At 71.9% G+C, this 113,756-nt stretch carries 99 protein-coding genes, 2 tRNA genes and 4 pseudogenes (2 of these 105 running past the window's edge); 47 read left to right on the forward strand and 58 right to left on the reverse strand.

Annotation, left to right across the window (positions count from 1 at the left end; translation table 11 throughout):
• Positions 1-465, reverse strand: partial view of an ABC transporter permease gene (locus PZB77_RS13420; protein ID WP_275492830.1) — the 5' portion only. It extends 213 nt beyond the left edge of the window; 465 of the gene's 678 nt are visible here — the first part of the coding sequence; the start codon lies at positions 463-465; its stop codon lies off the left edge, out of view.
• A 3-nt stretch (positions 466-468) separates the two neighbouring features.
• Entirely contained in the window at positions 469-1,200 is a 732-nt protein-coding gene (locus PZB77_RS13425) for an ABC transporter permease (protein ID WP_275492831.1), read from the reverse strand.
• A gap of 207 nt (positions 1,201-1,407) precedes the next feature.
• Here PZB77_RS13425 and PZB77_RS13430 point away from each other — a divergent pair, with 207 nt between their 5' ends.
• From PZB77_RS13430 to PZB77_RS13455, 6 genes are all read left to right on the forward strand, one after another.
• Positions 1,408-2,601, forward strand: a complete 1,194-nt coding sequence (locus PZB77_RS13430; RefSeq protein WP_275492832.1) for a betaine/proline/choline family ABC transporter ATP-binding protein — start codon at positions 1,408-1,410, stop codon at positions 2,599-2,601.
• Between the two features lie 58 nt (positions 2,602-2,659).
• Complete coding sequence (gene folP, locus PZB77_RS13435) at positions 2,660-3,520, forward strand: dihydropteroate synthase (protein ID WP_275492833.1); 861 nt, start codon at positions 2,660-2,662, stop codon at positions 3,518-3,520.
• Complete coding sequence (locus PZB77_RS13440; RefSeq protein WP_275492834.1) at positions 3,517-4,023, forward strand: nuclear transport factor 2 family protein; 507 nt, start codon at positions 3,517-3,519, stop codon at positions 4,021-4,023. The genes folP and PZB77_RS13440 overlap by 4 nt, the downstream gene beginning before the upstream one ends.
• Before the next feature lie 356 nt (positions 4,024-4,379).
• On the forward strand, positions 4,380-4,739 hold the full coding sequence (gene folB / locus PZB77_RS13445) for a dihydroneopterin aldolase (RefSeq protein WP_275492835.1): 360 nt from the start codon (positions 4,380-4,382) through the stop codon (positions 4,737-4,739).
• Complete coding sequence (folK, locus tag PZB77_RS13450) at positions 4,736-5,347, forward strand: 2-amino-4-hydroxy-6-hydroxymethyldihydropteridine diphosphokinase (protein ID WP_275492836.1); 612 nt, start codon at positions 4,736-4,738, stop codon at positions 5,345-5,347. The genes folB and folK overlap by 4 nt, the downstream gene beginning before the upstream one ends.
• A gap of 76 nt (positions 5,348-5,423) precedes the next feature.
• Positions 5,424-5,906, forward strand: a complete 483-nt coding sequence (locus PZB77_RS13455; protein ID WP_275492837.1) for a DUF3180 domain-containing protein — start codon at positions 5,424-5,426, stop codon at positions 5,904-5,906.
• A gap of 109 nt (positions 5,907-6,015) precedes the next feature.
• On the opposite strand, the gene folE is transcribed toward PZB77_RS13455, so the two are convergent.
• The 6 genes from folE to dacB all read right to left on the reverse strand — a co-directional run bounded on the left by folE (position 6,016) and on the right by dacB (position 13,654).
• Entirely contained in the window at positions 6,016-6,630 is a 615-nt protein-coding gene (gene folE, locus PZB77_RS13460) for a GTP cyclohydrolase I FolE (RefSeq protein ID WP_275492838.1), read from the reverse strand.
• Between the two features lie 151 nt (positions 6,631-6,781).
• Positions 6,782-8,812, reverse strand: coding sequence for an ATP-dependent zinc metalloprotease FtsH (gene ftsH, locus PZB77_RS13465; RefSeq protein WP_275492839.1), 2,031 nt, complete (start codon positions 8,810-8,812; stop codon positions 6,782-6,784).
• A gap of 231 nt (positions 8,813-9,043) precedes the next feature.
• Complete coding sequence (hpt, locus tag PZB77_RS13470) at positions 9,044-9,583, reverse strand: hypoxanthine phosphoribosyltransferase (protein WP_275496049.1); 540 nt, start codon at positions 9,581-9,583, stop codon at positions 9,044-9,046.
• Positions 9,584-9,684: 101 nt separating this feature from the next.
• Positions 9,685-10,782 carry a tRNA lysidine(34) synthetase TilS gene (gene tilS, locus PZB77_RS13475; protein WP_275492840.1) on the reverse strand — a complete coding sequence of 366 codons (1,098 nt, stop codon included), beginning with the start codon at positions 10,780-10,782 and terminating at the stop codon, positions 9,685-9,687.
• Positions 10,783-10,978: 196 nt separating this feature from the next.
• The gene (locus tag PZB77_RS13480; protein WP_275492841.1) at positions 10,979-12,121 is read right to left on the reverse strand and encodes a zinc-dependent metalloprotease; all 1,143 of its coding nucleotides are present in this window, start codon (positions 12,119-12,121) and stop codon (positions 10,979-10,981) included.
• A 48-nt stretch (positions 12,122-12,169) separates the two neighbouring features.
• Positions 12,170-13,654 carry a D-alanyl-D-alanine carboxypeptidase/D-alanyl-D-alanine-endopeptidase gene (gene dacB / locus PZB77_RS13485; RefSeq protein WP_275492842.1) on the reverse strand — a complete coding sequence of 495 codons (1,485 nt, stop codon included), beginning with the start codon at positions 13,652-13,654 and terminating at the stop codon, positions 12,170-12,172.
• 86 nt (positions 13,655-13,740) lie between these two features.
• Between dacB and PZB77_RS13490 the strand changes: the two genes are divergently transcribed.
• Complete coding sequence (locus tag PZB77_RS13490) at positions 13,741-14,235, forward strand: inorganic diphosphatase (RefSeq protein ID WP_275496050.1); 495 nt, start codon at positions 13,741-13,743, stop codon at positions 14,233-14,235.
• A gap of 209 nt (positions 14,236-14,444) precedes the next feature.
• Positions 14,445-16,154 carry a threonine/serine exporter family protein gene (locus PZB77_RS13495; RefSeq protein ID WP_275492843.1) on the forward strand — a complete coding sequence of 570 codons (1,710 nt, stop codon included), beginning with the start codon at positions 14,445-14,447 and terminating at the stop codon, positions 16,152-16,154.
• A gap of 88 nt (positions 16,155-16,242) precedes the next feature.
• Here the strand turns inward: PZB77_RS13495 and PZB77_RS13500 are convergent, their stop codons facing one another.
• Entirely contained in the window at positions 16,243-16,956 is a 714-nt protein-coding gene (locus PZB77_RS13500) for a DedA family protein (RefSeq protein WP_275492844.1), read from the reverse strand.
• A 147-nt stretch (positions 16,957-17,103) separates the two neighbouring features.
• Between PZB77_RS13500 and PZB77_RS13505 the strand changes: the two genes are divergently transcribed.
• From PZB77_RS13505 to PZB77_RS13520, 4 genes are all read left to right on the forward strand, one after another.
• Positions 17,104-17,469, forward strand: a complete 366-nt coding sequence (locus PZB77_RS13505) for a YbjQ family protein (RefSeq protein WP_275492845.1) — start codon at positions 17,104-17,106, stop codon at positions 17,467-17,469.
• A 229-nt stretch (positions 17,470-17,698) separates the two neighbouring features.
• Entirely contained in the window at positions 17,699-18,925 is a 1,227-nt protein-coding gene (locus PZB77_RS13510) for an ion channel protein (protein ID WP_275496051.1), read from the forward strand.
• Between the two features lie 217 nt (positions 18,926-19,142).
• Positions 19,143-19,766 (forward strand): NAD(P)H:quinone oxidoreductase, encoded by a 624-nt coding sequence (gene wrbA / locus PZB77_RS13515; protein WP_275492846.1) that lies wholly within the window; start codon positions 19,143-19,145, stop codon positions 19,764-19,766.
• A gap of 78 nt (positions 19,767-19,844) precedes the next feature.
• Positions 19,845-21,266, forward strand: coding sequence for a glutamate decarboxylase (locus PZB77_RS13520; RefSeq protein WP_275492847.1), 1,422 nt, complete (start codon positions 19,845-19,847; stop codon positions 21,264-21,266).
• An 18-nt stretch (positions 21,267-21,284) separates the two neighbouring features.
• Here the strand turns inward: PZB77_RS13520 and PZB77_RS13525 are convergent, their stop codons facing one another.
• The 3 genes from PZB77_RS13525 to PZB77_RS13535 form a co-directional block, all read right to left on the reverse strand.
• Entirely contained in the window at positions 21,285-21,815 is a 531-nt protein-coding gene (locus PZB77_RS13525) for a DinB family protein (protein WP_275492848.1), read from the reverse strand.
• A gap of 112 nt (positions 21,816-21,927) precedes the next feature.
• Positions 21,928-23,385, reverse strand: a complete 1,458-nt coding sequence (locus tag PZB77_RS13530; protein ID WP_275492849.1) for an aldehyde dehydrogenase family protein — start codon at positions 23,383-23,385, stop codon at positions 21,928-21,930.
• Between the two features lie 57 nt (positions 23,386-23,442).
• Entirely contained in the window at positions 23,443-24,306 is an 864-nt protein-coding gene (locus PZB77_RS13535) for a helix-turn-helix transcriptional regulator (protein WP_275492850.1), read from the reverse strand.
• 339 nt (positions 24,307-24,645) lie between these two features.
• Here PZB77_RS13535 and PZB77_RS13540 point away from each other — a divergent pair, with 339 nt between their 5' ends.
• Positions 24,646-25,179 carry an ATP-binding protein gene (locus PZB77_RS13540; RefSeq protein WP_275492851.1) on the forward strand — a complete coding sequence of 178 codons (534 nt, stop codon included), beginning with the start codon at positions 24,646-24,648 and terminating at the stop codon, positions 25,177-25,179.
• A gap of 270 nt (positions 25,180-25,449) precedes the next feature.
• On the opposite strand, the gene PZB77_RS13545 is transcribed toward PZB77_RS13540, so the two are convergent.
• From PZB77_RS13545 to PZB77_RS13560, 4 genes are all read right to left on the reverse strand, one after another.
• Positions 25,450-25,692, reverse strand: coding sequence for a DUF397 domain-containing protein (locus PZB77_RS13545; RefSeq protein WP_275496052.1), 243 nt, complete (start codon positions 25,690-25,692; stop codon positions 25,450-25,452).
• A 272-nt stretch (positions 25,693-25,964) separates the two neighbouring features.
• Positions 25,965-28,136 carry an FUSC family protein gene (locus tag PZB77_RS13550; protein ID WP_275492852.1) on the reverse strand — a complete coding sequence of 724 codons (2,172 nt, stop codon included), beginning with the start codon at positions 28,134-28,136 and terminating at the stop codon, positions 25,965-25,967.
• 115 nt (positions 28,137-28,251) lie between these two features.
• Complete coding sequence (locus tag PZB77_RS13555) at positions 28,252-28,749, reverse strand: N-acetyltransferase (RefSeq protein WP_275492853.1); 498 nt, start codon at positions 28,747-28,749, stop codon at positions 28,252-28,254.
• Positions 28,750-28,876: 127 nt separating this feature from the next.
• On the reverse strand, positions 28,877-29,518 hold the full coding sequence (locus PZB77_RS13560; protein ID WP_275492854.1) for an MBL fold metallo-hydrolase: 642 nt from the start codon (positions 29,516-29,518) through the stop codon (positions 28,877-28,879).
• Positions 29,519-29,674: 156 nt separating this feature from the next.
• Here PZB77_RS13560 and PZB77_RS13565 point away from each other — a divergent pair, with 156 nt between their 5' ends.
• A complete protein-coding gene (locus PZB77_RS13565; protein WP_275492855.1) occupies positions 29,675-30,136 on the forward strand; it encodes a MarR family transcriptional regulator in 462 nt (153 codons plus the stop codon).
• Here the strand turns inward: PZB77_RS13565 and PZB77_RS13570 are convergent.
• Together PZB77_RS13570 and PZB77_RS13575 are read right to left on the reverse strand one after the other, a co-directional pair.
• Entirely contained in the window at positions 30,126-31,307 is a 1,182-nt protein-coding gene (locus PZB77_RS13570) for a DUF2786 domain-containing protein (protein WP_275492856.1), read from the reverse strand. The two genes, PZB77_RS13565 and PZB77_RS13570, sit on opposite strands and share 11 nt — an antisense overlap.
• Before the next feature lie 28 nt (positions 31,308-31,335).
• Positions 31,336-32,259, reverse strand: coding sequence for an NADP-dependent oxidoreductase (locus PZB77_RS13575; protein WP_275492857.1), 924 nt, complete (start codon positions 32,257-32,259; stop codon positions 31,336-31,338).
• Positions 32,260-32,448: 189 nt separating this feature from the next.
• Here PZB77_RS13575 and PZB77_RS13580 point away from each other — a divergent pair, with 189 nt between their 5' ends.
• Entirely contained in the window at positions 32,449-34,164 is a 1,716-nt protein-coding gene (locus tag PZB77_RS13580; RefSeq protein WP_275492858.1) for a bifunctional 3'-5' exonuclease/DNA polymerase, read from the forward strand.
• A gap of 174 nt (positions 34,165-34,338) precedes the next feature.
• On the opposite strand, the gene PZB77_RS13585 is transcribed toward PZB77_RS13580, so the two are convergent.
• Both PZB77_RS13585 and PZB77_RS13590 read right to left on the reverse strand, forming a co-directional pair.
• Positions 34,339-35,676 (reverse strand): hypothetical protein, encoded by a 1,338-nt coding sequence (locus PZB77_RS13585; RefSeq protein WP_275492859.1) that lies wholly within the window; start codon positions 35,674-35,676, stop codon positions 34,339-34,341.
• 215 nt (positions 35,677-35,891) lie between these two features.
• The gene (locus PZB77_RS13590; protein ID WP_275492860.1) at positions 35,892-36,404 is read right to left on the reverse strand and encodes a SigE family RNA polymerase sigma factor; all 513 of its coding nucleotides are present in this window, start codon (positions 36,402-36,404) and stop codon (positions 35,892-35,894) included.
• Positions 36,405-36,647: 243 nt separating this feature from the next.
• Here PZB77_RS13590 and PZB77_RS13595 point away from each other — a divergent pair, with 243 nt between their 5' ends.
• From PZB77_RS13595 to PZB77_RS13605, 3 genes are all read left to right on the forward strand, one after another.
• Positions 36,648-37,328 carry an aminoglycoside phosphotransferase family protein gene (locus tag PZB77_RS13595; protein ID WP_275492861.1) on the forward strand — a complete coding sequence of 227 codons (681 nt, stop codon included), beginning with the start codon at positions 36,648-36,650 and terminating at the stop codon, positions 37,326-37,328.
• Positions 37,329-37,663: 335 nt separating this feature from the next.
• Positions 37,664-39,073: an LCP family protein gene (locus tag PZB77_RS13600; protein ID WP_275492862.1), complete on the forward strand. Its 1,410-nt coding sequence runs from the start codon at positions 37,664-37,666 to the stop codon at positions 39,071-39,073.
• Between the two features lie 228 nt (positions 39,074-39,301).
• Entirely contained in the window at positions 39,302-40,060 is a 759-nt protein-coding gene (locus PZB77_RS13605; RefSeq protein WP_275492863.1) for an alpha/beta fold hydrolase, read from the forward strand.
• 167 nt (positions 40,061-40,227) lie between these two features.
• Here the strand turns inward: PZB77_RS13605 and PZB77_RS13610 are convergent, their stop codons facing one another.
• The 4 genes from PZB77_RS13610 to PZB77_RS13625 all read right to left on the reverse strand — a co-directional run bounded on the left by PZB77_RS13610 (position 40,228) and on the right by PZB77_RS13625 (position 43,653).
• Positions 40,228-40,692: a hypothetical protein gene (locus tag PZB77_RS13610; protein WP_275492864.1), complete on the reverse strand. Its 465-nt coding sequence runs from the start codon at positions 40,690-40,692 to the stop codon at positions 40,228-40,230.
• An 80-nt stretch (positions 40,693-40,772) separates the two neighbouring features.
• Positions 40,773-41,699 carry an MBL fold metallo-hydrolase gene (locus PZB77_RS13615; protein ID WP_275492865.1) on the reverse strand — a complete coding sequence of 309 codons (927 nt, stop codon included), beginning with the start codon at positions 41,697-41,699 and terminating at the stop codon, positions 40,773-40,775.
• 1 nt (position 41,700) lies between these two features.
• On the reverse strand, positions 41,701-42,009 hold the full coding sequence (locus PZB77_RS13620) for an antibiotic biosynthesis monooxygenase family protein (protein ID WP_275492866.1): 309 nt from the start codon (positions 42,007-42,009) through the stop codon (positions 41,701-41,703).
• A 168-nt stretch (positions 42,010-42,177) separates the two neighbouring features.
• A complete protein-coding gene (locus tag PZB77_RS13625) occupies positions 42,178-43,653 on the reverse strand; it encodes an MFS transporter (RefSeq protein WP_275492867.1) in 1,476 nt (491 codons plus the stop codon).
• A gap of 201 nt (positions 43,654-43,854) precedes the next feature.
• On the opposite strand from PZB77_RS13625, the gene PZB77_RS13630 reads away from it, so the two are divergent.
• Positions 43,855-44,346: a MarR family transcriptional regulator gene (locus PZB77_RS13630; protein ID WP_275492868.1), complete on the forward strand. Its 492-nt coding sequence runs from the start codon at positions 43,855-43,857 to the stop codon at positions 44,344-44,346.
• Positions 44,347-44,357: 11 nt separating this feature from the next.
• Here PZB77_RS13630 and PZB77_RS13635 read toward each other — a convergent pair whose 3' ends face one another.
• Positions 44,358-45,248: an MBL fold metallo-hydrolase gene (locus tag PZB77_RS13635; protein WP_275492869.1), complete on the reverse strand. Its 891-nt coding sequence runs from the start codon at positions 45,246-45,248 to the stop codon at positions 44,358-44,360.
• The gene (locus PZB77_RS13640; RefSeq protein WP_275492870.1) at positions 45,235-46,842 is read right to left on the reverse strand and encodes a class I adenylate-forming enzyme family protein; all 1,608 of its coding nucleotides are present in this window, start codon (positions 46,840-46,842) and stop codon (positions 45,235-45,237) included. Before PZB77_RS13640 ends, PZB77_RS13635 begins: the two co-directional genes overlap by 14 nt.
• Positions 46,843-47,048: 206 nt before the next feature.
• On the opposite strand from PZB77_RS13640, the gene PZB77_RS13645 reads away from it, so the two are divergent.
• From PZB77_RS13645 to PZB77_RS13690, 10 genes are all read left to right on the forward strand, one after another.
• The gene (locus tag PZB77_RS13645) at positions 47,049-47,504 is read left to right on the forward strand and encodes a nuclear transport factor 2 family protein (RefSeq protein WP_275492871.1); all 456 of its coding nucleotides are present in this window, start codon (positions 47,049-47,051) and stop codon (positions 47,502-47,504) included.
• Positions 47,505-47,627: 123 nt separating this feature from the next.
• Positions 47,628-47,786, forward strand: a complete 159-nt coding sequence (locus PZB77_RS13650; RefSeq protein WP_275492872.1) for a hypothetical protein — start codon at positions 47,628-47,630, stop codon at positions 47,784-47,786.
• Positions 47,783-49,054 carry a beta-ketoacyl-[acyl-carrier-protein] synthase family protein gene (locus PZB77_RS13655; RefSeq protein WP_275492873.1) on the forward strand — a complete coding sequence of 424 codons (1,272 nt, stop codon included), beginning with the start codon at positions 47,783-47,785 and terminating at the stop codon, positions 49,052-49,054. Before PZB77_RS13650 ends, PZB77_RS13655 begins: the two co-directional genes overlap by 4 nt.
• Positions 49,051-50,244, forward strand: a complete 1,194-nt coding sequence (locus tag PZB77_RS13660; RefSeq protein WP_275492874.1) for a ketosynthase chain-length factor — start codon at positions 49,051-49,053, stop codon at positions 50,242-50,244. The genes PZB77_RS13655 and PZB77_RS13660 overlap by 4 nt, the downstream gene beginning before the upstream one ends.
• Positions 50,245-50,389: 145 nt before the next feature.
• Complete coding sequence (locus PZB77_RS13665; protein WP_275492875.1) at positions 50,390-50,656, forward strand: acyl carrier protein; 267 nt, start codon at positions 50,390-50,392, stop codon at positions 50,654-50,656.
• A gap of 40 nt (positions 50,657-50,696) precedes the next feature.
• Positions 50,697-51,482, forward strand: coding sequence for a 3-oxoacyl-ACP reductase FabG (gene fabG / locus PZB77_RS13670; protein WP_275492876.1), 786 nt, complete (start codon positions 50,697-50,699; stop codon positions 51,480-51,482).
• Between the two features lie 73 nt (positions 51,483-51,555).
• Positions 51,556-52,509, forward strand: a complete 954-nt coding sequence (locus tag PZB77_RS13675; protein WP_275492877.1) for an aromatase/cyclase — start codon at positions 51,556-51,558, stop codon at positions 52,507-52,509.
• Entirely contained in the window at positions 52,506-53,396 is an 891-nt protein-coding gene (locus PZB77_RS13680) for an alpha/beta fold hydrolase (RefSeq protein WP_275492879.1), read from the forward strand. Before PZB77_RS13675 ends, PZB77_RS13680 begins: the two co-directional genes overlap by 4 nt.
• 5 nt (positions 53,397-53,401) lie before the next feature.
• Positions 53,402-53,824, forward strand: coding sequence for a hypothetical protein (locus tag PZB77_RS13685; RefSeq protein ID WP_275492880.1), 423 nt, complete (start codon positions 53,402-53,404; stop codon positions 53,822-53,824).
• Positions 53,821-54,621, forward strand: coding sequence for a 4'-phosphopantetheinyl transferase superfamily protein (locus PZB77_RS13690; RefSeq protein WP_275492881.1), 801 nt, complete (start codon positions 53,821-53,823; stop codon positions 54,619-54,621). Before PZB77_RS13685 ends, PZB77_RS13690 begins: the two co-directional genes overlap by 4 nt.
• Positions 54,622-54,733: 112 nt before the next feature.
• Here PZB77_RS13690 and PZB77_RS13695 read toward each other — a convergent pair.
• The 12 genes and pseudogenes from PZB77_RS13695 to PZB77_RS13750 form a co-directional block, all read right to left on the reverse strand.
• A tRNA-Thr gene (locus tag PZB77_RS13695) sits at positions 54,734-54,807 on the reverse strand.
• Positions 54,808-54,937: 130 nt separating this feature from the next.
• On the reverse strand, positions 54,938-56,476 hold the full coding sequence (locus PZB77_RS13700) for an alpha/beta hydrolase (RefSeq protein WP_275492882.1): 1,539 nt from the start codon (positions 56,474-56,476) through the stop codon (positions 54,938-54,940).
• Positions 56,477-56,640: 164 nt separating this feature from the next.
• On the reverse strand, positions 56,641-57,846 hold the full coding sequence (locus tag PZB77_RS13705; RefSeq protein ID WP_275492883.1) for a DNA polymerase III subunit delta': 1,206 nt from the start codon (positions 57,844-57,846) through the stop codon (positions 56,641-56,643).
• A gap of 289 nt (positions 57,847-58,135) precedes the next feature.
• Positions 58,136-61,546, reverse strand: a complete 3,411-nt coding sequence (gene tmk / locus PZB77_RS13710) for a dTMP kinase (RefSeq protein ID WP_275492884.1) — start codon at positions 61,544-61,546, stop codon at positions 58,136-58,138.
• A gap of 271 nt (positions 61,547-61,817) precedes the next feature.
• Positions 61,818-64,679 (reverse strand): type I DNA topoisomerase, encoded by a 2,862-nt coding sequence (topA, locus tag PZB77_RS13715; RefSeq protein ID WP_275496053.1) that lies wholly within the window; start codon positions 64,677-64,679, stop codon positions 61,818-61,820.
• A 334-nt stretch (positions 64,680-65,013) separates the two neighbouring features.
• Positions 65,014-65,211, reverse strand: coding sequence for a hypothetical protein (locus tag PZB77_RS13720; RefSeq protein WP_275492885.1), 198 nt, complete (start codon positions 65,209-65,211; stop codon positions 65,014-65,016).
• A gap of 527 nt (positions 65,212-65,738) precedes the next feature.
• On the reverse strand, positions 65,739-67,271 hold the full coding sequence (locus tag PZB77_RS13725) for a class I SAM-dependent methyltransferase (protein WP_275492886.1): 1,533 nt from the start codon (positions 67,269-67,271) through the stop codon (positions 65,739-65,741).
• Positions 67,272-67,533: 262 nt separating this feature from the next.
• Complete coding sequence (locus PZB77_RS13730; RefSeq protein WP_275492887.1) at positions 67,534-68,133, reverse strand: small secreted protein; 600 nt, start codon at positions 68,131-68,133, stop codon at positions 67,534-67,536.
• A gap of 882 nt (positions 68,134-69,015) precedes the next feature.
• On the reverse strand, positions 69,016-69,492 hold the full coding sequence (locus PZB77_RS13735; RefSeq protein WP_275492888.1) for an ATP-binding protein: 477 nt from the start codon (positions 69,490-69,492) through the stop codon (positions 69,016-69,018).
• Positions 69,493-69,687: 195 nt separating this feature from the next.
• Positions 69,688-69,831 (reverse strand): annotated as a pseudogene (locus PZB77_RS13740) (STAS domain-containing protein); the annotation flags it as partial.
• Between the two features lie 22 nt (positions 69,832-69,853).
• A complete protein-coding gene (locus tag PZB77_RS13745) occupies positions 69,854-70,738 on the reverse strand; it encodes an IS5 family transposase (RefSeq protein WP_275492889.1) in 885 nt (294 codons plus the stop codon).
• Between the two features lie 82 nt (positions 70,739-70,820).
• Positions 70,821-71,036, reverse strand: a pseudogene (locus PZB77_RS13750) (STAS domain-containing protein); the annotation flags it as partial.
• A 78-nt stretch (positions 71,037-71,114) separates the two neighbouring features.
• On the opposite strand from PZB77_RS13750, the gene PZB77_RS13755 reads away from it, so the two are divergent.
• The gene (locus tag PZB77_RS13755; protein ID WP_275492890.1) at positions 71,115-73,670 is read left to right on the forward strand and encodes a DEAD/DEAH box helicase; all 2,556 of its coding nucleotides are present in this window, start codon (positions 71,115-71,117) and stop codon (positions 73,668-73,670) included.
• Positions 73,671-73,710: 40 nt separating this feature from the next.
• On the opposite strand, the pseudogene PZB77_RS13760 reads toward PZB77_RS13755, so the two are convergent.
• The 7 genes and pseudogenes from PZB77_RS13760 to ssd all read right to left on the reverse strand — a co-directional run.
• Positions 73,711-74,151 (reverse strand): annotated as a pseudogene (locus PZB77_RS13760) (Rv3654c family TadE-like protein); the annotation flags it as partial.
• 191 nt (positions 74,152-74,342) lie between these two features.
• Positions 74,343-74,663: pseudogene (locus tag PZB77_RS13765) on the reverse strand (TadE family type IV pilus minor pilin); the annotation flags it as partial.
• An 82-nt stretch (positions 74,664-74,745) separates the two neighbouring features.
• The gene (locus PZB77_RS13770; RefSeq protein WP_275496055.1) at positions 74,746-74,997 is read right to left on the reverse strand and encodes a DUF4244 domain-containing protein; all 252 of its coding nucleotides are present in this window, start codon (positions 74,995-74,997) and stop codon (positions 74,746-74,748) included.
• A gap of 189 nt (positions 74,998-75,186) precedes the next feature.
• Positions 75,187-76,098: a type II secretion system F family protein gene (locus PZB77_RS13775; RefSeq protein WP_275492891.1), complete on the reverse strand. Its 912-nt coding sequence runs from the start codon at positions 76,096-76,098 to the stop codon at positions 75,187-75,189.
• Positions 76,095-76,823, reverse strand: coding sequence for a type II secretion system F family protein (locus PZB77_RS13780; RefSeq protein WP_275496057.1), 729 nt, complete (start codon positions 76,821-76,823; stop codon positions 76,095-76,097). The genes PZB77_RS13775 and PZB77_RS13780 overlap by 4 nt, the downstream gene beginning before the upstream one ends.
• Before the next feature lie 167 nt (positions 76,824-76,990).
• Positions 76,991-78,139, reverse strand: a complete 1,149-nt coding sequence (locus PZB77_RS13785; RefSeq protein WP_275492892.1) for a TadA family conjugal transfer-associated ATPase — start codon at positions 78,137-78,139, stop codon at positions 76,991-76,993.
• Positions 78,136-79,197 (reverse strand): septum site-determining protein Ssd, encoded by a 1,062-nt coding sequence (gene ssd / locus PZB77_RS13790; protein ID WP_275492893.1) that lies wholly within the window; start codon positions 79,195-79,197, stop codon positions 78,136-78,138. Before ssd ends, PZB77_RS13785 begins: the two co-directional genes overlap by 4 nt.
• A gap of 562 nt (positions 79,198-79,759) precedes the next feature.
• Here ssd and PZB77_RS13795 point away from each other — a divergent pair.
• Positions 79,760-80,596 (forward strand): HAD-IB family hydrolase, encoded by an 837-nt coding sequence (locus tag PZB77_RS13795; RefSeq protein ID WP_275492894.1) that lies wholly within the window; start codon positions 79,760-79,762, stop codon positions 80,594-80,596.
• Positions 80,597-81,177: 581 nt separating this feature from the next.
• Here the strand turns inward: PZB77_RS13795 and PZB77_RS13800 are convergent.
• Positions 81,178-82,002 carry an oxidoreductase gene (locus tag PZB77_RS13800; protein WP_275492895.1) on the reverse strand — a complete coding sequence of 275 codons (825 nt, stop codon included), beginning with the start codon at positions 82,000-82,002 and terminating at the stop codon, positions 81,178-81,180.
• A 102-nt stretch (positions 82,003-82,104) separates the two neighbouring features.
• Between PZB77_RS13800 and PZB77_RS13805 the strand changes: the two genes are divergently transcribed.
• Complete coding sequence (locus tag PZB77_RS13805; RefSeq protein WP_275492896.1) at positions 82,105-83,100, forward strand: ATP-binding protein; 996 nt, start codon at positions 82,105-82,107, stop codon at positions 83,098-83,100.
• A 216-nt stretch (positions 83,101-83,316) separates the two neighbouring features.
• Here PZB77_RS13805 and PZB77_RS13810 read toward each other — a convergent pair whose 3' ends face one another.
• On the reverse strand, positions 83,317-84,654 hold the full coding sequence (locus PZB77_RS13810; RefSeq protein WP_275492897.1) for a hypothetical protein: 1,338 nt from the start codon (positions 84,652-84,654) through the stop codon (positions 83,317-83,319).
• Between the two features lie 280 nt (positions 84,655-84,934).
• Here PZB77_RS13810 and PZB77_RS13815 point away from each other — a divergent pair, with 280 nt between their 5' ends.
• The 6 genes from PZB77_RS13815 (at position 84,935) to PZB77_RS13840 (ending at position 93,545) form a co-directional block, all read left to right on the forward strand.
• Complete coding sequence (locus PZB77_RS13815) at positions 84,935-87,544, forward strand: bifunctional SulP family inorganic anion transporter/carbonic anhydrase (RefSeq protein WP_275492898.1); 2,610 nt, start codon at positions 84,935-84,937, stop codon at positions 87,542-87,544.
• 199 nt (positions 87,545-87,743) lie between these two features.
• The gene (gene acs, locus PZB77_RS13820; protein WP_275492899.1) at positions 87,744-89,741 is read left to right on the forward strand and encodes an acetate--CoA ligase; all 1,998 of its coding nucleotides are present in this window, start codon (positions 87,744-87,746) and stop codon (positions 89,739-89,741) included.
• A 438-nt stretch (positions 89,742-90,179) separates the two neighbouring features.
• Positions 90,180-91,544, forward strand: coding sequence for a Na+/H+ antiporter NhaA (gene nhaA / locus PZB77_RS13825; RefSeq protein ID WP_275496058.1), 1,365 nt, complete (start codon positions 90,180-90,182; stop codon positions 91,542-91,544).
• Between the two features lie 39 nt (positions 91,545-91,583).
• The gene (locus tag PZB77_RS13830; RefSeq protein ID WP_275492900.1) at positions 91,584-92,117 is read left to right on the forward strand and encodes a phage holin family protein; all 534 of its coding nucleotides are present in this window, start codon (positions 91,584-91,586) and stop codon (positions 92,115-92,117) included.
• Positions 92,114-93,235, forward strand: a complete 1,122-nt coding sequence (locus PZB77_RS13835) for an alpha/beta hydrolase (protein ID WP_275492901.1) — start codon at positions 92,114-92,116, stop codon at positions 93,233-93,235. The genes PZB77_RS13830 and PZB77_RS13835 overlap by 4 nt, the downstream gene beginning before the upstream one ends.
• Positions 93,236-93,341: 106 nt before the next feature.
• Positions 93,342-93,545, forward strand: a complete 204-nt coding sequence (locus PZB77_RS13840; protein ID WP_275492902.1) for a hypothetical protein — start codon at positions 93,342-93,344, stop codon at positions 93,543-93,545.
• A gap of 188 nt (positions 93,546-93,733) precedes the next feature.
• On the opposite strand, the gene PZB77_RS13845 is transcribed toward PZB77_RS13840, so the two are convergent.
• The 3 genes from PZB77_RS13845 to nth form a co-directional block, all read right to left on the reverse strand.
• Positions 93,734-94,933, reverse strand: coding sequence for a MarP family serine protease (locus PZB77_RS13845; protein ID WP_275492903.1), 1,200 nt, complete (start codon positions 94,931-94,933; stop codon positions 93,734-93,736).
• 86 nt (positions 94,934-95,019) lie between these two features.
• Positions 95,020-95,661, reverse strand: a complete 642-nt coding sequence (locus PZB77_RS13850; protein WP_275496059.1) for a CoA pyrophosphatase — start codon at positions 95,659-95,661, stop codon at positions 95,020-95,022.
• Positions 95,662-95,922: 261 nt separating this feature from the next.
• Positions 95,923-97,092 carry an endonuclease III gene (gene nth / locus PZB77_RS13855; protein WP_275496060.1) on the reverse strand — a complete coding sequence of 390 codons (1,170 nt, stop codon included), beginning with the start codon at positions 97,090-97,092 and terminating at the stop codon, positions 95,923-95,925.
• A gap of 229 nt (positions 97,093-97,321) precedes the next feature.
• Between nth and PZB77_RS13860 the strand changes: the two genes are divergently transcribed.
• Complete coding sequence (locus tag PZB77_RS13860; protein WP_150489041.1) at positions 97,322-97,996, forward strand: Crp/Fnr family transcriptional regulator; 675 nt, start codon at positions 97,322-97,324, stop codon at positions 97,994-97,996.
• Positions 97,997-98,182: 186 nt separating this feature from the next.
• On the opposite strand, the gene PZB77_RS13865 is transcribed toward PZB77_RS13860, so the two are convergent.
• The 4 genes from PZB77_RS13865 to PZB77_RS13880 form a co-directional block, all read right to left on the reverse strand.
• Entirely contained in the window at positions 98,183-99,013 is an 831-nt protein-coding gene (locus tag PZB77_RS13865; protein WP_275492904.1) for an MBL fold metallo-hydrolase, read from the reverse strand.
• The gene (locus tag PZB77_RS13870) at positions 99,010-99,900 is read right to left on the reverse strand and encodes an NUDIX hydrolase (protein WP_275492905.1); all 891 of its coding nucleotides are present in this window, start codon (positions 99,898-99,900) and stop codon (positions 99,010-99,012) included. The genes PZB77_RS13865 and PZB77_RS13870 overlap by 4 nt, the downstream gene beginning before the upstream one ends.
• A 282-nt stretch (positions 99,901-100,182) precedes the next feature.
• The gene (locus PZB77_RS13875; RefSeq protein ID WP_275492906.1) at positions 100,183-100,653 is read right to left on the reverse strand and encodes a RidA family protein; all 471 of its coding nucleotides are present in this window, start codon (positions 100,651-100,653) and stop codon (positions 100,183-100,185) included.
• Complete coding sequence (locus PZB77_RS13880) at positions 100,653-100,811, reverse strand: DUF4177 domain-containing protein (RefSeq protein ID WP_003967454.1); 159 nt, start codon at positions 100,809-100,811, stop codon at positions 100,653-100,655. Before PZB77_RS13880 ends, PZB77_RS13875 begins: the two co-directional genes overlap by 1 nt.
• Before the next feature lie 70 nt (positions 100,812-100,881).
• Between PZB77_RS13880 and PZB77_RS13885 the strand changes: the two genes are divergently transcribed.
• Together PZB77_RS13885 and PZB77_RS13890 are read left to right on the forward strand one after the other, a co-directional pair.
• Entirely contained in the window at positions 100,882-101,856 is a 975-nt protein-coding gene (locus PZB77_RS13885) for an ArsA-related P-loop ATPase (protein WP_275492907.1), read from the forward strand.
• On the forward strand, positions 101,853-103,289 hold the full coding sequence (locus tag PZB77_RS13890) for an ArsA family ATPase (RefSeq protein ID WP_275492908.1): 1,437 nt from the start codon (positions 101,853-101,855) through the stop codon (positions 103,287-103,289). The genes PZB77_RS13885 and PZB77_RS13890 overlap by 4 nt, the downstream gene beginning before the upstream one ends.
• A 325-nt stretch (positions 103,290-103,614) precedes the next feature.
• Here PZB77_RS13890 and PZB77_RS13895 read toward each other — a convergent pair whose 3' ends face one another.
• Positions 103,615-103,965 carry a WhiB family transcriptional regulator gene (locus tag PZB77_RS13895; protein ID WP_275492909.1) on the reverse strand — a complete coding sequence of 117 codons (351 nt, stop codon included), beginning with the start codon at positions 103,963-103,965 and terminating at the stop codon, positions 103,615-103,617.
• Positions 103,966-104,592: 627 nt separating this feature from the next.
• Here PZB77_RS13895 and PZB77_RS13900 point away from each other — a divergent pair.
• On the forward strand, positions 104,593-106,845 hold the full coding sequence (locus PZB77_RS13900) for a transglycosylase domain-containing protein (protein WP_275492910.1): 2,253 nt from the start codon (positions 104,593-104,595) through the stop codon (positions 106,843-106,845).
• Between the two features lie 321 nt (positions 106,846-107,166).
• On the opposite strand, the gene PZB77_RS13905 is transcribed toward PZB77_RS13900, so the two are convergent.
• Positions 107,167-107,631, reverse strand: coding sequence for a GatB/YqeY domain-containing protein (locus PZB77_RS13905; RefSeq protein ID WP_266707137.1), 465 nt, complete (start codon positions 107,629-107,631; stop codon positions 107,167-107,169).
• 91 nt (positions 107,632-107,722) lie between these two features.
• On the opposite strand from PZB77_RS13905, the gene PZB77_RS13910 reads away from it, so the two are divergent.
• From PZB77_RS13910 to PZB77_RS13925, 4 genes are all read left to right on the forward strand, one after another.
• Positions 107,723-108,661 carry a metallophosphoesterase gene (locus PZB77_RS13910; RefSeq protein ID WP_275492911.1) on the forward strand — a complete coding sequence of 313 codons (939 nt, stop codon included), beginning with the start codon at positions 107,723-107,725 and terminating at the stop codon, positions 108,659-108,661.
• 210 nt (positions 108,662-108,871) lie between these two features.
• Positions 108,872-109,609 (forward strand): Pr6Pr family membrane protein, encoded by a 738-nt coding sequence (locus PZB77_RS13915; protein ID WP_275492912.1) that lies wholly within the window; start codon positions 108,872-108,874, stop codon positions 109,607-109,609.
• Between the two features lie 65 nt (positions 109,610-109,674).
• Positions 109,675-109,748 (forward strand) — tRNA-Pro (locus PZB77_RS13920).
• A 1,045-nt stretch (positions 109,749-110,793) separates the two neighbouring features.
• Entirely contained in the window at positions 110,794-111,030 is a 237-nt protein-coding gene (locus PZB77_RS13925) for a hypothetical protein (RefSeq protein ID WP_275492913.1), read from the forward strand.
• 69 nt (positions 111,031-111,099) lie between these two features.
• Here PZB77_RS13925 and tatA read toward each other — a convergent pair whose 3' ends face one another.
• Both tatA and gltX read right to left on the reverse strand, forming a co-directional pair.
• Positions 111,100-111,330, reverse strand: a complete 231-nt coding sequence (tatA, locus tag PZB77_RS13930) for a Sec-independent protein translocase subunit TatA (RefSeq protein WP_275492914.1) — start codon at positions 111,328-111,330, stop codon at positions 111,100-111,102.
• Positions 111,331-111,456: 126 nt separating this feature from the next.
• Positions 111,457-112,839 (reverse strand): glutamate--tRNA ligase, encoded by a 1,383-nt coding sequence (gene gltX, locus PZB77_RS13935; RefSeq protein WP_275496061.1) that lies wholly within the window; start codon positions 112,837-112,839, stop codon positions 111,457-111,459.
• A 144-nt stretch (positions 112,840-112,983) separates the two neighbouring features.
• On the opposite strand from gltX, the gene PZB77_RS13940 reads away from it, so the two are divergent.
• Positions 112,984-113,756: the 5' portion of a helix-turn-helix transcriptional regulator gene (locus PZB77_RS13940; protein WP_275492915.1), read on the forward strand. Its footprint extends 445 nt past the window's final position; the window shows 773 of its 1,218 coding nt (coding positions 1-773); it begins with the start codon at positions 112,984-112,986; its stop codon lies off the right edge, out of view.

Here is a 113,756-nt window from a genome sequence, read left to right on the forward strand (position 1 = left end):
GGCGGACCGCAGCCCGGTCATGATCATGGGGTGGGCGAGCGGCAGCTCCACCCGGAGGAAGACCTGCGCCCCGGACATCCCCATCCCCCGGGCCGCCTCCACCACCGCGCGGTCCACCCCGGTCATGCCCACGTACGTGTGGGTGAGCAGCGGCGGGACCGCGAAGAGCACCAGCGCGATCACCGTCGGCAGGTAACCGGAGTTGCGCATCGGCGTGAGCATGAAGAGGGCGAGCACCGCGAAGACGGGCACCGCCCGGCCCACGTTGGAGATGTTGATGGCGAGCGCGCCACCCCGGCCGAGGTGGCCGAGCCGGAGCCCCAGCGGCAGCGCGAGCGCGCAGGCCACCAGGAGGGCGAGCCCGCTGACGTAGAGGTGTTCGGCGAGGCGGTGCGTCGCACCGTCCGGGCCGGACCAGTTGGAGCCCGTGACCAGCCAGGTCCAGGCGTCCGCGACCACTGCCACGGCTCAGCCCGCCTTCGTCGTTGTCGCGGGCGGTGCCACCGGCGGTGCCACCGCGGCGGGGGCGCCCGCCCCCGCCCGGGTCCACGGCGTCAGCCACCGCTGCACCCCCAGCAGCAACAGGTCGGCCGCGACCGCGAGGAGGACGCAGAGCACCGAGGCGGCCAGCACCTGTGCCTTGAAGAGGCTGGGCAGGGCGTCCCGTACGAGGTTGCCGAGCCCGCCCTTGCCGATGAGCGAGCCGACCGTGGTCAGGGCCACGGTGGACACCGCGGCCATCCGCAGACCGGCCATCAGCGCGGGCAGCGCGAGCGGGATCTCGACCTCCCAGAGGAGCCGGGCGGGGCCGTACCCCATGCCGCGGGCGGCCTCCCTGGCCTCCTCCGGCACCGCTTCGAGCCCGGCCAGGATCGACCGGACCAGGATGGTCAGCGAGTACAGCACCAGGCCGGTGACGACCAGCGAGGCGGAGAGGCCGAACACGGGGAGCAGCAGGGAGAACATCGCCAGCGAGGGCACGGTGTAGATCACCGTCGTCAGACCGAGGACCGGCCCGGCGAAGTGCCGTCCCCGGCGGGCGAGCAGCGCGAGCGGGAAGGCGATCACCAGCCCGATCGCCACCGACAGGGCGGTGATCCAGACGTGCTGGACGGTCGCATCCGTCAACTCGCCGCTGCGCGTGCGGAGGTATTCGCCACAGATCCAGTCGTTGGTCACCAGGCAGTTCGCCCCGGCCATCCGTCCCCACCTCCCCTTGCCCCGTACGGACCCGTACCCGTCCGCCGGGTGCACACCCTTCCCGGGCCCTCGGCCGTGTCGTCGACCCACCGCCTGCCGGGCCACGCCCGGCACGGCGGCGAGCCTATCCTCGTCCACGGACCCGCACGGAGGCCGTCCCGTTCCAGCAACACGCCCGTCACACAGGGCGTGCCACAAGGGGGAATCATGATCCGCTTCGAGAACGTCACCAAGCGGTACGCCGATGGCACGACGGCCGTCGACTCGCTCTCCTTCGAGGTGGCCGAGGGCGAACTCGTCACGCTCGTGGGCCCGTCAGGATGCGGCAAGACGACCACCATGAAGATGGTCAACCGGCTGATCGAGCCGACCGAGGGGCGGATATACCTCGACGGCGAGGACATATCCGCCATCGATCCCGTCCGGCTCCGGCGCCGCATCGGCTATGTGATCCAGCAAGTGGGCCTCTTCCCGCACAGGACTGTCCTGGAGAACACCGCCACCGTTCCCCATCTCCTCGGATGGAAACGCGCGAAGGCCCGTGAACGGGCCGCGGAACTGCTCGACCTGGTCGGCCTCGACCCGTCCGTGCACGGCGGCCGCTACCCCGAACAGCTCTCCGGCGGCCAGCGCCAGCGTGTCGGCGTGGCACGCGCCCTGGCGGCCGACCCGCCGGTCCTGCTGATGGACGAACCCTTCGGCGCGGTCGACCCGGTGGTCCGCGAACACCTCCAGAACGAGTTCCTGAAACTCCAGGAGCGGGTCCGCAAGACCGTCCTCTTCGTCACCCACGACATCGAGGAGGCGGTACGTCTCGGTGACCGCATCGCCGTCTACGGGCAGGGCCGGATCGAGCAGTTCGACTCCCCCGCCAGGGTGCTCGGTGCCCCCGCGACCGGTTACGTCGCGGACTTCGTCGGTGCCGACCGGGGCCTGAAGCGGCTCTCGGTCACCCCGGTGGAGGAGACCGACCTCGACCGGCCCCCGGTCGTCCGCCCCGGCGAGCCCCTGCGGGCCGCCGCCGAGCGGATCGCCGGGTCGGGCGCCGGGTGGGCGGTGGTCCTGGACGAGGAGGACCGCCCGCTGGGCTGGCTCGCCGCCGGGGCTGCCGGGTCGTCCGCCGCCGACGGGACGGCCACCGTCCGCGAGGCCCTGCGCCCGATGGACCTCAGCCTCCCGCTCGGCGCACCCCTCCGCCAGGCCCTCTCCACGATGCTCCAGCACGACGCGGGGTGGATCGCCGTCGTCGACGACGAGGGGTCCGGCCGCTATCTCGGTGTCCTCACCCCCGGCCGCCTCCACGAGGCCCTGCGCCGCTCCATCGGCGCCGACGCGGCAGACCGGTCCGGGGGCCGGGTCGCGGTGGAGACGGTGCCGGGGGCGTTCCGGCCGGCCGGCTGACCGGTCGCCGACCGGGCTCCGCCCACGCACCGGCGGGGAGAAGCCCTACGCTGGACGTATGAGTACGTTGCGTGAACGGGGCACGGTCGAGGGTCTGCCGCAGTGGGACCGGTGTGCGGTCATGGGTGTGGTGAACGTGACCCCGGACTCCTTCTCCGACGGAGGCCGCTGGTTCGACACCACGGCCGCGATCAAGCGCGGACTGGCCCTGATGGCCGACGGCGCGGACCTGATCGACGTGGGCGGGGAGTCGACGCGGCCCGGCGCGAGCCGCGTCGACGAGGACGAGGAGCTGCGACGGGTGGTGCCCGTGGTGCGGGGACTGGTCGCCGAGGGCGCCGTCGTCTCCGTGGACACCATGCGGGCCCGGGTCGCCGCCGAGGCGGTCGCGGCCGGTGGCGCCCTGGTGAACGACGTCAGCGGCGGCCTGGCCGACCCGGACATGGTCCGGGTGGTGGCCGAGGCGGGGGCGCCGTTCGTCGTGATGCACTGGCGCGGCTTCAGCGAGTCCATGAACGCCCGCGCGGTCTACACCGACGTGGTCGGCGAGGTCGTCACCGAGCTGCGCCGCCGGATGGACGCGGTGGTCGACGGCGGGGTGGCACCCGGACGGATCGTGATCGATCCGGGCCTCGGTTTCGCCAAGGACACCGCCCAGGACCTGGCGCTCGTCGCGCACCTCGACGATCTGCGGGCGCTCGGCCGTCCGCTGCTGGTGGCCGCCTCCCGCAAACGGTTCCTCGGCCGGACGCTGGCCGGCCCGGACGGCACCCCGCCCCCGGCCCGGGAGCGCGACGCGGCGACCGCCGCCGTCTCCACCCTCTCCGCGTCGGCCGGTGCCTGGGCCGTCCGGGTCCACGAGGTCCGGGCCAGCGCCGACGCCGTCCGCGTCTGCCGTGCCGTCGAAGGAGCCGTGTGACCACCGGGCCCGCGGGACCCGAGGAGGGCGGTACCGCCGGCCCGCCGGACGCCGCCGCCGACCTCGCCGCGGTGGAGGGCGCGAACACCGACTTCTACGAGGCGATGGAGGCGGGCGACTACGAGCGTCTCGCCGACCGCTGGCTCCCCGGCGAGGACCTCACGGTCTCCTGTGTCCACCCCGGCTGGCCGGTGCTCCGCGGCCGCGGCGACGTACTCCGGAGCTACGCGCTGATCATGGCGAACACCGAGTACATCCAGTTCATCCTGACCGACGTGGACATCGCCATGACCGGCGACACCGCCCTCGTCAACTGCACGGAGAACATCCTCAGCGGCGGTCCCGCCGAAGGGGACGACACGGTCGGTCCCCTCGTCGGCCAGCTGGTCGTCGCCACCAACGTCTTCCGGCGCACCCCGGACGGGTGGAAGCTCTGGTCGCACCACGGTTCACCGGTCCTCGCCGAAGCCGACGACGAACCGGAGAACGGGTCCCCGGGCTGATCGACTCGTACGGCGCACCCGACCGCCCGGCGCGCGGAGGGATCCGGTCACTCCGGCGCGCACGGCGCACACCCCCTCCCGTCGGATCCGGCGCGCGCGGCGCACACGGCGCGGGGGGATTGAGCCCTCCGGACTCCGGGTATGGGCGTCCACCAGCGCTCCAGGGCGCGGTGGGACCCTCACGGAAGGGTCCCGCCGGGCCGACCCGCGGCCCCGCCATGTCGGTGCGCGCGGGTAGATTCGGCAGAAGGCGTCTTCGCCGGGGCGTGGTGCCGTATGCCGGGCACGCGGGCCCGGCACCCTCCGAAAGGAAGGTTCCCGCGCCTCGTGGACCATCAACAGCAGGAGTGATTCGCGTGGATCGTGTCGCGCTGCGCGGCCTCAAGGCCCGTGGACACCATGGCGTCTTCCCCCGGGAACGCGAAGAAGGCCAGACCTTCCTCGTGGATCTGGCGCTGAGCCTGGACACCCGGGCGGCCGCGGCCGCCGACGATCTCTCGCGGACCGTGCACTACGGCATCGTCGCGGAAGAGGTCGTCGCCATCGTCGAGGGCGAGCCCGTCGACCTGATCGAGACCCTCGCCGAGCGCATCGCCCAGCAGTGCCTCAAGCACGAGGGGGTCCACGAGGTCGAGGTGGTCGTCCACAAGCCGGACGCCCCGATCACGGTCCCCTTCGACGACGTGACCATCACCATCACCCGGAGCCGAGCATGACAGCATTTTCCGCCCGCGGGCAGAGCGATCCCACGGTCCAGCCGGTGCCGGCCTCGGTCGTCCAGCAGGTGGACGACGCCGACGTCACCCTCTCCAACCCGAAGCGGGCCGTGATCTCCCTCGGCTCCAACCTGGGCAACCGCCTGGAGACCCTGCAGGGCGCCATCGACGCCCTGGAGGACACCCCCGGCGTCCGGGTCAAAGCCGTCTCCCCGGTGTACGAGACGGAGCCCTGGGGCGTCGATCCCGGCTCCCAGCCCTCGTACTTCAACGCCGTGGTCGTGGTGAAGACCACGCTGCCGCCGTCCTCCCTGCTGGAGCGCGGCCAGGCCATCGAGGAGGCGTTCGACCGGGTCCGCGAGGAGCGCTGGGGACCGCGCACCATCGACGTCGACATCGTCGCGTACGCCGACGTGATCTCCGACGACCCGCACCTCACGCTCCCCCACCCGAGGGCCGGCGAGCGGGCCTTCGTCCTCGCGCCCTGGCACGACGTGGACCCCGACGCCCAGCTCCCGGGCGCCGGTCCGGTCGCGGGGCTGCTGGCCTCGATCGGCCGCGCCGGGGTCTCCCCCCGGGCCGACCTGGAACTCCGCCTGCCGGAGTAGTCGTTAGGCTCTACGGACAGCGCTGGGGCGGACAGGGCCCGGGACGGATCGCGGACGGCGAAGGGCGGCTTGATCGGTGAGGCAACTACGGCTCAAAGTACTGGCCGGGATCTTCGCCGCCGCGGGCGTGCTCTCCTGGGCCGGCGCCCGTCTCTGGGACGCCTTCGGCACCCTGCCGAGCGTGCCGCTGGCCGCGTCGATCGTCCTCGCGGCCATCGCCGCGATCCTGCTGGCGACGGCCCTCTCGCTGCGCTCCCGACTCCGTGCCCAGCGCGAACGCCGTCCCGGCGCCAAGGGCGTCGAGCCGCTGATGGCGGCCCGGGCCCTCGTCTTCGGCCAGGCCAGCGCCCTGGTCTCCGCGCTGGTCTCCGGGATGTACGCCGGCGTCGCCGTGTTCCTGCTGAGCTACCTCGACCTGCCGCCCCGCCGCGACCAGGCGATCTACGCGGGCGCCGCAGTGGTGGCCGGGGTCGCCGTCATCGCCGCGGCCCTCTTCCTGGAGCGCGTCTGCAGGCTCCCCGAGGACCACGACGACGACACGACCGTGGCGGCGGCCTGAGCCCTCCAGGAGCCCTCGCACGGCCGGGAAGCGTCCGGTCCGGGAAGGGCCTCCCCCGACCTTCCGTCAAGGGCGGCCCTCCGGGAAGGGCTCCGGCCCGGGACGCCCGTCAGCGCGCCATGATGAGGCTCATCGCCTCGGCCCGCGTGGCCGGGTCACGGAGCTGCCCGCGCACCGCCGACGTGAGCGTCTTCGCCCCCGGCTTGCGGATGCCGCGCATCGACATGCACATGTGCTCGCACTCGATGACGACGATGACGCCCCGCGGCTCCAGGATCTCCATCAGTGACTCGGCGATCTGCGTGGTGAGCCGCTCCTGCACCTGAGGGCGCCGGGCGTACACGTCGACCAGCCGGGCCAGCTTCGACAGCCCGGTGATCTTCCCCGAGGTCGCCGGGATGTACCCCACGTGCGCGACCCCCCGGAACGGCACCAGGTGGTGCTCGCACGTGGAGAAGACCTCGATGTCCTTCACCAGGACCATCTCGTCGTGCCCCAGGTCGAACGTGGTCGTCAGGACGTCCCCGGCCTCCTGGAAGAGTCCGGCGAAGATCTCCCGGTACGCCCGCGCGACGCGCCCCGGGGTCTCCCGGAGCCCTTCGCGGTCCGGGTTCTCACCGACCGCGTACAGCAGCTCCCGCACGGCGGCCTCGGCACGCTTCTCGTCGAACTCCCCGTACGGGCCGCTCGCGTGCTCGCCGTCCAGCGTCACCGGGTCGGTCATCTGTGCCTCGTTCCTCTGCGCGCCGGCTGCGCGAATCCTGCGCGGTCACACAAAGAGCCGCGCCCCCCAGGCTAAAACCTGGGGGGCGCGGCATCCATTCCGGTTCCGGCGGGCGGCCCGTGAGGGCCGTCACACCGGGCACGGTGAGGGGTCAGCTCTCCGGACGCTTCTCCGTGGAGATGTCCGTGGCGCCGGCGGCGTCCGAGGGAGCCGCCGAGCCGTTGGCGCTCGCCGTGCCGTTGGTGAGGGCGAGTTCCTTCGGAGAGAGCACCGGCGGACGCGTCGACGGAGTACGCCGTGCGGAGCCGGTCCACGCCGGACGGGCCGGGCGCTTGACGATCGGGGCGAAGATCTCCGCGATCTCCTCCTTGCCCAGGGTCTCCTTCTCCAGCAGCTGGAGGACCAGGGTGTCGAGGATGTCCCGGTTCTCGACCAGGATCTCCCACGCCTCGTTGTGCGCGGTCTCGATGAGCTTCTTGACCTCTTCGTCGACGAGGCCCGCGACCTCTTCCGAGTAATCGCGCTGGTGACCCATCTCGCGGCCCACGAAGGGCTCGGTGTTGTCACCGCCGAACTTGATCGCGCCGAGCCGCTCGGTCATGCCGTACTGCGTCACCATCGCGCGGGCCGTGGCACTGGCCTTCTCGATGTCGTTGGCCGCGCCGGTGGTCGGGTCGTGGAAGACCAGTTCCTCGGCCGCGCGCCCACCCAGCATGTACGCGAGCTGGTCGAGCATCTCGTTGCGCGTCGTGGAGTACTTGTCCTCCTCCGGGAGCACCATCGTGTAACCGAGGGCACGGCCGCGGGAGAGGATCGTGATCTTGTGCACCGGGTCCGACTGGGGGGAAGCCGCCGCGACCAGGGCGTGTCCGCCCTCGTGGTACGCGGTGATCTTCTTCTCCTTCTCGGACATGATCCGGGTCCGCTTCTGCGGGCCGGCCACGACGCGGTCGATCGCCTCGTCCAGGGTGGCGTTGTCGATCAGCTTCTTGTTGCCGCGCGCCGTGAGGAGCGCCGCTTCGTTCAGCACGTTCGCCAGATCGGCACCGGTGAAGCCGGGGGTACGACGGGCGACGGCGTTGAGATCGACGTCGTCGGTGACCGGCTTGCCCTTCTTGTGCACCTTGAGGATCGCCAGGCGCCCCAGCATGTCGGGGCGGTCCACCGCGATCTGCCGGTCGAACCGGCCCGGGCGCAGCAGCGCCGGGTCGAGGATGTCCGGGCGGTTGGTGGCGGCGATCAGGATCACGCCGCCCTTCACGTCGAAGCCGTCCATCTCGACGAGCAGCTGATTGAGCGTCTGCTCGCGCTCGTCGTGGCCGCCGCCCATACCGGCGCCGCGGTGGCGTCCGACGGCGTCGATCTCGTCGACGAAGACGATCGCCGGGGCGTTCGCCTTGGCCTGTTCGAAGAGGTCGCGGACCCGGGAGGCACCGACACCGACGAACATCTCGACGAAGTCGGAGCCGGAGATCGAGTAGAACGGCACGCCCGCTTCGCCGGCGACGGCGCGCGCGAGCAGCGTCTTACCCGTACCGGGAGGCCCGTAGAGCAGGACGCCCTTCGGGATCTTGGCACCGACGGCCTGGAACTTCGCCGGCTCCTGGAGGAACTCCTTGATCTCGTGGAGCTCCTCGACCGCCTCGTCCGAGCCCGCCACGTCGGCGAAGGTCGTCTTCGGCGTGTCCTTGGTGATCAGCTTGGCCTTGGACTTGCCGAACTGCATGACCTTGGAGCCGCCGCCCTGCATCTGGTTCATCAGGAACAGGAAGATGACCACGATGAGGACGAAGGGCAGGAGCGACAGCAGGATCGAGAGGAACGGCGACTGCTTCGACGGCGAGACGGTGTAACCCTTCTCGATGTCACCGTTCTCGAACTTCTGCTGCAGCGTTTCGGCGAGGTCGACGCCCTGGCTGCCGATGTAGCTGGCCTGGAACTTGCCGCCGGACTCGCCCTTGAGCTTCTGGCCGTCCTTCAGCTCGATCTTGAGAATTTGTTCGTCACCGGTGGTCAGCTTGGCCGACTCCACCTGGTTCTTGCTGATTGCCTGGATCACCTTGGCGGTGTCCACCGTCTTGTAGCCGCCGGACGAGCCGACGACCTGCATCAACACGACCACGGCGAGGACGGCCAGCACGATCCACATGACCGGCCCACGGAAGTATCGCTTCACGTCCATCCATACGGAGCGAAGTCGCCCCGTCCCTCCTGCCCGTAGGTAAATGCTGCTGTGAGATTGAGACTGCTCTTCGGACCGTACCCCAGCATTGTGGCCTGCGACCGCCGAGGACGTACCGGAAACCCTTATTCGAGACCTTCAACGGCGGGAGCGCGGTAAGGGTTCCCGGCGGTCCCGTCTCCGGGCACGGGTCCTCGCGGCGCGCGGCCGGACCCGTCCCCCGGCGGAGCGTCAGCCGCCGTACACGTGCGGGGCGAGGGTGCCGACGAACGGGAGGTTGCGGTACTTCTCCGCGTAGTCCAGCCCGTAGCCGACGACGAACTCGTTGGGGATGTCGAAGCCGATCCACTTCACGTCGATCGCGACCTTGGCGGCGTCCGGCTTGCGCAGCAGGGTGCAGACCTCCAGGCTCGCCGGCTCGCGCGAACCCAGGTTGGAGAGCAGCCACGAGAGCGTCAGGCCGGAGTCGATGATGTCCTCGACGATCAGGACGTGCTTGCCCTTGATGTCGGTGTCCAGGTCCTTGAGGATGCGGACGACGCCGGAGGACTGGGTGCCCGCGCCGTACGAGGAGACGGCCATCCAGTCCATGGTGGCGGGGGTGGACAGCGCGCGCGCCAGGTCGGCCATGACCATCACCGCGCCCTTGAGGACACCGACGAGGAGCAGATCCTTGCCCGCGTACTCCGCGTCGATCTTGGCGGCCAGCTCGACGAGCTTCGCGTCGATCTCTTCCTTCGTGAGGAGCACCGACTGGAGGTCGCTGCCCATGTCCTTCTCGTTCACCCGGGTCTCTTTCTTCGCCCGCCCGGCCCGGTGCGTGTCACCCGGGCCCGGCCGGCCGTCTCGCCTGCACTTCAGCCGCTTGCACGTCAGCTCTGCCGGATGACCAGTCTGCCACCCTGGCGCCGGGCTTCGACGCGGCCGGGCAGGTTGAGGGCGCGCTGGCCCCGCCAGCCGGTGATCAGCCGGTCCACTTCCTCGACGTGCCGGGCGAAGAGCGAGCCCGCCGGGGCACCCGCGTCGATGACGGCGCGGCGCAGCACCCGGCGGCGTACGGCGGGCGGCAGCGTCCAGAGCTTGGCGCAGTCCAGCTCCCCGTCGTCGTCGCGTACGGCGCGCTCGGCCTCGGCGGCCCAGCCGTCCAGGGCGTCGGCGTCGTCCCGGGAGAGCTGGGCCGTACGGGCGAGCGCCTCCACGACGCCCTTGCCCAGCGCCTTCTCCAGGGCGGGCAGGCCCTCGTGGCGGAGGCGGGAGCGGGTGTAGGCGGGGTCGGCGTTGTGCGGGTCGTCCCAGACGGGGAGGGACTGGACGAGGCAGGCCTTGCGGACGGTCTGCCGGTCGAGCTGGAGGAACGGGCGGCGGTAGCGGCCGGCCGGCCCGGAGGCGGCGGCCATGCCGGAGAGCGAGCGGATGCCGGAGCCCCGGGCGAGCCCGAGCAGCACCGTCTCGGCCTGGTCGTCCCGGGTGTGGCCGAGCAGGACGGTGGCGGCGCCGTGGCGTTCGGCGGCGGCGTCGAGCGCGGCGTAGCGGGCGTCTCGGGCGGCGGCTTCGGGGCCGCCTTCGCGGCCGACGTGGACGGCGACGGCCTCGACGGGGTCGAGGTCCATCGCGGTCAGCCGGGCGACGACCTCGGCAGCGCGGACCCCGCTGCCGGTCTGGAGGTTGTGGTCGACGGTGATGCCGCCGGCCCGGACGTCGAGTTTGCGGGCCTCGAAGGCGAGGGCGGAGGCGAGCGCCATGGAGTCGGCGCCGCCGGAGCAGGCCACCAGGACGAGCGGGCGGGCGGGGGCCGCGGGCCGTTCGGGGAGGGCCGTCCGGCCGGCTCCGCCGGCTTCGGCGAGGCGGTGGAGACCGGCCCGGTCGAGGCCGGGCCCCTGGCCGGCCCGGAGGGTGTGCTCGGTGAGTACGTCGTGGAGTACGCGGCGGACCGCCAGGCGTATCGCCGCGACCGCAGGATGGGGACCCATGTCCGGTGCCCTTCTGGAGTTCTGGGAGGTGCCTCCGAGAGGCGGGACGGCGAAGAGCCCTCCCTGACGTCACTCAGAGTGCGTCGATGGTGACAGAAGCAAGCTGTCCATCGAGCATTGCACGGCTTCCCATGCCCTCATGGTCCCTCGGATGGGTGATAGGTGGGCCTTCATCCGGCAGTGGGACGCGTCAAGATCACGAATCTGCCTTACGGTGCACGCGCGCGACCCACTCCGCGGGCGCGGCGATCTCGGCCTTCGTCGGGAGGGTGTTGGGCGAGGTCCACACCCGGTTGAAACCGTCCATGCCGACCTCCGCGACGACCGCGCTGACGAACCGTTCGCCGTCGCGGTACTGGCGGAGTTTGGCGTCCATGCCGAGGAGCTTGCGCAGGGCCAGGTCGAGGCGGCCCGCGCCGCGCGCGCGGCGCTGCTGGAACTTCTCGCGGATCTCGGCGACCGAGGGGACCACGGCGGGTCCGACGCCGTCCATGACGAAGTCGGCGTGCCCTTCCAGCAGGGACATCACGGCAGTGAGCCGGCCGAGGATCTCGCGCTGGGCGGGTGTCTGGACGAGTTCGACGAGGCTGCGTCCGCCGCCGTCGCCCCGCTCGCCCTCCGGCCGGCCGCCGACGAGCGACTGGACCGCCTCGCGCAGCTGCTCGACGAAGGTGGCCGGGTCCACGTCGGTCGCGTCCAGGAAGGCCTGGATCTCGCCCTGGAGGTGGTCGCGCAGCCACGGCACCCCGGTGAACTGGGTGCGGTGGGTCTCCTCGTGGAGGGCCACCCAGAGCCGGAAGTCGTGCGGGTCCACCTCGAGTTCGCGCTCGACGTGGACGATGTTCGGGGCGACCAGCAGCAGGCGTCCGCCGCCCTGGTCGAGAGCGGGCAGCTCCCGGCTCGCGGGGGCGAAGGTCTCGTACTGGCCGAGCACCCGGGAGGCGAGGAAGGAGAGCAGCATGCCCAGCTCCACGCCGGTCACCTTGCCGCCGACGGCCCCGATGACGCTCTGGCCGGGTCCGCTGCCGCGCCGGTCCTGCATCTTGCCGAGGAGCGGGCGCAGGAGTTCCCGGAACCCGGCGACGTTGGCCTTGATCCAGCCGGCCCGGTCGACGACCAGGACGGGGGTGTCGGCGGGGACGGGGGCGCCGGGGCCCTCCGGGATCATCCGGGTGAAGGAACGGACGTGTTCCTCCGAGGCCTTGGCGTGTCGGCGCAGTTCCGCGACGACGGCGCGCGCCTCCTCCCGGCTGATCTCGGGACCCGGCCTCACGAGCCGGGTCGCGGTCGCCACCGCGAGATTCCAGTCGACCATCTCGGCACCACCGATGCTCGTCATGCGTCAACCGTACGTGAGGGTGCGCTCCCGCGGTGGGGCGTTGCGCGGCTACCGGGTGCCGGTGGCCAGAGCCGTGGCGAGTGCGTCGAGTGCCTTCTCGGCGTCGCCGGGGGCGGTGGTGCCGGAGGTGAGGAAGGCGAAGGCGAGCAGCCGGCCGCGGGTGTCGACGACCGTGCCGGCGAGGGCGTTGACGCCGGTGAGGGTGCCCGTCTTGGCCCGTACGAGTCCGGCGCCCCCCGACTTCTCGCCGTACCGGCCGTCGAGGGTGCCGCTGAAGCCGGCCACCGGGAGTCCGGTGAGGACGGGGCGCAGTTCGGGCCGGGCGGGGTCGGCGGCGCGGGCGAGGAGGCCGGCGAGGAGCGAGGCGGAGACCCGGTCGTCGCGGTCGAGTCCGCTGCCGTCGGCGAACCGGGTGCCCTTCACCGGCATCCCGAGCGCCTTCAGCCGCGCGGTGACGGCGCTCCGGGCACCGGCGAAGCCGGCCGGAAGCCCGGCCTTGATCGCGGTCTGCCGGGCGAGGGCCTCGGCGAGGTCGTTGTCGCTGAGGGTGAGGGTGCGTTCGACCAGGGCGGAGAGCGGCGCGGAGCGGTGGGTGGCGAGGGTGGCCGCCCGCGCCGGGGCGCGGTGGGAGCGCGGTTCGCCCGTCGTGGTGACGCCGTCGTCGGCGAGGTACCCGGCGAAGGCGCGGGCGGCGTCGGCGGCGGGGTCGGCGGAGCGCGGGGCGGGTCCGTGGTCGCTCTTGTCGAGGCGGCCTGCGCGGATCATCAGCGCGCTGACCGGTGCGATGTTGTCGTTGGGGCCGATGGGGTGACGGGCGGGCCCGGTGTAGGCGGAGGTGTCGTACGTCAGGGCGACCCGCTTCACCTTCCGGTCGCGGAGCGCCCCGGCGGTGGCGCGGGCGAGGGCGCGCAGCCCCGCTTCGTCCAGGGTGGGGTCGCCGCCGCCGACCAGGGTGACGGTGCGCAGGTCGGGCGAGGCGCGGACGGTGGTCTCGATGCGGTGGTCGGGACCGAGGGCGGAGAGCGCGGCGACCGTGGTGGCGATCTTGACGGTGGAGGCCGGGGTCATCGGGGCGCCGGCGCCGTGCGCGTAGATCTGCTCGCCGGTGGTGGTGTCGACGACGACGGCCGCCGTACGGGTGCCGAGCGCGTGGGACGCGACCAGCCGGTCCAGTGCCTTGGTCAGCGCGGGCGCCGCCCCGGCGGGGGCGGGGGCGCGGCCGGTGCCGAGCGCGACGAGGACGGCGGCGGCGCTGGGGGCGGGCGCGGGTTCGCCGGGACCGGTGGCAGGGCTCCGGTGACCTGCGTCACCTGTGCGGCCCGCGTCGGCGGCGCGTACGCGTTCGGCCGTACGCTGACCGTTGTCCCAGGGGCCGGCGGCGAACACGGCGCCGGCGGCGACCACCAGGCCGAGTACCGCGGAGCCTGCGACGAGCCGCCAGTTGTCCGGCAGGGCCGGTTTTCCGGCCAGGCCCTTCAGCTTGCCCCAGGGGGCCGACGGTTCCTTCGACGGTCCATCCACCGGCTCGGCCACCGTTGACCAGCCCCTTTCGCGAGCACACATCTGCGTGGGGGACACTTAACCACCAGTCGTATGTGTTGATCATGGAGGAGCCACCCGTGGAGTTCGACGTCACCATCGAGATCCCGAAGGGTTCGCGGAACAAGTACGAGGTGGACCACGAGACCGGTCGGATCCGCCTGGACCGTCGACTCTTCACCTCGACCAGCTACCCGGCCGACTACGGCTTCGTCGAGAACACCCTCGGCGAGGACGGCGACCCGCTGGACGCGCTGGTCATCCTGGACGAGCCCACGTTCCCCGGATGCCTCATCAAGTGCCGTGCCATCGGCATGTTCCGCATGACGGACGAGGCCGGCGGCGACGACAAGCTGCTGTGCGTCCCCGCGTCGGACCCGCGCGTCGAGCACCTGCAGGACATCCAGCACGTGTCGGCGTTCGACCGTGACGAGATCCAGCACTTCTTCGAGGTCTACAAGGACCTGGAGCCCGGCAAGTCCGTCGAGGGCGCCGACTGGGTCGGCCGCGCCGAAGCCGAGGCCGAGGTCGAGGCCTCGTACAAGCGTCTGCGGGACCAGGGCGGCGCGCACTGACAAAGGGCCTTCCCTCCGGTTCCGCTTCCGTACGGGTGGCGGGCCCGGTCGGTGCGGGGACCTGAGGTCCCGGCACAGCTCCGGCAAAGCGGGACGGGCGGTACACCTCACGGTGTGCCGCCCGTCTCGCGTGCGGGTCCCTTGTCCCCGGCCATACTGGGCAGGAGTGCGGCCAGGACGCATCGGGCCAGGAAGAACGAGGTCAGGCAGTGGCGGAACAGGGCGGTCCGGAGGACCAGAAGCCCCAGTCCGACGAGGCGCACAGCGCGTTCGCGGTGCCCGCCGGGACGGAGCGGCCCGCGTCGTCGCCCGACGGCGAGCACCCGACCTCGGAGTTCGCGGTACCCGCCGGGGTCCAGGCGGAGCCGGCTGCGCCGGGTTCCGCTTCCGGGCCGGGCCAGGGCGGCAGGAACCAGGGTTTCCCGAACTCGGACACGCTCGGCTCCGCCTTCGTACCGCCCCGTGCGTACGACGCGAACCACCCGCCCACGTTCACCCCGGCGCACGGCGTCCCCCTGGTCCGGCTGACGAAGGAAGCGCCCTGGCAGGACCGGATGCGCACGATGCTGCGGATGCCGGTCACCGAGCGGCCCGCGCCGGAGAGCGTGCAGCGGACGGACGACTCCGGCCCGGCCGTGCCGAGGGTGCTCGACCTGACACTCCGCATCGGTGAGCTGCTGCTGGCCGGCGGCGAGGGTGCCGAGGACGTGGAGGCCGCTATGTTCGCGGTGACGCGCTCGTACGGCCTGGACCGGTGCGAGCCGACCGTCACCTTCACCCTGCTCTCCATCTCCCACCAGCCCTCGCTGGTCGACGACCCGATCACGGCGAGCCGCACGGTGCGCCGGCGGGGCACCGACTACAACCGGCTGGCAGCCGTCTTCCGGCTGATCGGCGACATCACCGACGAGGACGTGGAGGTCTCGCTGGAGGAGGCGTACCGGCGGCTGGCGGAGATCCGCCGCAACCGCCACCCGTTCCCCGGCTGGGCGCTCACGGCGTCGGCCGGGCTGCTCGCCGGGGCCGCCTCGGTGCTGGTCGGCGGTGGCGTGGTGGTGTTCTTCGTCGCGGCGGCCGGTGCGATGCTCGGCGACCGGCTGGCCTGGTTCTGCGCGGGGCGCGGACTGCCGGAGTTCTACCAGTTCACCGCCGCCGCGATGCCGCCGGCCGCGCTCGGGGTGGCGCTGACGCTCACGCACTGGAGCGACGTGCGTCCGTCCGCCGTGATCACCGGTGGGCTCTTCGCGCTGCTGCCCGGACGGGCTCTGGTGGCGGGGGTGCAGGACGGGCTGACCGGCTTCTACATCACCGCCGCCGCTCGACTGCTGGAGGTCATGTACTTCTTCATCGGCATCGTGCTCGGGGTGCTGGTGGTGCTCTACCTCGGGCTCCAGTTGGGTGCCACGCTCAATCCGGAGGAACGTTTCGTCGCGCACGACCGGCCGGTTCTCCAGATCCTGGCGTCGATGGCGCTGAGCCTGGCCTTCGCGATCCTGCTCCAGCAGGAGCGGTCCACCGTGCTGGCGGTGACCCTGAACGGCGGCGTGGCCTGGATCGTCTACGGGGCGATGGCCCGCACCGGCGGGCTCTCGCCGGTCGCGGCGACGGCGGTGGCGGCCGGCCTGGTGGGCCTCTTCGGACAGCTCTTCTCCCGTTACCGGTCCACCTCCTCGCTGCCGTTCATCACGGCGGCCATCGGCCCGCTGCTGCCCGGTTCCGCGACGTACTTCGGACTGCTCGGCGTGGCCCAGGGGGAGCTGGACCGGGGGCTCGCCTCACTGTCCACGGCGGTGGCGACGGCGCTGGCCATCGCGATCGGGGTGAACCTCGGAAGCGAGAGCTCCCGGCTCTTCATGCGGGTGCCGGGCACGGTGGTGGGCCTGAGCCGGAAGTCCGCCAAGCGCACCCGCGGCTTCTGAGCACTCCCGTCCGGGCCCTCGGGGGAACGCGGACGGCGCCCGTCCCGTCCGCCGGGAGGGCGCCGTCCGCGGGGAGCCGTCAGGGGTGTCAGCGCTTGGCGTGCCGGCCCCGTCGGCCGGCGGGGCCGTCGGAAGGGCCCTCGCCGGGGCGGTCGTCGACCCGTGCGAGCGGGGCGGCCTTCTTCGCCTTGGAGCGGGCCCGCAGGAACTCGACGGCGATCGGCACCACCGAGACGAGCACGATCAGGATGAGGATCAGCTCGATGTTCTCGTGCACGAAATCGATCTTGCCGAGCACCGCGCCGAGTACGGTCACGCCGACGCCCCAGAGGACACCGCCGATGATGTTGTAGACCAGGAACGAGCGGTAGTTCATCCGGCTCACACCGGCGATGATCGGCGTGAAGGTCCGGATCACCGGCACGAACCGGGCCAGCACCAGCGACTTCGGGCCGTACTTCTCGAAGAACTCGTGTGCCTTCTCGACGTTCTCCTGCTTGAAGAGGCGGGAGTCCGGCCGGTTGAAGAGGGAGGGCCCCACCTTGCGGCCGAAGAGGTAACCGACCTGGTCCCCGACGACCGCGGCGAGCCCGACCAGCACGCAGACCAGCCAGAGCGGGGCGTGCAGCTGGTTGGTGGTCACCAGCAGGCCCGTGGTGAACAGGAGGGAGTCGCCGGGCAGGAAGAACCCGATCAGCAGTCCGGACTCGGCGAACACGATGAGGAGGACGCCGGGGAGTCCGTAGGTGTTGATCAGATGGTCCGGGTCCAGCCAGCTCGGGCCGAGCGCAAGCGTATTCAAAGGTCCGGGCTCCAGGAGTGATGGGTGGGCGGCTGCGTGGCTGCCCCAAGTTATCAACGCCCCGAAGACGCTCCGGGTTCCAGCGGACGCGGTGGGCGTGCACATGACCCGAACCGGGGCAAAGCTGGTCGCCAGGAGGTGTCACCCATGGGCATCGAGGAGTACGGCGGCGGGCAGAGCGACCGCGCGGACGTGTTGGTCGTCACCACGAACGACGTTCCCGGGCACCAGGTGACCCGGGTGATCGGTGAGGTGTTCGGCCTGACCGTGCGCTCCCGGCACCTGGGCAGCCAGATCGGCGCCGGGCTCAAGTCGGTGATCGGCGGTGAGCTGAAGGGGCTGACCAAGACCCTGGTGGAGACCCGCAACCAGGCGATGGAACGCCTCGTCGAGCAGGCGCGTGCGCGCGGCGCGAACGCGGTGCTGATGATGCGCCTCGACGTCTCCGAGGCGGCGGACGTGGGCACCGAGGTCTGCGCGTACGGCACGGCCGTGGTGATCAGCGAGCTGTAGCTCCGGACGGCGGCGGGGCGGACCGGCGTCCCGCCGCTCCGACGCCTGGGGACCGACGCCCCGACGCCCCGACGCCCGGGGGACCGACGCCCGCAGTGATACGCGCGGTTTGCGGCTTTTACGTGGATAGGGTGGGCCGGTGGCCCCCACCTCGCCCTCCCCCGCGACGCCCGCCTCCCCGCCTCCCGGCGCCCCGGGACCGGAGCCGGGCCCCACACCGGCCCGGCGGCTGCTCTCGGTCGTGCTGCCGGCGCTGCTGGTCGGCGTCGTCTCGGCGCTGATCCTGCTCGGGGTGAGCCTGCTGGCCGAACAGCTCCAGCACGTGCTCTGGAAGACCCTCCCGGACGCGCTCGGCATCGGCGGCTTCTCCTCGCTCTGGATGATCGTCATGCTCACCGCGACCGGCGTCGCGGTGGGGATCACCGTCCACCTGGTGCCCGGTCACGCGGGCCCCGACCCGGCCACCACCGGCCTGGTCGGCGCCCCACTGGCTCCCGGCGTCGTCCCGGGGCTGCTGCTCGCCACCGCGCTGGCGCTGGCCGGCGGGGTGAGTCTCGGGCCGGAGAACCCGATCACCGAGGCGAACATCGCGCTCGCCTTCTGGCTGGGACGGCGGCTCGCCCCCGGTTCGCCGGCCGAGCTGTGGGTGGGACTCGCGGCGGCGGGCACCATCGGCGCACTGTTCGGCACCCCCGTCGCGGCCGCCCTGATCCTCTCCGAGGTGCTCGCGTCCCAGCCGGGACCGGGCGCCCTCTGGGACCGCCTCTTCGGGCCGCTCGCGGCGGGGACCGCGGGGGCGCTGACGATGGTGCTCGCCGCGCACCCCAGCTTCGACCTGTCGCTGCCCGACTACACCCACGTGCACTGGGGCGATCTTCTCTCCGCCCTGGTGATCTCGTCGGCGGCCGCGCTTCTGGGCATGGCCGGGGTGTTGGCGGTCCCCTGGGCACACCGGGCCTTCAAGGCGCTGCGGTACCCGGTCCTCGCCACGGCGGTGGGCGGGCTGGTGCTGGGGCTGCTGGGCGCGCTGGGCGGCCATCTGACCCTCTTCAAGGGGCTGGACGAGGTGAAGGAGCTGGCCGCGTCACCGGACGGCTGGTCGGCCGGGGAGTTCGCGGTGATGGCGGTGGTCAAGACGGCGGCCCTGGTGGTGGCCGCCACCTGCGGCTTCCGCGGCGGCCGGATCTTCCCGGCGGTCTTCGCGGGCGCGGCCCTGGGGCTGGCGGCGCACGCGCTGGTCGACGCGGTGCCGCCCGCGCTCGCCGTCTCCTGCGCGGTACTGGGCATGCTCCTCGCCACCAGCCGGCAGGGCTGGCTGAGCCTGTTCACCGCCGCCGTGCTGGTGAGCGACATGACGGTTCTGCCGGTGCTCTGCGTGGCGACCCTGCCCGCGTGGCTCCTGGTGACCGGGCGGCCCCAGATGCAGCTGCGGGAGGACGGAAAGGCCGTTCGGTGAGCCTCCGGACCCGATCCGATCCGACCCGAGCGGGTCCGGTCCGGTCCGCGCCGCGCCGCCCCGCCGGGTCCCCCACCCCGCGCCCGCTCCACCCCGCACGCTTGCACCGGATGTGCCGAATGGGTGGCTTGTCCGTATCGTCGGCTGAGTACGGCCTTCTCGGGAACCGCACGGGATCCCCCGCCGTACGCCCCAACCCGACGCCGGAGGAGCCCGTATGCCCACGCCCGTCAACGTCGCCGTCGTCTACTACTCCTCGACCGGCACCATCTCCACGATCGCCAAGGCCCTCGCCGTCGACGCGGAGAAGGCGGGCGCGGACGTACGGCTGCGCAAGGTGGCCGAGCTCGCCCCGCAGGCCGCCATCGACTCCAACCCCGCCTGGGCCGCACACGCCCGGGAGACCGCGGGCATCACCGAGGTCGTCCCCGACGACCTCGTCTGGGCCGACGCGGTGATCTTCGGCTCGCCGACCCGGTACGGAAACGTCGCCGCCCAGCTCAAGCAGTTCCTCGACACCCTGGGCGGCCTCTGGCAGGCCGGCGCGCTGGCCGACAAGGTCTACAGCGGCTTCACCGCCAGCGCCACCACCCACGGCGGGCAGGAGTCGACGCTGCTCGCGCTGTACAACACCATCCACCACTTCGGCGGCATCATCGTCGCCCCCGGGTACACCGACCCGTCGAAGTTCGTCGACGGCAATCCGTACGGCACCTCGCACGTCGCCGGACAGGGCGACATCCCGGTCGGCGAGCAGACGCTCACCGCCGCGCGCGTGCAGGCGGAGCGCGTCGTGAAGTTGACCCGGGCCCTCAAGGCCGGTCTGGCAGCCGAGGGCTGACCCGGGCCGGCTCCCGTACGGACAGGACGCGAGCCGGGCCCCGCGAGCGGGGCCGCGAACCGAGAGGACGTGCCGGTCATGGCGCTCCACAAGGGATCACACGGCAGGGACGACTCCGGCAGGGGGCGCGAACTCGCCCTCAACCCCTTCTTCGGGGAGGCGGATCCGACCGCGGGCATGACCTCCGCCCCGCCGACGCACCGGCTGCCGGACGGCCCGCTCCCGCCGTCCACGGCGTACGGGCTCGTCCACGACGAGCTGATGCTCGACGGGAACTCCCGGCTCAACCTCGCCACCTTCGTCACCACCTGGATGGAACCCCAGGCCGGGGTGCTGATGGCGGAGTGCCGGGACAAGAACATGATCGACAAGGACGAGTACCCGCGCACCGCCGAGCTGGAACGCCGCTGCGTCGCGATGCTCGCGGACCTGTGGAACGCCCCCGACCCCGGCGCCGCCGTGGGGTGTTCGACGACCGGCTCCAGCGAGGCCTGCATGCTCGCCGGGCTGGCGCTGAAGCGGCGCTGGGCGGCGAAGAACGCCGACCGCTATCCGGCCACCGCGCGGCCCAATCTGGTGATGGGCATCAACGTGCAGGTCTGCTGGGAGAAGTTCTGCAATTTCTGGGAGGTCGAGGCCCGGCTCGTCCCCATGGAGGGCGATCGCTTCCACCTCGACCCGCAGGGCGCCGCCGATCTCTGCGACGAGAACACCATCGGCGTCGTCGGCATTCTCGGCTCCACCTTCGACGGGTCCTACGAGCCCGTCGCGGGCCTCTGCGAAGCGCTGGACGCACTCCAGGAGCGCACCGGGCTCGACGTCCCGGTCCACGTCGACGGCGCATCGGGCGCCATGGTCGCGCCGTTCGTCGACGCGGACCTGGTGTGGGACTTCCGGCTCCCCCGGGTGTCCTCCATCAACACCTCGGGCCACAAGTACGGCCTGGTCTACCCGGGCGTCGGCTGGGCGCTCTGGCGCACACCCGACGACCTCCCCGAGGAACTCGTCTTCCGGGTCAACTACCTCGGCGGCGACATGCCCACCTTCGCGCTGAACTTCTCCCGGCCGGGCGCCCAGGTCGTCGCGCAGTACTACACCTTCCTGCGGCTGGGCCGGGACGGCTACCGCGCGGTCCAGCAGGCCTCGCGGGACGTGGCCCGGGGCCTCGCCGACCGGATCGAGGCCCTGGGCGACTTCCAGCTCCTCACCCGGGGCGACGAACTGCCCGTCTTCGCCGTGACGACCGCGCCGGACGTGAGCGCGTACGACGTCTTCGACGTGTCACGCCGGCTGCGTGAGCACGGCTGGCTGGTGCCCGCGTACACCTTTCCGGCCAACCGGCAGGACCTGTCGGTACTGCGGATCGTCTGCCGCAACGGTTTCTCCTCGGACCTGGCCGAACTGCTGCTGGAGGACCTGAGGGCGCTGCTCCCCGAACTGCGTTCGCAGCCCCGCCCGTTGAGCCGCGACAAGGGAGCGGCGACCTCGTTCCACCACTGACCGGCGGTCCTCCGCGCGCTACTTCCCGCTCTCGGCGATCAACTCGAAGGCGGTCTTGCCGTCCAGGGACTCGCGGATGATGTCGGCGTGCCCGGCGTGCCGGGCGGTCTCCTCGACGAGGTGCACCAGCAGCCAGCGCATGGAGACCTCCTCCTTCGGGAACCAGGGCGCCTCGGGCAGCGGGAAGGTGTCCTCGAGATCCGGTACCGACCGGATGAACTTCTCCGTCCCGGCCACCACCCCGTCCCAGAACGCCAGCACCCCGGGCACCGTCTCGTCGTCGACGAGACGGAAGCTGTCCCCCCAGGTCTCCTGGGTGCGCGCCCTCTCGTTGGGCTGCTGCTGCGCCATCCGCAGCCAGTTCAGCTCCGTCTCCGCGACGTGCTTGACCAGACCGGAGAGGGAGAGTTCGCTCGCGCTCGGCCGGCTCGCCGCCTGCTCCTCCGTCAGCCCGGTCAGGGTGCGGCGGAGCGCGCCGCGCTGCGCCTCCAGGAAGCTGAGGAGGGTGCCGCGCTCGTCGCCGTGCGACTCGGAAACGTGGGTGACCATGGGGACCGTCCTGGGGTCTCGTGCCGGAGCCCCGTGGCCCCGGTCGACACCCTCACGCTACGAACCCTTGCGGACAGCTTCTGTCCTCATCGCCCCGGGACGCGCGACGGGTTCAGAACGGGAAGACCGTGCGGCCGTACTGGACCGAGATCCAGTGCGTCGTGGTGAAGGCCTCCACGACCGCGTCGCCGTTGCGCCGACCGAGTCCGGACATCTTCTCGCCGCCGAAGGGGGCCAGCGGATCGTCCTGCACGGTGGGGCCGTTGACGTGGAACATGCCGCTGCGGACCCGGCGCGCGAACCGCACCCCGCGGTCGATGTCGGCGGTGTGCACGGCCCCGCTCAGCCCGTACGGGGTGTCGTCGGCGATCCGTAGGGCCTCGTCCTCGCCGTCGAAGGGGATCACCAGGGCCACCGGGCCGAAGACCTCCTGCGTCAGCAGCGGAGATCCCTCGGGCACACCGGTCAGCACGGTCGGCTCCACCACGTTGCCCCGGGTGCGGCCGCGCAGCAGGGCGGTGGCCCCGGCGGCGAGCGCCTCGTCGACGAGAGCCGACAGCGCGTCGGCCTGGAAGGCGTTGATGACCGGGCCGATGCGGGTGGCGGGATCGCGCGGGTCTCCGGCGGTGATCCGCGAGGCCCGGGCGACGAACAGTTCGGTGAACTCCCGCTCGACGCGGCGGTCGACCAGGATGCGGTTGGCCGCCGTGCCGACCTGGCCCTGGAAGAAGAAGCGGCTGAAGACCGCGGCGTCCACGGCGGCCGGGACGTCGGCGTCCTCGAGGACCACCAGGGCGCTGTTGCCGCTGAGTTCGAGGACGCACCGCTTGAAGCGGGCGGCGGCACGGGCGGCTATCCGGCGGCCGATCCGGTCCGAGCCGGTGAACGAGATCACCGCGGGCACCGGATGCTCGATGAACGCGTCGCCGATCTCGGCGCTGTCGGTGACCACCACGTTGAGCAGACCCGGCGGCAGCCCGGCCTCCTCGAAGACCCGTGCCACCAGGCCGCCACCGACGATGGGGGCGTTCTGGTGCGGCTTCACCACGACGGCGTTGCCGAGCGCGAGGGCGGGCGCGACCGACTTCATCGCCGCGACGAAGGGGAAGGTGAAGGCGTTGATGACCGAGACGACCCCGGCGGGGCGCCGGTAGACCCGGTTCTCCTTGCCGTCCACCGCCGCCGGAAGCAGCCCGCCGACCGGGCGGACCGCCTGGCGTATCGCCTCGCGGAGGAGTTCACGGCCGAGTTCGATCTCGTACCGGGCGCGGGGCAGCGTCCCGCCCAGCTCCTCGACGATGGCCTCGGCGATCTCGTCGGCCCGCGCCTCGACGACGGCCAACGCCCTGACGAGAACCGCCTGTCGCTCGCGCGGAAGGACCTCGGCCCATGCCGCCTGCGCGCGTTCGGCGGCCCGGTAGGCCCGGTCCACCTCGGCGACGGTGGCGACGGTGATGGCGCAGAGCTTCTCGCCGTTGTAGGGATTGACGTCGATGATGTCCCACGAACCGCTGCCGGTCAGCCATTCGCCGTCGATGTACTGATGGGCCAGTTCATGGAAGAAGGACATGCAATCCCTTACTGCAGGCGCCCGCAACTCCTGATTGGACGTCATGGTACGCGTGGCTCAGACCTGTTGGAGCAGTCGGCGCAGGAGATCCCGGGTCTCGTCCTCCCCGGGACTGTCGGCGCGGAGCCGGACCATGGCCTTTTCGTACTGGGTGACGTCTTCCGCCTTGTCGAGATAGAGCGCGCTGGTGAGCTGCTCCAGAAAGATGATGTCCGACAGGTCCGATTCGGGAAAGCGCAGCATGGTGAAGGCGCCGCTTTCTCCGGCGTGACCGCCGAAACTGAAAGGCATCACCTGGAGGGAGACATTGGGGTGTTCCGACATTTCCAGCAGATGCCCCAATTGGGCCCGCATCACGTCACGTGAGCCGTACGGACGGTGCAGGGCCGCTTCGTCGAGCACCGCGTGGAAGACCGGCGCGCGCTCCGAGACGAGTACTTTCTGCCGCTCCAGACGCAGCGCGACCCGGCGTTCGATCTCCGCCTCGGGCGCTCCGCGCATGCCCCGGGAGACGACGGCGTGCGCGTACGCCTCGGTCTGCAACAGACCGTGTACGAACTGCACTTCGTAGACGCGGATGAGGGATGCCGCCCCCTCCAGACCGATGTACGTCTGGAACCAGCCGGGGAGCACGTCGCCGTAACTGTGCCACCAGCCGGCCACGTTGGCCTCGCGCGCCAGGCCGAGGAGCGACTCGCGCTCCGCCTCGTCCGCGACACCGTAGAGCGTGAGCAGGTCCTCGATGTCCCTGGCCTTGAAGCTCACCCGTCCCAACTCCATGCGGCTGATCTTCGATTCGGAGGCCCGGATGGAGTAGCCGGCCGCCTCACGCGTGATTCCGCGAGACTCGCGCAGCCTTCTGAGCTGAGAGCCCAGCAGGATGCGGCGCACCACGGATCCACTCGACTCGCCTGCCGACACTGGACGACCCTCCCCTAGCTTCCCGGGCAACGAGGCACCCCCGAACCCCGAGGAACGGATTCTGCCACCAAAACGCTCCGGGCCGTACTCATTCGATTACAGAGAGGGGAAGACTTGCCGGAACCATGGAAAACTGCTGCACGGAAGAAATGCTCCGGAATCACCACGGTATCGGGCAGGTCCGGCGCGTGCACGTGCATCTGCCCTTGCATCTGCTCTAAGCATTCGGAAGCATGGCCCGTGCGCACCTGCGTGATCGTTCGTGTTGTGCCGCTGTGTCCCCGCAGTACCGCTCACAGGCAGTGCCGCTCGCAGCCGCGAATCCCGGGAGCACCTCGTATGAGGACTGATGGATCGACGACGCTCGAACCGTTACGGCGTGGCCTGCCCCCCGCCGATCCCGCGGCCATCACGGCGTCGGCGTCGATCACGCTGCCGGCGAGATACGAAGCGGTGGGCTCCGCGCGGCACTTCACCCGCACCACGCTCCGCCAGTGGAACCTCGAGGGCCGTTTCGACGATGTCGCCCTGGTCGTGTCCGAGTTGGTCACCAACGCACTGCGTCACGCGCTGCCCGCCGACGTCGCCCGCGACCCCCTGACTCCGCCGGTACGGCTGCAACTGGCCCACTGCGAGGGACGTCTGGTGTGTGCGGTCCGCGACCCCAGCCGGGAGAGTCCGGTGGCGGGCGAGGCGGAGGACTCCGCCGAGTCGGGCCGGGGGCTCTTCCTGGTGGAGTCCTTCAGCGACAGCTGGGGGTGGCACCCCGACCCCGCCGGGGCGCGGGGACCCTGGGGAAGCGTGCAGGGGAAGGTGGTCTGGGCGGTTTTCCACCTGACCGACGCCGAGGAGCGGGCGGACGACCCCCGCTGACCAGGGGCCGCTCGACGCCGTCGACACCGTCGCCGGCCGGGCGGCACGCACGACGCCCGCGAACCGGGCGGGCACAGGACTGAGGGCCGGAGCGGGAGGGGGAGTCGCGTTCCGGCCCTCTTCATGCCCCGCGCGTCCGGTCAGCGCCCCTTGTGGCACCGCCAACCGCCTGTCGGCCCGACACCCCGCCGCGCCCGCGGGGACCCGCCCCCGCACGGCCGTTCCGGCCCCGCCGTCGCGGCACGCGGGCCGTCGCACGGCCCCTCGGCCTCAGGCGCCGGAGGCCAGGTGGTCGAACTCCCCGTCCTTGACGCCGAGCAGGAGCGCCTCGATCTCCGCCGGTGTGTACACGAGCGCCGGGCCGTCCGGGTGGCGGGAGTTGCGCATGGCCACATTCCCGCCGGGTAGTTTTGCGAACTCCACGCAAGATCCTTGGGAGTTGCTGTGTCTGCTCTTCTGCCAGACGACCCCGAGAAGCCCTGTGGCCGCCATGCCGTTGTACACGTCGTGCACGGAACGCTCCCCGAGTTGCAAGGTGCAAGTGTCGACCAAGCGTCAACCAACCTGAATCATAGCGGCTATTCACATGCCAATGCATGGGCAAATGCACGTGCACACGCGGTGGTCCTTTGATTACAGCGATTCGGGCGGCGAAGAATGTCAGATTCTGCCGTCACCCCGGGCACGGCCCCCGCCGAGGGGACGGGGCTTACCGCTCTCCCCGGGCGATGCCGCCGGTCAGTGCCGCCGCCGCGCGGCACCGGTCTCCCCCACATCCATGCTTTTCAACGGGCCTCCGGTTCCTCTTCGTCCGAATCCTCGACGGATCCGGCTCTCCGACTGCTGGGCACGGCACCCCGGTCGTCCAGCGCGAACGACAATTCCACCAGCGCGTCGAGCAGCAACGCGGCTCCCCGTCGCACGACGGGGTCGGGGACGGGTTCTCCCGGCGCGGGTTCTTCGTCGTAGGGCGCTTCGAGAAAGTCCCAGTACGCCACCGACTCGGCGACCGGCCCCCATTCCGGGACCCGTCGCTCCCGTACCGCCTTCGCGCCCTTCTCGGTGGAACCCCGCAGGGCGTCGGCGAGTTCCGCCGCACCGCGCACGGGGGTCGCCGCCCGGTCCGGCAGGTGCGCCTCCAGCAGCATGGCGGCCCGGCCGAGCTGCGCCAGCGCGTGCTGGGCGTCGGTGGCGGCCGACCGGGAGATGCCCCGGTGCCGCACCGGCTCGAACTGGGCCTTCTTGAGGGTCTCCGTCCACTCCACGCGGGCCTCGCGGGAGGCGAGGAGCGCGGCCCGCACGTCGTCGTTGCTGCGGTTCGCCGGGGCGGCGTACTGGTCGATGACGGTGGCGGCGTACCGTCCCACCGCCGTCAGCCACCCGGCGAGCCGGTTGCGGAGCCGCGGGGTCTCCCAGGCCGGGAAGACGGCGTACGAGACCATGGCCAGCACCCCGCCCACGAGGGTCAGCACGATGCGTTCGGGGACCGTCTGCGACCAGTCGGTGCCCGCCATGCCGAGCAGGAAGACGACGTACGCCGAGATGCAGACCTGGCCGACCGCGTACCCGGTGCGCATCAGCAGGTACATCAGCCAGGCGCAGCAGACGGCGAGCGCGGCGGAGAGCTCCGCCCCGGGGTGGGCGACCTCCACCACCCCGGTGGCGAGCCCCACGCCGACGATGGTGCCGCCGAAGCGGGCCACCGAGCGGGCGTAGGTCTGGGAGAAGTCCGGCCGCATCACCATGACGGCGGCCATCGGCGCCCAGTAGCCGTGACCGAGGGGGAGCGCCTCGCCGATGAAGTAGCCGACCGTGGCGACCGCGGTGACCCGGATCGCGTGCCGCAGGATCGCCGAGCCGCGGTGGAACTCGGCCCGCATCCGGCCGATCACCACGGGGACGAGCTTGATCAGTCCGGGGCGGCGGCGGTGCGGGGTCGCGGGATCGGTCTCCTCGGTGCCGTGCCGGGTGCCGGCGCCCTCGGCGATCTCGACGATGTCGTGGAGGAGCGCGATCAGCCGGTCCGCCGCGCGCCGGGGCGGTCCGGTGGTCAGTCCGCCGGTCTCGGGCGCCTCCAGCGCCGCCAACTCGGTGCCGGAGAGCCGGACCGGGTCGCCGTGGCGTACCGCGCGGGCCGCCGCGTCGAGCACCGAGGCGGCCGCGCCGAGCAGTTCGCGGGCGCGGGCGCGCTGCGGGCCCTCCTCGGGCACCCCCATCGCGGGATCCGCCAGCGAGGCGAGCACCGGACGCAGCCGCTCGGCGACGCTCCGGGCGCCGTGCAGTTCGGCGGGGCGGTGGCGGGCCTCGCGGGGCGAGACGGCGGCGGCGTCCCGGGCCGCCATCAGCGCCTGCGGGTCGAAGGGCGCGATCGGGTCGTGGCGCAGCCGCCGGGCGTAGTCGGCTTCGGCGGCGAAGGCGTCGGCGAGCGCGTCGCGTTGGGCCCCCCACCGGCGGACCGGGAAGAGCACGATCAGGGCGGCCTGCACCACTCCGCCGACGATGATCATCCCGGCGTGGGCGGCGGCGTCCCTGACGGAGGTGGGCAGGGTGATGGTGACGAGCATGATCGCCACGTTGGAGGAGGCGATGATGCCGCCCGTGGGGCCCGCCGCCCAGCAGAGCCCGGCGACGAAGGTCCAGAGGACCAGGACGGTGAGGAAGACCACCTGGTACGGGGCGGCGAGGTAGCCGATGAAGGTGGAGATGCTCAGGCTGACGCCGGAGACCAGGGCGAGCACCGGGCGGGGGCGCCAGCTGCGCTGGAAGGTGGCGATGGCCGCCTGGAAGGCGCCGAACGCCGAGCTGGCCGCGATGACCGGCCCGAACAGCGCGAGCGCGGTCTCCACCACCAGCGCCAGTCCGAGGGCGCCGCGCAACGCGACGAGCGGCTCCAGCCGGGTCCGCTCGACCGTGAACCCCGAGCGGGCGGTCTCCTTCAGCGCCCGGAGCCAACTCATGGGCCGAGCCTAGCCGCAATGACGGACAAGCCCGGCTTTTCGTTCACCCTTCCGGTCCGGGTCGCCGGTCGCTCCCGCCGTCACGGGCGGGGGACGCTCCGGTGCCGCTCCCGTGTCAGGGGGTGTGCGGCAGCGCGAGCCAGTCGGACCAGCTGATGTCGCGGCCCAGGCAGCGGGGGCGGCAAAAGGGCCACTCGGCGGCGATCCAGCGCGGCACGAGCGCGTCGAGGGCGCGCTCCACCTCGCCGCCGACCAGCTCGTCCACCACCCACCAGGAGATCTCCCCGTCGGCGCCGGTGCGCCCGGGCGGATCGATGTAGACGCAGCCGAGGAGCGCCGTCTCCGCCTCGTCCAGCAGGGCGTAGTTGAAGGACTGGTGCGCGGCTATCTCCTGCTCGTGGCGGAGCAGGTCGGCGCGGTCCTGTTCGTAGGTCATCGACGCGGGAGGCCAGTTCCAGGCCGGGCCGAAGGTCTTCCACAGGCTCTCCCGGGAGCCCATCACCGCGGGGTAGTCGATCGGGGTGTCCGCCTCCCGGATCGGCCGCAGGTGCACCGCGGTGCCGGGTACGGGTACGTGGACGGGGTGGACGAAGTCGTCGGGCAGCCAGCTCATGGGGCCAGACGGTAACAACCGTACGGCGCGGGCGCAGTGGGGTTTTCGCGGCCCGGCCCGGACCGCACCGCGCGCGGGCGCACGGGTGACGGCTCACGGCTCACGGCTCACGGGTGGCGGCTCACGCTCACAGCCGGACGGTCGTGCCGGGCTCCGGCCGGTCGACCGCGATGCCGGTCAGGCCCTGCTCGCCTAGGAACCGCGCGGTGGATTCCCGCCCTAGGTCGCTGAGCATGAGTTCGTGGATCTGGATGACCCGCTCGGGCGCGACGGCGCGGACGTAGTCGGCGGCCTCGCCGAGCTTGGTCCACGGACCGCTGGTCGGGAGCAGGAGGGTGCGCACGGGGGCGTCGGGCACGTGGTAGGCGTCGCCGGGGTGGTAGAGGGCGCCGTCGACGAGGTAGCCGACGTTGTCGGGGCACGGCAGGTCGGCGTGGATCGGCGCGTGCCGCCGGCCGTGGACGGTGACGGTGACCGGGCCGACGGTGAAGGTGTCGCCCGCGGTGACGGCGCGTACGCGGCCGTCGTGGCCGCCGAGGGCGTCCGCGACGGCGGCAGTGCCGTAGACCCGCAGCTCGGGCCGGGCGCCGAGGGCGGCGGCGAGGAGCTTCCCGTCGAAGTGGTCGAAGTGGTCGTGGGTGATCAGCACGGCGTGGGCGGTGCCGACGGCCTCCGCCGCGTCCGGGGTGAGGGTGCCGGGATCGATGACGAGGCGGGTGCCCTCCTTCTCCAGCGTGACGCAGGCGTGGGCGTGCTTGGTGAGCTGCACGGCGGGTCCCTCCGAAGAATGGTCGACAAGACAGAAAAACTGTACACCTTGGTTGTACAAATGACGCGCGACCGGGAGAGTCGCCACCGGAGTTCCGCACGGCGGATCGTGCGCCCAGGTGTACAACCTGGTTGGCCAGTACGGTTGGATGGACCCATGGACGACGCTGAAGACGCACGGCTCGCCGAGGAACTCCGCCTGACCGTGGGACAGCTGGTACGCGCGGTCCGCACCGCCGACACCATGCCCCCGGGCGAGGCCGCCGTCCTCGGCTACCTGGACCGCGGCGGCCCGCTGACCGCAGCCGACATCGCCCAGCGCAGGGGCGTCAGCCACCAGTCGGCCACCAAGGCCGTCAAGGAGCTCCTGGGCCAGGGCTTCGTACGGGCCGAGCCGCATCCCCTCGACGGACGCAAACTCCTGCTCCACCTCACGGCGGCAGGGACCGACCGGCTCGCACAGGAGCGCGGCAGGCGCGCGCAGTGGCTCGGCACCGCGATCGAGGAGGCGCTCGGCTCCGACGACCGGGAGACGCTCGCGGCCGCGCTGCCCCTGCTGGCACGCCTCACCGCGCACCTGCGGTCCAGGTCCGGGATCCGGGGCGCTGCTACGGGGTGATCCCCCGGCCCTCACGCCCGCCCACCCGGGCCCGGTCGGCGGCCTCGGTGCCGTGGGTCCAGCCGTCCAGGTCGGTGGCGCCGCGCACCCGGGTGGTCGTGGTCCGGGGGAACATCCGCTCCGCCTCCCCGGAGACCGCGACGTCACGGGCGGCCAGCACGGGCAGCAGCGCGTCGGCGCCCGGCCCGGCCGTACCGCCGGCCGCCGCCCCCGCCTCGGCGGTCACCCGGGCGGTGTCGGCGGCGAGCCGGTTGCCCAGGCGCTGGGCGTACGCCATCAGGAAGGACTGCCGGAACGTTTTGGTCCGCTTACGGCCGCCGGCCCGCTGCCCCGCCTCGGCCCGGGCCATGGCGGAGGTGCCCTGGACGAGCAGCGAGGTGAAGAGCAGCTCCACCGCCTCCAGATCGGGTTCGAAGCCGACGACCGTGGTGAAGCCGAGGTCGCCGTTCCACACCGCCTGGCAGCGGTTGGCCGAGGCGACCGCGTCGAGCAGGATCGCCTTGGCCGTCTCGTACGGGGCATCGACCCCGATCCGGCAGGCGCCGGGCCGGTCCCCGCTGTGGGTGCGCGCGGCGAGCAGCGCCTCGTCGATGCTGTGGCGGGCCATCAGCTCCTGCGCCTTGGTGGTGAGGGCCTCGGCCTCCTCCGGGTACTCCGTCCCCTCCGCCTTCGCCAGCAGCGCCCGGATGCGGGTGAGCATGCGCGGTTCGTCGTGCGTCGGCGGCGGGAGGTGCGGGTGGCCGGGGGCGCTCTCCCCGGGCGGCGGCCCGACCGCCTCCACGGCGGGGAGCCGCAGCAGCAGCCGGTAGAGCTCCAGCAGCGCGGAGGCGTAACCGAAGCGGTCGGGCCGGTTGCGCGGGACCGGCGGCGGCAGCTCGGCGAGCTGGGCGGACCAGCGGGGCGGGAGTGTCGCGTAGCGGGCGGTCTCGGCCGCGATCAGGGTGGCGACCAGGGCCGCCCGGTCCTCGTCCAGCTCCCTGCGCGTGAACCGTACGACGTCGGCGGGCTGCCAGCCCCGGGCCCAGGCACGGCGCAGGAACTCCTCGCCGCGCCGGTGCGCCTCGTCGTCGGCGTCCGGGGCGGCGGCGAGCAGCGACGCGCCGGTGTCCAGACCCGCGTCTCCCTCCGTGTACAGGGCCGCCGCGCACGCCTGGTCGATCACCGGTTCCATGAGGTCAGGGTAGGCGCTGCGCCGCCTCTCACCCCTCCTCGGGCAGCAGCACCAGCTTCCCGCGTACGTGCCCGGCCTCGCTGACCCGGTGCGCCTCGGCGGCCTCGGCCAGCGGGTAGGTGTGGTCGACCGGGATGCGCAGCTCGCCCAGGACCGCCCGCCGGGCGTTGGCGGCGAGACGTCCGGCGGACGGGCCGCCGCCCCCGGCGGAGAACGCCACCCCGAGTTTCGGGGCGTCCGCGTCCGCGATGGTGATCACCCGGTCCGTGGTCCCGCCCCGCAGCTCGACGGAGTCCGGCAGCGCGCCCCGGCCCGCCGCGTCGAAGACCGCGTCCACCCCCTGCGGGGCCACCGCGCGGACCCGCTCGACCAGCCCCGGGCCGTAGGCCACCGGCGTCGCGCCCAGCACCCGCAGGTAGTCGTGGTTGGCGGGGGAGGCGGTGCCGATCACCGTCGCGCCCCGGGCCGTGGCGAGCTGCACGGCGGCCGAGCCGACTGCACCGGCCGCGCCGTGCAGCAGCAGGGTCTCGCCGGCGCCCAGCGCCAGTTCGTCGAGCACCCGGGAGGCGGTCTCGGTGGCCACCGGCAGCGCGGCGGCCACCGCCCACTCCAGCTCCGCGGGCTTGTGGGTGATCTTCCCCGGGTCGGCGAGCACCTCGGTGGCGTACGCGCCGGTCTCGCTGTAACCGAGCACCTCGTCCCCGGGGGCGAACTCCGTGACCCCCTCGCCGACCTCCTCGACCACGCCGGCGAACTCACTGCCCGGGGTCGCCGGGAGCGAGGTGGGGAACGCCTGCTCCATCCACCCCTTGCGGATCTTGTGGTCGACCGGGTTGACCCCGGCCGCCCGGACCCGCGCCCGGAGCCGGCCCGGTCCCACGCGCGGCCCGTCCACCTCGCGCAGCCGCAGCACCTCGGGGCCGCCGAACTCCTCGAACACGATCGCCTTCACGCCTGCTCCCTCACCGTCGCCCCCGCTGCCGATCCTCGCGGCTCCGCCCCGGGGATGCCTCCCGGAGGGCGCCGCACGGGGCCGGAAGGGCCGGGGACGCCCGGCGCCGGGAATCAGGGTGGTCAGGGGCGGTGTGCCAGGGGCGCTGTGCCGGGGCCGATGTCAGTGGCCGGTGCCAGACTCGGTGCCATGACGCAGCGGTGGGCCCTGGCCGGGGCGGAGGGCGGCGGCGCGCTGCTCGTGCCGCTGGAGCCGGACGGCCGCCCGGCGGGGCCGGTGCGCCACGAACCCGATCTCGTCGAGGCCGTCCGCTCCCGTCCCGGCGTGGTGCGCTGGGTGTGGCGCTCCACCACCGAGATCTACCCCCCGCTCCTCGCCGCCGGCGTCCGCGTCGAGCGGTGCTACGACATCGAGTGCGCGGAGCTGCTCCTCCTCGGCCACGAGGGGCGGCTCGGCGAACCCCGCTCCGCCGCCGCGGCGCTGGCCCGGCTGCGCGGCACCCCCGTACCCGCCGATCCGCCGCCCCGCAGCGCCGAACCCGGCGCGCAGTCCCCCCTCTTCGAACCGTCGGCCGGGACGCGGGTGCCGTTCGAGGGGCTGCTCGACGTCTACGCCGGCCAACTGCGCCGCCACGACGCGACCGCGCACCCGGACCGGATGCGGCTGCTCACCGGCGCCGAGTCGGCAGGGATGCTCGTCGCCGCCGAGATGCACCGGGCCGGCATGCCCTGGCGGGCCGACGTGCACCGGGCGCTCCTCCGCGACCTGCTCGGCGAGCGGTACGCGGGCGGCGGCGAGCCCCGCAGGCTGGCCGAGCTGGCGGACCAGGTCTCGGCCGCGTTCGGCCGGCGGGTGCGGCCCGATCTGCCCGCCGATGTCGTCAAGGCGTTCGCCGGGGCCGGCATCAAGGTCACCTCGACCCGGCGCTGGCAGCTCGCGGGGATCGACCACCCCGCGGTGGAGCCCCTCCTCGCGTACAAGAAGCTCTACCGCATCTGGACCGCGCACGGCTGGAGCTGGCTCCAGGACTGGGTGCGCGGCGGCCGCTTCCGTCCCGAGTACACCCCGGGCGGCTCGGTCAGCGGACGCTGGACGACCAACGGCGGCGGGGCGCTCCAGATCCCGAAGGTGATCCGCCGGGCGGTCGTCGCGGACGAGGGCTGGCGGCTCGTGGTCGCCGACGCCGACCAGATGGAGCCGAGGGTGCTCGCCGCGATCTCCCGCGACCCGGGGCTGATGGACGTGGCCGCGCAGGACGGCGACCTCTACGCCGCCCTCTCCGACCGCGCCTTCCGGGGCGACCGGGACCAGGCGAAGATCGCCCTGCTCGGTGCGGTGTACGGCCAGACCTCCGGCGACGGCCTGAAGAACCTCGCGGCGCTGCGCCGCCGCTTCCCGCTCGCCGTCGGGTACGTCGACGACGCGGCGAAGGCGGGCGAGGAGGGGCGTCTCGTACGGACCTGGCTCGGGCGGACCAGCCCGCCGGCCGCCGGAGCCGGGGACGACGGTGAGGGCGGGACGGCGCAGGAAGGCGGCGCCGAGGAGGAGGACGGCGGCGCGGACGGCCGCAGGGGGTACGGATACACCCCCGGGTACGCCTCCTCCGACGCGCGGGCCCGCGGCCGCTTCACCCGCAACTTCGTGGTGCAGGGCAGCGCCGCCGACTGGGCGCTGCTGCTCCTCGCCGGGTTGCGCCGCACCCTCGCCGAGGAGGCGCTCCGGGCGGAGCTGGTGTTCTTCCAGCACGACGAGGTGATCGTGCACTGCCCCGCCGAGGAGGCGGAGCGGGTGGTGCGGGCGATCCGCGAGGCCGGTGAGTCGGCCGGGCGGATCGCCTTCGGCCGGACGCCGGTGCGGTTCCCGTTCACCACGGCGGTGGTGGAGCGGTACTCGGACGCCAAGTGAGGGGCGGGCGGCGGGTTCCGGCCGGGTCCGTCGGCCGGGTCGTCGACCGGCAGCCGGGCGCCGGGCGCGACGCCCCGGGGAGCCCCGGACCGGGAGACCGCCCGCGGCGGGCGCAGGGAGAAGCACCCGCACCGGACGTGGGTCCGGTGCGGGCCCTTCCGCCCCACCGGGCGCCTACTTCTTCGCCCGCAGCTTCAGCCACTCCGGCGAGGTGACCAGGGCGGTGAGCTCTTCGACGGAGAGCGCGGGCTCGGCCCGGGTGGCTGCCGCCGACTGCTGTGCCGCGTTGAAGGCCATGACGACGACCCGCATGCCGTCGGGGCGCATCGAGTCGACCGTCCACTGGACGACGCCCGCCCCGCCCTTCTCGCCCGCTCCCTGGCTCACCGCGAGCAGGGTGCCGTCGGGGAGCGTCTCGGCGCTGCCGTACAGCTCGCCGGCGACGTCCCGCATGTCGCGCTGGACGTTGATCCCGACGAGGGACTCGCCCTGCCCGTCGTCCACGACCACTTCGGCGTACTCCTCGCCGGCGGCGTGCGTCGAGCGGACCACCGTGACGTCGTCCGGGAGCAGCTTCAGGAAGGTGGGCATCAGGGTGGAGTAGTCGAGTGGGGGTGCGGGGCTCGGGGTGGGCGACGCGCCCGCGGTCGCCCCGGCCGGCCCGTCGTGGCGTTCCGCGACGAGCTTCTCCAGGCGCCGCACCAGGTCCGCCCATTTCTCCGACCGGGCCAGGGCGGTGAGCTGCCGCCGGGCGAGCGGCGGATTGGACCGGACGCGCTCCGGGCTGTCGTCGAGGACCCCGCTGTAGGCCCGGACGTCGACGGTGATCCCGTCCGCCGTCAGGGTGCGGAAGCGGTAGCCGACGAGGCTGTTGCCCTCGGAGGCGGTCAGGCTCTCCGTCGTCGTGCAGTCGGCGTCGTTCGCCCCTTCCCCGCCGGAGCCGGTGAGGGCCGAGCTGTCGACCGCGTCGTAGACCAGCACCGCGCCCCCCGGGGCCTCCTCGGTGTCGCCCGCACCGTCCGTGCAGGGGGACACCCGGGCCTTGCCGGGAAGGGAGCCCGGCGTCGGGTAGAGCGAGGCGGTGACGGTCGCCTCGCCCCCGCCGTCGTCGTACACCACCGCCGCCGACGCCACCACCTCGTCCTCCACGTCCCCCGTGCCGACGCCCGCACCCCCGGTGACCTTCCCGCCGGGCAGCAGCGAGGCCAGCGTCTCGACCATCTCGCTGCCGAGGACACCGCTCCCGGGGACCGCACCCGGGGTGCCGGAGTGCGTACCGGACGCGAGCTCGGCGGCGGAGCCGGAGCCCCCGAGCGCTCCGGTCGCCATGCCGCCGCCCACGACGACGAGGGCGAGCGCCAGCGCACCACCGGTGACGGCGGCGATCCTGCGCCGCCGCACCCCGCGCCGGCCGATCTCGACCGCGCCGTCGAGCAGCGCGGTCCGGTCGGCGAGCTCGAAGGACTCGCCGGCGCGGCGGAGCTCTCCACTCAATTCGTCTTCAAAGGGCATGACAGGGACACCACTTCTCGTCTGGAGGAGGCAAGGGGGTGGGGGAGTGGTTCGGGGCATCGGTGGTGCGGAGCGCGGTGGTGGGGGCTCCGGCGGATCGGCGGCGCGGTGTACGGGCGTTCGGGGGAGCGCCGCTTCGGGGTACCGGCGTACCGGCTTCCGGTGGATCGGCGTTCCGGTGGACCGGTGGATCGGCGTTTCGGTGGACCGGTGCTTCAGTGGGCGACGAACTCGGCGAGGCTGCCGCCGAGCAGGGTGCGCAGCCGGGCCAACGCCCGTACGCACCGCGTCCGTACGGCCGCCGGGCTGACCCGGAGCGCCTCGGCTGTCTGTTCGATACTGCGGTCCTCCCAGTACCTCAGCACCACCACCGCCCGGTCCTTCGGGGAGAGCCGGTCGAGGGCGTCGAGCAGCGTCATGCGCAGGACCGGGTCCTCGCCCGCCCCCGGGTGCACCGCGTCCGGCACCTCCGCCACCGGGCGTTCACCGGAGGAGCGGCGCCTGCGGTGGGTGAGGAAGGCGCGGACGAGCACGGTCTGGGCGTAGGCGGCCGGGTTGTCGATCCGGTGGATCCGTCCCCACAGCATGTACATCCGGCCGAGCGTCTCCTGCACGAGATCCTCGGCGAGATGCACGTCGCCACCGGTCAACAGCGATGCGGAGCGGTACAGATGACCCGCACACCCCGCCGCGAACTCCCTGAAATCCTCGACACGCGACTTCCTCATCCGGTCCCCCGTCTCCCACGGCCCGTCTCACACGAACCGCGCCCCCGCACTCCTTCGACGCGGCGGCCCCCGCGGAATGTTTCACGCGAACCCCGGTGAAATTTCCGAGTGGTGGTCCGGGCGCGGCTCGGACGGCCCGCGCCGCCCCGGGTCGGGCGGGTCGCCCGCGCCGGGGCCGGGCAGCCGGAGCCGAGTTCCTCCCGCCGCTCCCCATCCCCCCTGCGCGCGGGTAGGTTCGGCGCCATGGACACTGGCCATCTTCTGGGCTCGGGACGCAGCGCCGACGTGTACGCACTCGACGACTCCTGGGTCCTGCGCCGCTACCGCGACGAAGCCGACGCCACTCCCGAACTGGTGGTGATGTCCTACCTCTCCGCCTTCGGCTTCCCGGTACCACGCATCGGCCCGCCGGCCGACGGGGCGGGCCCCGGCGATCTCGTCCTGCAACGGCTGGCCGGCCCGACCATGGCCCAGGCGCTCATGGCCGGCTCCCTCGACGCCCGACAGGGCGGCGAGATGCTCGCCACCCTGCTGCGCGAGCTGCACGCGCTGCCGCCCCGGCTCTCCCCCGACCCGGAGGTCCGCATCCTCCATCTCGACCTGCACCCCGAGAACGTGATGCTGACCGAGCGGGGTCCGGTGGTGATCGACTGGAGCAACACCACCGAGGGCCCGCCCGGGACGGACCGGGCCATGTCCGCGCTGATCCTGGCGCAGCTCTCCCTCACCCCCGGCTTCCCGGCGGCGGAGGGCGTCAGGATCCTGCTCACCGCCCTGCTCACCGCCATGGCCGGGGACGGGGGGATCACCCCGGACGACCTCGCCGGTGCCGTCGCCCGCCGGTCGGCGGACCCGTACCTCTCCGTGGCGGAACGCGCGGTGCTCGGTACGGCGGCGGCGCTGGTGGCCGCACACGGCAGCTGACGGAGCCGGGGCCGTCGCGGGCCCTGCCGAGGTGCGTCGTCCGTCGTTCCGCCGGACGACGAAGCCGCTCCTGCTCCCGGGCGCCGACCGCTTCCACCGGCCGGACCCGGAGCGCACGCGCCGCCGGGAGTACGGCGGCCGCCACGGCGATCACCGCCGCGCTGCCGAGTACCGTGCCGACCGCGGCCCAGGGCACCGCGACGCCGATCCAGCCGGATCCTCGCTCCATCACCGGCTGCACGTTCGAACAACCGTATAAAGTCCGGTGATCGACATCGGGCGTCTGGTGTCCGGTCACGCCGGGTGGTCGGGGCGGGACGCGGGGGGCGATTCACATGGGTGGAACACGCGGACGGAAGAGTGCGCCGGCGGCCGGGAGCTCGCACCGGCGAGCGGGCGGGAAGTCCGGCAGACTGACGCGGCGTGGCCGGATCGTCGCCTGGACCGCCGGCATCGGTGCCGTGTGCGTCCTCGGCGCCGGCGGTGCCGCGGCGTGGGTCTACAACGACCTGGACGGCAACATCCACGGCGCCCACCTCGACGGCAAGCTCGGCGACGACCGCCCGGAGAACCTCAGTCCCGGCTCACGGAACATCCTGGTCGTGGGCTCCGACAGCAGGTCCGGGGCGAACGCCCGGTACGGGGGCATGGAGGGGGGCACCATGCACTCCGACACGCTGATGGTGCTGCACATCCCGGAGAACCGGAAGTGGGCCGCGGTCGTGTCCCTGCCCCGCGACTCCTGGGTGCGCATACCGGCCTGCGACAAGGGCGACGGTACGACCTCGGAAGTCCACCACTTCAAGATCAACGAGGCGTTCTCGCTCGGTGGTACGAGCGGCGAGGTAGCCGACGCCGCCGCTTGCACCATCAAGACGATCGAGGCCAACACGGGCCTGCGCATCGACAACTTCGTGTCGGTCGAGTTCCAGGGGTTCAAGGGCATGGTCAACGCCCTGGACGGGATAGAAGTCTGCCCCGAGCAGGCCATCCACGACGAGAAGGCCCACCTCGACCTGGAGGCCGGCTGCCAGACGGTCAGGGACGAGAAGGCGCTCGGCTACGTGCGTGCCCGCTACAGCGTGGGCGACGGCTCCGACACCGGACGCATCGGCCGCCAGCAGGAGTTCATGTCGGCGCTGGCCAAGAAGGCCAAGTCCAAGATGACCGACCCCGTCGCCCTCTACAAGTTGCTGCAGTCCCTCACCAAGTCCCTCACCACGGACGACGAACTGGCCGACGCGAAATCCCTCACCGACCTCGCGTCCGAGCTGAAGGGCGTCCCCGAGGACCGCCTGACGTTCCTCACCGTTCCCAGCTATCCGCGCGAGGCCGACGTCCCGACGGACAAGGCCAATGTGGTGTGGCAGTACCCGCAGGCCGCCACCGTCTTCACCGCTCTGGCCAAGGACGAGGAGATAGACAAGAAGAGCCTGGAGGCGGGCGCGAAGGATCCGCTGTACGCGTCCTCCGTGCACGTGCGTGTCCTGAACGGATCCGGCACCGAGGGGAAGGCCGCCGCGGTCGCCGAGAGACTGCGCGAGGCCGGGTTCACCGTCACGGGGACCGGCAACGCGCCCCACCCCGGCCGCACCGCCGTGACCTACCCTCCGGGCTTCGCCGACCGGGCCGCGGTCCTCGCGTCCCAGGTACCCGGCGCGCACGCCGTCGAGGACGCCGGAGCCCCGGCGGGCGAGGTCACCCTGGTGGTCGGCGCCGAACTGGACGTCGACGACCTGCGATAGGCCGTGTCCGAGTCGGCGCACCCCTCGCGCTCCGACGCCCCTCACCCGGACCGCCACGACACGGGACCGCGAGAGGCGCGAAGAATCCCCGCCCCGGGTTCCGTCGTGACCGGGTGGGCATCGATCAGGAGCGGGGCGCCGTGCGGGCAGCGTACGGTCGCCGTACGGGCAGCGTACGGAACGCGGCCCGGGTGAGCGCACGGCGAACGGACGGGAAGAGGAAGCGACATGACCGCACCGAGCACGGGGACCAACCCCTGGCTCCGCCGCTACCACGCCGCCGGGGCGGACTCCGTCTCCCTGGTGTGCTTCCCGCACGCCGGCGGATCGGCGGGATACTTCCACCCGTTCTCGGCGGCGCTCGCTCCCGAGGTCGGCGTGGTGGCCGTCCAGTACCCGGGGCGCCAGGACCGCTACGCCGAGCCGCCCTTCGAGGACCTCGGCGAGCTCGCCGAAGCCATCCATCAACAACTGGCCGCGCTGTCGGGCCCGTTGGCCTTCTTCGGCCACAGCATGGGCGCATCCGTCGCCTTCGAGGTGGCACGGCTCCGCGAACTGGGTGGCGCCGGGGCGCCGCTGATGCTCTTCGCCTCCGGCCGCCGCGCCCCGGGCACCCGCCGCCCGGGGCCGGTCGGCCCGCTGGACGACGCGGCGGTCCTCGCCCAGATGAAAGGGCTCGGCGGCGCCCACACCGGGCTGCTGGAGAACCCGGAGCTCGCTGAACTGGTACTGCCCGCCGCCCGGAGCGACTACCGCGCTGTCGCGGGCTACACCTGCCCGCCCGGTACGGTCATCCACTCCCCCATCACCGTGCTGACCGGCGCCGACGACCCCCTCACCACCGCGGACGAGGCCGACGCCTGGCGCCACCACACCACCGGCCCCTGCACCGTGCACACCTTCCCGGGCGGCCACTTCTTCCTGGAGCCCGAGTCCGGCCCCGTCCTCGCGACGGTCTCCGGAATCCTGGCGCGCCTCGGCACGTGAGAGTGATGCCGCGCGCTCGGGGCTGCTCCCCCTTCGGGTGAACCGTCGGCGGACGCGGTTCCTGGTGGGTGAGTGACGCCCCGCGAGCACCGGCGGAGGAGAGCGCACCGGCCGCAGGGCCGCCCTCCGCCCCGGCGCAGCGGCCGTCCCGCCCGAGGGGACGGGACTCAGCGCATGAGCCGCCACGCGAGCCAGGCGTCCAGCCCGCTCCACGCGGTGAAGGCGACCGTGCGGATCCAGCTCACGCGGATCAGATGGGCGTGGACGGCCGCGGAGAAGTGCTGCGCTAGATCCACCCGGTCCGGTGTGGCCACGACGCCGGAGAGCGTCATGATCAGGATCAGCAGGACCAGGGTCACCAGCGCCGCCCGGAGCGGGACCGCCCGGGACCTGTTCAGGACGAGCAGCACCGACGTCACGCCGGCCACCAGCAGCCCGGGGGCGAGCACGCGCCAGAACATCTGGTTGTGGGCGGCCATGTAGGACTCCGACGCGCCCTCCCGGAGCCTGGCCACCATGGGGTAGTCCATCAGCTGCAGGGTCCACACGAAGCCGGTGGTGTAGACGACGGCCAGGGTCTGGGCCAGTACCAGCGCGGCGGTGAGGCCGCGCGAGGAGTCGTGCAGGGACATGATTCACTCTCTCGTCACAGGTGGGGCGGTGCGCTCCTCGGCGACTGCGGGGGCGGGACTCGCGGCTCGGCGTGCGTGGGTCATGCGGCGCAGTGCGGGTGGGACCCGCGGTAGTCGACCATCTCGCCGAAGACGGCCGGCACGTCCAGCGGAGCCGCGAGCCGCGCTCCCCGCTGCTCCGCGTAGGCGCGGGCGAGGTTTCCCACCAGCCTTTCGCTGTCGAGGAGTTCGGCGTGGGGTCCGAGGTCCGTCGCCCGGGCGAGCTGCAGCGGTGTCAGCCCTTCGGCGATGCCCCCGCGGGCCAGGCGGGCCACCCACCGGAGGTATTCGGCGTTCGCCTCCAGAAGTTCGGCGCCGCCGACCGGTCCGTGTCCGGGAACCACGACGAGCGGGTCCAGGGACCGCAGCCGGTCGAGGACCCGCAGGCTGCCCGCCACCGACCCCATGAGGACGAAGGGTGTCGCACCGGAGAACACCAGGTCGCCGGTGAACAGCACGCGTTGGCCCGGCAGCCACACCACGGCGTCGCCCGCGGTGTGTCCGGGTCCGAAGTGCAGCACCTCCACCGGGGAGGTGGACGTGGGCAGCGTCATGCGGTCGTCGAAGACGACCCGGGGGAAGCCGGCTTCCACGTGGCCCCAGTCGGTGTCGGGCCAGAGGGAGGTGAGCGAGAGACCGTGGTCGGCCATCTCCTCGGCCGCCCGCCGGTGTGCGACCACGGTGGCCTCGCCGAAGAGGTGGTTCCCGAAGGTGTGATCACCGTGGCTGTGGGTGTTGACGAGGATGCTCACGGGTTTCGCGCTGAGTTCGCGCACGACCCCGCGCAACTGCCGGGCGCGTGCCTCGGTCGCGGCGGTGTCCACCAGTACGGGGCCGTTGCCGTCCAGCACGATTCCCGCGTTGTTGAGGCACCATCCGCCGTCGGGCTGGAGGTAGGCGTGGACGCCCTCCGCCACCTGCCGCAGCTCGTGCAGCGGTACCACCGGGTCGAGTGCGGTGAGCGTCATGTCATACCTCCGGGGGGAAGCCGTCGAGCACGGGGTGGCAGATCGTCGGTGTGCCGGTCGCCAGTGCCGCCAAGGGAGCCAGGCGCCGGGTGACCTCGGGGTGCGACAGTGCGTCGCGCAGCGACTGCTCGTTCTCCCACTCGGCGACATTGATGTACGTCGGGCTGCCGTCTCGGGGGCGGAGCAGCCGGTGGTGGAGAAAGCCGGGCCGCGCCCGCACAGACGCGGACAGATCCGTGAAAGCGCGCTCGAACTCGGCCTCGGATCCGCGGACTTCGAAGACATTGACCAGGACGATCACGGAGTTCACTCCTTTCCTGCGGTGGGGCGGGCCTGCCGGCGTGGGCCGTGCGCGGGGACGCGCCGGTCCGACGGCGGGTGGTACGGCTGCACGGGCACGCCCGGGAGGACGACCCCGAAGGGTCCAGGCCCGACGACGGGGGGAAGTCGGACCTGGACCGGTACGCACGGCCGTGCCCTACTCGACGGTGACGAGCGTGCGCTCCGGCTCGTCGGTGGTGGCGCCGGACGCCGGCTCGGACTTCGCCACCGCGGGCGCGGGGCGGTCCTTGGGCAGCAGCATCGCGGTGACCGCGCCGAGCGCGACGAAGACGAAGCCGACCCAGAGAGCGGCGTGCAGTCCGTGCACGTAGTGCGCCTTGGTGTCGTAACCGCCCTGGCCGGCGAAGACCGCGGCGAGCACGGCCACACCGAACACTCCGCCGAGTTCACGGATCGCGTTGTTGGCTCCGGAGGCGATGCCCTCCTCCTCCCGGCGCACCGAGCCCATCACGACGTTGCCGGACGGACCGAAGTACAGGCCCATGCCGAAGCCGTTGCAGAGGAAGGCGGGCACCAGGTCGGGGAAGGAGCTCCCCGTGGTGATGCCGAGAGCCAGCCAGAGCAGGCCCACGCTCTGCAGGACCAGGCCGGCCACGATGATCGGCTTGCCGCCGATCTTGTCGGAGAGGCCGCCGCCCAGCGGAGCCGCGATGAGCACCACTCCGGTCCAGGCGAGGAAGCGCAGGCCGGCGGCGAAGGGCGAGTAGCCCAGGGCGGTCTGCAGGTACTGGGTGATCAGGAAGATCGAGCCGAACATCCCGAAGAACATGAAGAGCGAGAGCAGGTTCACCGTGGTGAAGGCGCGTCCCGAGAAGAGCCTCATGGGAAGCATCGGGTGGGGCGTGCGCGTCTCCCAGACGGCGAAGGCCACCAGCAGGGCGAGGCCGCCGAGGCCGGTGCCGAGGGTCTGGGCGCTGGTCCAGCCCGCCGAGTCGCCGCGGATGATCGAGACCACCACACCGAAGAGGCCGAGGCAGGCCAGCACGGTACCGACCAGGTCGAGCCGGGCCACCGGGCCGTGGCTCTCCGTCAGCCAGGAGAAGGACAGCGCGAGGAGCACGATGCCGATCGGCACGTTGAGCCAGAAGATCCACTGCCAGGACGCCGACTCGGTGATGAAGCCGCCGATCACGGGGCCCAGGGCGACCCCCAGCCCGCCGACCCCGCCCCAGACGCCGAGGGCGGCTCCGCGCTTGCTCGGCGGGACCGCGGCGGACAGGAGGGTGAGGCTGAGCGGCAGCACGATGGCCGAGCCGAGACCCTGGATCGCACGGGCCGCGATGAGCACGCCGATGCTCGGGGCCAGCGCGGCCAGCGCGGACGCCCCGGTGAACAGGACGATGCCGATCATGAAGAGCCGCCGGCGCCCGAAGCGCTCCGCCAACGCGGAAGCCGTGAGCAGGAAGACGGCGAAGGTGAGGGTGTAGGCGTTGACCGTCCACTCGAGCCCCTGGAGCCCGGTGTGGAGACTCTCTCTGATCTTGGTCAGCGCGGTGGTCACGACCAACTGGTCGAGGGAGACCATGAACGTGGCGATGGCGGTCACGGTCATGGTGCGCCCGGAATGGCCGATGGTGGCCTCGGACGCGTCCTGGTGTGTGGTGCTGTCCATCTCCGACTCCTTTGGATTTCGAATGGACTGCTGGGCTGTGATCTCATGCGCGGCGCATGGCGGCGGACTGCGTACGCGGCCTCGCGGACTCTCCGGCTCGACCGCTCCGGGAGGTGACAAAAGCGGTCCGACATGCAAGAGTTAGCTTGGAAACTCCAATGACGGAACCATAGACAAGGGACGGTTAGCATGTCAACTGAAATGGATACCGCGTCCGGACCGTCCGCCTCCGTCGACGGGCTCGACGGGCCGGAGTTCCGCTCGTGGATCTCCCTGGTGCACGCCTACGGGCACGTTTCCAAGTCCCTGGACCGCTCCCTGACGCAGGAACTCGACATCTCGCTCGTGTGGTTCGAAGTGCTCGCCCGGCTCAGCACCGCCGAGGACGGCCGGATGAGGCTGCTCCAGCTCAGCCGTCACCTGGTGGTCTCCAAGGCGAGCGTGACGAAGCTCGTCGACCGTATGGAGCGCGCCGGCCTCGTCCGGCGGGAGACTCCGCCGGAGGACCGGCGCGCCGTCTACGCGGCCCTCACGCCGAGCGGTGAGGCGATGCTGGCGAAGGCGCTGCCGCTCCAGGTGCGCAACATCCGCGCGGCGCTCTCCGGGGTGGGCCGGAGCGAACTCGACAGCCTGCGGGAGACCCTCGACGGCGTCATCCGGACGTACGACGACACCTGGCGCACCCACGGCTGAGGCCCCGGCGCTCACCACGCGACCTCGGTGATGTCGACCGGCCGCGGTGCCCGGGCGCGCATCCGGGCGACCAGGCCCAGCAGCCGCTCGTGCAGTTCGTCGGCCGGCAGGTGGCACCGGTCGCCGTGGCCGGGCAGCACCCAGCCGAAGCGGGCCCGGCGAGCCAGCCGCAGCAACGAGGCGATCAGCTCCGGCCGCGAGTGCCAGACCACCGTCTCGAAGACGTCGAGGTCCTGCGCGGCCCGGGACCAGTACAGCGTGTCGCCGGTGAAGCAGTAGCGCTCGTCCACCACGTACACGGTGCTCCCCCGGGTGTGACCGGGCACGGGATGCGCCACCACGCCGGGGAGCACCTCGACGGGGGAGGTCCCGCGCAGGACCCCGTCGGCGTACGGTGCCGCGTCCAGGTCGCCCTCGTGGATCCACACGCGGGCCCCGAAGTGCCGTGCGAACCGCTCCGCGTGGGCGGTGTGGTCGCGGTGCGTCAGGAGGATGTGCGCGATCCCGCCGCCGCGCTCGTACGCGTCGGCGACCGCGGAGCTCCAGCGCGGCGTGTCCACCAGCAGATTGCCCTCGGGACGGCCCACGAGATAGGCGTTGGCCCCGAACGTCCGGGCCGAGGTGTGCCCGCACAGATGGACCTCACCGTCGAGACGCAACGGGAAGGGGTCCGTCCCGACCCGCCTCCCACCGAGGCGGATCGACTGCACCGGGCAGGCGACCGCCGCCTGCTCCAGCGCCCGGTGCTCCTGCGGGCCGGCGGGCTGTCGGGCCAGTACGGAACGCCCCGCGGACTGGACCACCGTCCCGGGAGCCAGTTGGCGAGCCACGTCGCAGTCGATGCAGGTGTCGTCGATCTCCCACAACCCCCGCTCCTGCTCGGGACGTTCAGACGCCGGCAAGGCGCACCCGCAGCTCTTCCTTGGCGACCTTGCCGGTGGCGAGCCGGGGGATGACGGGGAGCACCTCGACGCGCCGTATGCGCTGACCGGCCGTCAGGTCTGCGTTGACCGAAGCGACGAGCGCGTCGAGATCAACGTCCCCGTCCTCCTGGAGCGTCACGAAGGCCACGGTGGACGCGCCGAGTTCCGCGTCGGGGCCCGCGATCACGGCGCAGTCCCGCACCGCCGGGTGAGCGTGGAGCCTGCGCTCGACCGCGGTCGGCGAGACCAGCTCACCACCGCAGCGGAAGGCGTCCTTGACCCGGTCGAACATGAAGAGGTAGCCGTCCGCGTCGAGATGGCCCATGTCACCCGTGGCGAGCCAGCCGTCCGCGTCGACCGGCGAGGGACCCCGGTGATCCAGGTACCCCTGCATCACGTGGGGACCGTGGATCTGGATCTCCCCGATCTCGTCCGCCGGCAGGATCCGGCCCGACTCCGGATCGACGACGCGTATCCGGCTGCCGTCCAGGGCCACCCCGACCGAGCCCGGCCGCGGCGCGTCCAGATCGTCCGAGGACGCCAGCGAGGAGGTCTCGCACATGCCGTACCCCTGCAGCAGCTGGAGGCCGAAGGCATCCGTCAGCGTACGCACCACGCCCGGCGGCACGGCCGTGCCGCCGGAGGCCATCAGGGAGACGGTGTCCATGCGCAGCGACGGCAGCTCGGGCGCGGCCGCGAGCTCCAGCAGGCGTACCGGGAACGTGTAGTAGTGCGTCGCGGCGGTCCGGTCGGCCAGCCCGACCGCCGCGGCCGGCCGCGGATCCGTGCACAGCACCTGGGTCGCCGCCATGGAGACGGCGGTGTTCATGTGCATCGGGTGGTAGATCGGGAGATGGAGCAGGACCGTCGAGGCGGAGGTGACGCGGTGCGCCGCCGCCATCTGCGCGGCGTTCACCTTGATGTTGCGGTGGCTCAGCTGTACGGCTTTGGGCACCCCGGTGGAGCCGCTGGTGAACAGCAGCACGGCCCGGTCCTCGTCCGCCGGCGTCACTCGGGGCCGCTCGCGGTCTTCGCGGTCGTCGTGGTCGTCCGTACCCGGCTCCTCCCCGAGGACGAACACGCGCCGCAGGTCGGGGAGGGTGTCCAGCAACGGCAGCAGCCGCTCGTGCAGGGCCGCCGGTACGACGGCCAGACGGGCCCTCGACAGCCTCAGCACGTGCGCCAGCACGGGCGCCGGCAGGAGCGGGTTGACCACGGCGGCCGTGCCGCCCGATCGCAGGATCCCGTAGTACACGGCGGGGAACCGGGGGTCCAGGGCCTGCGCGACCGCCACCGTCCCCGGCGGCTCGTCGAAGACCCGGTGGAGCGTCCCGGCCCAGCGGGTCGCGGCCGCGTCCAGTGCCGCGTAGGTGATCTCCGTGTCGGTGGTGCGGATCGCCACCCGCGCGGGGTGGGCCCGTGCCGCGTCCGCGAGCAGGCCGTCGACGGGGCCGCTCGCCCAGCTCAGCGGGGCGGCCCCGCCGTGCGAGGGCTCCGTGGCGTCGTGCGGGGGCGCATCGGCGCCGTGCGCCGGCTTGTCGGCGGTCAGCGCCACCGACGGGGTTCGGGTCATCGTGTCCTCATCTCCGGTCAGCCGTGTGCGCGACGGGCCGCCTCAGCGGTGCGCACGGTTCACGACCATGCGGTGTGCGACTCAAAGACGGCTGAAGGAATCGGCCGAAGCGTCTTTGAGCCGTTCCTTCAGCCGTTTTTGAGTCGGGACCGTCAACCTGGCGCCAACCCAGCGACGTTCACCACCACTCCTCAGGAGGACCACTCATGTCCCCAGTGACAGCCGAAGCGGCCGCGGTGCCGGTGTCCACGGAGGTGTACCAGGACCTCCAGCACTTCTACGCCCGGCAGATGCAGTCCACCGACGACCTCGACGTGCCGGCGTGGGCGGGCAGCTTCACCGAGGACGGCGTCTTCGCCACCAACGCGTTCGCCGAGCCGATCACCGGCCGGGCCGCCATCGCCGCGCACTGCGACCGCGCCTTCGCCGCACAGGCCGCGGCCGGGATCGTCCGACGCCACGTCATGACGATGCTGGCGGCCGACTCCCTCACGGACGCCGGCGCGGAGCGGGTGCGCACCAGGTCGTACGTGATGGTGCTGGAGACCCTGCGCGGCCGGAAGACCACGATCTACTGCAGCACCCTGTGCGAGGACGAGCTTGTGCGGGCGGACGGTGGCTGGCAGGTGCTCCGGCGCCAGGTGCACCGCGATGACCTCTGAGCCCTTCGGGCCGGCCGGCCGGCCCCTCCGGGTCCGGTCCGGCCGACACGACCGCTCCGCCCGCTCCGGCGGAGCCGGACACGCCACTCCACCGATGCCCTTCCCCGACCGGGAGACACACCGATGACCGTACAGACCATGCCGCCGGACGGGGCCGCGACCCGGTTCGTCCCCCGGCACCGCGTATCCGGCGAGAACAGTGCGCGGATCGGGCGGGCACCGTCCGATCCGGGCACCGCCCAGGACCGGCCGGGCCCCGCCACCCGGGAGGCCGCGATATGAGCGGGCGTCGTGTGGTCGTCACCGGGCTGGAGGTCCTCGCTCCGGGGGGCGTGGGCCGCGACAACTTCTGGGCCCTGCTGAGCGAGGGGCGTACGGCGACCCGGGGCATCACCTTCTTCGACCCCAGCCAGTTCCGCTCACGCGTGGCCGCCGAGATCGACTTCGATCCCTACGAGCACGGCCTGACCCCGCACGAGGTGCGGCGCACGGACCGGGCCGCCCAATTCGCGCTGGTCGCGGCACGGGGCGCCGTCGCCGACAGCGGCCTCGACACCGACGCTCTGGATCCCTACCGGATCGGCGTCACCATCGGCAGCGCCGTGGGCTCGACGATGAGTCTCGACGAGGACTACCGGGCCGTCAGCGACGGCGGCCGGCTCGACCTCGTGGACCACACCTACGCCGACCCCTTCTTCTACAACTACTTCGTGCCGAGCTCCTTCGCCGCGGAGGTCGCCCGTGCCGTGGGCGCGCAGGGACCGACCAGCGTCGTGTCGGCGGGGTGCACGTCCGGTCTCGACTCGGTCGGGTACGCCGTCGAACTGATCCGGGAGGGCACCGCGGACGTCATGATCGCCGGCGCCACGGACGCGCCGATCTCGCCGATCACCATGGCGTGCTTCGACGCGATCAAGGCGACCACGCCCCGCAACGACGAGCCGGAGCACGCCTCCCGGCCGTTCGACGGGACCCGCAACGGGTTCGTGCTCGGCGAGGGCGCGGCCGTCTTCGTCCTGGAGGAGCTGGAGAGCGCCCGGCGCCGGGGAGCGCACATCTACGCCGAGATCGCGGGATACGCGACGCGGTCCAACGCGTACCACATGACGGGGCTGCGGCCCGACGGCGCCGAGATGTCCGAGGCGATCACGGTCGCGCTCGACGAGGCGCGCATGAACCCCACCGCGATCGACTACATCAACGCGCACGGTTCCGGGACCAAGCAGAACGACCGGCACGAGACGGCGGCGTTCAAGCGCAGCCTCGGTGACCACGCCTACCGCACTCCGGTGAGCTCCATCAAGTCGATGGTGGGGCACTCGCTGGGCGCGATCGGCTCGATCGAGATCGCGGCCTCGATCCTCGCGATGAAGCACGACGTCGTCCCGCCGACGGCCAACCTGCACACCCCCGACCCCCAGTGCGACCTCGACTACGTTCCGCGGATCGCACGCGACCAGATCGTCGACGCCGTTCTCACCGTCGGCAGCGGCTTCGGTGGGTTCCAGAGCGCGATGGTGCTCGCCCAGCCCGGAAGGAGTGCGTCATGACGGCCTCTGTGGTGGTGACCGGACTGGGCATCGCCGCCCCCAACGGCCTCGGTGCGAAGGACTACTGGGGTGCGGCCCGGGTCGGGAAGAACGGCATCGGTCCGCTCACCCGCTTCGACGCCTCGTCCTACCCCGCCAAGCTCGCCGGTGAGATCGACGGCTTCGTGGCCGAGGACCACCTGCCCGGCCGCCTGATGCCGCAGACCGACCGGGTCACCCGGCTCTCCCTGGTCGCCGCCGACTGGGCGCTCGCCGACGCCGGAGTGAACCCCGCCGAGCTGCCGGCCTTCGACATGGGGGTGATCACCGCCAGTTCGGCGGGGGGCTTCGAGTTCAGCCAGGCCGAGCTCAAGAGCCTGTGGAGCAAGGGCGGGGCGTACGTGAGCGCGTACCAGTCGTTCGCCTGGTTCTACGCGGTCAACACCGGCCAGATCTCCATCCGCAACGGGATGAAGGGGCCCAGCGGCGTCGTCGTCACCGACCAGGCGGGCGGCCTCGACGCCGTCGCCCAGGCCCGGCGGCAGATCCGCAAGGGCACCTCGCTCGTGGTGGCGGGCGCCGTGGACGCGCTGCTGTCCTCCTGGGGCTGGGTGGGGCTCCACACCAGTGGCCGGCTGAGCACCGAGCAGGACCCGGGCCGCGCCTACCTCCCCTTCGACGACCGCGCGGCCGGCCACGTCCCCGGCGAGGGAGGCGCCCTGCTGATCCTGGAATCCGCCGAGGCCGCCCGCGCACGCGGCGCCGAGGTGTACGGCGAGATCGCGGGGTACGCCGCCACCTTCGACGGACGCGAGCCCGGTCTGCGCAAGGCCGTGGAGCTGGCCCTCGCCGACGCGGGCCTGGTCCCCTCGGACGTGGACGTGGTGTTCGCGGACGCGGCGGGCGAGCCCGAGCCCGACCGGATCGAGGCGGAGGCGCTCGTCGGGGTGTTCGGCGAGCGGGGCGTCCCGGTCACCGCGCCCAAGACGGCCACCGGCCGCCTCTACGCCGGAGCGGCCGCACTCGACCTGGCGACCGCCTTCCTCTCGATGCGGGAGGGCCTGATCCCTCCGACCGTCCACACGGAGCCCGCCGAGCGCTACGGGCTCGACCTGGTCGTCTCGCAGCCGCGCAGCGCCGACCTGCGCACCGCGCTCGTCCTGGCCCGCGGCCACGGCGGCTTCAACTCGGCGATGGTCGTCCGTTCCTGACGTTGCATCACCGCGTTGCCGGTCCCGCCTTCCGCGGTTCCAGCTCCTGCGGACCCTCATTGCGCGGTCCCGCCACAGCGGCGGTCCCGCCCCCCGGCGATCCCACTTCCAAGGGGTCCCCCTCCCGACGAAAGGCAGAACCCTCATGTCCCAGTCCCGCTTCACCCTCGACGACCTCAAGCGGATCCTCTGCGAGGGCTCCGGGGCGCCCGAGGAGGGCGTGCTCGACGGCGACATCCTCGACACCGAGTTCGCCGACATCGGCTACGACTCCCTCGCCCTGCTGGAGACCGCCAGCCGCATCGAGCGCGAATACGGCATCGAGCTGGACGAGGACCTCATCGGTGACGCCACCACGCCCCGCGCCTTCCTCGACGCCGTGACGGGCCACTTCGCCGTCGCGGCCGCCTGACCGCACCCACCCACCGAACAACCCGAGACGGGATGAGGACATGACACAGCAGAAGCAGCGCGTCGCCCTGGTGACCGGCGCCACCAGCGGAATCGGTCTCGCCGTGGCCCGGCTGCTGGCCACCCAGGGCCACCAGGTGTTCATCGGCTCACGGACCGAGGACAAGGTGCTGACCACGGTCAAGCAGCTGCGGGAGGAGGGGTTCGACGTGCACGGCACGGTCCTCGACGTGCGCTCGGCGGACTCCGTACGCGCCTGCGTCCGGGACGCCGTCGACCAGTTCGGCCGGGTCGACATCCTGGTCAACAACGCGGGCATCAGCGGCGGCGGCGTGACCGCCGACATCGCCGACGAGCTGTGGAACGACGTCATCGACACCAACCTCAACAGCGTGTTCCGGCTGAGCCGGGAAGTCCTCGCCGCGGGCGGACTGCGCGAGCGGAGCTGGGGGCGCATCATCAACATCGCCTCCACCGCCGGCAAGCAGGGCGTGGTGCTCGGGGCGCCGTACTCGGCCTCCAAGCACGGCGTCGTCGGCTTCACCAAGGCGCTGGGCAACGAGCTGGCGCCCACGGGCATCACCGTCAACGCCGTCTGCCCCGGCTACGTCGAGACGCCCATGGCCGAGCGCGTACGGCAGAACTACTCCGCGCTCTCCGGCGCGTCGCAGGAAGCGATCCTGGAGAAGTTCCAGGCCAAGATCCCGCTGGGCCGCTACTCGACCCCCGAGGAGGTGGCCGGCCTCGTCGGCTACCTGGCCTCGGACACCGCGGCCTCCATCACCTCACAGGCCCTGAACGTCTGCGGCGGCCTCGGCAACTTCTGACGGCGCCCCGCACCACCCTTTCCCTCCCTTCTCTTCACTTCCCTCCTTCCCTTCGCGATGCACGAGGAGTCCCATGCCGTCCCGAACACGCACGTCCGAGCACGAGATCACGATCGCGGCGCCCGCCGAGGACGTCTACCGGCTGCTCGCGCGGGCGGAGAGCTGGCCCCAGCTGTTCCCCCCGAACATCTACGTCGACCACGTGGAGCGCGGCGAGCGCGAGGAGCGCATCCGCATCTGGGCGACGGCGGGCGACACCGTCAAGAACTGGACCTCCCGTCGCACCCTGGACCCGGAAGGGCTGCGCATCACCTTCCGGCAGGAGGTCAGCGCGCCCCCGGTGTCCGCGATGGCGGGAAGCTGGCAGATGGACGCTCTCCCCTCCGGCGAGACCCTGGTGCGCCTGGGCCACGACTTCCAGGCCGTCGACGACGAGGGCCTGACCTGGCTCGCGGACGTCGTGGACCGCAACTCCCGCTCCGAACTGGACTCCCTGAAGGCGCTCGCCGAGTCGCTCGGTCCGGCCACCGACGAGCTGACCTGCTCGTTCGAGGACACCGTCCAGATCGACGGGTCCGCGCGGGACGTGTACGACTTCGTCTACCGGGCGGATCTGTGGACCGAGCGGCTGCCCCACGTCGCCACGGTGCGGCTCGACGAGCCCGCGCCGGGCCTGCAGACCCTGGAGATGGACACGCTGTCCCACGACGGCAGCACCCACACCACGAAGTCGCACCGTGTGGGGCTGGCTCCGCACAGGATCGCCTACAAGCAGACGACTCTGCCCGCGCTGATCAACCTGCACACCGGGTACTGGACCTTCACCCCCAACGAGGACGGCGTCGCCGCCTCCTCGCAGCACACCTTCACCGTCAACACGGCCAACATCGCGAAGGTGCTCGGAGCGGACGCGACGGTACGGGACGCCATCGCGTACGTACGCAACGCGCTGAGCACCAACAGCAGGGCGACCCTGAGCATCGCGAAGGCGCACGCGGAAGGGCTCGTGGGGGCGAGCCGGACATGACCGCGGCCCCCGTCGCCCCGCCCCCGAGACGGCCGGCCGGCCCGCGGCACATCACGCTGCACGCGGACGGCGTACCGCTCTCCGCCCGGCTGGCCGAACCCGCGGACGGCCTGCCGCGGGCCACGGTCGTCGCCCTGCACGGGGCGGGGATGAGCGCCGGGTACTTCGACGGTCCGGCGCACCCGGAGACCTCGCTCCTGACGGTCGCCGCGGAGCTCGGCTACACCGCCGTGGCCATCGACCGCCCGGGGTACGGAGCGTCGGCCGGACGACTCCCGCACGGACAGTCGGTCACGGCGCAGGCCGCGACCCTCGCGGCGGCCCTGCGCGACGTGGCCGACCGGTACGGGACCGGCGCGGGAATCTTCCTGATGGGGCACTCCTTCGGGAGCAAGCCGGCCCTGCAGATCGCGGCGGACGGCACGGTTCCCGGTCTCTTCGGCCTCGACCTGTCCGGCTGCGGCGCCGAGTACGTGGTCTCACCCACCGCGCCGGCCACCCGGGCCGGCAACTGGAAGCTCAACTGGGGCCCGCTGCGGCTGTATCCGCCGGGGACGTTCCGGTCCAGCATCGACGTCGTCTCCCCGGCACCCGTGCGCGAGATGGCGGACGCCGAACAGTGGCCGGCCGTCTTCGCCGCACTGGCCGGGCGGGTCCGGGTCCCGGTCCGGTTCACCTTCGCCGAGCACGAGGCGTGGTGGCGCCGCGACCAGCAGGCCCTCACCCTCCTGCGGAAGCAGCTGGTCTCCTCACCACGGGTCCTGATCGACCATCAGCCCGACGCGGGCCACAACATCAGCCTCGGCTGGGCGGCGCGCGCCTACCACCTGCGGGCACTCGGCTTCGCCGAGGAGTGCCTGCGTCAACGGCCGACGAGAACGGAGTGACGCCCATGACGAAGGACCCCGCCGGCGCCCGGCACCCCGAGGCTTTCCGTGGCGCGATGCCCGAGGCGTTCCGCTACGTGTTCCCCGTTGCTCTCCCCGAGGCGTACGCGACGGGCGAGCCCTCGGGAGAGGGCCCACGCGACGGCCGCCGACCGCTCGCCGGGCGGCGGACCGCCCAGGCCGGGGGCGCACCGGCGGCCGGTACGGTGCGCACTCCGCCCCCGCCTCCGTACCCCGGCGACCAGGCACACCCCCTGGTCGCGGCGTTGAGCATCTTCGCTCCCGGCATCACGGTCGCTCCGCGCCTCACCGTCGCTCCCGGCATCACCGGCGCTGCCGGAGCCACGGCGGCGGAGCCGGAGGACGCCTCGGAACGCCTGTCCCACCACGTGACGGCCCTGCGCTGGGCGCGACGTGGGGTGGCATGACCTGGGGTGGCACGATCGCGGCGGTCCGGGCGGCCCCGTCGCCGAGCAGCCTCTTCCTCGCCTGCGACCTCCGGGCACCAGGGGTAGAAGAGGCGGCCGGCGCGATCCTGGGCCGGCTCTCCGCGGCGGACCTGGAGCGGGTCGCGCGCCTGCGCGCCCCGGCTGACCGGACCCGTTCGGTGATGGCCAGGTGGCTCGCTCTCCACGCCGCTTCCCGGCTCCTGGAGAGACCGTGGACGAGTCTCCGGCTCGGGCGCCGCCCTCGGGGCGGCCTGTACGTGACCGCACAGCCGAGCCTGTCGCTGAGCGTCGCGCACAGCGGACGCTACGCCGTGGCGGCCGCAGCCCTCGGCGGACGGGTGGGGGTGGACGTGGAGCAGGTCGCCCGGGTGGCCGCGCTGCCGGACAGCGCCTTCCTCACCCCGGCCGAAAGCTCCGCCCTCGCCCTGACGGGGCCCTCCCCGGACGGCAGGGCAGCACTGTGGGCCCTGAAGGAGGCGGCGACGAAACTGACCGGCGAGGGCCTGCGTGCGGGCATGCGGCACGTCGGCTTCCAGTGGTCCGGCCCGCCCGGCACCCCCGGCTTCGCCCGCACCCCGTACACGCCCGGAGCGTTCACGACCTGCTCGCTTCCCGGCGGGTACGTCTCAGCGGTGGGGGTGACAGCGGGCACCCCGCCCACGGCGCCGGTGTTCCTCTCCGCCACTCCGCCGCCGAACACGGGAGCGGAGAGGACCACCTTCGGGAAGTACGACGCGGAGGACGCGGAGGCGTACATCCGGCTCAGCATCGAGTGAGTGGCCGCGCGACGCCGACCCCGTGCACCCGCGCGTCGTCATGTCCGGCCCGGCCTCACCCCGGGCATGAAAAAGCCCCAGGTCACGGCGAGTGAGTCCTGGGGCAATTCCGAGCCGCCTTCGGGATTCGAACCCGAGACCTACGCATTACGAGTGCGTTGCTCTGGCCAACTGAGCTAAGGCGGCACGCCCTGTCACACCATGGTGCGATCAGCAGCGGGGCCAAGTCTACACAGTTTCCGGGAGTGCTCCGCACCACCCGTCCCGCCGGGCCTCCGCGCAGGTCAGGGGCGGTGCGCGGTGACCCCGCACCGGGTCAGGAGCACGTCGTGCCGTTCTTCGGGACGGTGCCTTCCAGGAGGTAGCGGTTGATCGCGGTGTCGATGCAGTCGCTGCCCCGGCCGTACGCGGTGTGACCGTCACCGTCGTAGGTGAGCAGGGCGCCGGAGGTGAGCTGGTCGGCGAGGGAGACCGCCCACTTGTACGGGGTGGCCGGGTCGCGGGTGGTGCCGACGACGAGGATCGGGTCGGCGCCCTCCGCCCGGGTCGGGTGCGGGGTACCGGTGGGGGCGACCGGCCAGTACGCGCAGTTCAGGGCCGCCCACGCGAAGTTCCGGCCGAAGACCGGGGAGGCCTTCTCGAAGCTGGGGACGGCCTTCTCCACGGCGGATGTGCCGTCGAAGGCCGCGGGCAGGTCCAGGCAGTTCACTGCGTAGTTGGCGTACATGAGGTTCGCGTACGAGCCGTCGGGCGAGCGCTCGTAGTAGCTGTCGGAGAGGGCGAGGAGGCCGGAGCCGTCGCCGTGCTGCGCGCCCGCGATCGCCTCGCGGAGCTGGGGCCAGGCGGCTTCGTCGTACATGGCGGCGATCACGCCCGTGGTGCCGAGTGACTCGCCCAGCTTCCGGTCCTCGCCGGTCGGGACCGGTTCGGCGTCCAGCTTCTTGAAGAGCCGCTTCAGCTCAGCCGCCGCGTCGGCCGTGGACGTGGTGCCCAGCGGGCACTCCGACTGCTTCACGCAGTCCGCCGCGAAGGACTCGAAGGCACCCTCGAAGCCGGCCGTCTGGTCGCGGTTGACGTCGACGGCGGCCAGCGACGGGTCCAGCGCCCCGTCGAGGACCAGGCGGCCGACCCGGTCCGGGAAAAGGTCGGCGTAGGTCGCGCCGAGGTACGTCCCGTACGAGGCGCCCACGTAGTGCAGTTTCTCGTCGCCCAGGAGCTCGCGCAGGAGGTCCATGTCACGGGCCGAGTCGACGGTGGAGACGAACGGGAGGATCTCGCCGGATCGCTTCTCGCACCCCTTCGCGAACTTCTCGAAGGCCGCGCCGAGCCTGTCGATCTCGGCCTCGTCGTCGGGCGTCTGGTCGACCTGGGTGAACGCGTCCATCTCCTTGCCGGTCAGGCACGCGACGGGTTCGCTGCGGGCCACTCCCCGCGGGTCGACGGCCACCATGTCGTACCGGGCACGGACCTGCGCGGGGTAGCCGAGAGCCGCGTACCCCTGGAGGTAGTCGACGGCCGAACCGCCGGGGCCGCCCGGGTTCACCAGGAGCGAGCCGATGCGCTTCCCCGGTCCGGTGGCCTTCTTCCGGGAGACGGCGAGTTCGATGTCGCCGTCACCGGGCTTGGCATAATCCTTCGGCGCCTTCATCGTGGCGCACTGGAAGCCCTCGGCACCGCACTCCCCCCACTTCAGCTTCTGCGTCGTGTACGGGGCGAGGTCCTTCGCGGCCACCGTCGCGGAGGAACCGACGGCGGAGGCGCGCGGCGTCGAACCGCCGCTCGTGCAGCCGGAGACGAGCAGGCCGGCAGTGCCGAGCGCGATGGCGAAGGTCTGGAGCAGGCGCCTGGAGTCCATCCCCGGAGCGTAGTCGCCCGGTGACGAGTCGTCCGATTTCCTCCCCGTTCGGGTGAAGAGGCGATACGGGGCGCTCCGCCCGCCCGGCTGCGCGGCGACCGGCCCCGCGGACCCGCCGGTCCCGCCGCCCGCACGACCCGCGAACCTGAGAGACCCCGCGACCCTCACCCCGCGCGCAGGGCCATCGTCATCGCCTCCACCGCCAGCAGCGGCGCCACGTTCCGGTCGAGGGCACGGCGGCAGGCGATCACCGCCTCGATCCGGCGCAGGGTCTGTGCGGGCGCGGAGGACGCGGCGATCCGGTCGAGCGCGTCCCGTACGTCGGTGTTGGCCAGCGCGATCCGCGATCCCAGCTGGAGGGCCAGCACGTCGCGGTAGAAACCGGTGAGCTCGGTGAGGGCGAGATCGAGGCTGTCGCGCTGCGTACGCGTCTTGCGGCGCTTCTGCTTGTCCTCGAGGTCCTTCATCACGCCCGCCGTTCCGCGCGGCATCCGGCCGCCCGCGACCGCGCCGAGCGCCGCCTTCATCTCCTCGGTCTCCTTGACGTCGACCTCTTCGGCGACCTCCTTGGCGTCCTCGGCGGCCGTGTCGATCAGCTCCTGCGCCGCTTTGAGGCAGCCGCCCACGTCCGCGACGCGCAGCGGCACCTTGAGCACGGCCGCCCGGCGGGCCCGCGCCCGCTCGTCCGTGGCCAGCCGGCGGGCGCGGCCGATGTGTCCCTGGGTGGCACGGGCCGCGGAGTGGGCGCGCTCCGGATCGATGCCGTCGCGCCGGATGAGGACGTCGGCCACCGCCTCCACGGGGGGCGTGCTCAGCGTGAGATGGCGGCAGCGGGAGCGGATCGTGGGCAGCACGTCCTCCAGCGAGGGCGCGCAGAGCAGCCACACCGTGCGCGGGGCGGGTTCCTCCACCGCCTTGAGCAGGACGTTCCCCGCTCCCTCGGTCAGCCGGTCGGCGTCCTCCATGACGATGACCTGCCAACGGCCCACCGCCGGCGAGAGCTGGGCACGGCGCACCAGGTCGCGCGTCTCCTTCACACCGATGGAGAGCAGGTCCGTGCGGATCACCTGGACGTCGGCGTGGGTACCGATGAGGCTGGTGTGGCAGCCGTCGCAGAATCCGCAGCCCGGCTCACCGCCGAGGGCACGGTCGGGGCTGGTGCACTGGAGGGCTGCGGCGAAGGCCCGGGCAGCGGTGGACCGGCCGGAACCCGGCGGTCCGGTGAAGAGCCAGGCGTGGGTCATCTTCGAGCCCGGAGGCACGGGCGTGCCCTGGGAGACCGCCGTGACCAGGGTGTCGGCGTCCCGGGCGGCAGCCGCGAGCTGCTCCTGCACCCGCTCCTGACCGACCAGGTCGTCCCATACGGACATGGTCACCGCCCTTCCGGTGGTGTCGTGCGGCCCTGCGGCGACGGAGACCGGGGCGACGTGCGCTTCCATTGTGGGGGACCCCACCGACAATCCCGACGCCGTGCGACTCCACGGCTGATCGGCGGCCGGTGGTACCGGCCTCTACGGGGCCGCCCCCCGGACGGCCTCGCGCCGCCGCCCCCGTACCGGAGGCGGTGCTCCGGTACGGGGGCGGCGGGTGCGGGACGGCTCGTCCGAAGGACGGCGTCGTACGCGGACCGTCTGACTGCGAGCGACGGGTACGGCGGACTCAGCGGCGCGGGCGCCGCCGGCCCCTGCCGGGCCTGTCCGGCTCGTCGTCGGCGCTGCCGAGGAGTTCGTCGGCGAGCGTCGGCAGATCGTCCAGCGGGGTCTCCTCGGCCCAGTCCGGACGGGGCCGGCGCGACCGGGCAGTCTTCTCGAAGGCGGCCCGGTCGGCCGCGGGGTCACCGCTGATCTGCGGCAGCTCGCGGGTCCGCTCGGTCTCGCTCTCGGTGGCGGCGGGCTCCGCCGGCCGCTCGTCCCGGAAGATGTCCCGGGGCACGCGGTCGGTCGGCGCCTCCGGGCGGTACGCCGGAAGGACGGTGGTCTCGTCCGAAGCGCCGTCGCGGTGGGCGGGGAGCACCGTCGTCTCGTCACCGTCCGACGGACCGCCGAAGCCGCCGGCACCGGTGTCGCCCGGAGTGTCCCCACCGGTCTCCGGCTTCTTCCGGTCCCGGTCCGTCGGCCGCACCTTCGGGACCTGCTGGGTGACCTCGTTCGGGTTCACGACCGGCGTGGGAACCGTCAGTTCGTTCTCCGACGCGCCGGCCGCGGAATCGGTGGACGCCCCGGGCTCCGAGCCCTCGGACCGGGAGCCCGCGGCCCCCGACTTCGTCCACGGGTCGCCGACCGGGCGCGAAGCCTCCCGCGCCCGCCGAGCCTCGGCCCGCTCGGCCTCCGCACGTTCGGCCTCCGCCCGCGCCGCTTCCGCCCGCGCCGCCTCGGCCCGCTCGGCTTCCACGCGCGCGGCTTGCGCCCGCGCCGCTTCCGCCCGCTCGGCCTCGGCCCGTGCCGCGGCTTCCGCCTTCGCCCGGGCCGCCGCCTCGGTCGCCGCACGCTCGGCGGCTTCCTCCTCGGCGAGGCGACGGGCGGCCTCGGCGCGCACCAGGGCCTCCTCGGCCTTGCGCTGCTTCTCCAGCCGGAGCTCCTCGGCCTCCTTGCGGAGCCGTGCCTCCTCGGCGGCCTGGACGCGCAGCCGTTCCTGCTCGGCCTCGCGCGCCTTCTCCTCGGCCTCGCGCCGGCGGCGATCCTCCTCCTCGCGGAGACGGAGCTCCTCGGCGCGCTGCCGGGCCTCCTCCGCCTTCCGCTCGGCCTCGGCCTGCCGCGCCTCCTCCAGCTCGCGCTGCTTGCGCTCCTCCTCCTCGGCGCGGAGCTTGGCGAGCTGCGCCTGGCGCTCACGCTCCAGGCGCTCCTCCTCCGCCTTGCGGGCGGCCTCGGCCTCCGCCTTGCGCCGGGCCTCCTCCTCGGCCGCCCTGCGCGCCTCCTCACGGGCCTTGATCTCGGCCTCCGAGAGCGGCAGGACCCGGTCGAGGCGGTGACGTACGACGGTGGTGATGGCCTCCGGCTCCTGGCCCGCGTCCACGACGAGGTACCGGACCGGGTCCGCGGCCGCGAGGGTCAGGAACCCGGACCGCACCCGGGCGTGGAACTCCGGCGGCTCGGACTCCAGCCGGTCCGGAGCCTCGGTGAACCGCTCCCGCGCGGTGGCGGGGTCCACGTCCAGCAGCACGGTCAGATGGGGTACGAGTCCGGAGGTCGCCCACCGCGAGATCCGGGCGATCTCGACCGGCGAGAGATCACGGCCGGCGCCCTGGTAGGCGACGGACGAGTCGATGTACCGGTCGGAGATGACGATCGCGCCCCGTGCCAGGGCAGGACGGACCACGGAGTCGACGTGCTCGGCGCGGTCGGCGGCGTACAGCAGGGCCTCGGCCCGGTTGGAGAGTCCGGCCGACGAGACGTCGAGAAGGATCGAGCGGAGCCGCTTGCCGACCGGGGTGGCGCCCGGTTCACGGGTCACGACGACCTCGTGGCCCTTGGCGCGGATCCACGAGGCGAGCGCCTCGACCTGGGTCGACTTCCCGGCGCCGTCGCCGCCCTCCAGGGCGATGAAGAAACCGGTCGCGGCGGGCGCGACGGCCGGGTCGCCGCCGCGCAGTGCCTCCCGCAGGTCGCGCCGGAGCGGGACTCCCGCGCGGTCGTCGGTCTTGGCGAGGACGAACGCGGCGACGGGCAGCAGCAGCGCGCCGACGAGCATCAGGGCGAAGGCCGCGCCGCCGTGGGCGAAGACGAAGTCGCCGGCCGCCAGACGGTGCCGGCCGAACGCGGCGGCCAGCAGCGGACCGCCGACGGCGCCGAGCGCGACGGCCACCCGGACGACCGCCTGGAGGTGCTCGGTGGTCTTGGCCCGCCGCGTCTCCTCGGTCTCCTGGTCGATCAGGGTGTGACCGGTGTGCGCGGCGATCCCGGCGGTCCATCCGGCGAACAGGGCGATCATCAGCCCGGTCGCGGTGTCGGGCACCAGGCCGAGCACCAGCAGTGCCACCCCGGTGAGGGCGAGCGCGAGGGCGAGCAGCCGGCGCCGTGACAGCGCGGGCAGCACCTTGGGGGCGGTACGGACGCCGAGGGCCGTGCCGCCGGTCAGTGCGAGGACCAGCAGCGCGTACGTGGCGGGGCCACCGCCCAGGTCGACCGCCTGGAGCACGGCGGCACCCGCGGCCGCGGCGACCGCTCCGGCGACGGCCGCGCAGGCGGCGACGATCAGCGGGAGGGACCCGGTGCGGCCCTTGCCGGCCCCGTCCGTCGCGGTGGTCCGCCGGCGCAGCCCTTCCAGCGGCGAACGCGGCCGCGGGGTGGGGAGGCCCGGCAGTTCGAGGAAGTACAGGGTCGAGATGGAGGCGGAGAAGAGCCCGGCCGCGACGTACGACCCGAGCGCCGCCTGGTGCAGCGAGAACCAGTCCAGGCCCGCGCCCAGCAGGTTGCCGATCAGGGTGGCGACCAGGAGGACCGCCGCGGCGGCGGGCACCGCGAGGAAGTCCGTGCGCAGGGAGAGCCGGCGCAGGGCGTCGAGGTGGTCGGGGAGCGGGCGCACGGCGGCGCCCTCGATCGGCGGGGCCGGCAGCAGCGCGGGAGCCGCGCTCTCCTTGGCCACCGCCCACAGGCGTTCCCCGGCTCCGGCCACGAAGACGGTGATCAGGATCATCAGGAGCGCGTTGTCCGGCGTCCAGTCGATCCAGAGCGGCGCGACGACCAGCAGCGCGAGCCGCAGCCCGTCGGCGCCGATCATCAGCCATCGCCGGTCCAGTACCCCGCCCGGCACCGTGAGCGTCGTCAACGGCCCCAGGAGTACGGCTCCGAAGAGCACGGTGGAAAAGATCCGGACACCGAAGACGGCGGCGACGGCGAAGGCCGCCCCGCGGTATCCGGTGCCGAATGAGCCCTCCACGACCGCCGCCTGCAGCGACAGCAACACCAGCACGAGGAAGGCGAGTGCGTCGCCGATCCCGCCGACGAGCTGGGCGCTCCACAACCGCTTCAGCGGCGGGATGCGCAGCAGAGCCCGTAGGGCGCGCTCGCGTGAGTCTGCGGCAAGTGTGTCGGAGGTGGGGCTCACGACCGTTGGCTGCTCGGCTCGCGTCATCCGTCCAGCCTATCGGCAGTGGTGCGGTCGCCGATGCCCCGGCCGAACATGTGACCGTGCGGCGCCCCGGGAAAACGCGGCCGGAAATCCGGCCAAAAACCACTCCTCCCTCTTCTCCGCCGTCCAGGAATCACCCCAAGGGGCACAAACCCGGACACGTGTCCGCCGCCCTCCCGCCATCGGCGGGGGAGCGGCGGACGGGCGTGTCGCGAAGGATCGCCGAGTGTCGCGAAGCGTCGTGCGGGCGGGCGGCACGACCGTGGCGAGCGGCTCAGTCCTCCGTGGGCGTCGCCGAGGAGGCGGCGGAGCTCGTCGCCTTCTTCGCCGCGGTCTTCTTCGCCGCCGTGGTCGTCTTCTTGGCGGTGGTCTTCTTCGCCGCGGCCGTCGTCTTCTTGGCCGGGGCCTTCTTCGCGGTGCTCGCCTTCTTGGCGGGCGCCTTCTTCGCCGCCGTCTTCTTCTTGACGGGCCCCTTGGCACGCTTCTCGGCGAGCAGCTCGTACCCGCGCTCGGGCGTGATCGCCTCGACGCTGTCGTCGGTGCGCAAGGTCGCGTTGGTCTCGCCGTCCGTGACGTACGGCCCGAAGCGGCCGTCCTTCACGACCACCGGCGCCCCGCTGACCGGGTCGGTGCCCAGCTCCTTCAGCGGCGGCTTGGCGGCGGCCCGACCGCGCTGCTTGGGCTGCGCGTAGATGGCGAGCGCCTCGTCGAGGGTGATGTCGAAGAGCTGGTCCTCGGAGGTCAGCGACCGGGAGTCCGTGCCCTTCTTGAGGTACGGGCCGTAACGGCCGTTCTGCGCGGTGATCTCGACGCCGTCGGCGTCCTGACCGACGACGCGCGGCAGCGACATCAGCTTGAGCGCGTCGGCCAGCGTCACCGTGTCGAGCGACATCGACTTGAACAGGGAGGCGGTCCGCGGCTTCACCGCGTTCTTGCCGGTCTTCGGCGTGCCCTCGGGCAGCACCTCGGTGACGTACGGGCCGTAGCGGCCGTCCTTGGCGATGATCTGGTTGCCGGACACGGGGTCGGCTCCCAGCTCGAAGTCACCGCTCGGCTTGGCGAGCAGCTCCTCCGCGAGCTCGACGGTGAGCTCGTCCGGCGCCAGGTCCTCGGGGACGTCGGCGCGCTGGTGGCCCTCGGAGTCCTTCTCGCCCCGCTCGATGTACGGCCCGTAGCGGCCGACACGGAGCTTGATGTCGTTGCCGACGGGGAACGAGGAGATCTCCCGGGCATCGATGGCACCGAGGTCGGTGACGAGTTCCTTCAGGCCGCCGAGGTGGTCGCCGTCGCCGTTGCCCGCGTCGGAGGCCCGCCCCGCACCGGCCGTGTCCTCGCCCGCGCCGAAGTAGAAGCGCTTCAGCCACGGCACGGACTGGGCCTCGCCCCGCGCGATGCGGTCGAGGTCGTCCTCCATCCGCGCGGTGAAGTCGTAGTCGACCAGCCGGCCGAAGTGCTTCTCCAACAGGTTGACGACGGCGAAGGAGAGGAAGGACGGGACGAGCGCCGTGCCCTTCTTGAAGACGTAACCGCGGTCGAGGATGGTCCCGATGATCGAGGCGTACGTCGACGGGCGGCCGATCTCGCGCTCTTCGAGCTCCTTGACCAGCGAGGCCTCGGTGTAACGGGCCGGAGGCTTGGTGGCGTGGCCGTCGGCGGTGATCTCCTCGGCGGAGAGCGCGTCGCCCTCGGCGACCTGCGGCAGCCGGCGCTCGCGGTCGTCCAGCTCGGCGTTCGGGTCGTCCGCGCCCTCGACGTACGCCTTCATGAAGCCGTGGAAGGTGATCGTCTTGCCGGAGGCGGAGAACTCGGAGTCCCGGCCGTCGCTCGCCCGGCCGCCGATCTTGACGGTGACGGAGTTGCCGACCGCGTCCTTCATCTGGGAGGCGACGGTCCGCTTCCAGATCAGCTCGTAGAGACGGAACTGGTCGCCGGTCAGGCCGGTCTCGGCCGGGGTGCGGAAACGGTCGCCGGAGGGGCGGATCGCCTCGTGCGCCTCCTGCGCGTTCTTGACCTTGCCGGCGTAGGTACGCGGCTTCTCCGGCAGGTAGTTCGCGCCGTACAACTGCGTGACCTGTGCCCGGGCGGCGGTGACGGCCGTCTCCGAGAGGGTCGTGGAGTCCGTACGCATGTAGGTGATGAAGCCGTTCTCGTACAGCTTCTGCGCGACCTGCATGGTCGCCTTCGCCCCGAAGCCCAGCTTGCGGCTCGCCTCCTGCTGGAGGGTGGTCGTGCGGAACGGGGCGTACGGCGAGCGCCGGTACGGCTTCGACTCGACCGAGCGGACCGCGAAGGTGGAGTCGGCGAGGGCGGCTGCCAGGGCGCGGGCATTCGTCTCGTCCAGGTGCATGACCTGGCCGGAGGCGGCCTTCAGCTGCCCGTCCGCGCCGAAGTCGCGGCCCTGGGCGACGCGGCGCCCGTCGACCGTGCTGAGGCGGGCGATCAGGGTGGACGGGTCCGAGGCGTCCCCGGTGCGACCGGTGGCGAAGGTGCCCGTCAGGTCCCAGTACGAGGCGGAGCGGAAGGCGATGCGCTCGCGCTCCCGCTCGACGACGAGCCGGGTGGCGACGGACTGGACACGCCCGGCCGACAGCCGGGGCATGACCTTCTTCCACAGGACCGGCGAGACCTCGTAGCCGTAGAGGCGGTCGAGGATGCGGCGGGTCTCCTGGGCGTCGACCATCCGCTGGTTGAGCTCGCGCGGGTTGGCGACGGCGGCCCGGATCGCGTCCTTGGTGATCTCGTGGAAGACCATCCGGTGGACCGGCACCTTGGGCTTCAGGACTTCCTGGAGGTGCCACGCGATGGCTTCGCCCTCGCGGTCCTCATCGGTGGCGAGGAAGAGTTCGTCGGACTCGGCCAGCAGCTGCTTGAGCTTCCTGACCTGCGCCTTCTTGTCGGCGTTGACGACGTAGATGGGCTGGAAGTCGTTGTCGACGTCGACCCCGAGCCGCCGGACCTCGCCGGTGTACTCGTCGGGGACCTCGGCGGCGCCGCTCGGGAGGTCACGGATGTGCCCGACGCTCGCCTCGACGACGTATCCGGGGCCGAGATAGCCCTTGATCGTCTTCGCCTTGGCGGGCGACTCGACGATGACGAGTCGGCGGCCGCCTTGTGCGGTCTCGCTGGTCGGGGACAACTTCGCTCTTCTCTCCGGTCGGCACTCGATGCGCATCCGCACGGCGGCGATGAGCCACTGGCGGTGCTGTCGCTGCGGAGTGTGACGGTACATCCCGCCCCCGTGTCAAACGGCAAAAGCCCGCAACGGCCACTCGAACGGTAACCCGACTTCCGGCATTCCTGCCGCCCGGACTGTCCGTTCCGCACCGCGTGCGGCCGCTGCCTGCGGATTTCGGGGTGCCGGCGAAGGGGCGTGGGAAGGCTCCCGAGGAGATGCGACGGGTACAGGGACGAGCGCCGCACGCGGCCGGTGGCGACGGGCGGGAGGTGCGGATCCGGTCGGACACGTCGATTCAGATGCCGGTGAGGACCCACACACCGAGGACGAGGAAAAGTACGCCGAAGACCGTCGACAGCACGGCGGCGGGGACGGGGCTCACTCCGTGGGCCACCGGCGCGCGGCGAACCGTGCGCGCCCCCGTCCAGAGGAGGAGCGCCACGCCGAACACCGCGAAAACCGATCCCGCGAGGACCGCCGGTCCGCTCTCCATGTCTCCGCACCCCTGTCCTGGCCCGCCGCCGGGCCGGGCCGCCCCGGCCCGTCCGGACCCTGCCGGTCCGGCTCGCCCGCCGGGACGCGCAGAGGGAGGCTGCCACCCCCGGGCGTCGACGACGCGAACCCTGGGTGAACGGCCGCCCCGCGCGTGCGGGAGAGGGCCGAGGGGCGTGAGGCGGTGGGCGGAGAAAGGGCCGGGGAGGAGGACGGGGAGAGGTTCCGGGAGGGGGCCGGGCGGGGGCCGGGAGGGGGGTTCCAGGGAGCAGGGCCGGGAGAGGGGACGGGGAGGAAGGGCCGGGAGGAAGCCGGGAGGGGGCGCCAGCGGCCGTATGCCTGGTTCGCGCCGGTCGCGTGCGGCTGAACGTACGGCCTGCCGACTCCGTACCCGAGCCCGCCCTGACGTCCTGACACCCCTGACGCCCTGACGCCCTGACGCCCTGACGCCCTGACGCCCTGACGCCCTGACGATTGTCTACTGACTCCTCGACGATGGTCTGCCGACCCCTGGGCCAAGAACGCAGGTCAGACGATGGGGCCCGTTCCGTCCGGTCCCGGCGCCACCGGCTCCAGGAAGCCCTCCTCGACCAGCAGCCGGATGGCCTGCGGGGTGCGGTCCCGCAGCAGCACCGGGTCCTCCCCCATCAACTGGGCGATGGCGTCCAGAATCCGGCCGGCCGGCAGCGAACCGTCGCAGACGCCCGCGAACCCCGCGCCGACCGAGTCGACCTTGGTGGCCCGGCGCATCCCGCGGTGCTGACGGAGCACCACGTGTTCCGGGTCCTCCGCGCCCGGCAGCCCGACCTGCTCCTGCACGACCTCCTCGGCGAGCGTGAAGTGGCCGGCGAGCAGCGAGGCGTCGTCCTGGGCCCGCAGGTAGTCCTGGCGGGCGAAGTGGGCGAGGACGGCCGGGCCGAGGGGCTGCTCGATCGAGTGCGGCCACTCCTCGACGACGACCGACGGCTTCCCGGCAGCGGCGGCGGCGGACTTGCGTACCGTGATCCAGCCAAACCCGACTGCCGTGGTCCCGCGCGCCTCGAAGGCGTCGAGCCATGACTCGTACCGTGCGGTGTACTCCGCCGGATCGGAGCGATGGTCGCCGCTGTCGCGCAGCCAGAGTTCGGCGTACTGCGTGATGTCCTGAACCTCACGCTGCACGATCCAGGCGTCACAGCCCTCCGGCACCCAGGAACGGAGCCGGTCCTGCCACTCCTCGCCCTCCACGTGCTGCCAGTTGGCGAGGAACTGGGCATAGCCGCCGTCGTTCAGCCGGTCGCCCGACTGCTGGACCAGGGTGCGGCAGAGGTCGTCGCCGCCCATGCCGCCGTCGCGATAGGTGAGGCGGGCGCCGGGCGAGATGACGAACGGCGGATTCGAGACAATCAGGTCGAACGTCTCGTCGGCCACCGGCTCGAAGAGGGAGCCCTCCCGCAGATCCGCCGGAGCCGCGCCGGAGAGCGCGAGGGTGAGCCGGGTGAAGTCCAGGGCACGCGGATTGAGGTCGGTGGCGGTGACGCGCGTCGCGTGCTGCGCCGCGTGGAGCGCCTGGATACCGGAGCCGGTGCCCAGGTCGAGGGCGGACGCGACCGGTGTCCGGACGGTGATCCCGGCGAGCGTGGTGGACGCGCCACCGACGCCGAGTACGACCCCCTCCTCGTGCGCGCCGATGCCCCCCGCGCCGCCGACGGCGCAGCCGAGATCGGAGACGATGAACCAGTCCTCGCCCCCGGGGCCGCCGTACGGGCGGACGTCGACGGTCGCCCGCACCTCGCCGTCCTCCTCGCGCACCCAGCCGTCCGCGACGCACTCGGCGAGGGGCAGGGCATTTTCGGCCCTCTTCACGGGAACGGCCCGCTGCAGGAGGAAGAGCCGCACCAGCGTGTCGAGCGCGGTGTCGCCCCGGGTGGCCCGTAGGGCGGGAACCGTCTCGGCCCGTGCGAGAGCCGCGTAAGCCGGCGCGCCGAGCAGCTCCAAGAGGCCGTCTGCGGTGAACGCGGCCGCGAGGAGCGCCTCACGGAGTGCGGGAACGTGCTCGGAGCGCGGCAGAACGGATGGCAAGGCGCTCGTCGGCGCGGTGGCACCCGTCGGCCCCTGAGCGCTCGCCGTTGCGGAGGCGCCGGCCGTCGCGGAAGGGCTCGTCGGTGCGGAGGGGCTCGTCGGTGCGGACGGGCGATTCGTACTCACGCCCCCATTGTGGCCGCTCCCGCCGACAACGGCAGCGGCCCGGCCCCCCACGAGGGAGGGCCGGGCCGACGCGCCGCTTCTCTCCGTGGCGCCGTCGCACCATGCCCGGAGACGAGCCCCCGGAGAAGTGCGGGCGCTACGACGCCTTCGCGGTGGCCTGGGCGCCCGACCCCGGGGAAGCCGAGGCGGAAGGGCTCTTGCAGCTGTCCTGCTTGGCCATCGCGCTCCCGAGTTCACCGGACTGCAGCTTGTTCAGCGCACTGGCGCCGTTGCTGCTCGTGTTCTTCAATTCGTCGGCGATGTCCTTCAGACCGTCGGCGAACTGCGCCTGGTCCTCGGTGTCGAGCGCGTCCACCTTGGTCTTGAGGTTCGCGTACGCCTTGGAAGCGTCGTTGAGCCCCTTCACCGCCTCCTGCTGCGTGGCCTCACCGTCGTCGACCGGGGGTGCGCCGGCCGAGTCGACGGCCGAGCCGAGCGCCTTGTACGCCTCCGAGATCTGCTGGAAGGCGGCCGAGTCGGTCTTCTGGACATCCGCCGGCTGACTGTTGTCCGCCGTCTGCTCCTGAATGGCGGCGTTCGCGGCCGCGATCTTCTGGAGTTGCGGCTGGACCTGGTCGCAGACCTTCTTGGCCCAGTCGTTCACCTTGTCGTCGCTGTCGCTGTCGTCACTGCAACCCGCAAGTGTCAGTACGAGCACCGCGCCGCCGGACAGTGCGGCCGCAAGCTTCTTGTTCACCGGATCGGTCCCTTCCCAGGCTCTCGGCCCCGGAACTTACACGCCAAGTGGGCTACATCCGGGCGCCCGCCAACCGGTTAAGCCTCTTTTCTAACCATTTGCACCAAGAGGATGGGGGGAGATTCAACTCACCTCCCCCCCGCGTCAATCAGGAGGACCACGGCGGAGCGCCCTTCCGAAAATCACCCGAACGGATGAAGGTCCCCCTTCGGGCGCCCGCAGACCCACCCAGCGCACAGGACGCCCCTTGAGATGACCCGTCAGGTCGCGGCGTCGGGTTCAGCGAGGCAGTCCTGAGTGTCCGTCACCTCGTCGGGCCGGGACGCTCCGCCGGCGCGGCGGCGCACTCGTGCTCGCGGGGCGCCGTGGTACCCGGGCCGGGCTGCGGACGTGGATACAGCTGCGGGTGTGGGTGTGGATACAGCTGCGGGTGCGGGCGCTCTCGAGGTGGTTGCTCGACGCGGCGTGTGGAGGGAGCGAGGGCACGGAGGACGAGGACGGGAGGACGAGGACTCCCACGCCGGACGTCACCGCGGCCGACCGCCATTCCGGATCCCCACGGTCACCGTCGGCTCGGCAGGCGCACACCGGCCGGGAGCACGGGCAGCAACGATCGGGGACGGGGACTTCAGTGCGCGTCCGCACTCGGCGACGGCGGGTAGGCGCAGACCGTGCTGTGTGGGGCCGCGGGGCGCCTCAGGACCGCCGTGAACGGCAGCTCTCACGTCTCGGGGGCACGACGGCGCACGCGTCGTCCATCAGACGCGGGAAGCCGACCCCAGGTCCCGGAAAGCCGAGCCGGGCCATCGGCTGAACCGACCGTTCGGCGTGCCCGGTCCGCCGAACCGGCCCTCTCGGTCGAGGGCGGCGCAGCTCGCCAGGTCAGGGGAAGGTGACCGCCGACGCGGTGGGCCACGTCATACGGATCACGCCGCCGTTCGCGCCGGACCGGACTTCCACGTCGTCGACCAGGCCCTTGATGACGGCGAGGCCCATCTCGTCCTCACCCTCACCGTCCGGCTCAGGCTCGGGCTCGTCGAGACCTACCGGTACCGCCGGCGAGTCCCTGCGCGCGCCGGGGACGGCGCCGCCGGCGTCGCTGCCCGGGCCCGGCACATCGTCGCCGACCTCGATGGAGAACGACTTCTCCTCATCCGTGAGCACCACGGCCACCGGGGTGACGATGCCATGTGCGTGATGCAGCCCCACCGCTCGGCTGCACGCCTCGCCCACAGCGAGTCTGACCTCGTCGAGCACCGCCTCGTCGACGCCCGCCCGGCGTGCCACAGCGGCCGCCACGAGGCGGGCCGTCCTGACATGTTCAGGCTGTGCACTGAAGCGGAGTTCAACGGTGGCCATGAGATCCCCCTCGAACGTTAGGGCGTGCGTATCAGAGGTGCGGACATGGCGTCCGTACCTCTGTTCTCCTCCCGGAGCCCACGGAGCGGACGACCGACCCCAGGGTCGGCCGTCGGCTCAATGCGGCCCGGCGCGGCTCTCTGCCGACCGGACCGTCCACGGTCCGCCGACCGGGGCCGGCGGACCGCTCCGACATCAGTCGGTGGCGGCGACAGCCTCGTCGACCGTGGTGTGAATGGGGAACACCTTGGTCAGGCCCGTGATCCGGAAGATCTTGAGAATGCGCTCCTGGTTGCAGACCAGGCGCAGTGAGCCCTCATGGGCCCGGACACGCTTCAGAAAGTGTTGGGTAACTGGTTGATTACTCGTGGTCGAGGTCGTCGGTGAGGCGTCGGGCCGCTTCGGTTTCGATGGGGCCGTGGGGTTCGATGGTTTCGCCGGCGAGGCGGGCGGCCATGAGCCGGATCATCGCAACCTTGATCATGGCTTCGGCGTGCGCCGTCTTGCGCTCGTAGTCGCGGGCCAACCGTCTGCACCGTCCCAGCCAGGAGAATGTTCGTTCCACCACCCACCTGCGGGGCAGCACCTGGAAGCCTTTCACGTCCGCGTTGCGTGGTACTGCGACGATCTCGACGTTCTCGTTGTCCGCCGCCCAGCGGATCAGTCCGGAATCGACGCGATTGACGTAGCCGCCGTCGACCCAGACCAGGCCGACCCGCGGAAACAGCTCCCGGATGCCGGTGAGGACCAGTTTCGCTCCGGCCCGGTCCTGGACCGAAGCGGAGTGCACCACGGCGCGCAGTACGAGCCCGCAGGTGTCCACCAGTAGATGGCGCTTGCGCCCGCGCACCCGTTTTCCCGCGTCGTAACCGATGCTCTCGCCACCCTGATGGGACTTCGCCGACTGCGAGTCCAGCACCGCGGCCGACGGCTCCGGATCACGACCCTCGGCCACCCGGATGCGGTCCCTCAACGCGTCATGGACCCGGTCCCAGGTCCCGTCGGCCGCCCATGACCTGAACCACCGGTAGGCGACGTCCCACGGGGCAAGATCATGCGGAACCAGCCGCCAGGCACACCCGGTGCCCAGCACGTACAGCACCGTGTCCAGGACCAGCCGACGCGAGAACTTCAGCGGACGGCCACCGCGCCGCAGGTCACGCACGGGCAGAAGCGGCTCGATCACCGCCCACTGAGCATCCGTCAACGACGTCTCGTAGCAAGGCTTACAGGAGCAGACGCACATGTAGATGATCTTCGCTGGCGCCCGACCCGCGAAGATCACCACCGTCGGCCACAGAACGCAAGCGATCAGTTACCCAACACTTTCTCAGGCCGCCCACCAGCACGCCGAGACCGGTGGAGTCGAGGAAGTCGACACCTTCCATGTCGACCACCAGGTGGTAACTGCCGTCATTCACCAACTCGACCAACTGCTCGCGCAGCTTGGGCGCGGTATACACATCAATCTCGCCACCGACCTCGACGACCGTACGGTCGCCACCAGGGCCGGACACATTGCGAGTCGACAGGGACAGGTCCACGGATCCTCCAGCACCTTGCTATCGAGCGGTCGCCCCTCGGTCTCCCCGACGGAGTCAGGGGACGGATCGCCAGCCGCGATGGCATTCAATCACTTACCTGCAGCCATGCACGACGCCTTGGGACCATTGTCCGTCACGCCAGTGACACACTCGGTGTCGATGGCCAAGAATCACCGCCCCAGCGGACCCGCCGAGAGCGGAGACTCCCGCCCCTCTCCCGACATGATCCTCGACCGGCTCGCCGCAGGGGCGGGCCGGGCCGCGCGCATCACTCATACGGAGCACTTGCCCCCGCGACCGGGAACCCATGCCATCTGGCCGAATCGCATCCGGCCGGAAGTGATCGCGGCGATCGGGCGTGCCGGAATCGACCATCCGTGGGTCCACCAGGCAGCCGCTGCGGAGTGCGCTCTCGACGGCGAATCCGTGGTGATCGCCACCGGTACGGCCTCCGGGAAGTCGCTCGCCTACCTCGCACCGGTCCTCAGCACGTTGCTCGACGGTTCCGAGGCCCCGAACGGACGTGCGGCGACCGCGCTCTACCTCTCCCCCACCAAGGCGCTCGCCGCCGACCAGCGCCGGTCGGTGAAGGCTCTCGCCGCCCCGCTCGGCAACGCGATCCGGCCCGCCGTCTACGACGGTGACACGCCGGTGGAAGAACGCGAATGGGTGCGTCAGTACGCCAATTACGTCCTCACCAATCCCGACATGCTGCACCGGGGAATCCTGCCGTCCCATCCCCGCTGGGCCTCCTTCCTCCGTGCCCTGCGCTTCGTCGTCGTCGACGAGTGCCACACCTACCGGGGCGTCTTCGGCTCGCACGTCGCCCAGGTGCTGCGCCGCCTGCGGCGGCTGTGCGCCCGGTACGGCTCCGACCCGGTCTTCCTGCTCGCCTCCGCGACCGCGGCCGAGCCGTCGGTCGCGGCCGGCCGGCTCACCGGAGTGCCGGTCCGGGAGATCGCCGACGACGCCTCGCCCCGCGGTGAACTCGTCTTCGCCCTGTGGGAGCCGCCGCTCACCGAGATGCACGGTGAGAAAGGCGCGCCCGTACGGCGTACGGCCACCGCCGAGACCGCCGATCTGCTCACCGACCTGACCCTCCAGGGGGTCCGCTCGGTGGCCTTCGTGCGCTCCCGGCGCGGCGCTGAACTCATCTCCGTCATCGCCAAGGAGCGGCTCGCCGAGGTCGACCGCTCGCTGCCGCGACGGGTCGCCGCCTATCGGGGCGGCTACCTGCCGGAGGAACGCCGAGCCCTGGAAAGCGCTCTGCACTCGGGCGAGCTGCTGGGTCTGGCCGCCACCACCGCACTCGAGCTGGGGATCGACGTCTCCGGTCTGGACGCCGTCGTCATCGCCGGCTACCCGGGCACCCGCGCGTCCCTCTGGCAGCAGGCCGGGCGGGCCGGCCGCGCGGGACAGGGCGCCCTGGCCGTACTGGTGGCGCGGGACGATCCGCTGGACACCTTCCTCGTGCACCACCCCGAAGCCCTGTTCCAGCAGCCCGTGGAGTCGACCGTCCTGGACCCGGACAACCCCTACGTGCTCGCCCCCCACCTGTGCGCGGCCGCCGCCGAACTACCGCTGACCGCCGCCGACATCGCACTTTTCGGGCCCACCGTGCCCGAGCTGCTTCCCCAGCTGGAAGCCGCGAAGCTGCTGCGCAGACGGGCGGCCGGCTGGCACTGGACCCGCCGTGAACGCGCGGCCGACCTCACCGACATCCGGGGTGGCGGAGGCCGGCCGGTGCAGATCGTCGAGGAGGGCACCGGCAGGCTGCTGGGCACCGTCGACGAGGCCGCTTCCCACACCTCGGTGCACGAGGGCGCCGTCCACCTCCATCAAGGGCGTACCTACCTGGTCCGGAAGCTGGACCTGGAGGACTCCGTCGCGCTCGTGGAGGAGGCGAGTCCGCCGTACTCGACGAACGCCCGCGACACCACCGCCATCACCGTCCTGGAGACCGACACGACGATCCCGTGGGGGGAGGGCAGGCTCTGTTACGGCTCCGTCGAAGTCACCAACCAGGTGGTCTCCTTCCTGCGACGCAAGCTGATCACCGGAGAGGTACTGGGCGAGACGAAGCTCGAACTGCCGCCCCGGACGCTGCGGACCCGGGCCGTCTGGTGGACCGTCACCGAGGACCAACTCGACGCCGCGCGGATCAATCCGGAGATCCTCGGGGGTGCGCTCCATGCCGCCGAACACGCCTCGATCGGCATGCTTCCCCTCTTCGCCACCTGCGACCGCTGGGACATCGGCGGGGTGTCCGTACCGCTGCACCCGGACACCCTGCTGCCCACCGTCTTCGTGTACGACGGCCACCCCGGCGGCGCCGGATTCGCCGAGCGGGCCTTCCACACCGCCCGAGCCTGGCTCTCGGCGACGCGTGAAGCCATTGCCTCCTGCGAGTGCGAGGCGGGCTGTCCGTCCTGCATCCAGTCCCCCAAGTGCGGCAACGGCAACGAGCCCCTGCACAAGCGTGGCGCGCTGAGGCTTCTGACGGAGCTCCTCAAGGCTGCCCCTGCGGATCCGCCGACCCCGGGAAGTCGGGAGCCCCGGTCGGGACCGGAAGACCGGGAGGACCCGGCAGGCCCGGAGGACCGGGCGGACCAGGCGGACCCGCGCGGGACCTGACCTCCGGCGCGTACGGACCGAAGGCAGCCCGGGCCGTCACGTCGGCGATTTCGCCTCGCACCGAGCACCTCACCACGACGGCCCCTTGCGCGTCCGCCACCCGCCGGGCCGCCGCACAGGCGGGTCCGGTGCCGTGGGAGGCACGGTCGGCTGCCGCGAGCGCGGCCAGATCAGCCGCACCACCCGCACGGTGCCGGGCCGCGACCGCCTGCCCCAATGCCAGGATCACGACGAACACCGCAGAGAGGCTGGCCACCGCCAGAGCCACCCACACGGTCGCCACCCCACGATCACCGCATCGCGCGTCGAGCGGCAGCGGACGGATCAGCCGGACCAGCCGGCTTTGAGAACCCGGTCCCGTCAGCCGGATCAACCGGGCCGGTCGGCTCAGCCGCCCCGACCCGGTCAGCCGGAGCAGTCGGAGCGGTGGGAGCAGTCGGAGCGGTGGGAGCGGTGGGAGCGGTGGGAGCGGTCGGCTCATGGCGGGCTCCCCGCGCCGAGCGGGCGATCCCCGGCGCCTCCGGCGCCTCCTGCGCCCACGGTGTCCGAGGGACCCTCGGCCTCCGAGGGGTCCGCGGTCCCTGCGGTATCCACGGGGCCTCCTCCCAGAGCGTCTCCGGCCTGTGGACTGTCTGAGGTACCTCCCTCGGCGACGGCGCCCACGCCGTCATCGTCACCCACCGAGTCCTCCGCCAGGGCTGCCGCCTCGGCGCTCAGAGTGAGGGCCAAGGACCGCGGGCCGGGGGTGGGAGCCTCCACACGCACGTGCCAGAGCGTGCCCTCCCGCCGCACGACGACCTCCGCCCGGGCGGGCGCCGCCGCTCGGACGGCCTCCCGCACGGCCGACTCCGGCTCCGAACGCGCCGCGGCCCGCGCACCGGCCCGCGCGGCGTCCACGCACCGGATCTGGTCGGCTGCTGCCACGAGGGCCCAGACCAGGACCACGGCCAGTGCCACCAGCGCGGGCAGAACCATCGCCGCCTCGGCGGTCACCGAGCCCCGGTCCGCGCCGCCAGCGCGGTGACGGACACTGCCGCCACCCCGCGTCCGCTTACTCGCCGCCTCCCAACCCCGCTCAGAACGAGCCATCGAGCGCGCCCTTGATCAATGACTGCAAAGCGTCCTGCACAGCACTGCTGTTGACCACCTTGTAGAGCACGGCGGCGAACGCACAGGCAGCGATCGTTCCCATGGCGTACTCGGACGTGGTCATTCCGCGATCGGACCGGCCGAAGCGCCGGAACCACCTGTCCCGCCACAGGGTCGCGCGTCGTCCCGCAACCGGCACGAGCAGCCGGAACCGGTCACGTGCCGGTCCCGCCCCCATCCTCCGAGGGCTCCGGCCGTGTCGGCCGCGGCGCGTACCGCCACAGGTACCGTCCACCATGATTCCGCTCGTTTCGATACTCATCTCGACCCTCGTTCCGCCCGTGTCGGGCATGGTTGGACGACGGGAGCGCCCGCGGCGCGCCCGTGTGAGAACACGTGGCCCGGACAGAGATCCGGTCCGACCGGTTCACCCGGCGTGCAGGAGTCCCCCGGCCAGGCCGACGATCACCGGCGCGACACCGACTGACAGGAAGGCCGGGAGGAAGCAGAGCCCCACCGGTGCGGTGATCAGGACACCCGCGCGCTGGGCCTTCGCCACGGCCGCATCGGCACGTGCGGCGCGTATGGCGTCGGCCAGCCGGGCGACGGGCTCCGCCGCCGGGGCCCCGGTCTCACCGGCGCGGTTCAGGCACCGGGCCAACGGGCCCGCTCCCGGGAGTTCCCCCAGGCGGTCCCACGCCAGGGAAGGATCACCGCCCAGCCGGATCTCGGCGGCCGCGTGGAGCAGCCGTGCGCCGACCGGTCCTGGGAGCGACTCCCCCACGGCCTCCGCCGCCTGCCAGGGGCCGGCTCCGGCAGAGATACACGCAGCCAGCAGGTCGGCTGCCAGGGGCAGTTGCCGGGAAGCCGCCACTCGATCCTCCGCCGAGTCACCGGAAGCTCCGGAACACCGGGCCCGCCAAGTCCGCCGGAAGCGCCACACCGCAGCGGCCGCCCCCACCCCGGCCAGGGTTCCCGTCGCACCCCCCACGAGGATGCCCACCAACAGGCCCGCGCCGACCGGTTCTCCCCACCGCGCCACCGCCTCACGGGCTCCCCGGGCTCCAGGGACTCCCCGGGCCACCCGCGGCGACGGCCGCCACGGCCCCCTCCCGCGCGACGGTTCCCTCTCACCCGGCGTCCCCGCGCCGCTCGCCGCTCCACTCCCGCTCGACGTACCCGCGCCTCGGACCGTCCCGGCGAAGAGCGCCCGGTACCGCTTGCGCCGGGCCCGTTCCCGCCGACCGCAGGCATCCGAGTGCACCGCGCAGAGGGCTGCCGCACACACCGGAACCCATATCCCCAGGCTGTGGACAACTTCTGCGGACGCCGCGTTCATCCGTCGTCCCCCGCCCGCACGATCCGGCCGGCCCAGAAGAGGCCGAGCGTTTCCAGCAGCAGGCCGGTCGTCAGGCATGCCAGCCCCGCCGGGGTGTGCAGCAGGACACGCAACGGACGAGCCCCGAGCGCGGCGCCCATGGCGAGCCCTGCCAGCGGCAACAGGGCCAGCACGACGACCGTCGACCATGCGCCGGCGAGGCGCGCCCGTAGTTCCGCCCTGCGGCGACGTTCGGCGCGTAACGCACCTTCGAGGCGGTCCAGCCCGGTCGCAAGCCCTGCCCCGCCGTCCACCGACACCCGCCAGCACGCCGCGATTCCCGCCAACGATCCCAGCCCCGGAAGCCGGGAAGCCCGGTGCAGTGCGGCGGCCACGTCACCGCCGAACCGCGCCGCGGCGAGCACCGACGACTCGGCGGGCCCCAGCCCCCGCGTCTCCCGCACCGCACGGATCAACGCGTGCCCGGGTTCACGACCGGCCCGCAGCTCACCGACGACCGCGGCGCAGAGCGCCGTCACCGCGACGTCCGCCCGTTCGTCCGCCGCCCGCGCCGCTCGTACGCGCAGTCCGCGCCGTACGAACGGCACCGCCACGGCCCCCGCCACCAGCGGCAACCAGGACTCCCCCAGCGCGGCGACCAGCACGGCGACCGGGGCACAGGCCCATTCACGCCGTTTCCTCAGCAGCTCGCCCACACGTGCGTACAGCACCCCTGTACGCGCCATCGCCGATCTCGAACCGGCCGCGCCACCACCGGAGCCACCGGAGTCGCTCGCCACGGCCGCGCACCTCCCGCGAGCTCGGCCGCCCGCGTCCCGGCGGGCGACGAACCAGAGTGCGAGCGCGGCGCATGCCGTCGCACCCCAGAGCGAACCCGTCTGCGCCCACCCGGTCATCCGGCACCTCCGATGAGAGCGGCCAGCCGCTGCCAGCCCGGCGCTCGCACGAAACCGTCCGCTCCGGCCGTCAGCGCCGGAACGGTGAACACCATCCCGTCGGAGTCCCTTTGCAGAACATGGACTTCGGCGAGGCGTCGGCGTCCCGTCCGGTCACGCGCCAGGTGGATCACGACCGACAGTGCTGCCGCCAACTGGCTGTGCAGCGAGGGCCGGTCGAGCCCGGCCGCCGTCCCCAACGCCTCCAGCCGGGCGGGTACGTGCGATGCGGCATTGGCGTGCACCGTCCCGCACCCGCCTTCGTGTCCGGTGTTCAACGCGGCCAGCAGGTCCGTCACTTCGGGTCCGCGCACCTCCCCGACGACCAGCCGGTCCGGACGCATGCGCAGCGCCTGGCGGACCAGGTCCCGGAGGGTCACCAAGCCCGCCCCCTCCTGGTTAGCGGGCCTGGACTCCAGACGCACCACGTGCGGGTGGTGCGGGCGCAGTTCGGAGGAGTCCTCGGCGAGCACGAGCCGTTCGTGCTCGCCGACCTCGCCCAACAGGCTGGACAACAGAGTGGTCTTCCCCGCGCCCGTCCCCCCGCTGATGAGGTAGGAGACCCGGGCGCGCACCAGGCCTCGCAGCATCCGCTCGCCGCCCGGCGGCACCGTGCCCGCCCGGACGAGCTCTTCCAGGGTGAAGGCCCGGGGCCGGACCACGCGCAGGGAGAGACAGGTCGACCCGACTGCCACCGGGGGCAGCACCGCGTGCATCCGCGTCCCGTCCGGCAGCCGCGCGTCCACCCAGGGCCACGCGTCGTCCAGTCGCCGGCCGGCCACCGCGGCGAGACGCTGCGCGAGCCTCCGCACGGCGGCGGCGTCCGAGAAGGTGACACCGGTCAGCTCCAACCCTCCTCCCCGGTCCACCCAGACCCGGTCGGGAGCGGAGACCAGGACATCGGTCACGGCCGGGTCCGCCAGCAACGGCTCCAGCACACCCGTGCCCACCAGCTCGCCGCGCAACTGCGCTGCCGCGCCCAGAATCTCCTCGTCCCCCAGCAGCCGGCCCTGTGCCCTCACGGCAGCGGCTACGCCCGCCGGCGTGGGGACCTCGCCGCTGACTGCCAGCCGCTGCCGGACGGCGTCCAGCAGGCCTTCGGTCATGATGTCCCTCCCACCGGCACCGCAGTGGGAGGACGGTCCGCGTACGCCTTCTCCCAGAACGCGACGCAGAACCGGGCGAGAGGCCCCCGCGGCCCGGAGCCCGGGGGAAAGACGCCGTCCTGGTGCGCCGGTGCCGCCGGCTCCAGCGGCAGCTCTCCCACCAGGGGCAGGGAGAGGGCGCGGGCGACCCACGGGCCGTCCAGTCCGGGGGCGAACGGCGCCCGGGCGACCACCCGCAGGTCGTCGAGGGTCGTACCGACCCCTGAGGCCACGCACTTCGCGGCCGCCACGGCCCGCAGTTCGCCGGGCACGACCAGCAATCCGACATCCGCCTGGGAGAGCGCCTCCGCCACCCCTTCGTCGACCTGCCGGGGCAGGTCGACGACCACCACTCCGCCCAGCCGTCGCGCTGCCGCGAGCACCGACCGCACCGCTTGGGGCGGCACGGCCTCTCCGCTCTCGCGCCCCCGACTGAGCACGCGCAGTCCGTGCAGGGCGGGCAGGGACTCCTCCAGGACACCGCTGCCGAGCCGCCCTCTCGTATGGGCGAAATCGGGCCACCTCTTGCCTTCACTGCGTTCTCCGCCGAGGAGGACGTCGATGCCGCCTCCCAACGGATCGCCGTCGATCAGCGTGGCCCTCAGCCCTTCCCGGGCCGCGGTCACGGCGAGGGCGCAGGCGAGCGTCGACGCGCCGGCGCCGCCCCTGCCACCCATCACCGCCACGGTGAGCGCGGGCCGCCCCGTGCCTTCCGTCGCGTTGGCGAGCTGCTCGATGAGCCAGCCCTCGGCCTCGGGCAGCCTCAGCACGTGTTCCGCGCCGATCTCGACCGCTTGCCGCCAGACATCGGGCGAGTCCTGGTCCCGGCCGACGAGCATCACCCCGCGGCGGCGCGCGAGCCCGCGGCACCGTGGGACCGCGTCGTCGCCCACCAGGACGAGGGGCGCCTGCCGCCACGACCCGAGATCCTCCGGAGGGCCGTGGTGGACCTCCGGCTCCGCTCCGGCCGCCGCGCAGAGTCGCAGCAGATCGTCGAGGAGGTCGATATCCTCCGTCACGATCAGCGGTACGCCGTTCCGCTCTCGGCCTCCGGGGAATCCTTCTCCCGCCAGGGATCGGGTCACGATCTCCACCCCTTCTCACAGCTCCTCGAGCACCGGTCACGCTGAAACCGGAACGTCCGGGCCAGGTGATTGGGGGCCCACGCACTTGGCGGGCCGGAATCACCATGCGACCTCGGCGAAAAAGATGTGGATCTTGGTGGAAGACTGTGGACAACTAGCGCGCTGTGAATAACTCGGCCACTCGAACCGGGGAAATTCGGAGCGCACCCTTTTTACTACGCACGGTGACGTGCAAGGCTGTGCACAACAGCGCCGAAGCCGACGGGCCTCGTGCGTGGAGTGAGGGAAGAAACGTCCAAATCCGGAGAAAAGACACCCGGACGTGCGACGACCCCCGCCGGGGGGGAGAGCGGGGGCCGTCTCCACGGCCGGCTCGGGGGGGGAGGAGCCGGACCGGGTGAGCACGGTCGCGAACGATCCGTGACTTCCATGGTGTACCCGAGCCTCTCGTCAGGCAAACTCACGCGCCGGGGCTTGAGCCGAATGGAGGCCCCCTATGCTCAGCCTTGTGGAAAACCGCTTCTCGCCGCGCACCGCCGCCTTCTTCGACCTGGACAAGACGGTCATTGCGAAGTCTTCGACGCTTGCCTTCAGCAAGTCCTTCTACCAAGGCGGTCTGATCAACCGCCGCGCAGTGCTGCGCACGGCGTACACACAGTTCGTGTTCCTCGCGGGGGGCGCGGATCACGACCAGATGGAGGGGATGCGCGAATATCTCTCCGCACTCTGCAAAGGGTGGAACGTCGCGCAGGTGAAGGAGATCGTCGCCGAGACCCTGCACGACCTGATCGACCCCATCATCTACGACGAGGCCGCCACCCTCATCGAGGAGCACCACGCCGCCGGGCGCGACGTGGTCATCGTCTCCACCTCGGGCGCCGAGGTGGTGGAGCCCATCGGTGAACTGCTCGGCGCCGACCGAGTGGTGGCGACACGGATGGTCGTCGGCGACGACGGCTGCTTCACCGGCGAGATCGAGTACTACGCCTACGGCCCGACGAAGGCGGAGGCCGTCAAGGAACTGGCCGGGTCGGAGGGGTACGACCTCGCCCGTTGTTACGCGTACAGCGACTCGGCCACCGACGTACCGATGCTGGAGTCGGTCGGACACCCGCACGCGGTGAACCCGGACCGCGCCCTACGCCGCGAGGCAGACGCCCGGCAGTGGCCGATTCTCGTCTTCAACCGTCCGGTCAGACTCAAGCAGCGCCTTCCCTCGTTCTCGCTCCCGCCCCGTCCGGCGCTGGTCGCGGCGGCGGCCGTGGGAGCTGCGGCCGCCACTGCGGGGCTCGTCTGGTACGCCACGCGACGGCGTGGAGTGGCCACGACCTGACCTCCTCCGCCCCGTCTTTCCATGCCTCGGCGGCACCCGCCGGTCCGACGTCCGTGCGAGCGTGCTGCTTCCGCCCCACCGCTTCCGCCTCAGCGCCTCACCCGCTCCGGGACGACGAGACGGAGGAGGTGCGAGGGCATGACCGGCCCCGACGGCCCGAGCCGCTCCAAGATGATTGAACGCAAAAGTAAAGAAGTGGAGCCTGGGGTACCGCTTACCTCCCTCCAGGAGTACAAAGGAGTCAACGGCCCGCGAGACCGGGGACATCCGAGAGGATGACCCTTCACGCAGTAAGGCCCCACGGACCGCGCACCGAAGTCGAGCACCCACGCGACGTCGACCCGTCGATTACGGGCCAGCCGCACCAGGTGACGGGCAATGCACCCGACCTGATGGGCATATATCGAGGACGCTTGGTAACCCGGCGGAAGTGCCAGCGGCGGTACCGGTTCCGGTACCGCCGCAACTCTTTCCACCCCCACCCCCATGGCCATGGCTCCGGGCGCGGACGCCTCGCCGCCGCCCGGAGCACGGGCGAACGCCGGTGACCCGTCCGGCTGCGTGAGCCGGCGCGGAAGCCGTCAGGCGGCCCCGCGCTGGAGTGCCTCGCAGACCGCGGTCGATTCCCGGACACCCAGTTCCACCGCGCGCCCGCAGTGCGCGATCCAGGCGGCCATTCCCTCCGGCGTCCCCGCCAGGTAGCCCTCGAACGCCGCCACGTACGCGGCACGCCCCTGTTCGGCGTGCCCGACCTCGGCCGGGCAGATCGACTTCGGGTCCAGCCCACTGCCGATCAGCACGATGCGCTCGGCGGTCCGAGCCACCAGCCCGTTGTGCGACCCGAAGGGGCGCAGCGCCAGCAGTTCACCGTGCACGATCGCCGACGTGACCAGTGCGGGCGCGGTGCTTCCGTCGATGATGAGCCGCGACAGCCCTTCGAGCCGCCCCGCCACCTCGTCGGCGTCGGGCAGGGGAGCCTCCACGAGGGGTTCGTCCACCGTTTCCCCAGCCAGCCGAGGCCGTCCCACCGTGTCATCGGGGGTCGCACCGCCGGCTGCCACCAGATGGAGCCTGGCCAGCACCCGCAAGGGCGACTGCCGCCAGATGGAGAGGAGTTGACCGGCCTCGGCAGTGAGACGCAGCGCCGCACCCACCGTCCGCGCCTCGGGGTCGCCACGGAAGTCGGTGCGCCGACGCACCTCTTCCAGGTTCCAGTCGGCGCCCGACAGCGCCGCCGAGCCGCGCGCTCCGCGCAGCGCGGCCTCCGACGTCACCTCGTTGCTCCGGCGGCGCATCACACGGTGGCCGTAGACCCGGTCCACGGCCTTGCGGACCGAGTCCACCGAGTCGGGAACCCCAGGCAGGGCGGCGAGAGCGGCGAGCGGGTCCGAGGCAGTCGTACTCATAAGTAGCGAGGCTACGCGCCCCATACACCCTCGCCACCCCCACGTGTTCTTCTTCACGAAGCGCGACAACTTTCCGCGATGATTCGACTACCCTAGGTGAACATGAAGATCGCTTTCGTAGGGAAGGGCGGCAGCGGCAAGACCACGCTGTCCTCTCTCTTCATCCGCCACCTCGCCGCCAACGAAGCCCATGTCATCGCCGTTGACGCCGACATCAACCAGCACCTGGGGGCCGCCCTCGGCCTCGACGAGCGGGAGGCGGCGGCCCTTCCCTCGATGGGTGCCGAACTGCCGCTGATCAAGGAGTACCTGCGGGGCAGCAATCCCCGCATCGCCTCCGCCGACACGATGATCAAAACGACGCCGCCCGGGGAGGGCTCCCGCCTGCTGCGCGTCCGTGAGGACAATCCCGTCTACGACGCCTGCGCGCGTACGGTCAGGCTCGACGACGGGGACATCCGCTTGATGGCGACGGGCGCCTTCGAGGAGTCGGATCTCGGGGTTTCCTGCTACCACTCCAAGGTGGGCGCGGTGGAGCTCTGCCTCAACCACATGGTCGACGGTGAGGACGAGTACGTCGTGGTCGACATGACCGCGGGATCCGACTCCTTCGCTTCGGGCATGTTCACCCGGTTCGACATGACGTTCCTGGTCGCCGAACCGACCCGGAAGGGCGTGTCGGTGTACCGCCAGTACAAGGAGTACGCGCGGGACTTCGGTGTGACGCTCCGGGTGGTCGGCAACAAGGTGCAGGGCCCGGAGGACCTCGATTTCCTGCGCTCGGAGGTCGGCGAGGACCTGCTCGTCGGGGTCGGCCACTCCGACTGGGTACGGGCGATGGAGAAGGGCCGCCCTGCCCGTTTCGAGCTCCTGGAAGCCGACAACAGGATGGCGCTCCAGGCCCTTCAGGACGCGGCCGAGGATTCGTACGCACTGCGCGACCGCGAGCGGTACACACGCCAGATGGTGCACTTCCACCTGAAGAACGCGGAGAGCTGGGGCAACGACAAGACGGGCACCGATCTGGCCGCCCAGGTCGACCCGGCCTTCGTGCTCGACGACCGCTGCCTGGCGACGGGCGTGGCCGCATCCGCGTGACGCGCCGACACGCGCACCGCACCGCGAGGTGGTCGCCCCCGGCCGCACACGGCGGAGGCCACGCGGAACGCCGATGACCGCTCAAGCTCGACGACCGCGCCCGACTGGGGGCCGGGACGGGCGGATGGGGGCGGTCGGATGGGGGCGGACGGGCGGGACGCACGCGGAAGATCCGCGGCGATCCCGCCCACGCCCGGGGTCAGGACTGAGGAAACGTTACTTCTCCTCCGCGTCCTTCGCGCTGTCCCTCACGCCGTCCTTCGTCGGACCCTTCCCCGCGGGGCGCCCCCGCTCACTGCCCGCAGCAGCCGCCGGAGGCGCGAGGTAGGCCGGCCAGCCGCCCTTCGGGGCCTCCCCCACACCGAGCATGCCGAGCTTGGCCAACACCGCGGGGTCCTGGGCGTCGAGCCAGTCGGCGAGCTGACGGAAGGAGACGCAGCGCACCTCCGCCTTGGTGCAGACGGACGCGATCGTCTCCTCCACGGCGCGCATGTAGGTGCCGCCGTTCCAGGACTCGAAGTGGTTGCCGATGATCAGCGGCGCACGGTTTCCGTCGTACGAGCGGTCGAAGGCCTCCAGAAGCCCGTCGCGCATCTGGTCGCCCCAGTACTCGTGCTCCGCGGGGTCGCCCTGAGTGGTGCCGGACTGGTTGAACATGAAGTTGTAGTCCATCGAGAGCGTCTCGAACTCACGCCCGGGGACCGGCACCAGTTGGAGCGGGAGGTCCCACACGCCGTCCTTCTTCGCGGGCCAGACCTGGTTGCCGATCCCGCTGGAGTCGTAGCGGAATCCCATGTCCCGGGCCGCGGCGACCATGTTCTTCTGGCCTTCCAGGCACGGGGTGCGACCGCCGACGAGTTCCTTGTCGTAGTCGAAGGGCAGCGGCGCCTCGGACTTGAGCTCCGGTGCGTTCGTCTTCCAGTTCTTCACGAAGGACTTGGCCTGGGCGATCTCGCTCTTCCACTCGTCGACCGACCAGGTGCCGCCACCGCCGTCGGCGCCGCAGAAGTGGCCGTTGAAGTGGGTACCGATCTCGTTGCCCTCCCGCCAGGCGGCTCGCACCTCACTGAGGGTGTCGTGGATGCCCTTGGTGTCGTTGAAGCCGATGTCGGAGCGGCCGGGCGAGTGCTGGGGCGGGTCGTACAGCTCCTTCCTCTCCTCGGGCAGCAGGTAGACACCGCTGAGGAAGTACGTCATTTTCGCGCCGTACTTCTTGGCCACTCCCCGGAAGTGGGAGAAGAGCTTCTGGCTGTCCTCCCCGGCGCCGTCCCAGGAGAAGACCACGAACTGCGGGGGTTTCTGCCCCGGTGCGAGGCGCCGGGCGACGGGGAGATGGGGCTGCCCTCCCGTGAAGGCCGTGGAACCGTCGCCGATCAACTGGACGACCTTGGCGGGTGCGGGAGCGTTCTGCCCGCCGGACTTCTCCTTGGCGCCCGGCGCCTTTTCGACAGGGGTTCCGGAGACGCCGCTTCCGGCGACGGAACAACCCGCCAGCGCGGCGAACACGGTTGCGGTCGTGACCCCCAGGGCGACCCTCTTCGTGGTGGCGATCATCCGCCCACCTCTTCCTTGCGGCTCATTTGCGTGGACTGTGCCGACATGCGCGGTCACGTTCACACGCCCTCCGGAAGCCCCGGAGCGACAGGCCGAATGAAAAGATGCTTATTCACTGGATTGGGTGATTACCTGCACTATTTGCCCCGTATGCGAGCCACTCGTCTTTACTCTGCATTACGATCCGTTTACCAAGAGTTGAGAAATCCCGCCGCTGCACGCCGTGACCCACGGCCGCGTCCCCACGTTCCGCGACCGCGCTGCCCCGGAGGAGACGGGAATGCCTGCCTGCCTGCCCACCCGAAACAATCGAGACCGCCACGACCGTCTCCCCTCCCGCACCTCGGGAGAGAAGCGACCCCACAGCCCGCCCACGCGCGGAGGCGTCCGCCTCCGCGTCACCGCCGCCGACCTCTCCGCGTCGATCACGGTCTTCCTGATCGCCGTCCCCATGTCCTTGGGCCTCGCCGTCGCCATGGACGCCCCGCTGGAAGCCGGCCTGATCTCCGCCGCACTCGGCGGCATCGTCGCTGGGCTGATCGGCGGCACTCCGCTCCAGGTCAGCGGTCCGTCCGCCGGACTGACCGTCGTCACCGCCGAGTTGATCCAGGTCTACGGCTGGCGCACGACCTGCGCCATCACCATCGGGGCCGGACTGCTCCAGATCCTGCTGGGTTCGCTGCGCACCGCGCGGGGTGCTCTCGCCGTGAGCCCCGCGATCGTCCACGGCACCCTCGCCGGGATCGGCGTGGCCATCGCGCTCGCCCAGTTGCACATCGTCCTCGGCGGCTCCCCCCAGAGCTCCGCCGTACAGAACGCCCTGTCCCTTCCGGAGCAGTTGGCGCGAATCAGCCCGGCCGCCCCCCTGATCGGCGCCCTGACCATCGCTCTGCTGGTGGCCTGGCCGCACCTTCCCGGAGCCGCGGGCCGGGTGGCCCGGAAGATTCCGGCCGCGCTCGCGTCGGTCGCCGTGGCCACGGCGGTGGCCGCCGTCGTCGCACCCGGTATCAGCCGGGTGGACCTGCCCTCGTGGCGGTCCCACGCCCTGCCCGAGCTCCCGCAGGGGCCCGTACTCGCCCTCGCCACCGCCATGTTCACCGTGATGCTGGTCGGCAGCCTGGAATCGCTGCTGGCGGCCGTGGCGGTGGACAAGCTGGCCGCCGACCGTACGGCCGAGCAGGCGGTCAAGAACCCGGACATGCCCCCGCGCCATGTCGCGCGCTCCGATCTGGACCGAGAGTTGCGGGGTCAGGGCATCACCAACATGCTGGCCGGGCTGCTCGGTGGACTTCCGATCTCCGGTGGTGCGGTGCGCAGTTCGGCGAACGTCCGCGCCGGGGCCACCGGCCGCGCGGCGACCGTGCTGCACGGTGTCTGGGTGCTGCTCGCGACGGGGTTCCTGGTCTTCGTGCTGGAGTGGATCCCGCTCGCGGCTCTGGCTGCCCTCGTCATGGTGGTCGGCATCCAGATGGTGAAGATCGCCCACATCAGAAACGTCCACCGGCACCGCGAAGTCCTGGTCTACGGGGCGACGATCACCGGTGTCGTCGGGTTCGGGGTGCTGGCGGGGGTCGCTGTCGGGATCGCCACCGCCGTGGGCATGGCACTCCACCGGCTCGCCCGTACACGTATCAGCGTGAGCGAGAGCGACGGTCGCTTCCTGGTGACCGTGCGCGGCCAGCTGACCTTCCTCGCGGTGCCGCGGCTCAGCCGTGTTCTCAACCAACTCCCTCAAGGCGTCGACGCCATCGTCGAACTGGACGGATTCTTCATGGACCACGCGGCCTACGAGGCCATCCAGGACTGGCGCACCTCCCAGGTCGCCCAGGGCGGCCAGATCGTCTTCACCGGCAGGTCGGGAGGGAGGATCGCGGAACCGGCATCGGCGGCGCACTCCTGCTGCCGTCCGTGGACCCCGTGGCGCAACCATCACTGCCACGACCGTCCCCACCAGCCCACCCCCGTCTCCGGCCGTCCGCACGTGACGCCCGGGCCTGCCGGAGCACCGTCCCCGGCCCGCGCCGACGACGCGGTACGGCACGGGACGCGGCCGCCCACCGCTCCCCGGGCCGGCGGCGGACACACCCTGCTGAGCGGCATCAGTTCCTTCCAGCTCAACACGGCTCCGCTGGTCCGTGAGGAACTCGCCCGTCTCGCTGCGGAGGGTCAGCAGCCGTCCCAGCTCTTCCTCACCTGTGCCGATTCCCGTCTCATCACGAGCATGATCACGTCGAGCGGGCCGGGCGATCTGTTCACCGTGCGCAACGTGGGCAACCTCGTGCCCCCGCCGGATGCTGGGGCCGACGCCGGCGGTGACGACTCGGTGGCCGCGGCGATCGAGTACGCGGTGGACGTCTTGCAGGTCGAGTCGATCACCGTCTGCGGACATTCCGGCTGCGGCGCCATGCAGGCGCTTCTCCACGCCGAGCCGGACACGCCCCGGACCACTCCGCTGTGGCGCTGGCTGCGGCACGGACTGCCCAGTCTGGAGCGCATGTCCTCCCGCGACCACTCGTGGGCCCGCATCTCCGGCCGGATGCCCACCGACGCGGTGGAGCAGCTCTGCCTGACCAACGTCGTGCAGCAGCTCGACCACCTCCGCGCGCACGAGTCGGTGGCGCGGAGACTGGCGGACGGCACTCTCCACCTGCACGGCATGTACTTCCACGTCGGCGAGGCCCAGGCCTACCTGCTCACCGAGGGCGCCAGCTCCGGATCGGGTCCGGACGAGGTCTTCGAACGCGTGGCCCCGGGCATCGGCATCGGCCCGGAGGAAACGCGGGAACCCGCGGCTGTCGTGCCGGAGAAGGCACTTCCGCAGGGTGCGGAAGGGGAAGCGCACCCAGGGGACGGCGCCGGCCGTGAGGAGGCCAGCCACAGCCTCGTCTGAACCCCCGGCACCCCAGGGCCGTGAGACCTTGTGGCTCAGCCGCACCTCCTTCGGGCACGACACGATTCGGGACGGAACACCGTAGCGATGTACGGTGCCGCGCCCGGAGGACGGTCGGCGGAGCTTCTCCATACACGAGGAACAGGTCTAAACCAATTCCCGGCAGACACTTGTCACTCGGCCTTTCGCCTGATGAGCTATGCCACGGGACACAACGGTCACCCTGGGAATGGGAGATGTCGTGAGTAACGAAAGCCTGGCCAACCTGCTGCGTGAAGAGCGCCGGTTCGAGCCGCCGGCCGAGCTGGCCGCGAACGCCAATGTCACGGCGGAGGCGTACGAACAGGCGGCCGCGGACCGGCTGGGCTTCTGGGCCGAGCAGGCCCGCCGCCTCACCTGGGCCACCGAGCCGACCGAGACGCTCGACTGGAGCAATCCGCCGTTCGCCAAGTGGTTCGCGGACGGCAAGCTGAACGTCGCGTACAACTGCGTGGACCGCCACGTCGAGGCGGGCAACGGCGACCGGGTCGCCATCCACTTCGAGGGAGAGCCGGGCGACAGCCGGGCCATCACCTATGCGGAGCTCAAGGACGAGGTCAGCCGGGCGGCCAACGCGCTGACCGAGCTGGGCGTCGGCAAGGGCGACCGGGTCGCCGTCTACCTGCCGATGATCCCTGAGGCCGCCATCACGATGCTGGCCTGCGCCCGCATCGGCGCCGCCCACTCGGTGGTCTTCGGCGGCTTCTCCGCCGACGCCATCGCCGCCCGTATCGAGGACGCGGACGCCAAGGTCGTCGTCACCTCCGACGGCGGATATCGCCGCGGCAAGCCGTCCGCACTGAAACCGGCCGTGGACGACGCCGTCTCCCGCATCGCGAGCGTCGAACACGTCCTGGTCGTGCGCCGCACCGGTCAGGACACCGCGTGGACCGAGGGACGCGACGTCTGGTGGCACGAGATCACCGCCCGCCAGTCCACCGAACACACCCCCGAGGCATTCGAGGCGGAGCAGCCGCTCTTCATCCTGTACACCTCCGGGACCACGGGTAAGCCGAAGGGCATCCTGCACACCTCCGGCGGCTACCTCACCCAGGCGGCCTACACCCACCACGCCGTCTTCGACCTCAAGCCCGAGACCGACGTCTACTGGTGCACCGCCGACATCGGCTGGGTCACCGGCCACTCGTACATCGTCTACGGGCCGCTGGCCAACGGCGCGACCCAGGTCATGTACGAGGGCACCCCCGACACCCCCCATCAGGGGCGGTTCTGGGAGATCGTGCAGAAGTACGGCGTCTCGATCCTCTACACGGCGCCGACCGCGATCCGCACGTTCATGAAGTGGGGGGACGACATCCCCGCCAAGTTCGACCTGAGCAGCCTGCGCGTCCTGGGATCGGTCGGCGAGCCGATCAACCCCGAGGCGTGGATCTGGTACCGCAAGCACATCGGGGCGGACACGTGCCCGGTCGTGGACACCTGGTGGCAGACCGAGACCGGCGCGATGATGATCTCGCCGCTGCCCGGCGTCACCGCGACGAAGCCCGGCTCCGCCCAGCGCGCCCTGCCCGGCATCAGCGCCACCGTCGTCGACGACGAGGCCCGCGAGGTGCCGGACGGCGGGGGCGGCTATCTCGTCCTCACGGAGCCGTGGCCGTCCATGCTCCGCACCATCTGGCGCGACGACCAGCGTTTCATCGACACCTACTGGTCCCGGTTCGAGGGCAAGTACTTCGCCGGCGACGGCGCCAAGAAGGACGAGGACGGCGACATCTGGCTCCTCGGCCGCGTCGACGACGTGATGCTGGTGTCGGGCCACAACATCTCCACCACCGAGGTCGAGTCGGCCCTGGTGTCCCACCCCGCGGTCGCCGAGGCGGCAGTGGTCGGCGCGGCCGACGAGACGACCGGTCAGGCGATCGTCGCCTTCGTCATCCTGCGCGGCACGGCCACCTCCTCCGACGAACTCCTCGCCGAGCTGCGCAACCACGTCGGCACCTCACTCGGCCCGATCGCCAAGCCCAAGCGGGTCCTGCCGGTCGCCGAACTCCCCAAGACCCGGTCCGGCAAGATCATGCGCCGCCTGCTGCGTGACAAGGCCGAGAACCGGGAGCTCGGAGACGTCACCACGCTCACCGACCCCTCCGTCATGGCCCTCATCCAGACGGACTTCCCGTCCGCGTCCTCCGAGGACTGAGTCAAGGCGTACGGCTCCGAGGGGCGTCCGGCAACGGACGCCCCTCGGTCGTGTGGACGGGTTCCCGGTCGTACGGAGGCCCTTCGGTCGCACGGAGGCCCTTCGGTCGTGCGAAGGGCCTTCGCGCGCGGACTACCCTCGCGCGTGCGGACAGCCCTCGGTCGTATGGACGGCCCTCGGTCATGTGGACGGCCCGTCTAGAGTGGCCGTAGCAGGGCAACAGCAGAGAAGATCTTCATAGGGGTGCCGGGAAGTCTGGTCGGCGAGTGCGTCCGTCATGCCCTCCCCACCACCCCGTACCCGGAGGTCCCTCCCGTGGCCGAACCCCGCCGTACCCCGCCGGTCTCTCCAGCATCGGCTTCACCGGCTTCTCCACCTGCCTCCGACCCACCGGCTTCCGATCCACCGCCGGTCTCCCCCGCCTCCTCCCGGACGACGCTGCTCAACCGCCTCCCGCTGCCCGAGCGGAACTTCCTCGCCGACGCGCTTCGCACGGAGACGGTCGGCGGGCTCATCCTGCTGGTGGCCGCCGTCGCGGCACTCGTCTGGGCCAATGTGCAGGGCTCTTCCTACACGGCGGTCAGCGACTTCCACTTCGGCCCGGCCGCTCTCGGTCTCGACCTCTCCGTGGAGCACTGGGCCGCCGACGGGCTCCTCGCCGTCTTCTTCTTCGTCGCGGGCGTGGAGCTCAAGCGCGAGCTGGTCGCGGGTGAACTGCGCGACCCGAAGGCGGCCGCGCTGCCCGTCATCGCCGCCCTGTGCGGCATGGTGGTACCGGCTCTCGTCTACGTGCTCACCAGTGCCCTCGGTGGAGGCGGCCTGGACGGCTGGGCCGTTCCGACCGCGACCGACATCGCCTTCGCGCTCGCCGTCCTCGCGGTGCTCGGCACCTCGCTGCCGGGTGCGCTCCGCGCGTTCCTGCTGACGCTGGCCGTCGTCGACGACCTCTTCGCGATCCTGATCATCGCGGTGTTCTTCACCGAGTCGATCGACTTCCTGGCGCTCGGCGGCGCCTTTCTCGGGCTGGCCCTCTTCTGGATCCTGTTGCGCCTCGGGGTCCGCGGCTGGTGGGTGTACGTGCCGCTGGCTCTCGCCGTCTGGGGGCTGATGTACAACAGCGGCGTCCACGCCACCATCGCGGGAGTCGCCATGGGGCTGATGTTGCGCTGCACCCGGCGTGAGGGGGAGACGGTCTCTCCCGGCGAGCGGATCGAGCATCTGATGCGCCCGTTGTCGGCCGGCCTCGCCGTCCCGCTGTTCGCGCTCTTCGCCGCCGGCATCACCCTGCGCGGCGACGCGCTCGCCGGGGTCTTCACGCGGCCCGAGACGCTCGGGATCGTCCTCGGGCTCGTCGTCGGCAAGACCGTCGGTGTGTTCGGGGGCGCCTGGCTCGCCACCCGCTTCACCAAGGCAGAACTCAACCGTGACCTGGCCTGGGCGGACGTCTTCGCGGTGGCCGCCCTCGCCGGCATCGGTTTCACCGTCTCACTGCTCATCGGCGAGCTCGCTTTCGCCGGTGACGAGGAAAAGACCAACGAAGCCAAGGCGGCCGTTCTGCTCGGTTCGGTCATCGCCGCCGTAGTCTCCGGTGTACTGCTCAAACTCCGGGTACGCGTCCACCGGGCGTTGTACGAGGCGGAGGAGCGGGACGAAGACGCGTCGGGGGTGCCCGACATCTACGAACAGGACGATCCCGCGTACCACCTGCGGATGGCCGCCCTCCACGAACGGAGGGCGGCGGAACACCGCCGTCTCGCCGAACGGGCGGGGGCAGCGAGCGACAGGCCGGACGGTCCGGCATGATCGGTCACCGGATGTGTTGAAGAGAAGAGGGAGTCAGGGATGAGCGACCCCGGCAATTTCGTGGGCAGCGCGGACCGCAGTCTGGGACAACTGGTCGCCTCGGCGACCGCCGAGATGTCCGCACTGGTGCACGACGAAATCGCCCTGGCCAAGGCCGAGGTGCGCCAGGACGTCAAGCGCGGCGTCATGGGCAGCGCCGCCGGAATCATCGCGGGCGTCCTGCTGCTGTTCGCGATCCCGACGCTGAGCTTCGCGGCCGCGTACGGCATCCACAACCTGGGGCTCGGCCTCGCCTGGTCGTTCCTGATCGTCGGCGGCGCCTTCATCCTCCTGGGTGTGCTGCTCGCGCTGTTCGCCGTCGCCAAGTTCAAGAAGGTCAAGCCCCCGGAGAAGTCGATCGCTTCCGCGAAGCAGAGCGCGGCCGTTCTCCAGGGCGTCAAGCCGCACCCCCGGCCGGCCGCCGCGCCCGTTCCGTCCCGCGCGGCGATCGGTGGTTCCACGCTCGCGGACAAGGCCGTCGAGAAGAGTCCGGTCCTGGACAAGTCGTCCGCTGTGGCACGCTCTTCGGCATGACGGTCCCCGAAAGAAGCGCATTCGGTACGACAGGCTCCGCGCGACCCGCGCCGGAGCCGTCCGGGTCCACCCCGGATGCCGCACGGCCCGCCGTCGCCGGCGGGCCGGCGGCCGGTGGTGGCCCGGCGGCCGGCATCGGGCCGACCGGCGGTACGACGGCTACCGGCACCCCGGCCGGTGGCGGCCGTCCGGCGCTCCTCTCCGGGGGCCCCGTGCGGCTGGACGGCCCCTGGACCCACCGTGACGTGGCCGCCAACGGGGCGCGGTTCCACATCGCGGAGATGGGTTCCGGCCCTCTCGTACTCCTGCTGCACGGCTTTCCGCAGTTCTGGTGGACCTGGCGCCACCAACTGCCCGCCCTCGCCGAGGCGGGTTTCCGCGCCGTCGCGATGGACCTGCGCGGCGTCGGCGGCAGCGACCGCACGCCCCGGGGCTACGACCCCGCCAACCTGGCGCTCGACGTCACCGGGGTGATCCGGTCGCTCGGTGAACCGGACGCGGCCCTCGTCGGGCACGACATGGGCGGCTACCTCGCGTGGACGGCGGCCGTGATGCGGCCGAAGCTGGTACGGCGCCTCGTGGTGTCCTCGATGCCGCACCCGCGCCGCTGGCGCTCCTCCATGCTCTCGGACCTTTCCCAGTCCCGGGCCGGTTCGTACGTCTGGGGGTTCCAGCGCCCGTGGCTGCCGGAGCGTCAGCTCGTCGCGGACGAGGGCGCCTTGGTGGGCCGCCTGATCGAGGAGTGGGCGGGTCCCAGCGACGTCGACTTCCCGGACGAGGGCACGCTCGACGTCTACCGCCGCGCCATGTGCATCCCGTCGACGGCGCACTGCGCGGTGGAGCCCTACCGGTGGATGGTGCGGTCGATGGCCCGGCCGGACGGTGTGCAGTTCTACCGGCGCATGAAGCGACCGGTCCGGGTGCCGACCCTGCACCTGCACGGGTCACTCGATCCAGCGATGCGCACCCGGAGCTCCGCCGGGTCCGGCGCGTACGTCGAAGCGCCCTACCGATGGCGACTTTTCGACGGTCTCGGACACTTCCCGCACGAGGAGGATCCGGCCGCCTTCTCGACCGAACTCATCAACTGGCTCAAGGATCCCGAGCCCGATCGCTGACCCTGTACGCACAGATGTTCCCCCGGCGGCCACGTGCCCCGCGCATAGGCCGATTGGCTTGCTTCCGCGCGATTACCGACCATGGGTCACGGGCAGACGTCGGGGTATGGGCTGGACGCACGACTTCGGTGACGCAGCACGCAACCGCCGCTCGACCGCCACTGCCGCGGTGAGCACTCATGAGGGGGGCGGCCCCACGGGCCATATGCATACCGTGCAGGTCATACACGATCCTCGTCTCGGCATCCCGCGCATCCTCCGCCGACGGGCCCGCTGGATGTCGGCGCGGCTGCGTCATCCCCGCGCGTGAGCCGCATCCGCACCTGACCAGCCGTGGGTGCGGGGATGTCCCCGCACCCACGGACACCTTCCGACCGGCAGGCTGTACGCCCGCGCACGGCTTGGCCGGAAGACCTGCTCCGACGCCGTCGGCCCTCGGCTCCCGCCGGGGGACGACGTCGGGGCCCGGTACGACCGGCCGGGCCAGTCGTACCTCCCCTAGAGCGTGCACCCCTGGGTGTCCACCTGCTGGGTGGCCGTGCGGCCGGTGTCGATGTCCTGGCGGATCTCGTCGGCGGTGAGGGCGTACCCGGTGTCTGCGTCGTCGCGGGACTTGGCGAACACCACTCCGTACACCTTTCCGTCCGGAGTGAGCAGGGGGCCACCGGAGTTGCCCTCCCGGACGAGCGCGTAGAGGGAGTACACGTCACGGCGGACGGTGCCGCGGTGGTAGATGTCGGCGCCTTCGGGCTCGATGCGGCCCCGGACCCGCGCGGAGCGGACGTCGTAGCCGCCGTTCTCCGGGAAGCCGGCCACGATGGCGCTGTCCCCCGTCCTCGCGTCGGCCCCGGCGAAGTCCAGTGCCGCTGCCCGGAGCTCCGGAACGTCGAGCACGGCGATGTCCCGCTGCCAGTCGTAGACGACGACCCGCGCGTCGTACACCCTTCCCTCGCCACCGACTTGGACGGTGGGCTCGTCGACGCCACCGACCACATGGGCGTTGGTCATGACGCGCCCGTCCGCGAAGACGAAGCCGGTGCCTTCGAGGACCTTTCCGCAGCTCGGAGCCATGCCGACGACCTTGACGACGGACTTCTTCGCGCGGGCCACCACCGGACTGCCCGTCAGCGCCGGGTCCGGAGGCGCGACCTCGGTGATCGGCTCGTTGGCGAACGGGCTGAAGACCTGCGGAAAGCCGTTCTGGGCGAGGACCGAGGAGAAGTCGTCGAACCAGGTCGACGTCTGCTGGGGCATCACGCGGGAAACCCCCAGCAGCACCGAGGAGTTGCGGACCTGCTTGCCCAGGGTGGGAAGGGAGGTACCGGCGAGTGCGGAGCCGATCAGCCAGGCGACCAGCAGCATCGCGGCCACATTGACCAGCGCGCCGCCGGTGGCGTCCAGCGCGCGGGCGGGGGACCAGGTGATGTGCACGCGGAGCTTGTTGCCGAGGTGGGTGGTGCACGCCTGACCCACCGAGGCGCAGACGATCACGATCACGACCGCGACCACGGCCGCCGTCGAGGAGACCTCGGAGTTGTCCGTGACCCGGTCCCAGATGACCGGCAGCAGGTACACGGCGGCCAGACCGCCCCCGAGGAAGCCGATCACGGACAGGATGCCGACGACGAAACCCTGGCGGTAGCCGATCACCGCGAACCACACGGCGCCGACGAGCAGCAGGATGTCCAGCACGTTCACCGTCTACAGCCTCGCAGATCTGTCACCTGGCCCGTCGGGTGACGGGGTCCGGGAGCCCGGAACAACACAGCAGGAGAGCCAGCCTGTCATGCGTGCCAGTCGAGCGGCACCTGCCTGGTCCGGTCCCAGGGGCGTTCCCAGTCCGCGAAGTGGAGAATCCGGTCGATCAGACCCGCGGTGAACCCCCAGACGAGGGCGTCTTCCACCAGGAAGGCGGGGCCCAGATGGCCGCTGGGGTGCTTGGTGATCACCCGGTTGGCCGGGTCGGTGAGATCGGAGACGGGGACGGTGAAGACCCGGGCCGTCTCGGCCTGGTCGACCGCCCGGACCGGACTGGGGTTCCGCCACCAGCCGAGCACCGGGGTCACCACGAAGCCGCTGACGGGGATGTAGAGCCGCGGCAGCACGCCGAAGATCTGGACCCCGCACGGATCGAGGCCGGTCTCCTCCTCGGCCTCCCGCAGCGCCGCTCTGAGCGGGCCGGTGGTGGCCGGATCGCCGTCCTCGGGGTCCAGCGCGCCCCCCGGGAAGGCCGCCTGCCCGGCGTGCGAGCGGAGCGTGCCCGCCCGCTCCATCAGCAACAGCTCCGGCCCCCGGTCACCCTCGCCGAAGAGGATGAGCACGGCCGACTGGCGCCCCGCACCGCTTTCCGGCGGCAGGAAACGGCTCAATTGCTGCGGACGCACGCCACGCGCCGCCTCGGCGACCGGTCCGAGCCAGTCCGGCATGCCGTCCGTGGTCACGGCGACCGCGTCCGCGCGGGCGAGTGACTCGCCCGGCCGGTGCGTCCCGCCGTCGGTCTGCGCGGCGCTCGTCGGCCGCGTCGTGCTCGGTGTGTAGGTCATGGGCACCCCCGATTTCTCACAACGCCTGTCATCTGCCATTTCGTTCCGTCTTCATCCGTACGGGGGACGCGCGGGAACGTTCCGTGACGACGACCGCCGACGGCGCCGGGACTGCCGGGGGTAAGGCCGGGGGCGCGATGCCTTTCATGCGGCCCCCGCGCCCGGCGGTGGCGCCACCCCCCGGCCGGCCGCGCCCCCGCTGGGGGCAGCGGACCCCGCGCCCCCCGCTCCGTCCTCCCGCGCGGCCGCCAGAGCGGCCTCCTGCGCCGCCGCTTCCCGCGCGCCCAGACCCGGTGCCGGAGCGCCCGGGTAGTCGGGCGGAGGACTGAGCCGCTGACCCGGCTGGCCGCCCTTCTCGTACTTCAGCAGCTTCCTGGCCTTCTCGGGGTCGGTCTCCCCCTCCCCGTAGGAGGGGCAGAGCGGTGCGATCGGGCAGGCCCCGCAGGCGGGCTTGCGGGAGTGGCAGATTCGGCGGCCGTGGAAGACGACGCGGTGCGAGAGCATCGTCCACTCGCTCTTCGGGAAGATCCCGGCGACGACGGCTTCGACCTTCACCGGGTCCTCCTCGTCGGTCCACTTCCAGCGCCGTACGAGCCGTCCGAAGTGGGTGTCGACGGTGATGCCGGGGACGCCGAAGGCGTTGCCGAGAACGACGTTGGCGGTCTTGCGGCCGACGCCCGGCAGGGTCACGAGGTCCTCGAGCCGGCCGGGCACCTCCCCACCGAAGTCGTCCCGGATCGCCGCCGAGAGGCCGAGCAACGACCGGGTCTTCGCCCGGAAGAACCCGGTCGGCCGGATCAGCTCCTCCATGTCCTCCGGGACGGCGGCAGCCATGTCCTCGGGGGTGGGGTACGCGGCGAAGAGTGCGGGAGTGGTCTGGTTGACCCTCAGATCCGTGGTCTGCGCGGAGAGGACGGTGGCGACGAGCAGTTCGAAGGGGTTGCGGAAGTCCAGCTCCGGATGGGCGTACGGGTAGACCTCGGCCAGTTCGCGGTTGATCCGGCGGGCCCGGCGGACCATCGCCAGGTGGGACTCGGGCTTGGCCGGCTTCCGCGGCGCGGACGTGGACGCGGCAGCCTTCGCCGCGGAGCGCTTCGACGCCGCGGGCCCGGACGCCGCACGCTTCGGCGCGGCAGCCTTCGGCGCGGCAGCCTTCGACGTGGCGGCCTTCGACGTGGCGGCCTTCGACGCGGCGGGCCGGGCCTTCGCGGCAGGCGCCTTCGTCGCGTCGGCGGGCGCGACCGTCCGCTTGCGGGCCTTCCGCGGCGCCCCCGAACCATGTTCGCCCACGGCTGAATCCTGCTTCTCCGACACCTCGACGGCCCCCTCGGCCTTCGCTCTCCACTGCTTTCCGGACACCCGGTCAGCCTAGGGCCCGACCCTCCGATTCGCCCCTGTCAGCGGGTTTCCACCCCCGATCGGCCCCCTGCCGTACGATCCGGGCCGTTCGTGCGTCAAACTGGTTTGTGATTGATCGCACTGTTTTACCGTCCGGCATGATGGGGACCACGGTTCCCTGAACAGGCCGACAAGGAGAGATCTCGTGGACGACGTTCTACGACGCGCCCCGCTGTTCGCGGCGCTCGATGACGAGCAGGCCGCGGAACTCCGCGCCTCGATGAGTGAGGTGACCCTCGCGCGCGGCGACGCGCTCTTCCACGAGGGTGACCCCGGCGACCGCCTGTACGTGGTCACCGACGGCAAGGTGAAGCTCCACCGCACCTCCCCCGACGGGCGCGAGAACATGCTCGCCGTCCTCGGCCCCGGGGAGCTGATCGGCGAGCTGTCGCTGTTCGACCCGGGTCCGCGTACCGCCACTGCCACGGCGCTCACCGAAGTCAAGCTGCTCGGCCTGGGCCACGGCGATCTCCAGCCGTGGCTGAACGCCCGCCCCGAGGTCGCCACGGCACTGCTGCGTGCCGTCGCCCGCCGTCTGCGCAAGACCAACGACCAGATGTCCGACCTGGTCTTCTCGGACGTGCCGGGCCGTGTCGCGCGCGCCCTCCTGGACCTCTCGCGCCGTTTCGGTGTGCAGTCCGAGGAAGGCATCCACGTCGTCCACGACCTCACCCAGGAGGAGCTGGCCCAGTTGGTCGGCGCCTCCCGCGAGACCGTGAACAAGGCGCTCGCCGACTTCGCGGGCCGCGGCTGGCTCCGCCTGGAAGCCCGCGCGGTGATCCTGCTCGACGTCGAGCGGCTGGCGAAGCGCTCGCGCTGACCCCGCGGGCGCGCGGCGCCCCCCACCGCGTGAAGAGGCCCTGCCTGTGCCGGCAGGGCCTCTTCGCGCGTCACGGGGCACTCGCAGGACGCGCCCGGCCCGCCCGTCCGGACCCACGGGGCGGCCACGGCACCGGTCCGGCTCGGCGTCGTGCCGGGCCCTGCGGCCCCGGCGGCCCCGATCCGATCAGATCAGGCCGTGCTCGGCCAGGTACTCCAGCTGCGCCCGTACGGACAGCTCCGCCGCCGGCCACAGGGACCGGTCCACGTCCGCGTAGACGCGGGCCACCACCTCGGAGGGTGTGAGCAGGCCGGATTCCACCGCTGTCTCCACCTGGGCCAACCGGTGGGCGCGGTGCGCGAGGTAGAACTCCACCGCCCCCTGCGCGTCCTCCAGCACCGGTCCGTGACCGGGCAGGACGGTGTGGACGCCGTCGTCCGTGGCCAGTGAGCGCAGCCGCCGCAAGGTGTCGAGGTAGTCGCCGAGCCGCCCGTCGGGATGGGCGACGACGGTGGTGCCCCGGCCGAGGACGGTGTCGCCGGTGAGTACGGCGCCGTCCGCCGGCAGGTGGAACGAGAGCGAGTCCGCGGTGTGTCCGGGGGTGGGGACGACGCGGAGTTCGAGTCCTCCGGTCGTGATCACGTCCCGGGGTGACAGGCCCTCGTCGCCGAGCCGCAGCGCGGGGTCGAGCGCGCGCACCTTCGTCCGCGTGAGTTCGGCGAACCGCGCGGCACCTTCGGCGTGGTCCGGGTGGCCGTGGGTGAGCAGGGTGAGCGCGACGCGCCGGCCGGCCCGGGCGGCGGTGTCGATCACGGCGCGCAGGTGGGTGTCGTCGAGCGGTCCCGGGTCCACGACGACGGCGAGGTCCGAGTCCGGTTCGGCCAGGATCCAGGTGTTGGTGCCGTCCAGGGTCATCGCCGAGGCGTTGGGCGCCAGGACGTTGACGGAGCGGGCCGTGGCGGGACCCGACACGACCTCCCCCCGCGGGTGTCCGGGCAGCGGGGCGGCGGCGCTCATCGGTTTCCTCCGGTTCCCGCGGGCGGGACCGGGGTGGTGAGTTCGTCGTGCCCCGGCCAGACCAGCACCAGTTCGTCGCCCTCCAGCCGGGCCCGGGCGAGGACGGGGGCGAGGTCGCGCGTCTCCGCCGCCGCCAACGCGGCCTCGGCGGTTCGGTAGGGCAGCAGTGAGCGCAGCGTGGTCACGGTGGGCGGCAGCATCTGCAGTTCGCCCCGTGCGTGGCCCGCCGTGGCGTCGGCCGGGGTGATCCACACCGTCCGGTCGGCCTCGGTCGAGGCGTTGCGGGTGCGCTGGCCCGCGGGGAGCACGGCGACGAAGAACCAGGTGTCGTAGCGCCGGGTCTCGAACTCGGGGGTGATCCACCGTGCCCAGGCGCCCAGCAGGTCGGAGCGGAGCACGAGTCGACGCCGCTCCAGGAACCCGGCGAAGGAGATCTCCCGGGCGACGAGCGCCGCGCGGTCCGCCTCCCAGTCCTCGCCCGTGGTGTCGTCGACGACGGTGCCGGGGGTGGGCCCCGCGAGCAGGACACCCGCCTCCTCGAACGTCTCCCGGACCGCCGCACAGACGATGGCCTGAGCCTCGGCCGCGCGGGCTACGCCCAACCGTGCCGCCCAGTTCGCCGGCGACGGCCCCGCCCAGTCGACCAGGTGATCGTCGTCGCGCGGGTCGACCCCGCCGCCGGGATAGGCGTACGCGCCCCCGGCGAAGGCCATGGAGGAGCGTCGGCGCAGCATGTGCACGGCAGGACCGGGGTGCGCTCCGACGGGGTCGTCCCGCAGCAGCATCACGGTGGCGGCGCGCCGGGGAGTGACGGCGGTCAGCTCGCCCGAGGCGAGGGCTCTGATCCGGTCGGGCCATTCCGGTGGGTACCACTGACCATGCGACATGGCCGGAGGCTATCGGATCGGCCCATTTGTTCGAGAGGGGTACGGAGGTTCCCCCGGCGATGAAGGCTCAGCGCGGCAATCACGGAGTACCGGAACCCCGGCCGAGGTCCGGGTCGCCGGCCCGGCGGACGTCCAGCCGCCCCCGGGCCGACCTCTCCGCCGCTGTCCCGGCGGACGTCGCAGCCGGCTCTCCGTCGTGCTTCCGGGCCGGCGTCTCGGGGGTACGAAAGATCCCGCCCGGTCACGAGGACCGGACGGGATCGGGGAACGGGGTCGTACGGGTCAGGCGTCGACCAGCTCGATCTGGATCTCGACCTCGACCGGCGCGTCCAGCGGCAGGACCGCGACGCCGACGGCGCTGCGGGCGTGCACGCCCTTGTCGCCGAGTACCTCGCCGAGCAGTTCGCTGGCGCCGTTGACCACGCCGGGCTGGCCGGTGAAGTCGGGAGCGGAGGCGACGAAGCCGACGACCTTGACGACCCGGGCGATCCGGTCCAGGTCACCGACGACCGACTTCACGGCGGCGAGGGCGTTCAGCGCGCAGACCCGGGCGAGTTCCTTGGCCTCCTCGGCCGTGACCTCGCCCCCGACCTTGCCGGTCACACCGAGCCGGCCCTCCACCATCGGCAGCTGGCCCGAGGTGTACACGTACACACCCGACCGCACGGCCGGCTGGTAGGTGGCCAGCGGCGGGACGACGGCCGGGAGGGTCAGTCCGAGCTCGGCGATCCTCGCCTCGACGGCGCCCGCCACTAGGCCTTCTCCCGCTTCAGGTAGGCCACGAGCTGCTCGGGGTTGTTCGGCCCGGGCACGACCTGGACCAGCTCCCAGCCGTCCTCGCCCCAGGTGTCCAGAATCTGCTTGGTCGCGTGCACGAGGAGCGGCACGGTCGCGTATTCCCACTTGGTCATGGCCCGACTGTAATGCCTGGCACGGGTGCTCCCGTGCGTAGGCTGCCGAGCTACTGGTTAGGCTCGAAGCGTGAGCAGGTTCCAGGTCGTCAGCGGCAAGGGCGGCACCGGTAAGACCACGGTGGCCGCCGCCCTCGCGCTCGCCCTCGCGGCCGAGGGCCGGCGCACTCTCCTCGTGGAGGTGGAGGGCCGCGGCGGCATCGCCGAGCTCTTCGGCGCGGGCGCGTCCCCCTACGAGGAGCGCGGGATCGCCGAGGTGCCGGGCGGCGGGGAGGTGTACGCGCTGGCCATCGACGCCGAGCAGGCGCTCCTCGACTACCTCCAGATGTTCTACAAGCTGGGCAGCGCGGGCCGGGCGCTCAAGAAGCTCGGCGCGATCGACTTCGCCACCACCGTCGCGCCCGGCGTCCGGGACGTCCTGCTGACCGGCAAGGCGTGCGAAGCGGTGCGCCGCAAGGACAAGAAGGGTCGTTTCGTCTACGACCACGTGATCATGGACGCGCCGCCGACCGGTCGGATCACCCGCTTCCTCAACGTCAACGACGAGGTGGCCGGCCTGGCCCGGATCGGTCCGATACATCATCAGGCGCAGTCCGTGATGCGGGTCCTCAAGTCCCCGGAGACCTCCGTCCACCTGGTGACCCTGCTGGAGGAGATGCCGGTGCAGGAGACCGCGGACGGCATCGCGGAGCTGCGGGACGCGCGGCTCCCGGTGGGCCGGGTGATCGTCAACATGGTCCGTCCCCACCTGCTGGACGAGGAGGCGCTGCGCACGGCGTCGGGGGCGCGCCGCAAGGAGATCGCGAAGACGCTGACCCGGGCCGGCGTCAACGGTTCGGCCGCCCTGGTCCGTCCGCTGATCGCGCAGGCGGCCGAACACGCGCAGCGCGTCGGCCTGGAACGCGAGCAGCGGGCCGTACTGGCCGGGATCGGGGTGCCCACGGACGAACTGCCGCTGATCGGCGAGGGCATCGACCTCGCCGCACTGCACGTTCTGGCCGGGGAGCTCCGTAAACAGGGCACCGGGGAAGAGGAGACGTCATGACCCGGACGCCCCGAGCAGGGTCCGGCGCCGTACCGGCGGACGGTACGGAAGCAGCGGGCGGTACGGAAGCGGTGGGCGGCACGGAAGCGGTGGGCGGCACGGAGACGGTGGACGCTGGGGAGGCGGTGGACGCTGGGGAGGCGGCGCTGGGGCCGGGTCTCGACACCGATGCCCTGCTCGACGACCCCGGCATCCGGATCGTCGTCTGCTGCGGCTCCGGCGGTGTCGGCAAGACGACCACGGCCGCGGCTCTCGGCGTACGGGCCGCGGAGCGCGGCCGCAAGGTGGTCGTCCTCACCATCGACCCCGCGCGGCGGCTAGCCCAGTCGATGGGCATCGACCAGCTCGACAACGTCCCGCGCCGGGTCGAGGACATCGCGGGCGAGGGCGAACTGCACGCGATGATGCTCGACATGAAGCGGACCTTCGACGAGACGGTCGAAGCGCACGCGGACCCCGAGCGGGCCCGCGCCATCCTGGACAACCCCTTCTACCAGTCCCTGTCGGCCGGTTTCGCGGGCACGCAGGAGTACATGGCGATGGAGAAGCTCGGGCAGCTGCGGGCGCGCGACGAGTGGGATCTGATCATCGTCGACACCCCGCCGTCCCGCTCCGCGCTGGACTTCCTGGACGCGCCGAAGCGGCTCGGTTCCTTCCTGGACGGCACCTTCATCCGTCTGCTGATGGCCCCGGCGAAGATCGGCGGCCGGGCCGGGATGAAGTTCCTCAACGTGGGCATGTCGATGATGACCGGCACCCTGGGCAAGCTGCTGGGCGGACAGTTCCTGCGGGACGTCCAGACGTTCGTCGCCGCGATGGACACGATGTTCGGTGGGTTCAGGACCCGGGCGGACGCCACGTACCAGCTGCTCCAGGCCCCGGGGACGGCGTTCCTGGTGGTCGCGACGCCCGAGCGGGACGCGCTGCGCGAGGCGGCGTACTTCGTGGACCGGCTGGCGGCGGAAAGCATGCCGCTCGCGGGGCTGGTGCTGAACCGGGCCCACGGCAGCGAGGCCGCGCGCCTCACGGCCGGACAGGCTCTCGCCGCCGCGGAAAATCTTGAGGCGGCGAGCATGGTGGATCGGCCCGCCGGGAAGACTGGTCTGAGCGACCCGGTGGTGGACCCCTCTCCCGAGCCATCTCCCGAAAACGCCGAGTCCCCCGTCCTCCCCGGCACGGACGGTGTGTCGGCGGACCCTCTCGTTCCCGTCGTTCCCGTCGAAGAACTCACCGCCGGGCTGCTGCGCCTGCACGCCGAACGCATGCAGGTGGTTGCACGTGAGCGGGAGACCCGTGAGCGCTTCACCGCTGCCCACCCGGAGGTCCTGGTGACCGAGGTGGCGGCGCTGCCGGGCGACGTGCACGACCTGTCGGGGCTGCGCACGGTGGGCGAGCGTCTCGCGGCCGCTCGGTCCGGGCAACCCCCGGCCTGACCACCGGACCCAGTGGTCCGTCGTCGGAGGCGGGCGGCTCCGCACCCCCGCAGGACGCCGGGGCATGCCGTGCGAGGAGATGGGCGCCCGCGCGGCGGCAGGTGGATCACCGGCTCCGGCCCGGCCGTGACACGGGACGGGGAGCGGGCACGGCTGACCGGGCCCCGGCGCCGGCGCACCCCGTCCGTCCCCCCGTACGACGCGTTCGCGCGTCACGGGGTACGGGGACGCCGAGGTACCGGATCGGCAGGCCGGCGGTCGGTCCTCCTGCGTCCGGCCCGTCGGCGGTCGGCCCCGGGAGCGATCGGCCCCGGACCGCGGGGACTCACCCCACTGCGGCGTACGTCTCCTGGTAGTCGTCGTCGTCCAGCTCGATGACCCCCGGCAGCATGCCCGTGGACCGCTCGTACTCACTGCGCGCGGTCTCCAGCAGACGACGCCAGGAGGTGACGGTGGGACGGCGGCGCAGCAGTGCGCGGCGCTCCCGTTCCGTCATTCCGCCCCACACGCCGAACTCGACGTGGTTGTCGAGCGCGTCGGCCAGGCACTCCGTCCGCACCGGACATCCGGTGCACACCGCCTTGGCCCTGTTCTGTGCTGCCCCCTGTACGAACAGCTCGTCCGGATCGGTAGTGCGGCAGGCTGCCTGCGCACTCCAGTCGGTTACCCAGCCCATGCCGGCGCCGTCCTCTCCCGAATTGAGGCTCCCCCACGGCGGCAGCGGCATATTCACCGCTGCCAGTTGAGGACGTTACGGAAGCGGCCACGAGCACAACACCCCCTTCGGGCCCAATCTTGAATGGCCCGAACGGACTATGCGTACGCGGCAGATCACCCAGGGGAGTGATGGGAAGACATGCGGCGCCAACGGTGCAAAAACGGGACAGTACACCCGAGTTGCACGGGACTCTTGCTGACACACCAGGCGTTTTCGGGGACACCGTGCGTGCGGTCTTCTGCTGTCTTCGTCCACGGGCGTCGAGCGGGGGGAAGCATGCGACGCGTGCGCGGGGGTTGATACGGGGCCGGACTGCTGTGACAGTTGAGTGCAGCTTAGGCCAAGGGATGCGCGCGTGTCCGGCGAATGACAACGTAGCCACTGCGCCGTGCCCTCACGCCGGCGCACGCCTGCGCGGCGGAGCCCGCGCCGCGCGCCGCCCCGCCGGTCCCCCGACCGGTCCGCACGCCTGTGACGTGCTGACATCGGCGCCCACACCCGCTCCGCGTAACGGGTTGGTACCTGAACATCCCGAGCGGAGCCTGCTCCATCGGAACGTACAGGGATACGGATTAGGCTGCCCCCATGCCAAAAAAGCGCTCGGGCGGGGGTCTCACCACGACCCAGCAGGCCGCCAAGTTCCTCGGTGTCGCCGCGCTCTCCGGAGCGGTACTGGCGGGCATCGCACTGCCGGCCGCCGGCGCACTGGGCCTCGCCGCCAAGGGGACGGTCGAGGGGTTCGACGAGATCCCCGCCAACCTCAAGACACCACCGCTCAGCCAGCGCACCACGATCCTGGACGCCGACGGGGGCGCCATCGCGACGGTGTACTCCCGCGACCGCACCGTCGTGCCGCTGAAGGACATGTCCCCGTACATGCAGGACGCGATCGTCGCGATCGAGGACTCCCGCTTCTACGAGCACGGGGCCGTCGACCTCAAGGGCATCCTGCGCGCGATGAACCGCAACGTGCAGTCGGGCGGGACGGCCGAAGGCGCGTCGACCCTCACCCAGCAGTACGTGAAGAACGTCTTCGTCGAGGAGGCGGGCGACGACCCGGAGAAGGTCGCCGAGGCCACCCAGCAGACGCTGGGCCGCAAGGTCCGTGAGCTGAAGTACGCCATCCAGGTCGAGGAGGAACTCGGCAAGAAGAAGATCCTGGAGAACTACCTCAACATCACGTTCTTCGGGCAGCAGGCCTACGGCGTGGAGGCCGCCTCCCAGCGGTACTTCTCCAAGCACGCGAAGGACCTGAAGCTGGAGGAGGCCGCGCTGCTCGCCGGCATCGTCCAGTCGCCGACCCGGTACGACCCGGTCAACGACGAGGCTGAGGCGACCAAGCGCCGCAACACCGTCCTCGCGCGCATGGCCGCCACCGGCAGTGTCTCGCAGGCCGAGGCCGACAAGGCGATGGCGACGCCGATCAAGCTGAAGGTCAAGACCCCGCAGAACGGCTGCATCACCGCGGTCAGCGGAGCCGGCTTCTTCTGCGACTACGTACGCAAGGTCATCCTCTCCGATCCCGCCTTCGGGAAGACGAGCGAGGACCGGTCGAAGCTCTGGAACCTGGGTGGCCTGACCATAAGGACCACCCTCTCCCCGCGGGCCCAGGAGGCCGCCGACGAGGCCGCCACCGCGAAGGTCAACAAGACCGACAAGGTCGCCGCCTCCGTGGTCCAGGTCGAGCCCGGCACCGGCAAGATCCTCTCGATGGGCCAGTCCCGCCCCTACGGTCTGGACCAGAAGAACCACGAGACGGTCCTCAACCTCGCCGTCGGCTCCGCGATGGGCGGATCCACCTACGGCTTCCAGGTCGGCTCGACCTTCAAGCCGATCACCGCCGCGGCGGCTCTGGAGAAGGGCATCAGCCCGGCCCAGTCGTACACCACGGAACGCAAGATCCTGCTGCCGAAGGAGGACTTCACCACCTGCTCGGGCGCGATCGCGAGCGACAAGGACTGGTCCGTGCAGAACGAGACGGAGGAGGAGAAGGGCACCTTCGACATGACGGGCGCCCTGGGCAAGTCCATCAACACCTACTTCGCGAAGCTGGAGCAGCAGACCGGCCTCTGCGACACGGTCACGATGGCGAAGAAGGTCGGTTACGCCCGCGGGGACGGCACACCGGTCCCGGAAGCGCCCTCCCTCACTCTCGGCGGTGTCGAGAGCACCCCGCTCGGCATGGCCGCCACGTACGCCACGTTCGCCAACCGCGGCACGTACTGCACCCCGATCGCCATCCAGTCGATCACCGACGCCAACGGCAAGAAGCTCGCCGTGCCCAAGTCGAGTTGCTCGCGGGCGATGAGCGAGAAGACCGCGGACACGATCAACCAGATGCTCAAGGGTGTCGTCGAGGACGGCACCGGTACGGCCGCCGGTCTGAGTGACCGTGACAACGCCGGCAAGACCGGTACGACCAACGAGCGCGTGGACGCCTGGTTCGTCGGCTACACACCGAACCTGTCCACGGCTGTCTGGGTCGGCGCCGACATCGGCAAGAAGCTGCCGATGTACGACATCACCATCGGGGGGCAGTACTACGACAAGGTGTGTGGTGGCTGTCTGCCGGGACCGATCTGGAAGATCGCGATGACCGGAGCGCTCGACGCCGGCGAGACCCCGTCCTTCAACGCCGTCTCCGTGCCCCGGGCCGAGGAGAAGGGCGACAAGGACAAGAACAAGGGCGGCGACGGGGACGGTGAGGGCGACGGCACCGGCGGCGACACCGGTGACGACGACAAGCCGACGCCGACCATCACGCTGCCGGACTTCCTCGGCGGCAACCAGGGCGGCCGGGGCCCTCGCGGCCAGGACGCCGGGGGCAACGGACCGTAGCCGCTCCCCTCTCCTCCGCCCGCCGTCCCGCACGGCGGGCGGACGGCGCGGCCGCACGAGGCAGAACGAAGGTGGGGCGCCCCCGACGGGGGCGCCCCACTTCTCACGTGATCCTGCGGTGCGGGTGCTCGCTGCCTCTGCTCGGCCCCTCATGAGGCCCCCGGCTCTGGCTCTCGCGGTGCCGGCCCGCGCGAGCCCGGCCCCCACGGGCCCGGCCCGTGCGACCCCGGCCCGTGGGGGTGAACCGCCCGTGGGCCGACCGCAGGTGGGGCCGACCGCAGGTGGGGCCGACCGCCCCCGAGGGCCCCGGCCAAGACGATCTCAGCCCGCGAGGCTCTTCTTCACCGCGGCGGCGACCCGGCCACCCTCGGCGAGACCCGCGACCTTCGGGCTGACGATCTTCATCACCGCACCCATGGCACGCGGGCCCTCGGCTCCGGCGGCCTTCGCCTCCTCCACGGCGGATACGACGATCGCGTCGAGCTCCTCGTCGGAGAGCTGCTTGGGGAGGTAGGCGTCGAGCAGTTCGCCCTCGGCCTTCTCCCGCTCGGCCTGCTCCGTCCGGCCGCCCTGGGCGAAGGCCTCCGCCGCCTCACGGCGCTTCTTCGCCTCCTTGGCGATGACCTTCTGCACCTCGTCGTCGGAGAGCTCGCGAGCGGTCTTCCCGCTCACCTCTTCCTTGGTGATCGCGGTGAGGGTCAGCCGAAGGGTGGACGAGGTCAGTTCGTCCCGCGCCTTCATGGCGGTGGTGAGGTCTTCCTTGAGCTTGGACTTGAGCGTGGTCATGGTTCGATTGTGTCAGGTACGCGGCCCCGGATGCCCGTTTGTTTTCCCCGCCGCCGGACGGTCGCCGGGCCGGGTCTGCGACGATGGCCCCATGCGCGCACGCTACGGAATTCCCCTGAAAGTCGCCGCGACCGGTGCGGCGGTCGGCGCCGCCGGCCTCGCCTACGCCGCAGGATTCGAGGCCCGCTCGTTCCGTCTCCGCCGGGTGACCGTCCCTGTACTCCCGCCCGGGGCACGCCCGTTGCGCGTACTCCAGATCTCCGACGTCCATATGGTCAGCGGCCAGCGCAAGAAGCGCGCCTGGCTCCAGTCGCTGGCTGGGCTGCGCCCGGACTTCGTCGTCAACACGGGTGACAACCTCTCCGACCCCGAGGCGGTGCCCGAGCTGCTGGACGCCCTGGGACCCCTCATGGAGCTCCCCGGCGTGTACGTCTTCGGATCGAACGACTACTACGGCCCCAAGCTCCGCAACCCCGTGCGCTACCTCAAGGAGAAGGCGGCGGGCAAGCACGGCCTGAACGGCAACGCCCCGGCGACGAACGCGGTTCACAACCCGTGGGAGCCGATGCGCGACGCGTTCGACGACGCGGGGTGGATCGGCCTCTCCAACACCCGGGGACGGCTGAAGCTCGACGGCCTGGACATCGCGTTCACCGGGCTGGACGACCCTCACATCAAGCGGGACCGGTACGCCGAGGTCTCCGGCGGTCCCGAGTCGGGCGCCGATCTCTCCATCGGCGTGGTCCACGCCCCCTACCTGCGCTCGCTGGACGCGTTCACGAGGGACGGCTACCCGCTGATCCTCGCCGGGCACACCCACGGCGGACAGCTCTGCATCCCGTTCTACGGTGCCCTGGTCACCAACTGCGACCTGGACACGGACCGGGTCAAGGGCCTCTCCAGCCACACGGCCGACGGGAACCGGGCCTATCTCCACGTCTCGGCGGGCTGCGGTACGAACCGCTACACCCCGGTCCGCTTCGCCTGCCCCCCGGAAGCGACCCTGCTGACGCTGACCGCGCGGGCGTGAGCCGGAGCCGCGCGATGTGATCCCCCTCCCTGGGTGTCCTCCGGAGCCGGTCGTCATGGGACGTCGTCCCCCCGGGCCGTCCTTCCGGAGGTGATGGTGGGGCGCCCGTACCTCCCGCCCTCTGCCTCCGCCGCGCGGGTCCACGCCGGCCCGGGCCCGTCCGCCACGGATGAATCGCGGCCCGGGAACCTCGCCCTTACGGTGAGGACCATGACCGCCGCCCCGAAATCCGTTACGCTGCCGAGGCCACGGGCCGAGGACGCGTTCCTGCGAGGCGGCCGCTCCCCGCGCCGTACGGCCGCCGTCCTGCGGGCCCTGGTGTGCGCGGCGGCGATCAGCGGCCTCACGATCGGGTGGGCGACGAGCGAGGCACCGGTGGAGCTGGTGAGCCGGTTCACCTTCCAGGCGAACCTCCTGATCGCCGGAGCTTTCGGCTGGTCCGCGCACCGGTCCTGGACAGGTCGCGGGCCGGCATCCCCGCGCCTGACGGGTGGAACGCTCCTCGTCTCGGTGACCATCGGCCTGGCGTCCCACCTGATCCTGACCGACAACAGCTTCGGCTACTCCGCCTCCGGCGCTTCCGGCCCTCAGGCGGGGGGCGCGAGTGCCGTCTCGGAGCTGCTGCCCCACACGGTGCTGCCCGTGGCCGTGGTCCTGGACTGGCTCCTGCTGACTCCGGCCCGGACACTGCGGCTGCGCTTCCTGCCCCTGTGGCTGCTCTGCGCCTCGGCGTACCTGGCCTTCGTCCTGGTCAGGGGTTCCCTGCTCGATCCCGGTCCCGGCCCTCGCTACCCGTACCCCTTCCTGGACGTCGACACGTACGGCTACCAGGAAGTGCTCGCCCACGCTTTCGCGCTCGCCCTGCTGCTCGTCGTCCTGGCCACCCTGCTCATCGCCCTGGACCACATCCGCCCCCGCACCGGGCGCCGGACCGGGCCGGGCCGTTAACCGGATTTCGCCTCCGGGCGCAGGTGGGCTAAAGTAATCGATGTCGCCGGGAGACCGGTGGACATCGGGGTGTAGCGCAGCTTGGCAGCGCGCTTCGTTCGGGACGAAGAGGTCGTGGGTTCAAATCCCGCCACCCCGACAGCCAAAACAGCAGGTGAGGCGCCCACCGGATTCGGTGGGCGCCTCACCTGTTTGTGCGTGCGTGACGATGTGCGGGGTTGCCGCCCCGGAGGCCGTGGCGCGCCGAAGACGCGGTCCATGCCGGTCGCCCCCGTCTGGACCACTGGGCGGATCTGCTTCCGGGGGACTCCTCGACAACCGCAGCGCTGAAGTGACCGAGCAGCCATGATCAGTCGCTCGCACCGACTGACGTCAGCGGCTGATACCGACAAGTACCCAGGTCGGCGCCGGGCCGCCGGGGACGGTCGGCCGGGGTGCGGGTCCGGAGACCGGCGTCGAGGGGTTCCCTGCTCGACCTGACAGGGATGAGCCGCTGCTTCGTCCCAGCAAGGTGCGCCCACGGATACGTGGCCGGTCCTGAGAGCGCCGACCGTCGTATCCCACTGGGGGGAGACATGAGGGAGCTTCCCGGTACCGTCGCTCGGTGGAAGTTCGACCGCTGGCCCCATGGAGGGTGAGGGGGCGGGGATCCAAGAGCTGCAACATGGTCCCGAGGCGGCTCCCGGGGACCTTTATGCCCGCCTCCCTTGACCGCGGACCTCGAAGGTTCTCCGACCGGTCTCTCCCCACCGGGCAGAGCAGCAAGTGGCCCCGACAACGGTCCGCCCCCAGGGAGTCGCGGACGGCGCCTTGCCGCTGTGATGCAGCGGAGTACCGCCACCAGGGCAACCGCGTGTCCGCACCCTGGTGACTCTCTGCGGTCCCGTGGCGCGGCAGGTGTGACCGACACCGACCGATCCGGCGAGCGCCACGGATCAGAGGGTGGGCTGGTCCGGCCGCGTCCTGTCCCCGCCCCTCGGATCTTTCGCTGGAACCTCCGCGAACGGCCCGGACGAGCGTCCCGTGGCGACCCGCATCGGCGAGGCCAGTGGCCACAGGGGCTGCTGGGGCGGTGGAGGAGGGTGCGGCGGCAGCGACAACAGCGATGACCTGCACGGTAAGAAGACGGAGCGGTTGTCGAATGCTCACCTTGAGGGCGAGGGACAGCCCGTAAAGTTGAGGGCATGGATCTTCACACCGCGACGATGTGGGAGACAGCCGAACTCGTGGGGGGACCTGCTGATGGTCTTCGTATGCGGGTTCCCGACCAGCCGCCGGTCCTTCAGGTGACGCGTCCTTGCCGCGTCGAAACCCCGGACGGCGGCGACGATTTCATGGTGGCCGCGTTGTACGTGTACCGCCGCGACCCCTATGCGCAGGACGAACCCGTGGCGTACGGGTTCGACGGCGCCAGTCCCTGATCCGCGCGGCCGCCGGCCCCCCGCCTCCGTGACCACCGTGTGCGGAAGCGAGGGGAGGGGCGCGAGCGGTCAGATGCCGGCGGTCGGCGGCTCCGTCATCGTGGCGGCCGCCGGCGTCGTCGGGGTGGGCTCAGCGGCGGGAAGGTGGTCGTTCTTCATCGCCTGCGCCTCGCTCTTCAGGATGCGCGCCGACTTTCCCAGCGCCCGGGCCGCCTCGGGAAGCTTCTTCGATCCGAAGAGCGCGATGAAAACGACCGCCAGGATCAGCAGGTGCCAGGGTTCCAGTCCGTTGCGGAGCATGCCGTGCCCGCCCTCCTCATGTCGGCCGTGGGCGCGCGCACGCCGCCCGCCCGGCCCAAGTGGTTGGTAGTTGAACGCAACGGTACAACCAGGGCGTGGGGAGTGGTGGGCCGTCGCCCGGTACGTTCACGAAGGTGCCTGCGCCCGTGTGGCCAACTCCTCCCTGGCCGCGTCCAGTCGGGCGAGGACCCGCTCGCGCCCGAGGAGTTCCATGGACTCGAAGAGCGGCAATCCGACCGTACGGCCGGTGAGCGCGACCCGGATGGGTGCCTGGGCCTTGCCCAGCTTCAGCCCGTGCCGCTCGCCGACCGTGACCAGTGCCGCCTTCAGTTCGTCCGCCTGCCAGATGGTGGTGGTCAGCGCCGTGCGCGCGTCCCGCAGGAGGGCGTCGGCACCGGGCTTCATCGCCTTGTTCCAGGAGCCTGCCTCCCGGACCGGCTCCGTCAGGAAGAGGAAGTCGACGCAGGCCGTGATCTCGGAGAGGACCGTCAGACGGGTCTGGGCGAGAGGAGCCGCCGCCTCGAAGACAGCAGTGTCGAACTCCTCCGGGGCCCAGGGGGCGTGCGGGGCGATGAGCCAGGGTGCGCAGGCCGCGGCGAACTGCTCCGGCGCGAGCGCACGGATGTACTCGCCGTTGAAGGCGGTCAGCTTCTTCACGTCGAAGAATGCCGGTGAGGTGTTGACGTCCTCGAGGCGGAAGAGCTGCTCCATCTCCTCGTAGGGAAGGATCTCCCGGTCACCGCCCGGGCCCCAGCCGAGCAGCATGAGGTAGTTGACCATCGCCTCGGGGAGGAACCCGTCGGCGAGGTAGTCCTCCAGCCCCACCTTGTCCCGGCGCTTGGAGAGCTTCTGGCGCTTCTCGTTGACGATCACCGGGAGGTGTGCCCAGCGGGGCGGTTCGGCGCCGAGCGCCTCCCAGAGCAGCTGCTGCTTGGGGGTGTTGGAGAGGTGTTCCTCGCCTCGGACCACCAGAGTGATCCCCTCGTCGAGGTCGTCCACGACGTTGGCGATCAAGAAGACCGGGGAGCCGTCGCCCCGTGCGATCACGAAGTCCTCGATGGCGCTGTTCGGGAACGCGGGTGTACCGCGCACCAGGTCGGTCACCACCGTCTCGCCCTCGTCGGGGGTACGGAACCGGAGCGCCCGCCCTTCGTCGGCGGTGAGGGCGCGTTCCCGGCAGTGTCCGTCGTAGCCGAGGTGCTCCGAACCCGTTCGCTCTCTGAGCTGCTGGCGCGTGCAGTCGCAGTAGTACGCGCGGTCGGCGTCGTACAGACGCAGCCCCGCCTCCATGTGACGGGCGGCGTTGTGCGACTGGAAGTAGGGCCCCTCGAAGGCGGGGTCGTCCTCGTGGATGCCGATGGCCGCCAGGGCGTTGATGATGCCGTCGGTCCACTCGGGCCTGTTACGGGCGGTGTCGGTGTCCTCGACGCGCAGGACGAAGGTGCCGCCCGCCTGCCGGGCGACGGCCCAGTTGTAGAGGGCGGAGCGCGCGCCCCCGACGTGGAACATGCCGGTGGGGGACGGGGCGAAACGGACACGGACCGGTGCATCAGACATACCGCCCACCCTAGCGACGGCCGGTGGTCGCCGACCGCCGTCCGTCCACAGAGCTACTCATCAAGATGATCAACGGATATCCTGATCGGCACAGTTGTGAGGGCGGGAGCGAAAGGGCGGAACCATGGGTGGGCCCGTACTCGGCCGGAGACCCCGCTGAGTGCCACCGGGAACCACTTCGCGGGCGGCGCTCCCGGGACACCCGATGCCCACAAGAGCGAGGCCGCGCCGCTCACGCTGCTCGGGCTCGACCCGCTGGAGGACGCCGTGTACCGGCTCCTCGTCGACCGCCCCGACAGCGAGCCCGGGACACTGGCCGGGGAATTGGCGACACCCCTCGCGGCCGTCCGTGACGCCCTGGATTCCCTGGTGGTCCGCGGGCTCGCGAGCTGCGCCTCCTCCGCTGCATCCGTCAAGGGAGTGAGCGCTCCTGCCTCGTCCGACAGCGGTGGACCGCGCTACCGGGCGGCTTCGCCCGCCCTCGCCCTGGGACCGCTGCTGGAAGCCCGCCGCTCCTCCCTGCACCAGGTCGAGTCGCTGATGGCCACTCTCGCCGAGCGGCACCGTTCGGCCCAGGCCCACGCGTCGGGGGCCCCGGTCGAGGTGCTCTCGGGGGTCGTGGCCATCCGCCGGAGACTGCTGTCGATGCAGGAACGGGCCACCACCGAGGTGTGCAGCCTGATGCCGCTCCGGAGGCAGCGGTTCTCGGTGATCAGTTTCGAGGACAACCACGACGAGATCGAGGACGAGCTCATCCGGCGCGGAGTGGCCCTGCGGGCCGTCATCGAACGCGACTGGCTGGAGGATCCGCGGACCTCCGCCGCCATGTCCGCCTACGTCGCGCAGGGGCAGCAGATATCCGTGGTCGA

Source organism: Streptomyces sp. AM 2-1-1, assembly GCF_029167645.1.
Classification (GTDB): Bacteria; Actinomycetota; Actinomycetes; order Streptomycetales; family Streptomycetaceae; genus Streptomyces.

What these genes read in the sequence shown, in the direction of transcription:
- PZB77_RS13550 (WP_275492852.1), bottom strand. Translation starts at nt 28,136, where the DNA reads ATGAGTTGGCTCCGGGCGCTGAAGGAGACCGCCCGCTCGGGGTTCACG.
- PZB77_RS13595 (WP_275492861.1), top strand. Translation starts at nt 36,648, where the DNA reads ATGGACACTGGCCATCTTCTGGGCTCGGGACGCAGCGCCGACGTGTAC.
- PZB77_RS13895 (WP_275492909.1), bottom strand. Translation starts at nt 103,965, where the DNA reads ATGGGCTGGGTAACCGACTGGAGTGCGCAGGCAGCCTGCCGCACTACC.
- PZB77_RS13650 (WP_275492872.1), top strand. Translation starts at nt 47,628, where the DNA reads ATGACCGTACAGACCATGCCGCCGGACGGGGCCGCGACCCGGTTCGTC.
- folK (WP_275492836.1), top strand. Translation starts at nt 4,736, where the DNA reads ATGACAGCATTTTCCGCCCGCGGGCAGAGCGATCCCACGGTCCAGCCG.
- PZB77_RS13890 (WP_275492908.1), top strand. Translation starts at nt 101,853, where the DNA reads ATGACCCGGACGCCCCGAGCAGGGTCCGGCGCCGTACCGGCGGACGGT.
- PZB77_RS13615 (WP_275492865.1), bottom strand. Translation starts at nt 41,699, where the DNA reads ATGACGCTCACCGCACTCGACCCGGTGGTACCGCTGCACGAGCTGCGG.
- PZB77_RS13525 (WP_275492848.1), bottom strand. Translation starts at nt 21,815, where the DNA reads ATGGTCACCCACGTTTCCGAGTCGCACGGCGACGAGCGCGGCACCCTC.
- PZB77_RS13430 (WP_275492832.1), top strand. Translation starts at nt 1,408, where the DNA reads ATGATCCGCTTCGAGAACGTCACCAAGCGGTACGCCGATGGCACGACG.
- PZB77_RS13830 (WP_275492900.1), top strand. Translation starts at nt 91,584, where the DNA reads ATGAGCGACCCCGGCAATTTCGTGGGCAGCGCGGACCGCAGTCTGGGA.
- tilS (WP_275492840.1), bottom strand. Translation starts at nt 10,782, where the DNA reads ATGGGTCCCCATCCTGCGGTCGCGGCGATACGCCTGGCGGTCCGCCGC.
- PZB77_RS13745 (WP_275492889.1), bottom strand. Translation starts at nt 70,738, where the DNA reads ATGTGCGTCTGCTCCTGTAAGCCTTGCTACGAGACGTCGTTGACGGAT.
- PZB77_RS13690 (WP_275492881.1), top strand. Translation starts at nt 53,821, where the DNA reads ATGACCTGGGGTGGCACGATCGCGGCGGTCCGGGCGGCCCCGTCGCCG.
- PZB77_RS13815 (WP_275492898.1), top strand. Translation starts at nt 84,935, where the DNA reads ATGCCTGCCTGCCTGCCCACCCGAAACAATCGAGACCGCCACGACCGT.
- PZB77_RS13810 (WP_275492897.1), bottom strand. Translation starts at nt 84,654, where the DNA reads ATGATCGCCACCACGAAGAGGGTCGCCCTGGGGGTCACGACCGCAACC.
- PZB77_RS13675 (WP_275492877.1), top strand. Translation starts at nt 51,556, where the DNA reads ATGCCGTCCCGAACACGCACGTCCGAGCACGAGATCACGATCGCGGCG.
- PZB77_RS13625 (WP_275492867.1), bottom strand. Translation starts at nt 43,653, where the DNA reads ATGGACAGCACCACACACCAGGACGCGTCCGAGGCCACCATCGGCCAT.
- PZB77_RS13700 (WP_275492882.1), bottom strand. Translation starts at nt 56,476, where the DNA reads ATGGACTCCAGGCGCCTGCTCCAGACCTTCGCCATCGCGCTCGGCACT.
- PZB77_RS13605 (WP_275492863.1), top strand. Translation starts at nt 39,302, where the DNA reads ATGACCGCACCGAGCACGGGGACCAACCCCTGGCTCCGCCGCTACCAC.
- folE (WP_275492838.1), bottom strand. Translation starts at nt 6,630, where the DNA reads ATGACCGACCCGGTGACGCTGGACGGCGAGCACGCGAGCGGCCCGTAC.
- folP (WP_275492833.1), top strand. Translation starts at nt 2,660, where the DNA reads ATGAGTACGTTGCGTGAACGGGGCACGGTCGAGGGTCTGCCGCAGTGG.
- PZB77_RS13590 (WP_275492860.1), bottom strand. Translation starts at nt 36,404, where the DNA reads ATGAGGAAGTCGCGTGTCGAGGATTTCAGGGAGTTCGCGGCGGGGTGT.
- PZB77_RS13910 (WP_275492911.1), top strand. Translation starts at nt 107,723, where the DNA reads ATGCGCGCACGCTACGGAATTCCCCTGAAAGTCGCCGCGACCGGTGCG.
- PZB77_RS13840 (WP_275492902.1), top strand. Translation starts at nt 93,342, where the DNA reads ATGGGCTGGACGCACGACTTCGGTGACGCAGCACGCAACCGCCGCTCG.
- PZB77_RS13870 (WP_275492905.1), bottom strand. Translation starts at nt 99,900, where the DNA reads ATGTCGCATGGTCAGTGGTACCCACCGGAATGGCCCGACCGGATCAGA.
- PZB77_RS13520 (WP_275492847.1), top strand. Translation starts at nt 19,845, where the DNA reads ATGGCGCTCCACAAGGGATCACACGGCAGGGACGACTCCGGCAGGGGG.
- PZB77_RS13505 (WP_275492845.1), top strand. Translation starts at nt 17,104, where the DNA reads ATGGGCATCGAGGAGTACGGCGGCGGGCAGAGCGACCGCGCGGACGTG.
- PZB77_RS13570 (WP_275492856.1), bottom strand. Translation starts at nt 31,307, where the DNA reads ATGGAACCGGTGATCGACCAGGCGTGCGCGGCGGCCCTGTACACGGAG.
- PZB77_RS13775 (WP_275492891.1), bottom strand. Translation starts at nt 76,098, where the DNA reads ATGAACGCGGCGTCCGCAGAAGTTGTCCACAGCCTGGGGATATGGGTT.
- PZB77_RS13685 (WP_275492880.1), top strand. Translation starts at nt 53,402, where the DNA reads ATGACGAAGGACCCCGCCGGCGCCCGGCACCCCGAGGCTTTCCGTGGC.
- PZB77_RS13900 (WP_275492910.1), top strand. Translation starts at nt 104,593, where the DNA reads ATGCCAAAAAAGCGCTCGGGCGGGGGTCTCACCACGACCCAGCAGGCC.
- PZB77_RS13800 (WP_275492895.1), bottom strand. Translation starts at nt 82,002, where the DNA reads ATGAGTACGACTGCCTCGGACCCGCTCGCCGCTCTCGCCGCCCTGCCT.
- PZB77_RS13480 (WP_275492841.1), bottom strand. Translation starts at nt 12,121, where the DNA reads ATGACGAGCATCGGTGGTGCCGAGATGGTCGACTGGAATCTCGCGGTG.
- PZB77_RS13915 (WP_275492912.1), top strand. Translation starts at nt 108,872, where the DNA reads ATGACCGCCGCCCCGAAATCCGTTACGCTGCCGAGGCCACGGGCCGAG.
- PZB77_RS13880 (WP_003967454.1), bottom strand. Translation starts at nt 100,811, where the DNA reads ATGACCAAGTGGGAATACGCGACCGTGCCGCTCCTCGTGCACGCGACC.
- PZB77_RS13925 (WP_275492913.1), top strand. Translation starts at nt 110,794, where the DNA reads ATGGATCTTCACACCGCGACGATGTGGGAGACAGCCGAACTCGTGGGG.
- PZB77_RS13755 (WP_275492890.1), top strand. Translation starts at nt 71,115, where the DNA reads ATGGCATTCAATCACTTACCTGCAGCCATGCACGACGCCTTGGGACCA.
- PZB77_RS13795 (WP_275492894.1), top strand. Translation starts at nt 79,760, where the DNA reads ATGCTCAGCCTTGTGGAAAACCGCTTCTCGCCGCGCACCGCCGCCTTC.
- wrbA (WP_275492846.1), top strand. Translation starts at nt 19,143, where the DNA reads ATGCCCACGCCCGTCAACGTCGCCGTCGTCTACTACTCCTCGACCGGC.
- PZB77_RS13680 (WP_275492879.1), top strand. Translation starts at nt 52,506, where the DNA reads ATGACCGCGGCCCCCGTCGCCCCGCCCCCGAGACGGCCGGCCGGCCCG.
- fabG (WP_275492876.1), top strand. Translation starts at nt 50,697, where the DNA reads ATGACACAGCAGAAGCAGCGCGTCGCCCTGGTGACCGGCGCCACCAGC.
- PZB77_RS13425 (WP_275492831.1), bottom strand. Translation starts at nt 1,200, where the DNA reads ATGGCCGGGGCGAACTGCCTGGTGACCAACGACTGGATCTGTGGCGAA.
- PZB77_RS13720 (WP_275492885.1), bottom strand. Translation starts at nt 65,211, where the DNA reads ATGGAGAGCGGACCGGCGGTCCTCGCGGGATCGGTTTTCGCGGTGTTC.
- PZB77_RS13850 (WP_275496059.1), bottom strand. Translation starts at nt 95,661, where the DNA reads ATGCCGGACTGGCTCGGACCGGTCGCCGAGGCGGCGCGTGGCGTGCGT.
- PZB77_RS13780 (WP_275496057.1), bottom strand. Translation starts at nt 76,823, where the DNA reads ATGGCGCGTACAGGGGTGCTGTACGCACGTGTGGGCGAGCTGCTGAGG.
- PZB77_RS13785 (WP_275492892.1), bottom strand. Translation starts at nt 78,139, where the DNA reads ATGACCGAAGGCCTGCTGGACGCCGTCCGGCAGCGGCTGGCAGTCAGC.
- PZB77_RS13865 (WP_275492904.1), bottom strand. Translation starts at nt 99,013, where the DNA reads ATGAGCGCCGCCGCCCCGCTGCCCGGACACCCGCGGGGGGAGGTCGTG.
- PZB77_RS13805 (WP_275492896.1), top strand. Translation starts at nt 82,105, where the DNA reads ATGAAGATCGCTTTCGTAGGGAAGGGCGGCAGCGGCAAGACCACGCTG.
- PZB77_RS13610 (WP_275492864.1), bottom strand. Translation starts at nt 40,692, where the DNA reads ATGTCCCTGCACGACTCCTCGCGCGGCCTCACCGCCGCGCTGGTACTG.
- PZB77_RS13905 (WP_266707137.1), bottom strand. Translation starts at nt 107,631, where the DNA reads ATGACCACGCTCAAGTCCAAGCTCAAGGAAGACCTCACCACCGCCATG.
- PZB77_RS13660 (WP_275492874.1), top strand. Translation starts at nt 49,051, where the DNA reads ATGACGGCCTCTGTGGTGGTGACCGGACTGGGCATCGCCGCCCCCAAC.
- PZB77_RS13655 (WP_275492873.1), top strand. Translation starts at nt 47,783, where the DNA reads ATGAGCGGGCGTCGTGTGGTCGTCACCGGGCTGGAGGTCCTCGCTCCG.
- PZB77_RS13640 (WP_275492870.1), bottom strand. Translation starts at nt 46,842, where the DNA reads ATGACCCGAACCCCGTCGGTGGCGCTGACCGCCGACAAGCCGGCGCAC.
- PZB77_RS13540 (WP_275492851.1), top strand. Translation starts at nt 24,646, where the DNA reads ATGAGGACTGATGGATCGACGACGCTCGAACCGTTACGGCGTGGCCTG.
- PZB77_RS13530 (WP_275492849.1), bottom strand. Translation starts at nt 23,385, where the DNA reads ATGTCCTTCTTCCATGAACTGGCCCATCAGTACATCGACGGCGAATGG.
- ftsH (WP_275492839.1), bottom strand. Translation starts at nt 8,812, where the DNA reads ATGGACGTGAAGCGATACTTCCGTGGGCCGGTCATGTGGATCGTGCTG.
- tmk (WP_275492884.1), bottom strand. Translation starts at nt 61,546, where the DNA reads ATGACGCGAGCCGAGCAGCCAACGGTCGTGAGCCCCACCTCCGACACA.
- PZB77_RS13555 (WP_275492853.1), bottom strand. Translation starts at nt 28,749, where the DNA reads ATGAGCTGGCTGCCCGACGACTTCGTCCACCCCGTCCACGTACCCGTA.
- PZB77_RS13600 (WP_275492862.1), top strand. Translation starts at nt 37,664, where the DNA reads ATGGGTGGAACACGCGGACGGAAGAGTGCGCCGGCGGCCGGGAGCTCG.
- PZB77_RS13580 (WP_275492858.1), top strand. Translation starts at nt 32,449, where the DNA reads ATGACGCAGCGGTGGGCCCTGGCCGGGGCGGAGGGCGGCGGCGCGCTG.
- PZB77_RS13665 (WP_275492875.1), top strand. Translation starts at nt 50,390, where the DNA reads ATGTCCCAGTCCCGCTTCACCCTCGACGACCTCAAGCGGATCCTCTGC.
- gltX (WP_275496061.1), bottom strand. Translation starts at nt 112,839, where the DNA reads ATGTTCCACGTCGGGGGCGCGCGCTCCGCCCTCTACAACTGGGCCGTC.
- PZB77_RS13735 (WP_275492888.1), bottom strand. Translation starts at nt 69,492, where the DNA reads ATGGCCACCGTTGAACTCCGCTTCAGTGCACAGCCTGAACATGTCAGG.
- PZB77_RS13770 (WP_275496055.1), bottom strand. Translation starts at nt 74,997, where the DNA reads ATGGGGGCGGGACCGGCACGTGACCGGTTCCGGCTGCTCGTGCCGGTT.
- PZB77_RS13565 (WP_275492855.1), top strand. Translation starts at nt 29,675, where the DNA reads ATGGACGACGCTGAAGACGCACGGCTCGCCGAGGAACTCCGCCTGACC.
- PZB77_RS13645 (WP_275492871.1), top strand. Translation starts at nt 47,049, where the DNA reads ATGTCCCCAGTGACAGCCGAAGCGGCCGCGGTGCCGGTGTCCACGGAG.
- PZB77_RS13585 (WP_275492859.1), bottom strand. Translation starts at nt 35,676, where the DNA reads ATGCCCTTTGAAGACGAATTGAGTGGAGAGCTCCGCCGCGCCGGCGAG.
- tatA (WP_275492914.1), bottom strand. Translation starts at nt 111,330, where the DNA reads ATGCTCCGCAACGGACTGGAACCCTGGCACCTGCTGATCCTGGCGGTC.
- PZB77_RS13705 (WP_275492883.1), bottom strand. Translation starts at nt 57,846, where the DNA reads ATGTCCGTATGGGACGACCTGGTCGGTCAGGAGCGGGTGCAGGAGCAG.
- PZB77_RS13835 (WP_275492901.1), top strand. Translation starts at nt 92,114, where the DNA reads ATGACGGTCCCCGAAAGAAGCGCATTCGGTACGACAGGCTCCGCGCGA.
- acs (WP_275492899.1), top strand. Translation starts at nt 87,744, where the DNA reads ATGCCACGGGACACAACGGTCACCCTGGGAATGGGAGATGTCGTGAGT.
- PZB77_RS13630 (WP_275492868.1), top strand. Translation starts at nt 43,855, where the DNA reads ATGGATACCGCGTCCGGACCGTCCGCCTCCGTCGACGGGCTCGACGGG.
- hpt (WP_275496049.1), bottom strand. Translation starts at nt 9,583, where the DNA reads ATGGGCAGCGACCTCCAGTCGGTGCTCCTCACGAAGGAAGAGATCGAC.